At 59.7% G+C, this 114,048-nt stretch carries 101 protein-coding genes, 1 tRNA gene and 1 riboswitch (1 of these 103 only partly in view); of the genes, 54 read left to right on the top strand and 48 right to left on the bottom strand.

Translation table 11 applies throughout. The features are described 5' to 3' along the window. A partial coding sequence (locus ODQ19_RS19690) for a DUF6531 domain-containing protein (RefSeq protein WP_330211003.1) occupies nt 1-1,977 on the bottom strand: 1,977 nt, incomplete at its 3' end. Nucleotides 1,978-2,250: 273 nt separating this feature from the next. On the opposite strand from ODQ19_RS19690, the gene ODQ19_RS19695 reads away from it, so the two are divergent. Then, the gene (locus ODQ19_RS19695) at nt 2,251-3,336 is read left to right on the top strand and encodes a DUF1615 domain-containing protein (protein WP_116667357.1); all 1,086 of its coding nucleotides are present in this window, start codon (nt 2,251-2,253) and stop codon (nt 3,334-3,336) included. Here the strand turns inward: ODQ19_RS19695 and ODQ19_RS19700 are convergent, their stop codons facing one another. Next, nucleotides 3,337-4,131: a DUF4349 domain-containing protein gene (locus ODQ19_RS19700; protein WP_330211004.1), complete on the bottom strand. Its 795-nt coding sequence runs from the start codon at nt 4,129-4,131 to the stop codon at nt 3,337-3,339. Nucleotides 4,132-4,287: 156 nt separating this feature from the next. On the opposite strand from ODQ19_RS19700, the gene ODQ19_RS19705 reads away from it, so the two are divergent. After that, nucleotides 4,288-4,710 (top strand): PaaI family thioesterase, encoded by a 423-nt coding sequence (locus ODQ19_RS19705; protein WP_282392212.1) that lies wholly within the window; start codon nt 4,288-4,290, stop codon nt 4,708-4,710. Between the two features lie 150 nt (nt 4,711-4,860). Here the strand turns inward: ODQ19_RS19705 and ODQ19_RS19710 are convergent, their stop codons facing one another. The 3 genes from ODQ19_RS19710 to ODQ19_RS19720 are packed head-to-tail and all read right to left on the bottom strand — an operon-like array spanning nt 4,861 to nt 7,443. Further along, nucleotides 4,861-6,042 (bottom strand): acetyl-CoA C-acetyltransferase, encoded by a 1,182-nt coding sequence (locus tag ODQ19_RS19710; RefSeq protein ID WP_003190325.1) that lies wholly within the window; start codon nt 6,040-6,042, stop codon nt 4,861-4,863. A gap of 11 nt (nt 6,043-6,053) precedes the next feature. Further along, a complete protein-coding gene (locus ODQ19_RS19715) occupies nt 6,054-6,713 on the bottom strand; it encodes a CoA transferase subunit B (RefSeq protein WP_005786928.1) in 660 nt (219 codons plus the stop codon). 31 nt (nt 6,714-6,744) lie between these two features. Then, nucleotides 6,745-7,443: a CoA transferase subunit A gene (locus ODQ19_RS19720; RefSeq protein WP_003190329.1), complete on the bottom strand. Its 699-nt coding sequence runs from the start codon at nt 7,441-7,443 to the stop codon at nt 6,745-6,747. A 133-nt stretch (nt 7,444-7,576) separates the two neighbouring features. Here ODQ19_RS19720 and ODQ19_RS19725 point away from each other — a divergent pair, with 133 nt between their 5' ends. Continuing rightward, nucleotides 7,577-8,479 carry a LysR family transcriptional regulator gene (locus tag ODQ19_RS19725; protein ID WP_116667361.1) on the top strand — a complete coding sequence of 301 codons (903 nt, stop codon included), beginning with the start codon at nt 7,577-7,579 and terminating at the stop codon, nt 8,477-8,479. A 58-nt stretch (nt 8,480-8,537) separates the two neighbouring features. On the opposite strand, the gene ODQ19_RS19730 is transcribed toward ODQ19_RS19725, so the two are convergent. From ODQ19_RS19730 to ODQ19_RS19755, 6 genes are all read right to left on the bottom strand, one after another. Continuing rightward, entirely contained in the window at nt 8,538-8,867 is a 330-nt protein-coding gene (locus ODQ19_RS19730) for a hypothetical protein (protein WP_003190335.1), read from the bottom strand. A 604-nt stretch (nt 8,868-9,471) separates the two neighbouring features. Further along, nucleotides 9,472-10,317 (bottom strand): NAD-dependent protein deacetylase, encoded by an 846-nt coding sequence (locus ODQ19_RS19735; protein ID WP_330211005.1) that lies wholly within the window; start codon nt 10,315-10,317, stop codon nt 9,472-9,474. 8 nt (nt 10,318-10,325) lie between these two features. Continuing rightward, nucleotides 10,326-10,766 (bottom strand): CBS domain-containing protein, encoded by a 441-nt coding sequence (locus ODQ19_RS19740; protein ID WP_003190337.1) that lies wholly within the window; start codon nt 10,764-10,766, stop codon nt 10,326-10,328. Between the two features lie 129 nt (nt 10,767-10,895). Beyond that, on the bottom strand, nt 10,896-12,845 hold the full coding sequence (locus ODQ19_RS19745) for a DNA topoisomerase III (protein WP_330211006.1): 1,950 nt from the start codon (nt 12,843-12,845) through the stop codon (nt 10,896-10,898). A 221-nt stretch (nt 12,846-13,066) separates the two neighbouring features. Then, nucleotides 13,067-14,689, bottom strand: coding sequence for an MFS transporter (locus ODQ19_RS19750; protein WP_116667364.1), 1,623 nt, complete (start codon nt 14,687-14,689; stop codon nt 13,067-13,069). 91 nt (nt 14,690-14,780) lie between these two features. Next, nucleotides 14,781-16,448, bottom strand: coding sequence for a GMC family oxidoreductase (locus ODQ19_RS19755; protein WP_330211007.1), 1,668 nt, complete (start codon nt 16,446-16,448; stop codon nt 14,781-14,783). Nucleotides 16,449-16,576: 128 nt separating this feature from the next. On the opposite strand from ODQ19_RS19755, the gene ODQ19_RS19760 reads away from it, so the two are divergent. Continuing rightward, nucleotides 16,577-17,470: a LysR family transcriptional regulator gene (locus ODQ19_RS19760; protein WP_330211008.1), complete on the top strand. Its 894-nt coding sequence runs from the start codon at nt 16,577-16,579 to the stop codon at nt 17,468-17,470. 132 nt (nt 17,471-17,602) lie between these two features. On the opposite strand, the gene ODQ19_RS19765 is transcribed toward ODQ19_RS19760, so the two are convergent. The 3 genes from ODQ19_RS19765 to ODQ19_RS19775 form a co-directional block, all read right to left on the bottom strand. Continuing rightward, nucleotides 17,603-19,462 (bottom strand): DUF3857 domain-containing transglutaminase family protein, encoded by a 1,860-nt coding sequence (locus ODQ19_RS19765; protein WP_330211009.1) that lies wholly within the window; start codon nt 19,460-19,462, stop codon nt 17,603-17,605. A gap of 179 nt (nt 19,463-19,641) precedes the next feature. Then, nucleotides 19,642-20,988 carry a glutamine synthetase family protein gene (locus ODQ19_RS19770; RefSeq protein ID WP_330211010.1) on the bottom strand — a complete coding sequence of 449 codons (1,347 nt, stop codon included), beginning with the start codon at nt 20,986-20,988 and terminating at the stop codon, nt 19,642-19,644. 11 nt (nt 20,989-20,999) lie between these two features. Then, nucleotides 21,000-21,557 (bottom strand): helix-turn-helix domain-containing protein, encoded by a 558-nt coding sequence (locus ODQ19_RS19775; protein WP_330211011.1) that lies wholly within the window; start codon nt 21,555-21,557, stop codon nt 21,000-21,002. Nucleotides 21,558-21,826: 269 nt separating this feature from the next. Here ODQ19_RS19775 and ODQ19_RS19780 point away from each other — a divergent pair, with 269 nt between their 5' ends. The 3 genes from ODQ19_RS19780 to ODQ19_RS19790 all read left to right on the top strand — a co-directional run bounded on the left by ODQ19_RS19780 (nt 21,827) and on the right by ODQ19_RS19790 (nt 24,125). Then, on the top strand, nt 21,827-22,318 hold the full coding sequence (locus ODQ19_RS19780; protein ID WP_330211012.1) for an REP-associated tyrosine transposase: 492 nt from the start codon (nt 21,827-21,829) through the stop codon (nt 22,316-22,318). Between the two features lie 216 nt (nt 22,319-22,534). Next, nucleotides 22,535-22,843 carry an RcnB family protein gene (locus tag ODQ19_RS19785; RefSeq protein WP_056787665.1) on the top strand — a complete coding sequence of 103 codons (309 nt, stop codon included), beginning with the start codon at nt 22,535-22,537 and terminating at the stop codon, nt 22,841-22,843. 88 nt (nt 22,844-22,931) lie between these two features. After that, nucleotides 22,932-24,125 carry an MFS transporter gene (locus ODQ19_RS19790; RefSeq protein WP_330211013.1) on the top strand — a complete coding sequence of 398 codons (1,194 nt, stop codon included), beginning with the start codon at nt 22,932-22,934 and terminating at the stop codon, nt 24,123-24,125. Here the strand turns inward: ODQ19_RS19790 and ODQ19_RS19795 are convergent. Continuing rightward, on the bottom strand, nt 24,088-24,360 hold the full coding sequence (locus ODQ19_RS19795; RefSeq protein WP_330211014.1) for a DUF1652 domain-containing protein: 273 nt from the start codon (nt 24,358-24,360) through the stop codon (nt 24,088-24,090). The genes ODQ19_RS19790 and ODQ19_RS19795 overlap by 38 nt on opposite strands. A gap of 102 nt (nt 24,361-24,462) precedes the next feature. Next, the gene (locus ODQ19_RS19800) at nt 24,463-25,959 is read right to left on the bottom strand and encodes a PAS domain S-box protein (RefSeq protein WP_014717983.1); all 1,497 of its coding nucleotides are present in this window, start codon (nt 25,957-25,959) and stop codon (nt 24,463-24,465) included. A 203-nt stretch (nt 25,960-26,162) separates the two neighbouring features. On the opposite strand from ODQ19_RS19800, the gene ODQ19_RS19805 reads away from it, so the two are divergent. From ODQ19_RS19805 to ODQ19_RS19845, 9 genes are all read left to right on the top strand, one after another. Continuing rightward, nucleotides 26,163-27,131 (top strand): hypothetical protein, encoded by a 969-nt coding sequence (locus ODQ19_RS19805; protein WP_330211015.1) that lies wholly within the window; start codon nt 26,163-26,165, stop codon nt 27,129-27,131. Between the two features lie 78 nt (nt 27,132-27,209). After that, nucleotides 27,210-27,830 carry a transglycosylase SLT domain-containing protein gene (locus ODQ19_RS19810; RefSeq protein WP_116667375.1) on the top strand — a complete coding sequence of 207 codons (621 nt, stop codon included), beginning with the start codon at nt 27,210-27,212 and terminating at the stop codon, nt 27,828-27,830. Between the two features lie 212 nt (nt 27,831-28,042). After that, nucleotides 28,043-28,387: an FKBP-type peptidyl-prolyl cis-trans isomerase gene (locus tag ODQ19_RS19815; RefSeq protein ID WP_003190363.1), complete on the top strand. Its 345-nt coding sequence runs from the start codon at nt 28,043-28,045 to the stop codon at nt 28,385-28,387. Between the two features lie 11 nt (nt 28,388-28,398). Continuing rightward, nucleotides 28,399-28,998 carry a GNAT family N-acetyltransferase gene (locus ODQ19_RS19820; RefSeq protein ID WP_330211016.1) on the top strand — a complete coding sequence of 200 codons (600 nt, stop codon included), beginning with the start codon at nt 28,399-28,401 and terminating at the stop codon, nt 28,996-28,998. Between the two features lie 578 nt (nt 28,999-29,576). Then, nucleotides 29,577-32,282 (top strand): magnesium-translocating P-type ATPase, encoded by a 2,706-nt coding sequence (gene mgtA, locus ODQ19_RS19825; RefSeq protein ID WP_330211017.1) that lies wholly within the window; start codon nt 29,577-29,579, stop codon nt 32,280-32,282. A gap of 207 nt (nt 32,283-32,489) precedes the next feature. Further along, a complete protein-coding gene (locus ODQ19_RS19830) occupies nt 32,490-33,206 on the top strand; it encodes an MgtC/SapB family protein (protein ID WP_003190369.1) in 717 nt (238 codons plus the stop codon). 287 nt (nt 33,207-33,493) lie between these two features. Further along, entirely contained in the window at nt 33,494-34,120 is a 627-nt protein-coding gene (locus tag ODQ19_RS19835) for a response regulator transcription factor (RefSeq protein ID WP_034127079.1), read from the top strand. A gap of 48 nt (nt 34,121-34,168) precedes the next feature. Then, nucleotides 34,169-37,741 (top strand): transporter substrate-binding domain-containing protein, encoded by a 3,573-nt coding sequence (locus tag ODQ19_RS19840; RefSeq protein ID WP_442962770.1) that lies wholly within the window; start codon nt 34,169-34,171, stop codon nt 37,739-37,741. Between the two features lie 134 nt (nt 37,742-37,875). Further along, on the top strand, nt 37,876-38,298 hold the full coding sequence (locus tag ODQ19_RS19845) for a chemotaxis protein CheY (protein ID WP_330211019.1): 423 nt from the start codon (nt 37,876-37,878) through the stop codon (nt 38,296-38,298). Between the two features lie 133 nt (nt 38,299-38,431). Here ODQ19_RS19845 and ODQ19_RS19850 read toward each other — a convergent pair whose 3' ends face one another. The 4 genes from ODQ19_RS19850 to ODQ19_RS19865 form a co-directional block, all read right to left on the bottom strand. Next, nucleotides 38,432-39,349, bottom strand: coding sequence for an ABC transporter substrate-binding protein (locus ODQ19_RS19850; RefSeq protein WP_330211020.1), 918 nt, complete (start codon nt 39,347-39,349; stop codon nt 38,432-38,434). Beyond that, nucleotides 39,346-39,705, bottom strand: a complete 360-nt coding sequence (locus ODQ19_RS19855) for a (2Fe-2S) ferredoxin domain-containing protein (RefSeq protein ID WP_330211021.1) — start codon at nt 39,703-39,705, stop codon at nt 39,346-39,348. The genes ODQ19_RS19850 and ODQ19_RS19855 overlap by 4 nt, the downstream gene beginning before the upstream one ends. Beyond that, entirely contained in the window at nt 39,705-41,627 is a 1,923-nt protein-coding gene (locus ODQ19_RS19860) for a TonB-dependent receptor plug domain-containing protein (protein WP_330211022.1), read from the bottom strand. The genes ODQ19_RS19855 and ODQ19_RS19860 overlap by 1 nt, the downstream gene beginning before the upstream one ends. A gap of 91 nt (nt 41,628-41,718) precedes the next feature. Further along, nucleotides 41,719-41,924: riboswitch (cobalamin riboswitch) on the bottom strand. A 61-nt stretch (nt 41,925-41,985) separates the two neighbouring features. After that, nucleotides 41,986-43,065 (bottom strand): 3-deoxy-7-phosphoheptulonate synthase, encoded by a 1,080-nt coding sequence (locus ODQ19_RS19865; protein WP_330211023.1) that lies wholly within the window; start codon nt 43,063-43,065, stop codon nt 41,986-41,988. A 965-nt stretch (nt 43,066-44,030) separates the two neighbouring features. Between ODQ19_RS19865 and ODQ19_RS19870 the strand changes: the two genes are divergently transcribed. Further along, the gene (locus ODQ19_RS19870; protein WP_330211024.1) at nt 44,031-44,780 is read left to right on the top strand and encodes a carbon-nitrogen hydrolase family protein; all 750 of its coding nucleotides are present in this window, start codon (nt 44,031-44,033) and stop codon (nt 44,778-44,780) included. Continuing rightward, nucleotides 44,781-45,227, top strand: a complete 447-nt coding sequence (locus tag ODQ19_RS19875; protein ID WP_330211025.1) for a GNAT family N-acetyltransferase — start codon at nt 44,781-44,783, stop codon at nt 45,225-45,227. It begins immediately after the preceding gene. A 35-nt stretch (nt 45,228-45,262) separates the two neighbouring features. Here ODQ19_RS19875 and ODQ19_RS19880 read toward each other — a convergent pair whose 3' ends face one another. Continuing rightward, a complete protein-coding gene (locus tag ODQ19_RS19880) occupies nt 45,263-45,502 on the bottom strand; it encodes a DNA-binding protein (RefSeq protein WP_044273192.1) in 240 nt (79 codons plus the stop codon). 82 nt (nt 45,503-45,584) lie between these two features. Here ODQ19_RS19880 and ODQ19_RS19885 point away from each other — a divergent pair, with 82 nt between their 5' ends. From ODQ19_RS19885 to ODQ19_RS19905, 5 genes are all read left to right on the top strand, one after another. Further along, a complete protein-coding gene (locus tag ODQ19_RS19885) occupies nt 45,585-45,950 on the top strand; it encodes a helix-turn-helix domain-containing protein (protein ID WP_116665593.1) in 366 nt (121 codons plus the stop codon). 151 nt (nt 45,951-46,101) lie between these two features. Further along, nucleotides 46,102-46,743 (top strand): response regulator transcription factor GacA, encoded by a 642-nt coding sequence (gene gacA, locus ODQ19_RS19890; protein WP_003190387.1) that lies wholly within the window; start codon nt 46,102-46,104, stop codon nt 46,741-46,743. Nucleotide 46,744: 1 nt separating this feature from the next. Next, entirely contained in the window at nt 46,745-48,568 is a 1,824-nt protein-coding gene (gene uvrC, locus ODQ19_RS19895; RefSeq protein ID WP_330211026.1) for an excinuclease ABC subunit UvrC, read from the top strand. A gap of 32 nt (nt 48,569-48,600) precedes the next feature. Beyond that, the gene (pgsA, locus tag ODQ19_RS19900; protein ID WP_003190391.1) at nt 48,601-49,161 is read left to right on the top strand and encodes a CDP-diacylglycerol--glycerol-3-phosphate 3-phosphatidyltransferase; all 561 of its coding nucleotides are present in this window, start codon (nt 48,601-48,603) and stop codon (nt 49,159-49,161) included. A gap of 60 nt (nt 49,162-49,221) precedes the next feature. Continuing rightward, nucleotides 49,222-49,297: transfer RNA gene (locus ODQ19_RS19905), tRNA-Gly, on the top strand. A 388-nt stretch (nt 49,298-49,685) separates the two neighbouring features. On the opposite strand, the gene ODQ19_RS19910 is transcribed toward ODQ19_RS19905, so the two are convergent. Then, nucleotides 49,686-50,114: a hypothetical protein gene (locus ODQ19_RS19910; RefSeq protein ID WP_330211027.1), complete on the bottom strand. Its 429-nt coding sequence runs from the start codon at nt 50,112-50,114 to the stop codon at nt 49,686-49,688. Between the two features lie 64 nt (nt 50,115-50,178). Here ODQ19_RS19910 and ODQ19_RS19915 point away from each other — a divergent pair, with 64 nt between their 5' ends. Beyond that, the gene (locus ODQ19_RS19915; protein WP_330211028.1) at nt 50,179-50,589 is read left to right on the top strand and encodes a helix-turn-helix transcriptional regulator; all 411 of its coding nucleotides are present in this window, start codon (nt 50,179-50,181) and stop codon (nt 50,587-50,589) included. Between the two features lie 883 nt (nt 50,590-51,472). Here ODQ19_RS19915 and ODQ19_RS19920 read toward each other — a convergent pair. Continuing rightward, the gene (locus ODQ19_RS19920) at nt 51,473-52,441 is read right to left on the bottom strand and encodes an AraC family transcriptional regulator (RefSeq protein WP_330211029.1); all 969 of its coding nucleotides are present in this window, start codon (nt 52,439-52,441) and stop codon (nt 51,473-51,475) included. Between the two features lie 102 nt (nt 52,442-52,543). On the opposite strand from ODQ19_RS19920, the gene ODQ19_RS19925 reads away from it, so the two are divergent. The 5 genes from ODQ19_RS19925 (at nt 52,544) to ODQ19_RS19945 (ending at nt 63,310) form a co-directional block, all read left to right on the top strand. Beyond that, nucleotides 52,544-53,794: an MFS transporter gene (locus ODQ19_RS19925; protein WP_330211030.1), complete on the top strand. Its 1,251-nt coding sequence runs from the start codon at nt 52,544-52,546 to the stop codon at nt 53,792-53,794. Nucleotides 53,795-53,973: 179 nt separating this feature from the next. Then, entirely contained in the window at nt 53,974-55,998 is a 2,025-nt protein-coding gene (locus ODQ19_RS19930; RefSeq protein ID WP_330211031.1) for a M3 family metallopeptidase, read from the top strand. Between the two features lie 85 nt (nt 55,999-56,083). Beyond that, complete coding sequence (locus ODQ19_RS19935; RefSeq protein ID WP_330211032.1) at nt 56,084-61,273, top strand: dermonecrotic toxin domain-containing protein; 5,190 nt, start codon at nt 56,084-56,086, stop codon at nt 61,271-61,273. A 6-nt stretch (nt 61,274-61,279) separates the two neighbouring features. After that, nucleotides 61,280-61,438 carry a hypothetical protein gene (locus ODQ19_RS19940; RefSeq protein ID WP_330211033.1) on the top strand — a complete coding sequence of 53 codons (159 nt, stop codon included), beginning with the start codon at nt 61,280-61,282 and terminating at the stop codon, nt 61,436-61,438. 162 nt (nt 61,439-61,600) lie between these two features. Further along, nucleotides 61,601-63,310, top strand: coding sequence for a polyurethane esterase (locus tag ODQ19_RS19945; protein WP_330211034.1), 1,710 nt, complete (start codon nt 61,601-61,603; stop codon nt 63,308-63,310). A gap of 208 nt (nt 63,311-63,518) precedes the next feature. Here ODQ19_RS19945 and ODQ19_RS19950 read toward each other — a convergent pair whose 3' ends face one another. Next, nucleotides 63,519-64,793 carry a glycoside hydrolase family 68 protein gene (locus ODQ19_RS19950; RefSeq protein ID WP_330211035.1) on the bottom strand — a complete coding sequence of 425 codons (1,275 nt, stop codon included), beginning with the start codon at nt 64,791-64,793 and terminating at the stop codon, nt 63,519-63,521. Between the two features lie 289 nt (nt 64,794-65,082). On the opposite strand from ODQ19_RS19950, the gene ODQ19_RS19955 reads away from it, so the two are divergent. The 3 genes from ODQ19_RS19955 (at nt 65,083) to ODQ19_RS19965 (ending at nt 66,935) form a co-directional block, all read left to right on the top strand. After that, the gene (locus ODQ19_RS19955) at nt 65,083-65,304 is read left to right on the top strand and encodes a PLDc N-terminal domain-containing protein (protein ID WP_003190416.1); all 222 of its coding nucleotides are present in this window, start codon (nt 65,083-65,085) and stop codon (nt 65,302-65,304) included. A gap of 14 nt (nt 65,305-65,318) precedes the next feature. Next, the gene (locus ODQ19_RS19960) at nt 65,319-65,834 is read left to right on the top strand and encodes a hypothetical protein (RefSeq protein ID WP_330211036.1); all 516 of its coding nucleotides are present in this window, start codon (nt 65,319-65,321) and stop codon (nt 65,832-65,834) included. Nucleotides 65,835-66,077: 243 nt separating this feature from the next. Next, nucleotides 66,078-66,935, top strand: coding sequence for an SDR family oxidoreductase (locus ODQ19_RS19965; protein WP_161907384.1), 858 nt, complete (start codon nt 66,078-66,080; stop codon nt 66,933-66,935). A gap of 390 nt (nt 66,936-67,325) precedes the next feature. On the opposite strand, the gene ODQ19_RS19970 is transcribed toward ODQ19_RS19965, so the two are convergent. The 5 genes from ODQ19_RS19970 to ODQ19_RS19990 form a co-directional block, all read right to left on the bottom strand. After that, nucleotides 67,326-67,565: a hypothetical protein gene (locus ODQ19_RS19970; RefSeq protein WP_330211037.1), complete on the bottom strand. Its 240-nt coding sequence runs from the start codon at nt 67,563-67,565 to the stop codon at nt 67,326-67,328. Continuing rightward, on the bottom strand, nt 67,562-67,819 hold the full coding sequence (locus tag ODQ19_RS19975) for a DUF6555 family protein (RefSeq protein WP_116668236.1): 258 nt from the start codon (nt 67,817-67,819) through the stop codon (nt 67,562-67,564). The genes ODQ19_RS19970 and ODQ19_RS19975 overlap by 4 nt, the downstream gene beginning before the upstream one ends. 101 nt (nt 67,820-67,920) lie before the next feature. Continuing rightward, entirely contained in the window at nt 67,921-68,202 is a 282-nt protein-coding gene (locus tag ODQ19_RS19980; RefSeq protein WP_330211038.1) for a hypothetical protein, read from the bottom strand. Between the two features lie 146 nt (nt 68,203-68,348). After that, on the bottom strand, nt 68,349-69,113 hold the full coding sequence (locus ODQ19_RS19985) for an OBAP family protein (RefSeq protein WP_116668237.1): 765 nt from the start codon (nt 69,111-69,113) through the stop codon (nt 68,349-68,351). Nucleotides 69,114-69,849: 736 nt separating this feature from the next. Continuing rightward, nucleotides 69,850-70,257, bottom strand: coding sequence for a low affinity iron permease family protein (locus ODQ19_RS19990; protein ID WP_116668238.1), 408 nt, complete (start codon nt 70,255-70,257; stop codon nt 69,850-69,852). Nucleotides 70,258-70,380: 123 nt separating this feature from the next. On the opposite strand from ODQ19_RS19990, the gene ODQ19_RS19995 reads away from it, so the two are divergent. Then, a complete protein-coding gene (locus ODQ19_RS19995) occupies nt 70,381-70,881 on the top strand; it encodes a CinA family protein (protein ID WP_116668239.1) in 501 nt (166 codons plus the stop codon). 19 nt (nt 70,882-70,900) lie between these two features. Here the strand turns inward: ODQ19_RS19995 and ODQ19_RS20000 are convergent, their stop codons facing one another. Both ODQ19_RS20000 and ODQ19_RS20005 read right to left on the bottom strand, forming a co-directional pair. Continuing rightward, the gene (locus tag ODQ19_RS20000; RefSeq protein ID WP_116668240.1) at nt 70,901-71,179 is read right to left on the bottom strand and encodes a hypothetical protein; all 279 of its coding nucleotides are present in this window, start codon (nt 71,177-71,179) and stop codon (nt 70,901-70,903) included. Nucleotides 71,180-71,184: 5 nt separating this feature from the next. Then, entirely contained in the window at nt 71,185-71,439 is a 255-nt protein-coding gene (locus ODQ19_RS20005; protein WP_116668241.1) for a hypothetical protein, read from the bottom strand. Nucleotides 71,440-71,976: 537 nt separating this feature from the next. Between ODQ19_RS20005 and ODQ19_RS20010 the strand changes: the two genes are divergently transcribed. Together ODQ19_RS20010 and ODQ19_RS20015 are read left to right on the top strand one after the other, a co-directional pair. Next, nucleotides 71,977-73,554 (top strand): histidine kinase famiy protein, encoded by a 1,578-nt coding sequence (locus ODQ19_RS20010; RefSeq protein WP_330211039.1) that lies wholly within the window; start codon nt 71,977-71,979, stop codon nt 73,552-73,554. A gap of 559 nt (nt 73,555-74,113) precedes the next feature. After that, nucleotides 74,114-75,637 carry a sensor domain-containing diguanylate cyclase gene (locus tag ODQ19_RS20015; protein ID WP_330211040.1) on the top strand — a complete coding sequence of 508 codons (1,524 nt, stop codon included), beginning with the start codon at nt 74,114-74,116 and terminating at the stop codon, nt 75,635-75,637. A 26-nt stretch (nt 75,638-75,663) separates the two neighbouring features. On the opposite strand, the gene ODQ19_RS20020 is transcribed toward ODQ19_RS20015, so the two are convergent. From ODQ19_RS20020 to ODQ19_RS20030, 3 genes are all read right to left on the bottom strand, one after another. Then, nucleotides 75,664-75,813 (bottom strand): hypothetical protein, encoded by a 150-nt coding sequence (locus ODQ19_RS20020; protein ID WP_019821496.1) that lies wholly within the window; start codon nt 75,811-75,813, stop codon nt 75,664-75,666. A gap of 111 nt (nt 75,814-75,924) precedes the next feature. Beyond that, a complete protein-coding gene (locus ODQ19_RS20025) occupies nt 75,925-76,374 on the bottom strand; it encodes an N-acetyltransferase (RefSeq protein WP_330211041.1) in 450 nt (149 codons plus the stop codon). After that, nucleotides 76,371-76,823 carry a helix-turn-helix domain-containing protein gene (locus tag ODQ19_RS20030; RefSeq protein WP_330211042.1) on the bottom strand — a complete coding sequence of 151 codons (453 nt, stop codon included), beginning with the start codon at nt 76,821-76,823 and terminating at the stop codon, nt 76,371-76,373. Before ODQ19_RS20030 ends, ODQ19_RS20025 begins: the two co-directional genes overlap by 4 nt. An 81-nt stretch (nt 76,824-76,904) precedes the next feature. Here ODQ19_RS20030 and ODQ19_RS20035 point away from each other — a divergent pair, with 81 nt between their 5' ends. Further along, a complete protein-coding gene (locus ODQ19_RS20035) occupies nt 76,905-77,393 on the top strand; it encodes a DUF2938 domain-containing protein (protein ID WP_330211043.1) in 489 nt (162 codons plus the stop codon). A gap of 6 nt (nt 77,394-77,399) precedes the next feature. Here ODQ19_RS20035 and ODQ19_RS20040 read toward each other — a convergent pair whose 3' ends face one another. Beyond that, the gene (locus tag ODQ19_RS20040; RefSeq protein ID WP_116668247.1) at nt 77,400-77,849 is read right to left on the bottom strand and encodes a GNAT family N-acetyltransferase; all 450 of its coding nucleotides are present in this window, start codon (nt 77,847-77,849) and stop codon (nt 77,400-77,402) included. Nucleotides 77,850-78,145: 296 nt separating this feature from the next. Here ODQ19_RS20040 and ODQ19_RS20045 point away from each other — a divergent pair, with 296 nt between their 5' ends. From ODQ19_RS20045 to ODQ19_RS20095, 11 genes are all read left to right on the top strand, one after another. Then, nucleotides 78,146-79,495: an EAL domain-containing protein gene (locus ODQ19_RS20045; RefSeq protein ID WP_116668248.1), complete on the top strand. Its 1,350-nt coding sequence runs from the start codon at nt 78,146-78,148 to the stop codon at nt 79,493-79,495. Nucleotides 79,496-79,716: 221 nt separating this feature from the next. After that, nucleotides 79,717-80,382 carry a response regulator transcription factor gene (locus tag ODQ19_RS20050; protein WP_330211044.1) on the top strand — a complete coding sequence of 222 codons (666 nt, stop codon included), beginning with the start codon at nt 79,717-79,719 and terminating at the stop codon, nt 80,380-80,382. 139 nt (nt 80,383-80,521) lie between these two features. Then, on the top strand, nt 80,522-81,187 hold the full coding sequence (locus ODQ19_RS20055; RefSeq protein ID WP_116668250.1) for a response regulator transcription factor: 666 nt from the start codon (nt 80,522-80,524) through the stop codon (nt 81,185-81,187). 44 nt (nt 81,188-81,231) lie between these two features. Further along, nucleotides 81,232-83,574 carry an ATP-binding protein gene (locus ODQ19_RS20060; protein ID WP_330211072.1) on the top strand — a complete coding sequence of 781 codons (2,343 nt, stop codon included), beginning with the start codon at nt 81,232-81,234 and terminating at the stop codon, nt 83,572-83,574. Beyond that, nucleotides 83,574-85,907 carry an ATP-binding protein gene (locus tag ODQ19_RS20065; protein ID WP_330211046.1) on the top strand — a complete coding sequence of 778 codons (2,334 nt, stop codon included), beginning with the start codon at nt 83,574-83,576 and terminating at the stop codon, nt 85,905-85,907. Before ODQ19_RS20060 ends, ODQ19_RS20065 begins: the two co-directional genes overlap by 1 nt. Before the next feature lie 277 nt (nt 85,908-86,184). Beyond that, nucleotides 86,185-86,733, top strand: coding sequence for a fimbrial protein (locus tag ODQ19_RS20070; protein ID WP_116668253.1), 549 nt, complete (start codon nt 86,185-86,187; stop codon nt 86,731-86,733). Nucleotides 86,734-86,806: 73 nt separating this feature from the next. Continuing rightward, nucleotides 86,807-87,553 carry a fimbrial biogenesis chaperone gene (locus ODQ19_RS20075; protein WP_442962771.1) on the top strand — a complete coding sequence of 249 codons (747 nt, stop codon included), beginning with the start codon at nt 86,807-86,809 and terminating at the stop codon, nt 87,551-87,553. A 33-nt stretch (nt 87,554-87,586) separates the two neighbouring features. Then, on the top strand, nt 87,587-90,184 hold the full coding sequence (locus ODQ19_RS20080) for a fimbria/pilus outer membrane usher protein (RefSeq protein WP_330211048.1): 2,598 nt from the start codon (nt 87,587-87,589) through the stop codon (nt 90,182-90,184). Continuing rightward, a complete protein-coding gene (locus tag ODQ19_RS20085; protein ID WP_116668256.1) occupies nt 90,181-91,305 on the top strand; it encodes a fimbrial protein in 1,125 nt (374 codons plus the stop codon). The genes ODQ19_RS20080 and ODQ19_RS20085 overlap by 4 nt, the downstream gene beginning before the upstream one ends. An 11-nt stretch (nt 91,306-91,316) precedes the next feature. Next, nucleotides 91,317-91,742, top strand: a complete 426-nt coding sequence (locus ODQ19_RS20090) for a response regulator (RefSeq protein WP_330211049.1) — start codon at nt 91,317-91,319, stop codon at nt 91,740-91,742. 209 nt (nt 91,743-91,951) lie between these two features. Beyond that, nucleotides 91,952-92,791: a DNA/RNA non-specific endonuclease gene (locus tag ODQ19_RS20095; RefSeq protein ID WP_330211050.1), complete on the top strand. Its 840-nt coding sequence runs from the start codon at nt 91,952-91,954 to the stop codon at nt 92,789-92,791. Nucleotides 92,792-92,793: 2 nt separating this feature from the next. Here the strand turns inward: ODQ19_RS20095 and ODQ19_RS20100 are convergent, their stop codons facing one another. After that, nucleotides 92,794-92,997, bottom strand: coding sequence for a hypothetical protein (locus tag ODQ19_RS20100; protein ID WP_178088127.1), 204 nt, complete (start codon nt 92,995-92,997; stop codon nt 92,794-92,796). 197 nt (nt 92,998-93,194) lie between these two features. On the opposite strand from ODQ19_RS20100, the gene ODQ19_RS20105 reads away from it, so the two are divergent. Then, on the top strand, nt 93,195-93,344 hold the full coding sequence (locus ODQ19_RS20105) for a hypothetical protein (protein WP_164919367.1): 150 nt from the start codon (nt 93,195-93,197) through the stop codon (nt 93,342-93,344). 122 nt (nt 93,345-93,466) lie between these two features. Here the strand turns inward: ODQ19_RS20105 and ODQ19_RS20110 are convergent, their stop codons facing one another. From ODQ19_RS20110 to ODQ19_RS20125, 4 genes are all read right to left on the bottom strand, one after another. Then, a complete protein-coding gene (locus ODQ19_RS20110; RefSeq protein WP_330211051.1) occupies nt 93,467-94,807 on the bottom strand; it encodes a c-type cytochrome in 1,341 nt (446 codons plus the stop codon). A 16-nt stretch (nt 94,808-94,823) separates the two neighbouring features. After that, nucleotides 94,824-97,061, bottom strand: coding sequence for a xanthine dehydrogenase family protein molybdopterin-binding subunit (locus tag ODQ19_RS20115; protein ID WP_330211052.1), 2,238 nt, complete (start codon nt 97,059-97,061; stop codon nt 94,824-94,826). Beyond that, the gene (locus ODQ19_RS20120) at nt 97,061-97,519 is read right to left on the bottom strand and encodes a (2Fe-2S)-binding protein (protein ID WP_014718046.1); all 459 of its coding nucleotides are present in this window, start codon (nt 97,517-97,519) and stop codon (nt 97,061-97,063) included. Before ODQ19_RS20120 ends, ODQ19_RS20115 begins: the two co-directional genes overlap by 1 nt. Before the next feature lie 172 nt (nt 97,520-97,691). Beyond that, on the bottom strand, nt 97,692-98,621 hold the full coding sequence (locus ODQ19_RS20125; protein ID WP_330211053.1) for a LysR family transcriptional regulator: 930 nt from the start codon (nt 98,619-98,621) through the stop codon (nt 97,692-97,694). A gap of 108 nt (nt 98,622-98,729) precedes the next feature. Between ODQ19_RS20125 and ODQ19_RS20130 the strand changes: the two genes are divergently transcribed. Next, nucleotides 98,730-100,229, top strand: a complete 1,500-nt coding sequence (locus ODQ19_RS20130) for a CoA-acylating methylmalonate-semialdehyde dehydrogenase (RefSeq protein ID WP_330211054.1) — start codon at nt 98,730-98,732, stop codon at nt 100,227-100,229. Nucleotides 100,230-100,403: 174 nt separating this feature from the next. Continuing rightward, the gene (locus tag ODQ19_RS20135) at nt 100,404-101,180 is read left to right on the top strand and encodes an ABC transporter substrate-binding protein (protein ID WP_014718054.1); all 777 of its coding nucleotides are present in this window, start codon (nt 100,404-100,406) and stop codon (nt 101,178-101,180) included. Nucleotides 101,181-101,338: 158 nt separating this feature from the next. Here the strand turns inward: ODQ19_RS20135 and ODQ19_RS20140 are convergent, their stop codons facing one another. The 8 genes from ODQ19_RS20140 to xylA form a co-directional block, all read right to left on the bottom strand. Further along, on the bottom strand, nt 101,339-101,965 hold the full coding sequence (locus tag ODQ19_RS20140) for a helix-turn-helix transcriptional regulator (RefSeq protein WP_003190517.1): 627 nt from the start codon (nt 101,963-101,965) through the stop codon (nt 101,339-101,341). Then, the gene (locus ODQ19_RS20145) at nt 101,965-103,098 is read right to left on the bottom strand and encodes an NAD(P)/FAD-dependent oxidoreductase (RefSeq protein ID WP_330211055.1); all 1,134 of its coding nucleotides are present in this window, start codon (nt 103,096-103,098) and stop codon (nt 101,965-101,967) included. The genes ODQ19_RS20140 and ODQ19_RS20145 overlap by 1 nt, the downstream gene beginning before the upstream one ends. A gap of 117 nt (nt 103,099-103,215) precedes the next feature. Continuing rightward, nucleotides 103,216-104,157, bottom strand: a complete 942-nt coding sequence (locus ODQ19_RS20150; RefSeq protein WP_330211056.1) for an ornithine cyclodeaminase family protein — start codon at nt 104,155-104,157, stop codon at nt 103,216-103,218. A 204-nt stretch (nt 104,158-104,361) separates the two neighbouring features. Next, nucleotides 104,362-104,670, bottom strand: a complete 309-nt coding sequence (locus ODQ19_RS20155; protein WP_116668270.1) for a DUF6124 family protein — start codon at nt 104,668-104,670, stop codon at nt 104,362-104,364. A gap of 843 nt (nt 104,671-105,513) precedes the next feature. Then, the gene (locus ODQ19_RS20160; RefSeq protein WP_330211057.1) at nt 105,514-106,650 is read right to left on the bottom strand and encodes a sugar ABC transporter permease; all 1,137 of its coding nucleotides are present in this window, start codon (nt 106,648-106,650) and stop codon (nt 105,514-105,516) included. Continuing rightward, nucleotides 106,651-108,195: a D-xylose ABC transporter ATP-binding protein gene (gene xylG, locus ODQ19_RS20165; RefSeq protein ID WP_330211058.1), complete on the bottom strand. Its 1,545-nt coding sequence runs from the start codon at nt 108,193-108,195 to the stop codon at nt 106,651-106,653. Nucleotides 108,196-108,358: 163 nt separating this feature from the next. After that, complete coding sequence (xylF, locus tag ODQ19_RS20170) at nt 108,359-109,360, bottom strand: D-xylose ABC transporter substrate-binding protein (protein WP_330211059.1); 1,002 nt, start codon at nt 109,358-109,360, stop codon at nt 108,359-108,361. A 101-nt stretch (nt 109,361-109,461) separates the two neighbouring features. Then, a complete protein-coding gene (xylA, locus tag ODQ19_RS20175) occupies nt 109,462-110,778 on the bottom strand; it encodes a xylose isomerase (RefSeq protein WP_330211060.1) in 1,317 nt (438 codons plus the stop codon). 249 nt (nt 110,779-111,027) lie between these two features. Between xylA and ODQ19_RS20180 the strand changes: the two genes are divergently transcribed. The 4 genes from ODQ19_RS20180 to ODQ19_RS20195 all read left to right on the top strand — a co-directional run. Next, nucleotides 111,028-111,513 carry a hypothetical protein gene (locus ODQ19_RS20180; RefSeq protein ID WP_116668302.1) on the top strand — a complete coding sequence of 162 codons (486 nt, stop codon included), beginning with the start codon at nt 111,028-111,030 and terminating at the stop codon, nt 111,511-111,513. 83 nt (nt 111,514-111,596) lie between these two features. Further along, a complete protein-coding gene (locus tag ODQ19_RS20185; RefSeq protein ID WP_330211061.1) occupies nt 111,597-113,009 on the top strand; it encodes a PAAR domain-containing protein in 1,413 nt (470 codons plus the stop codon). A 518-nt stretch (nt 113,010-113,527) separates the two neighbouring features. Beyond that, a complete protein-coding gene (locus tag ODQ19_RS20190) occupies nt 113,528-113,917 on the top strand; it encodes a hypothetical protein (protein WP_116668299.1) in 390 nt (129 codons plus the stop codon). An 88-nt stretch (nt 113,918-114,005) separates the two neighbouring features. Further along, nucleotides 114,006-114,048, top strand: the 5' portion of a protein-coding gene (locus tag ODQ19_RS20195) for a XylR family transcriptional regulator (RefSeq protein WP_330211062.1). Its footprint extends 1,133 nt past the window's final position; 43 of the gene's 1,176 nt are visible here — the first part of the coding sequence; the start codon lies at nt 114,006-114,008; its stop codon lies beyond the right edge, outside the window.

Below are 114,048 nucleotides of genomic sequence, written 5' to 3' on the forward strand. Positions count from 1 at the left end.
GAAACTCGCCCAATGCCGGACGCAACGCGCCGCCTTGCCAGACCGTTCCCACGCCCAGAAGAAACTCGCCCCACCGGCCAACTGCCGCTCAAGAATGACGTGCTGATCGTCGTACCGATAACGCTCGCTTTCACCGACGGCATTGGTCGCGCAAACCAGTCGTCCGTCTTCGTCATAGGCGTAGGAAACAAGGTTCTGCTCGGTCTCCCACACGTAGGGCGCATGCCCTGTGGCGCGATGCACCTGGTAGTCCACCGCCACGATTCGATCCAGCTCATAACGCAGCAGCAGCGAGCGGCCAGCACCGTTATCCAGCCGCTCGATCCGCCCGGAACGATCTCGGCAAAGGCGCAGGCGGTTGTCATACGCATCGCTGATCGAGACCAGCACGCCATCGCGAAAGTGATAGAACCGTGACGCCTGGGCCAGCACTAACTCATCAGGAGCCGAGCCCAAGTAGATCGCCGCTTCCGCCAGGCTATTGGTGATTGCGGGTCGAGAGTCGCTGGGCAATGGAAACTGCGTACGGCGGTTCTCATGATCGGTCCACACCACCGAATCGCCCGACACACAAAGCCTGTGCGCCAGCGCATGACTCCAGCCAAACCCCAACCCGCAATCCACTTCCACCGCACTGGTGCGATACAGCCGTGTCCACTCAAACGGCAAAATCCCGTCCAGCGCGCCGTCGGTGAGGGTGAGCAATTCCTCCCCGGTGACCATCGACACCGGGCAGCCGTGGGTAACGGTTTTATCCGTAGAAGCCGCCGCATCCCCCTTCGGATTCGACGCCACGGCAGGCGCATCATCCACCGATTCCTGGCGGACCAACGTGGTGCGCTGGGTCTTGCCGCGCACCATCGGCACCGGGTTCGAAACCAGCGTGTCGCCTGCCTTCAACGGCACCGCCGGCACTGCCTTGACCGGTGTCGCGGCACTGCTCAGTAACACCGGCTTGGCGACCTCGACATGCGGCCCCAACCCCGGCCCCACTACTTGCTTGGCCAGCAATTCCAACAACGCTCGTGCGCGCCCGGATTTGACGTGACTGAGCACACCAGCCCCCAATCGCACCACTACGCCCATCGCACCCAAGACGCGAATCAGCAGCAGATTGATCAGGACCTCACCGGTAATTTCGCCCCACAGTTCAGCCATATCCGGCGGCGGGAGCATGCGCATCCAGCTGACCAGCGCCGATAGATAGATAAACAACAGCGGCTCATCACTGAGCACCAGCAAACCTTGGGCTATCGCATCACTGCCCAGGGTCAGCAGTTCGTCGAGCTCAGTCTGCGAAAGGTATTGCAGCAGTTTTTCGCTGTTGGGCTTGAGGTCTGCCAGCAGCGCCGACAGCTCACCAATGTTGTCCCACAGGCTGTAAAGCGCCTTGCCCAACCCACTGGCAAAAGCCGCTTCCAGCAAGCGGCGCCGCTCAAACGGGCGGGCGTCTGTGTAATTTTTCCACTGGTCTTGGAAGGTGTCGGTCCATTCTTTGCGCAGCCGGGCTTCCAGTGCGGCGATCACCGACTGGTAGGACGCATACAGTGCTTTGAGGTGATCCTGGGAAACGTTGGGGTAGAAACTCACCCGGTATTGCTGGTTGCGATCACACTCGGTGACTTCGAGGATGCCACTCGGGCCGATGGTCTTATGGAGGGGCTCGCCCAGCGGACCGCCGTTTGGATCAACGCGTTGCACCACCACCGGCGTGTTGCCGATGGGCACGAACCTCGTGCTCTGGAACATATGCACCAGGGTCAAGGTACCCGTGGCCTGGCAGGTGGCGACGGTGCTACTGGGAAACAGGGAGCGATTGATCGGGGCAACGAGCGCTACCTCGTCGCCGACCTTGAACACCTGCTCAAGCTCCAGCGCCGAGAAGCTCCAGAAGCTATCGGCCCAATCGTCAAAGGTGTTCAGGCAATCGCGAAAGTCACGGAAGACGCCTTCGACGTCGACCGCTTTCACGTTCATTGGGGTTAGGGCCAGCCTGCCAATGACCGGGTTCAAGCGCCAACCCCATCAACCGGGGGCGTAACGAAAACAACCATCTGCAATCCCTCGCACTGTTTGATCAGGCGAGGGACTTTGCAGCGGTTGAAAGAGGAGGGGAGTAGAGCTTATCCGGCAGTTATGTGGGATGTTTCAGCTAAGGCCAGGCATCCGCTTCGGCTCACCGACGAACCCCGGTTAGACTTACCTGTCGATATCTGCACTGCCCGGTCTGTCGTTAACCAAGGAAGCCTCATGTATCCAAGTCGTCTGCTCTTTTGCCTCATGCCTTTGCTGGTGCTGGCCGGTTGCTCCACCTCCCGTGGCCCGCAGCAGCCCGAACGCAGTGAGGCCGAGGTGAAGGCGCAGATCGTGCGCCTGCTGCCGGCCAAGGTGTCGGACCGCAACGGTTGGGCCCAGGACATCTACACCGCCTTCGACACCCAGAAAATCTACCCCAGCACCGAAAACATCTGCGCCGTGCTGGCGGTGACCGAGCAGGAGTCCACCTATCAGGTCGACCCGCCTGTGCCGGGCATGGGCAAGATCGCCCAGGACGAAATCCTGCGCCGCGCCGGCAAGGTGCATGTGCCCGCGTTCGTGGTGCGCAGCGCCCTGCAATTGCGTTCGCCCACCGGCAAAACCTACGCCGACCGCTTGAATGCCGCACGCACGGAGAAGGACTTGAGCGCGATCTTCGATGACTTCATCAGCATGGTGCCCCTGGGCAATACCCTGTTTGGCGGGTTCAACCCGGTACACACCGCAGGCCCCATGCAGGTCAGTATCGACTTTGCGCAGAAACAGGCGCGGGGTTATCCCTACACGGTGGACGGTACGATTCGCCGCGAAGTGTTCACCCGTCGCGGCGGCATGTACTTCGGCATCGCCCACTTGCTCGGCTACCCGGTGAGCTACGACCAGCCGCTGTACCGCTTTGCCGATTTCAACGCCGGTTGGTACGCCAGCCGCAATGCTGCGTTCCAGGCCGCAGTCAGCCGTGCTTCAGGCAAAGAGCTGGCGCTGGATGGGGATTTGATCCGCTATGGCTCATTGTTGCCCGGCACCACCGAGCTGGCGGTGCGTTCACTGGGGGCGAAGCTGGACATGCGCAACCCGAGCATCCGCAGCCAGCTGGAGCAGGGCGAGCAGTTGGATTTCGAGGACACCACTTTGTACAAGCGCGTCTTCGCCTTGGCTGACCAAGCGGCCGGCAAGCCGTTGCCACGGGCGATCCTGCCGGGCATTGTGCTCAAGAGCCCGAAGATCACCCGCAACCTGACCACGGCCTGGTTTGCCAAGCGCGTGGACGAGCGCTACCAGCGCTGCATGAAGCGCTGATCAACTGCGGCGCTTGACGAACCGGCGCCACAAGCCCACCCACAACCACACCACCGGGAACGCCAGGATCACGAAGGGCAGCACATAGCTGGCACGTTCCAGGGCGTCTGCGGTGCCGTTCACCAGGTTGTCTCCCAGGTTGCTGAACATCCGGGTGAACCTTGACACCTGGTTGGCGCCGTCGGAGGAGCGGAAGTTCAAGGTCACGCGGTTGGTGTCAAGGCGACGTTGCTGGCCGGCGGCAACCTGAGCGAGTTCCTGCAGCTCGTTTTCAATGCCGGCTTGCTCTTTGCTCAGGACGATCAGGTCGCTGACGGTGATGTCCTTGCGCTTGGCCAGTTCATCGAGGCGTTGCTGCTGGGCTTGCAGGCGGTCCTGGCGACGGCGCACATCCGCCACGGCATCGGCCAGGTCTTCGGCAGTGGTGATGCGCTGGCCGAGCATACCGCCTTCGGCCGCCAGGGCGACCATCGGCTCCACACCCGTGGGCGCGATCCGCAGGATGATCTGGCCACCTTGGCCGTCTTCGGTAATGCCCAAGATATTGCAGGCACCAAAGCGCGCCGTTTCACACGCCTCACGAGTGGCCTGCATACGCGGCGCGAGCAGAGCGCCGGGCAGGGCCAGGGTCAAGTCATGCTCATAGGCCAGTTGCGCCCCGGCCTTGCCCTGTTCGCCATTGATGACGGTGGCGCGAGAGTGGTCCTTGGGGGAACAACCGGCCAAGGCCAGGCCGGCCAGCAAGATCAACAGCGGCGCGCGAAGCGGGTGGGAGTTGCCGTCCAGGTGGCGCATGGCGTTTCCTTGAAATGTGCAGGAGAAATTGGCCGAGATTAAAGCGGGTCTGGCCCATTAACGCAAAGCATTGCCCGGGATTTGTCCGGCTGATGGTGGTGGCTGCCGGGTCGGGGCTGGCGTACACCTCAAGCCTCACACCAGGGAAGCTCCGCCATGAACGCTCAGACTGTTCCCCAAGGCTTTGTCCCATTGCCGCGCAGCAGCCCGTTGCTGGAACTGCTCGGCCCGGCGTATTGCCGTGGCGAAGGTTTGCAATTGGAAGTTGGCCTGCGCGCCGATCATCGTCACGCCAATGGGCGCGGCACGGTGCACGGCGGGGTCTTGGCTACGCTGGCGGATATCGGCATGGGGTACGCCATGGCGTTTTCCAGTGAGCCGCCGTTGCCGTTGATTACCGCCAGCATGACCTTGGATTACTTGGGCGCCGTGCAGGTAGGGGAGTGGATGGTGGTGCGTTTGGAAAGCCACAAGCGCGGACGGCAGATGGCGTTCGCCACGTTGAGTTTGCAGGTGGAGGAGCGCGTGGTGCTGCGGGCGAGCGCGGTGTTCGCGGTGCCGCAAGCTGACAGGCAATGAGATCAAATGTGGGAGTTCATTCAGGGGTATCGATAAAAGAAAAGGCCTGGCTTTTCGTGGAGCCGGGCCTTTTCTGTGTTGCTCTTATTGGCATGGGGCTGCTACGCAGCCCAACGGGAGCAAGCTCCCTCGCCACAATAGCGATCCGATTCAGTTGCGTTCGAGCGCCAGGGCGACACCTTGGCCGCCGCCGATGCACAGCGTTGCCAAGCCTTTCTTGGCATCGCGCTTGATCATTTCGTGCAGCAGGGTCACCAGTACGCGGCAGCCTGAAGCACCGATCGGGTGGCCGATGGCGATGGCGCCGCCGTTGACGTTGACCTTCTGCGCGTCCCACTCCAGCTCTTTGCCCACTGCCAGGGATTGTGCGGCGAAGGCTTCGTTGGCTTCGATCAGGTCCAGGTCAGCCAACTGCCAACCGGCCTTGTCCAGGCAGCGGCGGGTGGCCGAGACCGGGCCGATGCCCATGATGGCCGGGTCGACGCCCGCGTTGGCGTAGCTGGCGATACGCGCCAGTACGGGCAGGCCGAGAGCCTTGGCTTTGTCGGCGCTCATCAGCAGCACTGCGGCGGCGCCGTCGTTGAGGCTCGAGGCGTTGCCGGCGGTGACGCTGCCGTCTTTCTTGAACGCAGGCTTGAGCTTGGCCAGGGATTCGGCGGTGGTGCCGGCGCGGGGTTGTTCGTCCACCGCAAAGGCCACTGGGTCGCCTTTGCGCTGGGGAATCAGGATCGGTGTGATCTCATCGGCAAAGCGCCCGGCTTCGATAGCGGCGGCAGCTTTCTGCTGGGAGGCGGCGGCGAAGGCGTCCTGGGCTTCGCGGCTGATGCCGTACTTGTCCACCAGGTTCTCGGCGGTGATGCCCATGTGGTAATCGTTGAACGCATCCCACAGGCCGTCGGTGATCATGCTGTCGATCATCTTCGCGTGCCCCATGCGCAACCCGGTGCGTGCGGCAGGCAATACGTACGGGGCCAGGCTCATGTTCTCCATGCCACCGGCAATGATCACCTCGGCGTCGCCGCAACGAATGGCCTGGGCGCCCAGATGCAAAGCCTTGAGGCCCGAACCGCAGACCTTGTTCAGGGTCAGGCTCGGCACGGCGTGGGGCAGGCCGGCAAGGATCGAAGCCTGGCGCGCCGGGTTCTGGCCGCTGCCTGCGGTGAGTACCTGGCCGAGGATCACTTCATCCACTTGCGCCGGGTCCAGGCCGGTCTGCTCCAGCAGGCGACGGATGACGGCGGCGCCCAGTTCCGGGGCCGGAATGTTCGCCAGCGAACCTTGGAAGCTGCCCACGGCGGTGCGGGTGGCAGCAACAATCACGACGTCTTGCATGGAATCTGTCCTCACTGGAAGTGCATTTCTGGAACGTGGTCCGGGACGATCAGTTTACCGGCGGTCTTGCTCACAATCTCTTCAACGCTGACGCCAGGTGCGCGTTCCTTGAGGACAAAAGCGCCATTTTCGATTTCCAGGTACGCCAGGTCCGTGAGCACACGCTTGATGCAGTTGGCACCGGTCAGCGGCAGGCTGCATTGGCTGAGCAACTTGGACTCACCGTCCTTGGATGCGTGCGTCATGATCACAATGATGTTTTCCGCGCCGGCCACCAGGTCCATGGCACCGCCCATGCCCTTGACTAGCTTGCCGGGAATCATCCACGAAGCGATGTTGCCCTGTACGTCCACTTCGAATGCGCCCAGTACGGTGAGGTCGACATGCCCACCGCGAATCATCGCGAACGACTCGGCGGAGGAGAAGATCGAGGCACCGATGCGCGCGGTGACGGTTTGCTTGCCGGCGTTGATCATGTCGGCGTCGATGGTTTCTTCGGTCGGGAACGGGCCCATGCCAAGCAGGCCGTTTTCCGATTGCAGCATCACTTCCATGCCGTCGGGGATGTAGTTGGCCACCAGGGTCGGAATGCCGATACCGAGGTTCACGTAGTAACCGTCCTGCATCTCGCGGGCAACGCGTTGAGCCATTTGTTCGCGGGTAAGCGCCATGATTGTTTCCTCTTATTGTTCTGGACGGGGATTATTTGCGGACGGTGCGCTGTTCAATGCGCTTTTCGAAGGTGCCGCAGATGATCCGGTCGACGTAGATGCCAGGGGTGTGGATCTGCGCCGGGTCCAGCTCGCCCGGTTCGACGATTTCCTCGACTTCGACCACGGTGATCTTGCCGGCGGTGGCGGCCAGCGGGTTGAAGTTCTGGGCGGTGTGACGGTAGATGACGTTACCGAAGTGGTCGGCTTTCCAGCCTTTGACGATGGCAAAGTCGCCGGTGATGGATTCTTCCATCAGATACGGGCGGCCCTTGAATTCGCGGGTTTCCTTGCCTTCGGCAACGGGGGTGCCGACGCCGGTGGCGGTGAAGAAGGCCGGGATGCCGGCGCCGCCTGCGCGCATTTTTTCTGCCAGGGTGCCTTGAGGGGTAAGCACCACCTCAATCTCGCCGCTGAGCAGTTGCTTCTCAAACAGCGCGTTTTCACCCACGTAGGAAGCGATCACTTTGCTGATCTGCTTCTGTTCCAGCAGCACGCCCAGGCCGAAGCCATCGACACCACAATTGTTGGAAACCACCGTCAGGTCGCGGGTGCCTTTGCGCTTGATTTCGGCAATGAGGTTTTCCGGAATGCCACACAGGCCAAAACCACCGGAGAGCACGGTCATGCCGTCTTCCAGGCCTGCCAGCGCTTCTTCATAGGACGCCACGCGTTTATCGAAACCTGCCATATGCACCTCTTTTATTGTTTGTGGTTCAGCCAGTGAGTTGAGTGTTGCGCCAGCGGATTGATTTGTTAAGTTGTTTTTTAAGGTTGATTGATTTAGAAAACAGCATAGTTCAATCGTCGTCCGGAGCTGCGTCATGACCGTTAAACAGATGCGTGCCTTTCTCGCTGTTGCGCAGAGTCTGAGTTTTGCCGCTGCCTGCGAGCGTTTGCACCTCTCCCAGTCGGCGTTGAGCTTGACCATCAAGGGCCTGGAAGAAGGCTTGGGCGGGCGCCTGTTCAGCCGTAATACCCGTAACGTCGCGCTGACCCCTGAAGGAGAGTCCCTGTTGCCCCTGGCCCGCCGGTTGATTGCCGACTGGGACAACGCCGAGGACGAACTGCGCCAGCGTTTTACCTTGCAACGGGGGCGTGTCACGGTGGCAGCGATGCCATCGTTTGCTGGCAACCTGCTGCCGCCCATCCTGAAGATATTCCGCGCACGTTACCCCCAGGTGAACGTGACAGTACATGACCTGATCAATGAGCAAGTGCTGGAGATGGTGCGCGACCGTCAGGTGGAGCTGGGGGTGGCGTTCGAGCCGTCTGAGGGCTCGTCATTGGCATTTACCCCGTTGTACCTGGACCGTTTTATCGCCGTGGTACCGGGAGACTCACCTTTGGCACAGCGCGCTGAAATCGACTGGAAAGCCTTGCTTGAACAGCCGTTCATTACCTTGCAGCGGCCTTCCACCGTGCGAGTGATGCTGGAAGAACACCTTGGTGCCTTGCAGATGAAATTGCCCGTTGCCTTGGAAAGCCATCAATTGGCGACGGTGGGCAAGATGGTTGCCAGCGGTTTGGGGGTTAGCGCGGTGCCAGCGTTATGCGCCAGGCAGATGGAGGAGGCGGGAGCCCATTGCATTACCTTGACCGGCCCGGTGATCGAGCGGCCGATTGGGGTGCTGACTAAACCGGGGCATGAGCTGTCAGCGGCGGCGCAGGTGTTGTTTGATATCTTTCGAGATGAAGCGGGGAAGGGCAGGTTTCCAACTTTCTAAACCGGTAAATACAAATGTGGGAGCTGGCAAGCCAACGCCCACATTGATTGAGTACTACTTAGTAGTAACGGTCGATCACTTTAACTTGCGAGCTGTCTTTGAAAGACGCCCAGGCATTGTTAAGTGTGTCGAACACTTGCTCGATAAAGTTGCGATCAGCGGCGGCCTTCTTGCCGACATAACCCTGGCCACGGCGGTACATCTTCAGGCGTGCCGCCAGCTCACGGTTGTTACGGTCAAACTCGGCTTCTTCGGTATGGGGCGCCAGGCAGTCAATTTGCACTTCGCCGGATTTGCCAATCCACAGGATATGGTCGTCGAGTGTGTCTTTCTGCGCTGCGAACATCTCAGCCAATTCATCGATAGTGGGTTGGTTGTTCAGATTCATGTGTAAGCCCCTTGACCAGTTGGCGATCTATCAATTGATTCGTTAATACCAGTAAGTTGTCTCCGGTCACTAAAACCGGGCGTCAGCGACGGGCTGCCGAATACGGGCAGGGTCTTGAAGCTGATGCATGTAGTCTTGCTGATGGGCTGCTACGCAATGCTCTGATCACGAAGACAAACCGCGTTTGAGCGCCTTGTACCTGTCCCCTTCTGGACTGGTCAGCTTCATCAATCTGCCTTGTGGGCAGTGCACATCCGGAAAAACAGCTCGGCGGTCAGACGAGCCTGTTCAAAACGCTTGTTACCAACGCTCTCGATCCGAGAGACGTCTAGATCATGCAAGGACAAAAAGGTTACGTCAACGATTATGTAGTGATTATTTTTGCGCACTACATAAATTGCCGCGGGGACGGGGGAATGCGGGAAAACGTGACTTGGGCGTCATTTTCTGTGCGGTGGGTCGCACAGCTACGGTGGTCAATTCGCTGCAGGATCCATGTGGGAGCGGGCTTGCTCGCGAAAGCGGTGGGGCAGACAACTATGTATTGGCTGATACTGCGCATTCGCGAGCAAGCCCGCTCCCACAGTTGATCTGTATCGCTGTTCTATCCGAGTTGAGCAGCCAACAACGGCAACAACTGCTCGCAGGACGCCTGGATCTTCACCTGCAACAGCTCATCACCCCGAGTCTTGCCCAGGTTGATGGCAATCACCGGCTTACCCTGATCGACCATCGCCTTGCACAGGCGAAACGCCGAATAGGCCATCAGTGACGACCCCACCACTAACAGTCCTTCGGCATGTTCTACCGCCGTCATCGCCTTGAGCGCCGTCGCCGGTGCGACGTTCTCGCCAAAGAACACCACATCCGGTTTCAGCCTTTCGCCGTTGCAATGTGGACAGTGGGGTACCTGGAAGCGCTGTTCAAACACCGGATCGAGCAAGGTATCGCCATCTGGCGCTTGCACCGCATGAACCTGTGCCATGTGCGGGTTATCGACCTCCATCTGCCGCTGGATCACGTCGCGCTCGCTACGCAATTGGCAATCCAGGCACAGCACCCGATGCAAGCTGCCATGCAGCTCGATCACGTCCCGGCTGCCGGCCTGGTCATGCAGGGTGTCGACGTTCTGCGTAATCAACCCACTGATGCGCCCTCGTTGTTGCAGTGTCGCGAGCGCCAGGTGGGCCTTGTTCGGCTGGGCAATGCGCACCCGTGGCCAACCCAGCATCGCCCGCGCCCAGTAACGGCGCCGCGCCTCGGGGGTGGCGAGGAATTCCTGGTACATCATCGGTGGCTTGCCCCGGCGTACACCTTCACCGTCCCGGTAATCCGGGATACCCGAAGATGTACTGATCCCTGCGCCGGTCAGCACCAGGAAACGCCGGCCGGTCATGGCCCGGTGCAGGGTGTCGAGGTGGTCTTCCTGATGGTCCAGCGTGTCGAGCATGGGTTCCCCTATTCGCCGCGGATGTACTGTTCCAGCTGCTGGATCAAGGCCGCTTGTTCGGCAATCGCTTCCTTGACTAGGTCACCGATGGACAGCAGGCCCAGCAGTTTGCCGTCTTCGACCACGGGCAGGTGGCGCAGGTGACTGTCGGTCATGATGTTCATGCATTCCTCGACACTCTTGTGAGTATCCACCGTGATCACCGGCGAACTCATCACCTCATGGACCTTGGTGGTGACCGACGAGAGGCCCTTGAGCATGATCTTGCGTGCGTAATCCCGTTCACTGATGATGCCGACCACAACGTCATCCTTGACCACTGGCAAGGCACCGACGTTTTTCTCGGACATCCGCACCAGTGCTTCAAACACGGTGTGGTCCCATTTGATCGTGTGGACGTCCTGGTTTTTCTGGTCCTTGGCTTTCAGCAGTTGTGCAACGGTCTTCATGGCGGCCACTCCGGTGTTGTTGTTGGTAGTCCAGATCCCCTACAGAATCCTAGACCGAACTCGCCGGAGCAAGGGCCAATGCGGCGTTAAACCTGTCGAAAAACGTCATGTGCCGGTTTTTTTCGGTATTTATCCCGCATTTGCCGGCTTTTTCCCTCGTTTGGGGCTGGCGCCGGCGTTGCGCGGGGCGGCCTTGCGTTTCTTTTTCCACGGCGTTGCACCTCGGCCAGCGGGGCTGGCGGGGCCAGTGATGGTCATGCGCATGCCGTTACAGCGTGCCACCTGCTTGCTCATCCACGCCGCTTGCTTGGCGACGAATTCTTCCAGGCTCATTTCGCCGCTTTGCACCATGTCTAGTGCCTGTTCCCAGATGGCGGTGGTGCCGGGGTCGGCGATGGCGCGGGGCACCGCGTCAATCAGGCTGAACGCGGCCGGGGTTGCCGACAGGGCCTTGCCGTTTTTTACCAGGTAGCCGCGGTCCAGCAAGCCCTGGATGATCCCGGCGCGGGTGGCCTCGGTGCCGATGCCAGTGGTGTCCTTGAGTTTTTGCTTGAGCAACGGGTCCTCCACCAGCTTGGCGACGTTTTTCATTGCCTTGATCAGGTCGCCCTCGGTAAAGGGCTTGGGCGGCTGGGTCCACAGGTCCTTGAGGTTGACCTTGGCCACGGCGTAGTCGTGGCCCTGCACCAGCGTCGGCAACGCTTGGGGCGCTGGGGCTTCGCGACCTTTGGCGGGGGCCAGCGCTTCGGGCAAGGCGCGTTTCCAGCCCGGTTCGATGACCACTTTGCCCACTGCGCGCAACGCCTGGCCGGCACAGTCGAAATCGGCCTGGGTGCGGTCGTACTCATGGTTGGGCAGGAACTGCGCCAGGTAGCGCGCACGAATCAGCGTATAGACCGCACGGTGCTTGCCGGTCAGTTGGCTGATCTCCTTGCCGGCTCCGGTGGGGATGATGCCGTGGTGGGCGCTGACCTTGGCGTCGTTCCAGGCCCGCGAACGGCGCTGGGGGTCGATGTGCGACATCAGCTCGTTCACCGCCGTGTCTGCACGGCCCAGCGCCGCAAGAATCTTCGGCGCTTCACTGTGCTGGCTCAACGGCAGGTAGCCGCAATCGCTGCGCGGGTAGGTGATGGCCTTATGGGTTTCGTAGAGGGATTGGGCGATGTCCAGGGTTTCCTGGGCGCCCAGGCCGAGCTTCTTCGAACAGATCTCCTGCAAGGTGCCGAGGTCGAAGGGCAGGGGCGCCACCTCGCGCATGCGTTCGGTACGCAGCTTCACCAGCCGCGCCGTGGCGGCGTTGAGCATGGCGTCGGCGGCGTCCCTCGCCAGTTGCGGGTTGAGGCAGCGGCCCTGGTCGTCACAGACATCCTCAGGGGCGCGCCATTGGGCGGTGAAGGTCATGTGCTCGTGGCGCAGGTCGACATCAATGGCCCAATAGGCCATCGGCACGAAGTCGGCGATGCTGCGATCACGGTCCACCACCAGGCGCAGGGTCGGGGTTTGTACTCGGCCTACCGGTAGTACGCCTTGGTAACCGGATTGGCGCCCCAGCAGGGTAAACAGGCGGCTCATGTTCATGCCGATCAGCCAGTCGGCACGCGAGCGCCCCAGGGCCGAGTGATACAGGCTGAAGGTTTCTGCACCGGGTTTGAGCGCCGCCAGGGCCTTGCGAATGGAGGCGTCGTCGAGCGCCGACAACCACAGCCGCTGGATCGGCCCGCGGTAGCGGCAGTGTTCCACCAGTTCACGGGCGATCATCTCGCCTTCACGGTCGGCGTCGGTGGCAATCACCAGTTCCTGGGCTTCGCCCAGCAAGCGCTTGACGGTCTTGTATTGGCTGGCGGTCTTGGGCTTGACCAGCATCTTCCACTTTTCCGGGACGATCGGCAGGTCGGCCAGTACCCAGCGTTTATATTTAGCGTCGTAGGCATCGGGCGGGGCGGTTTCCAGCAGGTGGCCGATGCACCAGGTGACCGTGATGCCATTACCCAGCCAGCACCCATCGCCGCGGCGGCTGGCACCGAGCACGGCCGCGATATCCTTGGCCTGGGAGGGTTTTTCACAGAGGTACAGCCGCATGGTCATCACATCAGATCGGGTTGATGCCTTGCAGGATGCTTACTTGAAGGGGTTTGAGCAACCATTATCTGTATGGATGTACAGCAATTTGTGTGGGGGCCATACGCCGTTGTAGGAGCGAGCTTGCTCGCGAAGGTCGTTAACGATGACGCGGGGCGCCTGGTGCCCCGCGTTGCTCTCAGGTTCTTCGCGAGCGAGCTCGCTCCTACAGGGGAGAGGTATCAGTTGTTTTCGATATCCACATGCCGGGTTTCCTTAAGGCAGAACAGGCCGACGATCAGGCTCACGCCCGTCACCACCACCGGGTACCACAAGCCATAGAAGATATCGCCGGTATACACCACCAAGGCAAACGATACGGTCGGCAGGAACCCGCCAAACCAGCCGTTACCGATGTGGTAGGGCAGGGACATCGAGGTGTAGCGGATGCGCGTCGGAAACAGCTCCACCATCAGCGCCGCCAACGGCCCGTAGCACATGGCGGCGATGAAGATCAGCACCACGATCAGCACCACCACCATCAGCTTGTTGACCTGGGCCGCATCCGCCGATGACGGATAACCGGCCAGGGCCACGGCGCCACGCAGGGCCGCTTCATCAAAACCGTCGATGCGCACATCGCCGACGCTCACTTGCACCGGGCTGCCCGCAGGGGCGGCGACGCTGCTGTAGGGCAGTCCCTGTTTGACCAGGAAGGTCTTGACCTTGTCGCAGGGGCTGTCAAAACGGGCCTTGCCCACTGGGTCGAACTGGAAGGTGCAGGTGGCCGGGTCGGCCAGTACGGTGATCGGCGCCTGTTGGCTGGCCTGGTCCATTGCGGGGTTGGTGTAGTGCGCCAGGCCCTTGAAGATCGGGAAGTACAGCGCGGTCGCCAGCAGCAGGCCGAGCATCAGCACCGGCTTGCGCCCGACCTTGTCCGATAGCCAGCCAAACAGGATAAAGAACGGCGCGCCAATCACCACGCTGATAATCAACAGCATATTGGCCAGGGCCGGGTCCATGCGCAGGAACTGGGTGAGGAAGAACAGCACATAAAACTGCGCCGCGTAGAAGGTCACCGCTTGCCCGCCGTTGATGCTGAACAGGGCGATCAGCACCACCTTGAGGTTTTCCCATTTGCCGAAGGACTCGCGAATCGGCGCCTTGCAGGCCTTGCCTTCCTCTTTCATCTTTAAGAAGGCGGGCGATTCGTGCAGGCTCATGCGGATCCAGGTCGAGATGCCCAGCAGCACGATGGAAAACAGGAACGGAATGCGCCAGCCCCACACTTCGAACTGATCGCCGGTGAAGTAACGGCAAGCCAGCACCACCAGCAGCGACAGCAGCAGGCCGAGGGTGGCGGTGGATTGAATCCAGCTGGTGTGCAGCCCGCGCTTGCCCGGTGGCGCATGCTCGGCCACATAGGTGGCAGCGCCACCGTATTCGCCGCCCAGCGCCAGGCCCTGCAGCATGCGCAGCACGATCAGGATAATCGGTGCGGCAATGCCGATGCTGGCGTAGGTCGGCAGCAACCCGACGCAGAAGGTTGCCACGCCCATCAGGATGATGGTCACGAGGAAGGTGTACTTGCGCCCGATCATATCGCCCAGGCGGCCGAACACCAGGGCACCGAATGGCCGCACTACAAACCCTGCGGCGAAGGCCATCAAGGCAAAGATAAACGCCGTGGTGTCGTTGACCCCGGCAAAGAACTGCTTGCTGATCACCGCCGCCAGGGCGCCGTAGAGGAAAAAGTCATACCACTCGAACACCGTCCCCAAGGAGGAGGCGAAGATGACCTTTCTTGATTCGTTGGCGGTACTTGCACTGGCCGCCGAGCCCAGGGGTTGAGCATGTTCTGACATCGGGTGTCCCTCACAGTGATTATTTATTGTTTTTCCACTGTCGGCGCTGACCTCGGCGCCGGTGTTTTTCAACTTCATATAGCGTTAATGATTACGCGGGGTGCCCTGTGGTGCGCGGTGCTGGTGGGTTTTTCGCGAGCAAGCTCGCGCCTACAGTGTTCGGTGACAGGATTAGCTGCGCGGCCTTCTCCGCGATCATCAGCGTGGGTGAGCAGGTATTGCCGGAGGTGATGCGCGGCATGATCGAGGCATCGGCAATGCGCAGGCCGGGAATGCCGTGTACGCGCAGCTGGCTGTCGACCACGGCGTCTTTGTCATCGCCCATGCGGCAGGTGCCCACCGGATGGAAAATCGTGGTGCCGATCTGTGCGGCGGCCTCGTGCAGTTGTTCTTCAGTTTGCAGGGCTTCGCCGGGCAGGTATTCCACCGGTTTGAATTGGCTCAGGGCCGGAGCGGCGACGATGCGCCGGGTCAGGCGAATGGCGTCGGCGGCTATGCGCAAGTCTTCGGGGTGGCTGAGGTAATTGGGTTGTATCAAGGGGGCGTCCGCCGGGTTGGCCGAACGAATATCCACCCGGCCGCGACTTTGCGGGCGCAGGTCGCAGACCGACGCGGTAAATGCCGGGAAGCCGTGCAATGGTTCGCCAAAGCGCTCCAGGGACAATGGCTGCACATGGTATTGCAGGTTGGCCGAGGCTTGCTCCGGGCCGGAGCGGGCAAATGCGCCGAGCTGGCTGGGCGCCATCGACAGCGGGCCGCTGCGGTCGTACAGGTAGCGCAGGCCCATGCCCATCTTGCCCCACAAGGTGCCGGCGATCTGGTTCAGGGTACGGGCATTTTCCAGCTTGTAGATCAGGCGCAGTTGCAGGTGATCTTGCAGGTTGCCACCAACGCCTGGCAGCTCGTGCACCACGTCGATACCCAGCGGCTTGAGCACATGGGAAGGGCCGATCCCTGAGCGTTGCAGAATGCCCGGCGACCCCACGGAGCCCGCGCACAGCACAATCTCCTTGCGCGCCTTCCAACTCATCGGCTGGCCGTGTTGACGCCCCAGTACTTGGCAAGCACGACCGTTCTCCAGTAGCACACGCTCAACCTCTACCTCAGTCAGCACGGTGAGGTTGGGGCGCTGGCGGATCGGCTTGAGAAACGCCTTGGCCGCATTCCAGCGCACACCGGCTTTCTGGTTGACCTGGAAGTAACCGCAGCCCTCGTTATCACCCTGGTTGAAGTCATTGATATTAGCGATGCCACTTTGAGCCGCCGCCTCACGAAACGCATCGAGGATCGGCCACGACAGGCGCTGTTGCTCGACGCGCCACTCACCGCCCTCGCTGTGGAATTCAGAGCCGCCGGCAAAATGGTTTTCGCTCTGTTTGAACAGCGGCAGTACGTCTTTCCAGGCCCAGCCCGCGTTGCCCGCCGCCGCCCAGCCATCGTAGTCCTGGGCCTGGCCGCGCATGTAGATCATGCCGTTGATGGACGAGCAGCCGCCCAGCACTTTGCCCCGTGGGTAACTCAAGGTGCGCCCCTGCAGGCCGGCTTGGGATTGAGTCTTGAAGCACCAGTCGGTGCGTGGATTGCCGATGCAGAACAGGTAGCCGACGGGGATATGGATCCAGGGGTAGTTGTCGCGGCCACCGGCTTCCAGCAGCAGGACACGGTGAGCCGGGTTGGCGGACAGACGATTGGCCAGCAGGCATCCGGCAGGGCCGGCGCCGACGACGATGTAATCGTATTCAGCAGTTGCATTGGGCATCTGGGGTCTCGCTTGTTTTTCTTATTGGGCCCATCCTAGTTGTTAGTTTTCGTCTTAAAAATGTTAGTTTTTACCCACCCGCTGTGCGTTTTTAAACAACGCCGGCTGGCCCAGGCTCTGGAGGCGATATGTTCGACTGGAATGACCTGCGGTTTTTTCTCGAGTTGCAGCGCAGTGGCCGCCTGCTCACCGCCGCCCAACGCCTGAAAACCACGCATGCCACCGTGGCGCGGCATATCGACGCCATCGAGAAAAGCCTCGGCACGGCGCTGTTCGTGCAGCACGCCCAGGGCTATGAACTGACGCCTGCCGGCGAAGCATTGCTCAAGCATGCCGAGGCTATGGAAAATGTGGCACTGCTGGCCGAAGATGAACTCACCCATTCTGCTGCGCCCCTGGGCAAGATCCGCCTCGGCGTGGCCGAAGGCCTGGGCGTGATGTTTCTGGCCGCACGCATGGGCGGGCTGTTTGAACGCTACCCAGGGTTGGAGGTGGAGCTGGTCGCGGTGCCGCGCTTTGTCAGCATCCTCAACCGCGAGGCGGAGATCAGCATTCACTTGGAACGCCCCAGCGCCGACCAACTGGTGACGCGCAAACTCACCGACTACCGCCTGGCGCTGTATGCCAGCCGCGCCTATCTGGCGCGCAACCCACCCATCGAAAAACGTGAAGACCTCGCTGCCCATGCCTGGATCGATTATGTCGATGACCTGCTGTTCAGCCAGGAACTGAAGTTCCTCAACAGCTTCTGCCGTAACCCCCGAGTGGTGTTCCACAGCACCAGTGTGATCGCCCAGCACCAGGCTGCGCGTTCGGGGTTGGGCGTTGCGGTGTTGCCGTGTTTCATGGCAGCTGGCGATGGGGAGTTGGTGCCGTTGTTGCCGGCGGAGGGCATTCAGCGCAGCTATTGGATCAGCTCGCGCCGGGAGCTGCACAAGTCGGTGCGGTTGCGGGTGTTGTGGGATTATGTGGTGGAGTTATGCGCGCGGGAGCAGGGCTTGTTGCTCGGTGAGTCCCGCTGACGCATGCGGATTAAAAGGTGGGAGCTGGCTTGCCTGCGATGGCGGTGTGTCACTCACTGATGTGCAAGCTGACCGGCCGTCATCGCAGGCAAGCCAGCTCCCACATTTGGATCGTGGTGTGTCAGGGACAGTCTAGAGCTTTACTACCTGATGTACCTGCTCGGCACAGGCCCGAGCCTCGTCAATCATGTTGCCGAACGCATCGCTGGTGACTTCGGCATGGGTCAACCAACGCTTCTTCTGGCTCAGGCGATAGTGATAGCGCAGCGAGCCGTTCTCCAGTTTGCCGTCCAGGTCGAGGTCGTACCAGGGCGAGCGCACCTTGCAGCCGGGGATGGCTTTTTCCATCTTCCCGCCAGCCAGGGTGTAGGTGTAGTCATAGGTTTCAGGATTGCCCAGGTAAAGGTCGGCCTGTTGCCCCTGGCGACGATAGTTGATGTAGCCCTCCCAGCGGTCTTTCAAGGATGGGTCGGTGTAGACATAGTCATTGGCCAGCTTTTCCAGGGCACGCTGATCGTTCATGTGGGCAGTGACGCTGTAGCCGTCATGCACCACAAAACGGGTGGGTTCGCGGGTGATCTGGCAGTCGCTGATGTCGTTGCCGAAGTTGGCGCAGATGTTCTGGTCGGTGGCGGTGGTGCCTTGCTGGCGGTCGGCGACGCTCAGTTGCATCAGCGGCAGGCGGCTGAAGGTAATAGTCGCCTTCACCGCGCCATCTCCCTCTTTGCCGTATTGCACCTGTTTGTCCAGGCGTATCGAGACTTCGGGGCGCTCCAGTGGGATGTGTTCTTCGCGCACCTGGCCCTGGGCGTCGTTGACCAACACCCAGCGGTCCTGAATATCGGGCATGGTCTGGCCAGGGGCGAAGACCGGGTTGGTCGGGTCAAGCCACCACACCTGGCCATTTACTTCGGCACGTACGATGGCGTGGTTCGGCGCCTGGGTGCCGGGGATCAGCAAGGCATCGACCACGTCGCCACGGCTGACCCACGCGGTCTCAGCCTTGATGCCACTGGCTTTGAGCATGGCCGTCAGCAGCGTCGCCAGGTCCTTGCAGTCGCCGTAGCCGTGCTGCTCGATTTCCGCGAGGCTGAACGGCACATAGCCGCGCTCGGTCGCCCGCCAGTCACCCAGGTAGCGATAGTGATCATTGATGTGCTGCATCATTGCCGCGACTTGCTCAGCTGGCGCCAGGCTGCGTGCGGCGGCCACGGCGGCGGCGGCTTGCGCCGGCAGGGTGGCGCCGAGGATCTGGTTGTAACGCTGGGCGAAATCACCGAAGTACGCCTGGCGGTCCACGGCGCTCCCCACTTCCAGGCGTGGGACGCGCAGCAGTGCGGCGGCGGAGGATTCATTGATGTAGTTGAGGTAGGTCGGGGCTTTTTGCACCACGTCCAGGGTCTTGCCGTTGCTCGAAGGGGTTACCTTGAAACCGTCGAACAGTTCACTGCGCCATTGCATCGGCCGTTCGGCGGTAAAGCGCGCCTTGAAGCGATCGCGGCGGGCTGAGCTGGGCCCGAACTTGAGCACATAGTGGAACTGGGTCATCAGCGGTTTGGCCGGGTAATGCTGGCGTACCGTGTAGCGGATCTGCGTGCCCACGCGCAGGTTGGGGAAGGCCAGGGAGGTTTGCTTGTCGCGGCTGAAGCCTTGGTCCGGGTTGGGTGCGCTGCGGGTATCGATTTGCGTGGCGGCCAGGGCGACCGGCTTGGCGCCAGGCTGGGTGGACTGGGCACTGACCACTTCAAAGGTGTCGGCTTCGGAGTAGTCGAAGTCGATGCGCGAAAGCATTTCGCGGCCGTTGGCCTTGAGGATTGTGTAGCGGTAGGTGGTGGTGCAATCGGTGCTGGCGTCGCGGTTGAAGTGGCAGTGCAGCTCGGTGTCACTGGCCAGCGGGGCTTCGGCTATGGGTTGCAGGGCCGCGCTGACGGAATGGGAAACCAGCCCCAGGCTGATGGCAATCAAAGGGCGGTGAAACGGAAAACGGTACATGGGCGCCTCGGGTGACACATTGAAACAGCTACCCGGCGGGTAGCGAGAAGGCGCCGGATGATAATGGATCTCAACGACAAAGGCCAGGATTGTTCGACAATTTATCTGGCTGAAAGGCCCGTGCTAGAGCCTTTCGTTGATTTATGTCATGGTTTTTATGCCACCAGCGCGACACGCGATTAGAGGAACCAGCGATATTCCCGCGCCTGGATCTCCTGCTGGAAAGCCAGGTGGTCCTGGCGTTTGTTCTCGCAATACACCTCGACAAATTCCGCGCCCAGCTTGTCGCGCAGTACCGGTTGCTGCTGCATGGCACGCACGGCGTCGAGCATTTCGAGGGGGAAGTCGGCGCCGCTGTTGCGGTCTTCGTTCAGTGGGGCGATGGGTTCGCGCTTGGCCTCAAGCCCATGCTCCAAACCAGCGAGGATCGCCGCCAGCACCAGATAAGGGTTGGCATCGGCGCTGGCCAGGCGGTGCTCGATCCGCAGGTTGCGTGGGTCGGAGTCGGGGATGCGCACGCAGGCGTCGCGGTCTTCAAAGCCCCAGCTCGCCCGCGTCGCAGCGTTGACCGTGCCGCCTAGGCGGCGGAAGGCGTTGTGGTTGGGTGAGAAGATCGGCATGCAGTGCGGCAGCAACTCCAGGCACCCGGCCACGGCGTGGCGCAGCGGCTGCTGCTGATGGGCCGCGAGCAGGTTATTGCCCGCCGCGTCGTAGAGGCTGACATGCACATGCATGCCACTGCCGGGAAATTGCAGGTAGGGCTTGGCCATGAAGCTGGCGCGGTAACCATGTTTGAGCGCGACGCCGCGGGTGCTGCGGCAGAACAGGGCGGCCCAGTCGGCGGCGCGCAGGCCGTCATCGCAGTGGCCGAAGTTGATCTCGAACTGGCCGGGGCCGATTTCGGCGGTGATCACCGTGATGTCGAGGCCTTGGTCCTTGGCGGTTTGCGCCATATCGTCGAGCACGTCGTTGAAACGCGACAGCCGTTCGATATGCAGGTTGGGCTGGTCATCGGCATCTCCACTGAGCGGGTCGCGGGCAAATTGCGGCAAGCCGTTGTCCAGTTGTTTATCGAACAGGTAGAACTCCAGCTCAAACGCCACCACGGGGTGAATGCCTTGGTGCTGCAAGCGTTCCAGCACCTTGGCCAGGACTTCGCGGGGTTCGAATTCGATTGGCGCTTGGGTGCCGTCCGAGGTGATGAGCATTTGCCCCAATGGCTGCGACTCCCAGGTGACTGGTTTGAGCGTGCCGGGCACCAATCGGCGATTGGCGTCTGGGTCGCCATCGTTGAAGCAATAGTCGCCAATCTTGAACAGCCCACCCTGGGCCCCCAGCAGCACCGCATTCTGCGGCAGCTTCAGCGGGCTGCCGGCGGCGACTTTCTCAAGCATCTCCACCGGGTAGCGCTTGCCGTAGAAATGCCCGGGAATGTCCAGGGCGATCAGGTCGACATAGCGTACGTCGGGGTGGTTCTGGCGAAAGCTCCGTACTTCGGCCAGCAACGTGGAGGAATGGCTTTTCACGGGTGCAGCTCCTAGTTGTAAACCCACAGGACGCGGGCGGGCAGGTCGGTCAGGTTGGCGTAGCGGCAGTGGGCGAAACTGGCCAGGTGGAAACTGTCGCCGGGGCTGAGGGTGACTGGCTCGGCTTCGCCATCCACCCACAGGGTCAACTCGCCTTCGAGCACAAATCCGGCCTGTTCGGCGCGGTCGCTCATGCTCTGTTCGCCGCTGTTGGCACCGGGGGCCAACAGACTGTCGAGCATCGAGAACGCGCCGTTCATGCTCGGCGACACCAGGATGTCGGTGATGCCATTGGCGTAATACACCGTGCGCCGCTCGTTGGGACGGGTGACCCAGGCCACCGCCTTGGGTTTGGGCAGGCTGTAGAAATAGGTGGTGGGCACGTCGAGGGCGTGGCTGATGGCGGTCAGGTCGGCTACGGTGGGTTGCGACAACCCACGTTCCACTTGAGACAGAAAACCCACCGAGCGCTCAATCTTTTGCGCCAATTGCGACAGGGTGAGTTTCTTGTGCTTGCGCAGGTCGTGGATCAGGGTCGCGAGTGTGGCGAGTTCATCTTGCGCAGTCATGAAAATTATATCGAATAATTTCATGAAAAATTACACGATAAATTTCACGAAAGCAATCGACATGCACCAAAATCTGTGGCGAGGGAGCTTGCTCCCGCTGGGCCGCGAAGCGGCCCTAACCCATTCACCGCATTTGTTCAGTTAGTACGCGGTCGGGCTTTTTGGGGCTGCTGCGCAGCCCAGCGGGAGCAAGCTCCCTCGCCACAGGGCATTGGGCAATATGGGGAAACTGTATTGAGCAGGGGCATCGGAGGTGCCTGCTAGGTTGAATGGATCATTCAACCATTCAGGGGTGCAAAGGATTGCTGCACAAGCCCAATTCTCATTTGTTGCGACGTGGCCGTTATTCGGAACCTGGTCGAGCTTATTTGGTAACTACCGTGGTTTATCAGCGTCGTCCGGTATTTGCCGATATTTACCTGGGGCGGCTATTGGTTGCCGAGCTCAAACGAGCCCATGACCTTGAGCTGGTCAACTCTTTGGCCTGGGTCATTATGCCGGATCACCTTCACTGGTTATTTGAATTGCGAAGCGCGACGCTGTCTGAAGTGATGAAGCGAGTGAAGTCGCGAAGCACACTGACCATCAACCGAGCCCGTCGCACACAGGGTGCTTTCTGGCAGAACGGCTATCACGATCGTGCGGTGCGAGCCGAGGGAGACCTTATCAAGGCTGCTCGCTACATCATCGCCAACCCACTGCGAGCCGGACTGGCCGGGCATGTTGGCGACTACTCACTCTGGGACGCCGCCTGGCTATAACGGTGTACCCCTTGTGGCGAGGGAGCTTGCTCCCGCTGGGCCGCGAAGCGGCCCCAACCCAATCACCGCATGTTTTCGGTGGGGGCGCGGTCGGCTTTTTGGGGCTGCTGCGCAGCCCAGCGGGAGCAAGCTGCCTCGCCACAGGAAACAAGGCTGAATGATTGCGCGCCGCCGCGGTCGGAACCTGGGTACGCATCATTAATTGAAGGAGCACCCATGAAGTCGAAAACCTTAGCCGCTTGCCTGCTGGTCGCTGCCAGCTTTTCCACCGTCAGTGCTGTAGTGCAGGCCGGCGATACCCCTCAGGAAACCGTGCAACCTTCAAACATCAACGCGCGCGACTTGAAAGAGGGCGACCGTGCGCCGGATATCCTGATGCGCAAGGAGTCGGCCATCAGCGATTGGAAAAAGCGCGGCCTCAAGCAGCCCGAAGAAGAAAGCCAATGGGCGCGCGTAGGCGACAAGTACGTGCTGCTCAAGACCACCAACGGCACCATCCTCGAGATTACGCCAGTCAAGAAATAATCCCGCCGGGGCACCTCCTCGTTTCATTTCTCTTGCGTTAAGGTAACCGACCCCAATGGTCGCGTTACCTTTGAAGAACGAGAGCAGGATGCTTGCCACCATAAGAAACTACCCGCGTACCGTGAACCTCTTGCTGTGCGCCACGTTGCTGCTGACGCTGGCCAAGGCCATCACCTTTCCCTACCTCGTGATCTACCTCACCAGCCATTTCGCCCTGGACATTACCCAGGTCGGCCTGGTGATCGGCAGTTCGTTGATCGTCGGCTCGCTGCTGAGCGTATACGGCGGTTTTCTGGTCGACCGCATCAATAGTTATCGCCTGCTGCTCGGGTTGAGCCTGGTGTTTGTGCTGGGGTTTATCGGCACGGTGCTGGCGCAGAATATCTGGGCGTTCTATGGCTGCCTGATCCTGATCAACCTGGCCTACGCCGTCATCGATATTGCGGTGAAAGCCGGCTTCGCCAGCCTGCTGCCTGAAGACGCGCGCAGCGAAGTGTTTTCCATCAAGTACACGCTTACCAATATCGGCTATGCCGTAGGGCCGTTCTTTGGCGCGATGGTGGCCAAGCTGGATATCAGCCTGCCGTTTATTCTGTCGGCGCTGTTGGGGCTGGGTTTTTTTCTGCTGTATGGGTGCTGGGGTGACCGTAACTTGGCCACTGTGGACACCACGCAAAAACCGGTGCCGTTCCTTGCCGTCGCCCGCGTTTTGCTGCAGGACCGTCGCCTGGTGTGCTTCACCCTCGGCGGTTTACTCAGCGCGGTGGTGTTCGGCCAGTTCACGGCCTACCTGTCGCAGTACCTGGTGACCACCACGACCGCCGAATACACCTACACCGTGATCAGCGCGGTGCTGACCACCAACGCCGTGCTAGTGATCGCCTTGCAGTACTTGATTGGCCGGCGCATCTCACACCGTTACCTGAGCCAGTGGCTGATCGCTGGCTTGAGCATGTTCATGCTGGGGTTGATCGGCTTCGGGCTGTCCACCAGCGTGATGGGCTGGGTGCTGGCGATGGCGGTGTTCACCGTCGGGGAGATCATCGTATTCCCGGCCGAGTACATGTTTATCGACCGAATTGCCCCGGACCACCTGCGGGGCATGTATTACGGGGCGCAAAACCTGTCCAACCTCGGTGCCGCGCTGGGGCCGGTGCTGTGTGGGCTGGTGTTGGCCAGCCTGCCGGCCCATTACATGTTCTACATGCTGGGGGCATTTATCGTTGCCGGCGGGGTGTTTTATTTCATGGGAGCGGCGATAAAGGCAAATCATCCAGCGTGAGCTTGCCGACGTTGTTGCTTTGCAGCTCGTAGCGCAACTCATCCACCATTTTTGCCACTTCATGCGGGGTCTGCAGGCGGTTGGTGCTGATGCCGGTAACCACCAGGTCGACACGGCCGGTCTCTGCGTCGTAGACCTTGAGGGTCAAGGACGCATCCCGGCACAGGGTGAATTCGCACGTCAGCGGTGACAGGCCTTCTTCGATGCAGTTGCGCAGTTGAGAGAGGGTAAACATGCGGGTTCCTTCAAGGCATAAATACGATCCCTTGAAGGTTATTGCTTGCACCGCCTCTCAATAAGGCGAATTCGCACTAGGCGCACTAGTGCATTTGCAGGGTCAGGGCTTGTTTTTCAGGCGCAAATCACCGGCAAACAGCCCGCGTTCACGGGCCCAGACGATCGCTGCACTACGGCTGTGCACCCCCAGCTTGGAATACACGGTGGCCACATGGTTACGCACGGTGTTGGGCGCCAGTTTCAGGCGCGAGGCAATCTCTTTGTCCGCCAGGCCCTCGCAGATCAGGCCCAATACATCGCGCTCGCGGGCGGTGAGGTCGGTGAAGGAAACATTCGGCAGGTTGGGGCTGTTGACGCTCTTGGCGTTGGCCAGCTTCTCGATCAGGGTCTGGCTGAACCAGGACGCGTCTTGCATGACTTCCTCGATGGCGGCCACCAGTTCCAGCTCCGAGCGTTTGCGTTCGGTAATGTTCATCAGCACCATCAGGTAGCAGGGCACGTCCTGGATAATCACGGTGTCGGCGGACACCACGCAGTCGATCACCTCATTGCCTTTCTTGCGCACCTTGAGGTCCTGGCCTTCAAGGTTGCCGGCTTTTTCCAGGGTGGCGAACAACTGCGCGCCGGCCTGGGGGCTGTCGATGAAGTTGATGTCTTCGATGGATTTGCCGATCAACTCCTCGCTGATGTAGCCGGTGATGCTCATGAAGGCTTCGTTGATGTCCACCACCTGGCGGTTGTCGGCGCTGCACACCAGGGTCGGCACGGGCGTCAGGCGAAAGGATTTGGCGAACCGCTCTTCGCTCTGGCGCAGGGCGATCTCGGCTTTGCGCCGTGGCTCAAGGTCTGTGAAGGAAAACAGCATGCAGTCTTCCTCGTTCATGTCCAACGGTTGGCCGGCGACGATCACCAGTTTGCTGCCACCTTCGGGCAGCCTCAGTTCGGCCTGCATCTGCGGGATGGTCGCGCCTTCGCCCAGGCGCTGGATCGCCAGGTCCTTGCGCTCGGCCTGTTCCAGCACATCCAGCTCATAGACCGATTTGCCGATGACCTGGTCGCGGTTGTAGCCGGTCATCTCCAAAAAACCCTGGTTGACCTTGATGTAGCGCAGGTCGCTGAGGCGACAGATCACGGCGGGCGCCGGGTTGGCGTTGAAGGTTTTCTCGAAGCGTTGCTCGGCGCTGGCCCATTCGGTGGCGTCGCTGAGGATCAGCACCAGCAACTCCGGCTCACCCTGGGCATCAGTCAGCACCAGGCTGCGCAGGCGATGTACCCAACTGCGGTGTTCGTCGTCGGCGGGCGTGACTTCCACCACCACATCGCTGAACTCTTCACCGGCAGCCACGCGGCTGAGGGGGTAGCTGTCCAGTGGCAAGGGATGGTTGTTGCGATAGCGCAGGGCAAAGCGCTTGGCGTACGCCTCGGTATTGGCGCCCAGTTCCTTGACCTCGCTGACCCCATGCATGGTCAACGCCGCTTCATTGGCCCACAGAATGGTCTGGTCGACCTCAGCCAGGATCACACCGTCGGACAGTCCCGAAATGATGGTTTGCAGTTGGCGGCGGTTGGTTTCTTTGGCGAGAACATCCTGGGTCATAACGTCTCCGATTAGGGCAGGGCAAGGCACATTGGGTTACGACATCCTGGCTTGAGGATAGTGCAGAGTAATTGCCCACGGGGCAGTGCGAATGCACCAGAGCGCCTGGTGCATATGGGCCAGGACTGAACGTATGTCGTTTCGCCACACTCACACCCATCAAGGCGCATTGCCTTGCTCCTCAATTTGAAAAGGACCTTTGTATGACCACTGTCTATGAAACCAATCGATCGCTGTTTCGAGTGTCGTGGAGCTCGGTATTGGCCGGTAGTGCAATCGCACTGGTCACCTACCTGGTCTTGAGTGTGTTGGGCACCGCCATTGGCGCCAGTGCCATTGACCCGATGGAAGCGGGCAACCCGTTGAGCGGTTTTGGCACGGGTGCGGGTATCTGGTTGTTTGTATCGACTCTGGTTTCCATTGCATTGGGCGCATTCGTGGCCGGTCGTACGGCGCCGGATCGCGGCGGCTTGCATGGGGTGCTGACCTGGACCCTGACCACTTTGCTCACCACTTGGCTGCTGGCAGGCCTGGCCGCAAGCGTCGTCGGCACTGCCGGCAACGTCGTGGGCAAAGGTTTGTCCGCAGCCGGCAGTGGCATTGCTGCCGCAGCGCCGGGGATTGGCAATAGCATCAAGCAACAGTTGAACGAGCAGGGCATCGAGCTGGACTGGAACAGCCTGCAAGGCCAACTGGATACTTTGCTCAAGCAGAGCGGCAAAGCTGAGCTAGACCCTGCCAATGTTGAGCAAAAAGCTGATCAGGCAGCTGCCGATGGCAAGCAGTCGGCTACCGATGCAGCGACCAACCCTGCCCAGGCCAGTGATGAGCTCAAGCAGTGGTTCGAACGTGTGAAAGCGTCGGGCGAGCCAGCACTGAATGCAGCGGATAAAGAGGCGCTGGTCAACATCGTCGCGGCCCGTACTGGCAAGAGCAAAGAAGAAGCCACCCAGATTGTCGACAACTATGCCCAGGCTTATCAGCAAGCCATGCAAAAGGTCGATGAGCTGAAAAAACAGGCTGAACAGAAAGCCCGTGAAGCCGGTGAAGTCGCTGCCAAGCAACTGTCCCGCGCGGCCTGGAGCACCTTGGCCATGCTGCTGTTGGGCGCGGCCTTGAGCTTCTTTATCGGTCGTATCGCGCTGACTACCCGTCGCGTGCCCTTGGCTTAAAAATGTCTGCGGCAAGGACGCCGCCTGTGTGAAGGGGTAAAATGCTGGCATTTTACCCTTATCTCACAAAGGTGCCCCTTGAGCGCAGGCAAAGCCGTCGGACTGTTAGTACTCACTTCCCTGTTGGCGGCGTGCGGCACCTCGCCGCCACGCACGCCCAACGACCTCTGCGGTATCTTGCGCGAAAAAGATGACTGGTACGACGCCGCCAAGGTCACGCAAAAGCGCTGGGGCGTACCGATCCAGGTGCCGTTCGCGATCATGTATCAGGAGTCGGGCTTTCGCCACGACGCCAAGACCCCGCGTAAATACCTGCTGTGGATCATCCCTTGGGGCCGCGTCTCCACCGCTTCCGGCTATGCCCAGGCCAAGGATGAAGTGTGGAACGACTACCGCAAAGCCACCGGCCGCAGTGGCGCTGATCGCGAAGACTTCGACGACGCCATCGACTTTATCGGCTGGTACATGGACAAGACCTACACCATCAACGGCGTCTACAAATACGATGCCTATGGCCAGTACCTTAACTACCACGAAGGCTGGGGCGGCTATCGCCAGCGCACCTACGCCAGCAAAGCCTGGCTGCCGCCGGTAGCGAGCAAGGTACAGGCGCGTTCGCAGATGTATGCGCGCCAATATGCCGGGTGCAAGGATGAGTTGGGGCGTGGGTTCTGGAGCCGGTTCTGGCATTGGTTGTAAAAAGCTTTTGAATGCGCGCAGATCCAATTGTGGGAGCTGGCTTGCCTGCGATAGCGGTAGTGCAGACACAGATGCAGTGACTGACACACCGCCTTCGCGGGCAAGCCCGCTCCCACATTGGATTGCGTTCACGCTGGCCATTCCCCTGCACTTGCCAAACCCATCCGATTCTGGGAAAACCCCAGCCTTTTCACGCCTTCAATGAGGACCCCATGAGCAACGATGAACTGCAGGTCACCGACATCCGCCTGGGCGACGGCAAAGCCGTGGTCAAGGGCGCGCTGATCACCACCCAATACACCGGCACCCTGGAAGATGGCACGGTGTTCGACTCCTCCTGGGAGCGGGGCAAACCGTTCCAGTGCGTGATCGGCACTGGCCGCGTGATCAAGGGTTGGGACCAGGGCTTGATGGGCATGCAGGTTGGCGGCGTGCGCACCTTGTATGTACCGGCGCACCTGGCCTATGGCGAGCGCTCGATGGGCGCGCATATCAAGCCCAACAGTAACCTGCGTTTCGAGATTGAATTGCTGGAAGTGCTGACGCGGGATGATTGAAGAGGTTGAACATGGACGTTGATCCACAGGTGTTGCCTGGCTGCTCCTTCGAAGGCATTCGGGTGGTTGAGCTGCTTGACTGCGATGAGGCTGAGCTACAGCAGTTTTTTGAACAGGCGCCGGCTTACTTCATCGCGGTGAATGGCGAACCGGCTACCTCGACCGAAGCACGGGAAGAATTACGCGGCCAATTACCCGCAGGCTGGCATTGCAGCCGCCTGTACTGGCTGGGTTACCGCGATGCGCAGGGCCACCTGGTCGCCGTGGTGAATATCGCCGCGGATTTGCTCGCCGCCGGGGTGTGGCACATCGGGTTGCTGCTAGTGCATACGCGCTGGCACGGCAGCGGGCTGGCGCAGCGCTTGCACACCGACCTTGAGGCCTGGGCGGTAACGAAGGGCGCCCAGTGGCTGCGGTTGACGGTGGTGGTGGGCAATACCAGGGCCGAGCGTTTTTGGCCCAGGCTTGGCTATGTACAGGTGCGCACCCGTGAGGGAATCACGATAGGCCGGCAGGTGAATAGGGTGTCGATACAGGTCAAGCCCGTCGGTCAGGGAACTATCGACGGCTACCTGGCGTTGGTTGTGCGGGATCGACCCGGCGCACCGTAATATGAATGGGTTTTGGCTTCATGCGCAGGCTAGAGCACACCGCCATCTGTAGGAGCGAGCTTGCTCGCGAAAAACTCGCAGGCGCCGCTTTTATTCAGCAAGCACACGTTATCGTTGGCGTTTTTCGCGAGCAAGCTCGCTCCTACCGTTGTTACCTGAACCCATCCTGAAGAATTTTCTTATTCACCATTCAGGCACTTTCCTACGGTTTACTCCGCCAACATCGGGGCGTAAGCTTCGCGCGTTTTCATCAATAGCGGAGACCCTCAGTGGGTACTTGTTCGAGTGACAGTCGTCGGCCGGTTTCGGTAACCGGCCTCTTGGCAAGGTAACGCGCATTTTCCAGATGCCGTTGTCTCGCCTTACAAAGCGAGAAGCGGCATCCCGGCGGTGGCCAGCCCTGGCACCTGCCTGATCCTCTCTCATCGACGCTGACCAGCACCTGGGTAACGCCTGGATGCTACGGACGCGCCTGCCTGTTACGGCGGGCGGGCCAGGTTCGGCTGTGCCTGTGTGACGGGCGCGGTGTGGACGGGCAGTACCTGCACGACGGTTTTTCCTCGCGCAGGAGTTACACCATGAATCTCACTTTGCTCAAAGAGTTCTTCGCCGGTTTCCTGCGGACCCGGCATATCGCCCGGCATTTTCGCCGCCTGGCGATGCTGGAGACCGTGACCGATGCCAGCGTCAGCCGCGAAGTACCGCTCAGCCTGGCGCAGACACTGGTGGCGTGTGCCAACCGCAGCACTGTGCAATTGCTGGGCGTACTGGGCAGCCACGCCGAAGGCCTGAGCACTCAGGAAGCCGACGCCCTGCGCGTGCAATACGGCCTCAATGAAGTCGAGCATGAGCAGCCGCTGCCGTGGTGGGTGCACCTGTGGCATTGCTACAAGAACCCATTCAACCTGCTGTTGACCCTGCTGGCGGTGATCTCCTGGCTGACCGAAGACATGAAGGCCGCCACGGTGATTTTTTCCATGGTGGTGCTCTCCACCCTGTTGCGCTTCTGGCAGGAGGCCAAGTCGAACAAGGCCGCCGACGCCTTGAAGGCCATGGTAAGCAATACCGCGACGGTGCTGCGCCGCGATGCTGCCAAGCGCATTGAACTGCCGATCAAGCAACTGGTGCCAGGCGATCTGATTGTGTTGTCGGCCGGCGACATGATCCCCGCTGACTGCCGCGTGCTCAGCGCCAAGGACTTGTTCGTCAGCCAGGCGGCGATGACCGGTGAATCCATGCCGGTGGAGAAGTTCGCCCACCAGCAGGACGCCCACACGCGCAACCCGCTGGAGCTGGAGAATATTCTGTTCATGGGCACTAACGTGGTATCTGGCGCCGCCACGGCGGTGATCCTGGCCACCGGCAACAGCACGTATTTTGGTGCCTTGGCGCAACGCGTCACGGCGACGGACCGGGCGACTACCTCGTTCCAGCAGGGGGTCAACAAGGTCAGTTGGTTGCTGATTCGCTTTATGTTCGTGATGGCGCCGCTGGTGCTGTTCATCAACGGTTTCACCAAGGGTGACTGGACCGAAGCGTTGCTGTTCGCGCTGTCGATTGCGGTGGGCCTGACCCCGGAAATGCTGCCCATGATCGTCACCTCGACCCTGGCCAAGGGTGCGGTGTTTCTGTCGCGCAAGAAGGTGATCGTCAAGCGCCTGGACGCGATCCAGAACTTCGGCGCCATGGACGTACTGTGCACCGACAAGACCGGCACGCTCACCCAGGACAAGATTTTCCTGGCGCGTCATGTGGACGTGTGGGGCCAGGAGTCGGACGACGTGCTGGAAATGGCCTACCTCAACAGCTACTACCAGACCGGCTTGAAAAACTTGTTGGATGTGGCCGTGCTCGAGCATGTGGACATCCATCGCGAGCTGAAAGTCGGCACCGCGTTCCACAAGGTTGACGAGATTCCCTTCGACTTCAACCGCCGCCGCATGTCGGTGGTGGTGGCCGAGCAGCACCAACCGCACCTGTTGATCTGCAAAGGGGCGGTGGAAGAAATTTTGTCGGTGTGCAACCGCGTGCGCCATGGCGACGTCGATGAAGCGCTGACCGACGAACTGCTGGCGCGCATTCGCCAGGTGACGGCGGCCTTTAACGAAGAAGGGCTGCGGGTGGTGGCGGTAGCGGCGCAGCCGATGCCGGCGGGGCGCGACACCTACACCCTGGCCGATGAAAACAACCTGACGCTGATCGGCTATGTGGCATTTCTCGACCCGCCCAAGGAAAGCACCGCGCCCGCCCTCAAGGCCCTGAAGGCCCATGGCGTGGCGGTGAAAGTGTTGACCGGCGACAACGAACTGGTCACGGCGAAGATCTGCCGTGAAGTGGGTCTTGCGCAACAAGGCTTGCTGATGGGTAACGACATCGAGGCGATGAGCGACGCCGAACTGGCCCTGGCCGTGGAAACCACCAATGTGTTTGCCAAGCTCACCCCCAGCCACAAGGAACGCATCGTGCGTCTGCTCAAGGCCAACGGACATGTGGTGGGCTTTATGGGCGATGGCATCAACGACGCTCCGGCGTTGCGCACGGCGGATATCGGGATTTCGGTGGACAGTGCGGTGGACATCGCCAAGGAAGCGGCTGACATCATCCTGCTGGAGAAGAGCCTGATGATCCTGGAGGAGGGCGTGCTGGAAGGCCGGCGTACCTTCGCCAACATGCTCAAGTACATCAAAATGACCGCCAGTTCCAACTTCGGCAACGTGTTTTCGGTGTTGGTAGCCAGTGCCTTCATTCCGTTTCTGCCGATGCTGCCGATGCACCTGCTGGTGCAAAACCTGCTGTATGACATCTCGCAAATTGCGATTCCGTTCGACAACGTCGATGACGAAATGCTCGCCACGCCGCAACGCTGGCAGCCGGGGGAAGTGGGACGCTTCATGTTGTTCTTCGGGCCGATCAGTTCGATCTTCGACATCACCACGTTCGCACTCATGTGGTATGTGTTCGATGCCAATACTCCAGACCACCAGACGCTGTTCCAGTCCGGCTGGTTCGTGGTGGGGCTGCTGACCCAGACCCTGATCGTGCACATGATCCGCACGCCGAAAATCCCGTTCCTGCAAAGCCGTGCAGCGCTGCCGTTGATGCTGATGACCGGCGTGATCATGGCCGTGGGGATATTCCTGCCGATGGGGCCTTTGGCGCACTACTTCAAATTGCAGGCGCTTCCGTCGCTGTACTTCGTGTTCCTGCCGGTGATTTTGCTGGCGTACATGGCGCTGACTCAGGCGGTGAAGGGCTACTACATCCGCAGGTTTGGCTGGCAGTAATACAACATCGCCAAACCCTGTAGGAGACGGGCTTACTGTAATGCCCGTCGGATAAGGTTCTGTAGGAGCGAGCTTGCTCGCGAAAAACTCGCAGGCGCCGCGTTCCTTCAGCAAGCATGCGTCATCGTTGACGTTTTTCGCGAGCAAGCTCGCTCCTACAGGGACCGGCATTGTTTCAACGTGCATCTGCATTCATGGAGATTTTTTATGCAGGCAATCAACAACATCAACCTCAACTCCCTGGTCGACACCGTGGTCAGCCTTAGCGCTGCGTTTATTCTCGGTGGCCTGATCGGGTTCGAGCGCCAGTACCGCCAGCGCACCGCCGGCTTACGTACCAATGTGCTAGTGGCGGTAGGCGCGGCGATCTTTGTCGACATGGCCAACCGCCTGGGCGGTGCGGAAGGCGCGGTGCGCGTGGTCGCTTACGTGGTGTCGGGCATCGGCTTTTTGGGGGCGGGTGTGATCATGCGGGAGGAGGGCAATGTACGCGGTCTTAACACTGCCGCCACCCTCTGGGCTTCGGCGGCGGTAGGCGCCTGCGCCGGGGCCGACCTGATCCTCGAGGCCTTGCTGGGTACGCTGTTTGTGCTGGCGGCCAACACCTTGCTGCGGCCGATCGTCAATAACATCAACCGCCAACCCTTGGACGTGGTGTCGGCAGAGGTCACCAATATTCTCTATGTCATTGCGCGCCGCAGCCAGCAACAGGCCGTGATGGTGTTACTGGAAGCCGAGCTGGCACGCTGCAACTACCCGGCCAGCGATGTCGACGTGCGGCCGTTCGGCAGCGACGAAGTGGAAATCGAGGCCATCCTGGCCGCTACGTCGGTGGATGGCGACGAGTTGGATGCACTGGTGGCGCGTCTCTCAACATCAACCCTGGTGGTACAGGCTTTCTGGAGCCCGAGTACCACCGATTGACCCTATGGGCTGGCCAGGATTGGCTAAGCTTGCTTGTGGAAAAATCCTACACCTAGTCCGGATTATCCCTTCAGTTGAAACATCATTGCGTTGCTAAGGTTGGGCACTTGCGGCTGTTGGGCCATTGAGGTTCGGCGTCCGTGGTTATGCTGAGTTAATTGAAGGGGCCAGACACCGCCTCGTTACCGTCCTGAAAGGGCAGTGCCGCTTGTCGGAACTGTCAGTTCTCACAGGTACCCCGGTGCGGTGTGATGTGTAAGGGTATTTTGTCCGCATAGGGAAGTTTTATGAGCAAAGCATTAATTGTGGATGACCATCCGTTTATCCGGGCGACGGTCAAACATCTCCTGCAATTGGAGGGGTTTGATGAGATTTTTCAGGCAGGGGATGGCGCGGATGCCATGCAGTTGGCGAGGGAGCAACGTCCCGAGCTGATTATCCTTGACCTGGCGATGCCTAAATTAGGCGGGTTGGAGGTCATCAGCCGCATCAAGGCGTTGGGCTTGCCATGCAAGATTCTGGTGCTGACCTCCTACCTGGCGGTGTTTTTTTCTACCCGCTGCATGCGTTCCGGCGCCATGGGCTTCGTCGCCAAGACCGGTGAACTGGATGAGCTGCAAAAGGCTATCAAAGCCATCATGTCGGGCTACAGTTGCTTCCCCAGTTTGCCGACCAGTTCGGTGCGTCGCGACGATCTGCAAGAAACGGAACGGCAGATGATCGAGTGCTTGTCTGACCGTGAACTCACCGTGTTGCAAATGTTGGCCCTGGGGCTGGGCAACAAGGAAATCGCCGAGCAGATGCTGTTGAGCCACAAGACCATCAGTACCTACAAGACTCGGCTCAAGGAGAAGTTGCGTATGTCCTCGGTAGTGCACTTATCCAAGTTTGCCCAGCGCAACCATCTGATCTGAACTGAAATGATCACCACCGCGTTAATGAGGTTCGCCACGATCCTTTGGATGAGCCTGTTACCCCTGATCGCGGTGGCCCTTGAAAAGCCTCACGTTTTACGGCTGTTGGGGCACTCTCATATCGAAATCCCGCACGTGGCGCTGGACGAGGCCGATTGGCGTTGGCTGCGTGAGCGGCGCTCATTGCTGATGGGTGTTTCGGCGCCCGATTACGCACCTTTTGACTTGACCAATAACAATGACGAACTCGAAGGTATCACGGCCGATTTTGCCGCATTGGCCGGCCAGGCCCTGCATATCTCCATCGAGGTTCGGCGTTACGACACCCGCGACGAAGTGATCGAGGCCCTGAAACAGGGGGCGGTGGATTTCCTCGGTTCCGCCAATGGCTATGAAGCGGCCGACCCGCAACTGCTGTTGTCTCGCTCTTATGCCAACGATCAACCGACCCTGGTAACCCGCAGCGGTGACAGCCTGGGGTTAAATGACGAGCTGGCCGGCAAGCGCGTGGCGATGCTGTATCACTATATGCAGCCGGACGCCGTACGGGCGTTTTACCCCCAGGCTCAGTTGGAACTGTTTGCCTCGACCTTCGAAGCCATTGGTGCCGTGGCGTTTGGTCGTGCCGACGTTTACCTGGGGGATGCCATCAGTAGCAACTACCTGATCAATCGCAACCACCTCAACAATGTGCGCATGGCGGATTTTTCCGGCCTGGAAGTCAATCCGTTTGCGTTTGCCGTCACCCGGGAAAATACGCGTTTACTGCCCATTCTCAATGCTGCGCTGGGGGCGATTCCCGCCAGCGAGCAGATGGAAATCCTACGCCGCTGGAGTGGGGGTAACCTGGGCATAATCGGCGTTGACCGGCTGCATTTGAGCGCCAGTGAACAACGCTGGGTGCAGAAAAATCCACGGGTCAGGGTCGCGGTGCTCAATGATTTCCTTCCCTTATCGTTTATCGGCGATCAAGGCCAATTTGAGGGGCTGAGTGCCGAGGTGCTGTCGCGCATCAGTTTGCGCACCGGCTTGAAGTTCGATGTGGTGCCAGGCAGTTCGTTGCCGCGCCAGATCAACATTGTCAGCGCGGGCACGGCGGACATGCTGGCGGTCGTCACGCCTAGCGTGGAGCGGGCTGAAAAAGTGCGCTTTACCCGGCCCTACTTGACCAACCCCTTTGTGCTGGTTACCCGCGACAGTCCGCACAGCCTGCTCACGCTGGAGGACATGGTCGGCAAACGCCTGGCCATGGTGGTTGGCAATGGGCTGCACGATGAGATAGCGCAGAATTTTCCAGGCGTGATGTTTGTCGACGTGGAGACCCCCCAGCAAGCCATGGCGCTGGTGGCCAAGGGTGACGCCGATGGCGCGGTCAACTCATTGATCAGCGCACGTTATCTGATCAACCGGTATTACCGCGACCGCTTGCGTGTCACCAGTACGGTCGGCACTGAGCCTGCACGCGTGACCTTTGGGGTCAACCGCAGTCAATTGGAGTTGTATTCGATCCTCGACAAGGCACTGCTGAGTATCACCCCGCAGGAAATGGACGAGTTGATTGGCCAATGGCGCAGCGAGGTCATCATCGAGGACAGTTACTGGTTGCGCTATCGCAACGTGATTCTTCAGGGCTTTGGGTTGGCGGCGCTGTTGTTGGCCGTCACGCTGGGCTGGGCCATTTACCTGCGCAGCCTGATTCGTAAGCGCCTGCAAGCCGAGCGGGCGCTGAGCGATCAGATGCGGTTCATGAGCGTATTGATTGACGGCACGCCGCACCCGATTTACGTGCGTGATCGCCAAGGGCGGCTGATGGCCTGCAATAACGCCTACCTTGACGTGTTTGGCTACAAGCTTGAAGACGTGATCGGCAGGACGGTGGTGGAAACCGACGTCGAAAACCCGCCACAGGCCCAGTCATTTCATGAGGATTACCTGCGCTTGATGGCTGGGGGCGAACCGCAGATTCATGATCGAATACTCAAGGTGCCCAATGGCGATGTGCTGACCATTTACCAGTGGATGCTGCCGTACCGTGACGGCGACGACAAGGTGGTGGGCATGATTGCCGGTTGGGTCGACGTGAGCGAGCGGCACCGGTTGCTCGGCCAGCTACAGGAAGCCAAGGACGATGCCGACGCCGCCAATCGCGCCAAGACGACCTTCCTGGCGACCATGAGCCACGAGATTCGCACGCCCATGAACGCCGTGATCGGCATGATTGAGCTGGCGTTGAAAAATGCCGAACAGGGGCGGGTCGACCGCGACGCCCTGGAGGTGGCCTCGGTGGCTTCGCGGGGGATGCTGGAGTTGATCGGCGATATTCTCGATATCGCACGGATCGAGTCCGGGCACTTGTCGCTGACCCTGGAGCCCGCCAACCTGCATGAGTTGTTGGCGTCGGTCGCGCGCGTGTTCGAGGGGCTGGCCCGAGCCAAGGGGCTGGCGCTGCAGGTTGAGCTGGACCCGTTGATTGACCAGGCGGTGCTGGTCGACCCGCTGCGATTCAAGCAAGTGGTGTCGAACCTGCTGAGCAATGCCATCAAGTTCACTCCCCATGGGCAGGTCAGCCTGGTCGCGCAGGCGGTGGTCGAGGACGATCGCTTGGCCGTGCAGTTATGGGTGCAAGACACTGGCATTGGAATCAGCGTCGCCGACCAGCAGCGGTTGTTCAGCGTGTTTATCCAGGGCAGCAACAATCAGCAGTCGGCACGCAGCGGGTCTGGGCTGGGGTTGGTGATCAGCCGCAGCCTGTGCGAAATGATGGGCGGCCAATTGCACTTGAGTAGCGTGCTGGGGCACGGCACTCGGGTGGACGTGACGTTGGCCCTGGCCATCAGCGCCACGCTGCCGGCCCCGATTGAGCCTGTGCAAGAGGCGGCGCCTGAGGGCCGTGCGCTGAACATTCTGGTGGTGGACGACTACCCGGCCAACCGCTTGCTGCTGGCTCGACAGTTGAGCTTTCTGGGCCACCGTATCGTCACTGCCGAAGACGGTGTCCAAGGGCTGGAGCAGTGGCGAGCGGGGCAGTTCGATGGCGTCATTACCGATTGCAACATGCCCTTCAAGAATGGCTATCAGCTGGCACAGGACATTCGCGCGCAAGAGCGTGAACAGGGTCTTGAGCCCTGCCTGTTGCTGGGGTTCACCGCCAACGCCCAGCCGGAGGAAGCTGAGCGCTGCCGGCAGGCGGGCATGGATGGGTGCCTGTTCAAGCCAACCGGGCTTGACGACTTGCGGTCGGCGCTGGCCTCGCGTTTGGCCGACGCGGGCCCGCAGCCGGTGACGACGTTCGACTTGAGCACACTGGTCGCGCTGACCGGCGATGATCACGCTGCGCTTGTCGAATTGTTGGCGCCGTTGCTTGAAAGCCTGGAGGCGGACCGTGCCCTGCTGCCACGTCTGGCAAGCCAGGCCGACTTTGCCAAGCTGCACGACCTTGCGCACCGTGCCAAGGGCGGCGCGCGGATGGTCAAGGCAGACCCATTGATCCGGGGGTGTGAAGCGTTGGAGGCAGCGTGTGAACAGCGCGACCGTCAAGCATTGGCGGCAGCGGCCGAGGGCGTGGGTGAAGCGATCGATGTTTTGCATCGTGGCTTGAGCGCTTATTGCAATCAGCCCTGACTGTGGTTGATCGCCATTCGGGAAATTTGGGAAAACTCTTACGCGAACCGGGAACATGCCTGATTTTGTCGTCGGCATATGTCTGGAGAATGGACGACGCTCACTGCCGAGCACTGCCTGCCCAGGGGTTTGCCATGCCGAACAAAGCACTGACCATCCTGATTGCCGATGAACAGCATCTGCAACGCTTGTACATCGAGAAAATGCTCAACCAGTTGGGTTATTACCGGATCGTGCCGGTGCAAACATTCGAAGAGGTGCGGATTCTCACCGCCATTCCTGCCGAACCCTTCGACGTGCTCATAATCAATGCGGGGCTGATGGACCATGCCCATGAGCCTCAGCCCCAAGTGCGTCATGTGCTGGCCTACGAGCATCTGGACCTGGGCGCCCCTTGCGGCGTAACGCCGGCCGTGCGAGTGCGATTGCCGGGCGTGCCGGACCACGTCAACCTCGAACACTTCATGGACATCGTCGACCCCTGCGAGACTGCTCACGGCCTGCGGGTGTTGCCGTGGCTGCGGGAGCTGTCCCGCATGCCGGTGGCCCGGGCCTAGTCCACAGCCATTGCTTGTAGGAGCGAGCTTGCTCGCGAAAAACTCGCAGGCGCCGCGTTTATTCAGGAAGCGCGCGTTATCGTTGACGTTTTTCGCGAGCAAGCTCGCTCCTACAAGAGGGCGCCTCAAGGGGTTACTGTATGCCATTAAGTTTGCGGGCCAGTTCAATCGCCACCTTGCCGCTGCCGACGCCAGGGACTAAATGGGTAAACGGAATATCGATCATCCGGTTCTCACGCACCGCTCGCAACGTGGATAGCACCGGGTCGGTGGTCAGCAATTGGCGCTTGCGGCTGCTGGGGGACCACAGGGCGTCGGCCAATAAAATGATGTCAGGGTCCATCATCAGCAAGGTTTCACTGTTCACGGTCACTCGTGAAAGGGGGATGTCAGCCAGCACATTGCGGGCACCCGATGCGGCCAGCAGCGCTGTGACAAAACCCCGTTGGCCTTCACTGGCGAGGCCGTTGACCTCACTGTCCAGGTAAAACACGGACACAGGGCGGGCGTTGTCAGCCAATGCCTGGGCACGTTGCAGGTCGGCGTCCAGTGCGTCGCTCAGGGCCTGGGCGTGTTGCGATTTGTGCAGCAGGGCGCCAAGGGTGAGCAGGTCCTGGCGGATGTGCTCGAAGTAATCCAGGTTGTGCCCGGCGCACGCGGACTCCAGCAGGTAGGACGCCACGCCGTTATCGGCCAGGCCAGTGCGTGAGCTCACGCCCTTGCCGAACGCGCTGGCGAACCCGCCCACCACCAAGTCGGGACGCTGTGCATACAGCACTTCGCTGGAGGGGTATTGGGCGGCAATCACCGGCACTTCGAAATACCGGCCCTGTCGATGCGCGTTGTCGCTGTCGTCCAGATAGGCCACGCCCACCATTGAAGGCTTGGCATCCAGCGCCAGCAAGAGGTCGGCCGCGTGTTGATTGAGGGCGACGATGCGCGAGGGTGGCGCGTGTGGCAGTGTCCAGGCCTGGGCGCAATTGGTGTAATTGTCTGCCCGCACCGGAGTTGCGTAGAGCAGGGCAATCAAGCATAAGCCCCACGTTTTCATGCGCGCTCCTTGAGCAGTAGATCGTCAACCACTTCACCGCCTACCAGGTGTACATCCACCAGGCGTATCGCATCCGCCTTGCTGTGCACGCCGTACCAGCAGCGCTGCGGGTAAACCGTGAGCACCGGCCCGAGGTTGCAGGGGAACTGACAATGGGTGCGGGTCAGCAGCACGCCGTCGGGCACTTCGATGCGTTGCAGCTCCAGCAGCCGGCGGCGCAGGGTTTTCCACAGTTGCAAGGCGCCGCGCTGGGTGCAGCGCGGGCCGGTGCACAGGAACACATGGTGGCTGTGGTCAGGAATTCGCGACCAGTCGGGGTGGGTGTCGACCCCGTCGATTGGCGTGATGTCAGCCATCAGAAGCGATACCTGTAACGCACCTCTGCGGTGAGCGGTCGGCCCAAGTTGTCGACGTTGTTGGCGCGACTGGTGACGTAGTCGCGGTCGAAGAGGTTTTCCACCAGCAGGCTCAAACGATGCCGGTGGGCACTGTCCAGATAGCGATAGGCGTCGGCGTCCACCACCGAATAATGACCGTACTCGACCTGCTTGGCGCTGACGACGTCGCGGATATAACGCAGGGCCGCGCCTGCCCCCCATAGTCGGTTTTGCGATTCAAAACCGATGCGTGAGCGGGCGAAAAAACTGGGGATATCGTTAAGGGTGACCCCGGCGCGGGATTCGGTCAGGTTGCGGGTCATGTCGGCCTGCACGCTCCATTGGTCGTTGAGCGCCAACCTGGCGTCGGCCTCGAAACCGCGCATTTGGATCTGGCCCTGACCATTGACCCACTGCACATCGTCCAGAGTGATCAGGTCGGTGATCTTGCGTTTAAACAAGGTGACGCTGGCGCTGAAATTGCGTTCTGCAAGTTGCCCTGTGTAATCAAGGCCCAGCTCGGCGTTGCGGCTTTTCTCCGGCTTGAGGTGGCGGTTGCCCTGTTCGTCCGCTTCGTTGACGAACAGCTGTTCGGCATTGGGCAGCTTGTAGGCGGTGCCGTATTGGCCGCGCAAGGCCCAGTGATCGTTGAGGTTATAGAGGGAGGTGAGCATACCGACGGTGGCACTGTCACCGCCGCTCATGGCCTCGTGGCGTACGCCGAGGCTGGGGTGCCAGTCGGGCAGGGCGTCGATCTGCGGGCGCAGTTGGCTATACAGCGCGTGGGCCTGGGCTTTGTTGTCGTCGATCACCAGCACATCGTCCTGGCCCTTGAACCATTGGTTGTCGCTGCCGACGATCACTACATGGCCGCCCGGCAACTCGGCTTTGCCTTCGGCTTGCACGCCCCAGTCGGTGAAGCCCCAGTAGTCGTTATGATTGATGACCTGGGTACCACCACCGTCTAGGTTGTTGATGCGGGTATAGCGGGTATCCCAATCGTTGATGTGGCCCTTGACGAAATAACTCAGGCGTTCGTCGAGGCTCTGCTCGAACGTGGCTGTGGCGATTTGCTGTACACGGTCGTTGGTAGTTTTGTGGGAGGCTACCGGACGGGCGAAATCCAGGTTGGCGTCGGCGTATTGGTAGAACAGTTCCAGGCGCGAATCATCGCCAAAAGATTGAACGGCCTTGGTACCGAAGGTAGTGACTTCGTAAGAGCGTTTCTTGTCCGTGACATTTTTCATATCGCGATTGCGAAACGGCTGGTAGCCCTCGGACGCATTGCGGCTGACGTAGGCCAACACGCCCAGGTCGCCCCAGCCGTTGCTGAAAATCTTCTCGACCCGTGCGTCACCCGTGGTGCCGCCGAAGGTGTCGAGGCCCATATTCACTTCGCCGGCAGCCGCCCGCGTCTGTGGGCTGCGGGTCACGATGTTGATCACGCCCGATACCGCCTGGGTACCGAACAGCAGGCTCTGGCCGCCCTTGAGCACTTCGATGCGTTCAATGGCATTGGCCGGCAGGGTGTCGAGGTACAGGCCACCGTACAGGCGGTTGTTCAAGCGCACGCCATCGAGCAGGATCAGGGTGTCATCGTTGCGCCCGCCGAGCAGGGAATAGGTGCCATAGTCGAACGGACCGTTCTTCGGCGCCACATACAGCCCGGGAATGAACATTTGCATCACCCGCGACACGTCGGCTGAAGGGCCGGCCCGCTCAATCTGTTCGCGGCTGACCACGTTGACGTTGCTGCCGTACTGGGCCATGGCCGCAACAGTGCCGGACTCCACTGAGGGCGCCGAGACGACTTGCGGGTCGAGCACCAGGGGAGTGTTGTCGGCCAGCAGCAACGGGCTGAACAGGCAACTGATCAAGGGAGTGAATGAATGTCGGATCATAGTCTTCTCGAAAGTATCTTCGCAGAAGCACGCAAGAGAAGGCATCGAGCACACGCCAATACCGGCCCATGCCCGCCCACCGCAGGAGTTTGCCAAACAGAAATTCCAGGCCGGTCTCCGGGCTCATGCGTATGGATACCTTCACCTTCCCATGGCGCGAGGGCCACAGTGGTGTGTCGAAGGGATCACGCATATACCGTTGCGGGGGCAGCACCGGACTTGCTCAACATGAGCGTACCGGTTTCCCGTTTCACCCCAAGCACGGCGGCAGGGGGCACCTGAAACAGGCTGGCATCTGAACACTCGCACGAGTGCTCGTCAACTTTCCCGCCTCTCCCAGATGTATGTTTTTCACCGATCAGTCGGCTTTTCCGTGTTCCCGCAACTGCTCAGCGGCACTGCGTAACAACTGCTCGGTCCCGTCCCAACCCAGGCAACCATCGGTCACCGAAACGCCGTATTTCATCGACGCGCTCAGTGGCTGGCAGCCTTCGAACAGGTGACTCTCAAGCATCATGCCGACCAGCGAGGTATCACCTTGCAAGCGCTGCTCCAGCACGTCATTGAATACCGCCGGTTGGCGCAGCGGGTTCTTGCCGCTGTTGGCATGGCTGCAATCGACCATGATCCGTGCCGCCACCTTGGACTTGGCCAGGTCATGCTTTACGTCGGCCACGCTTTGCGCATCGTAGTTGGGCCCACGGTGGCCGCCACGCAGCACCAGGTGGGTGTCGGGGTTGCCGGGCGTCTGGATGATCGCCGGGTGGCCCTGGCTGTCGACGCCGAAATGGCGATGCGGGTGAGAGGCTGAGCGCATCGCATCGCAGGCAATGGCGACGCCACCGTCGGTGCCGTTCTTGAAGCCCACGGGCATGCCCAGACCGCTGGCCATTTCGCGGTGAATCTGCGATTCGGTAGTGCGTGCGCCGATGGCGACCCAAGTGAGCAGGTCATCGAAGTAGCCGGCGGCCATGGGTTGCAGCAACTCGGTGGCGACCGGCAGGCCCAGGCGCAGCATTTCACGCATCAGTTCGCGGGACAGGGTCAGGCCGGCGGCCATGTCATCGCTGCCGTCCAGGTGCGGATCGTAGGCCAGGCCTTTCCAACCCACAGTGGTGCGCGGTTTCTCGACGTAGGCACGGATCACCAGCAGCATCTGGTCACTGACTTCAAGCGCGAGTTTCTTCAGGTTGCGCGCATATTCCATGGCCGATTCCGGGTCGTGGATCGAGCACGGGCCGACAATTACCAGCAAGCGTGAATCTTCGCCATTGAGGATGGCGCGCACGGCTTGCCGATGGGCGTGGACTTGTTCGTTGAGGAACGGGCTGAGCGGGAGTTGGTGCTTGAGTTCCAGAGCGCTGGGCAAACGCTGGGTCAGGGCTTCATTGGCGCTGTTGAGGGCAGAGATGGGCAAAGCGGCGACGGAGGAGTTCATATTCAAGGCTTCCTGGGCAAGCGGCGGGCGATTCCCGCACGCTTGGCCTACTGGGGTGTTCGACAATTGGCCGTATCGGCTACGTGTGTTGGCTTGCCACCACGGGGTGACCGGTCGGAGGCGGCAGGCTGTCCCGAACGGAGCTGGCTAAATCGCCATGCAGTGCAAGTGTCGTAGCGGTAATAGGTGGCGTAGTTCATGGTGTGATTCCTTTAAGTAAGCGTGAAAAACAAGTTGTCAGGCGCTGAAAAAACAAAACCCCCGGTCGGGGAGCCGACCGGGGGTTTAGATTTCTCTGGTAGGCGACCCCTTGAGTAGTGGGCGCCGATTTCAGGTATCAGGCGCGCCAGTGGCTAAACCAATACCCAAAATAAAAGCCGGCCAGTGCGCTCGAACCGTTCACACGGGTAGCCGACACCGAGCGCAAGGCGCTGGCAGCAGGGCAAACCTGAGTGTGGGTGAGTGGCAACATGGGGCTCTCCAAATGATGGGGGGAGCTTACTAGAGGCGTGCGGGTGGATTCAATCAGTAATTTCTATCGTGTGGCAGTCCTTACCGCTATGGGCATAGGTATCTACACAACTTTGCTGCGACGCTGGACCTGTGGCGAGGGAGCTTGCTCCCGTGACGGACTGACAGGCGACGCATCTCTACCTGACACCCAGGATCCAAATGTGGGAGCTGGCTTGCCTGCGATGACGGCCTTCCAGCCGACACAGCTATACCGAGTACATATCCATTCCTGCGGTAACGGCTACTTAGGGTTCCGCTCTGACAGCGGCTCACTGTCGAATTCCGGCCAGCGTGGTTTAACGGGGCGCCTAAGATCAAAAGCAGATCAACAGCGACTCGCTTCGTATCGTGGTTACCGTCCACCGTTACAGCGTTGTGTAGATACCTATGCCGCTATGGGCCAAGTGTGGATATGCTGACGGCTCTCAAACAATGATTGCCAGGACGCGACCATGACTGCCTTGACCCTTGCTGCGGCGCAAACCGTTTCCATCCCGGGCGATGTCGCTGCCAATATCCAGCGGCACCTGGCGTTGATGCGGGCCGCGGCTGAACAGGGCGTGCAATGCCTGGTGTTTCCAGAACTGTCACTGACGGGCTACGAGCCGTTCCTGGCGGCCGACCTGGCCATCGACCCGCAAGATGCCGTGTTGACGCCGTTGCGTGAGGTGGCGCGGGAGCTGCAGTTGACGGCCGTGGTCGGCATGCCGGTGCGCTTGGCGTCACAAGCAGGTGTGCTGATCGGCGCGCTGGTGCTTGGGGCGGACGGTTCAGCAGGCGTCTACACCAAGCAGCATCTGCACCCCGGCGAAGAGCTGGCATTTGCCGCGGGGCAGGGCGGTGAGCCCCTGGAATTGGCAGAGGACCGCATCGCGTTGGCGGTGTGCGCGGACTTTTCCCAGGCCAGCCATCCACGTCAAGCGGCGGCAGCGGGCGCCACGGTGTATGCCGCCGGCGTACTGATCAGCGACGCAGGTTACGCGGCGGACAGTGCTTTGCTTGAAGGCTATGCGGCCGAACATGGCCTGTTGGTACTGATGGCTAACCATGGTGGCCCGTCCGGAGGCTGGGCTTGTGCCGGTCGCAGTGCGATCTGGACCGCCGATGGCAACTTGCTTGTTGCCGCCCCCGGTGTCGGCGACGCGCTGGTGATCGCCCGTCGCGATGGCGGGCAGTGGGCTGGCCAAGTGGTAGCCCTCTGAATGAGGTTTCATTTGCGTCGGGCCACTGAGCAAGACCTGCCGTTTGCCCGCACCCTTACCCATGAGGCCATGAGCCCTTACTACCGTCAGAACGGCTTGTTGTGGTCCAACGACGGCTTCGACGTGGCCTGGGCTGGCCGCGAGAACTGGCTGATCTGCAACGATGATGGCGTCATGGGCTTTATCAGCCTGAGCCGCGACGGCAAGGCCCTGTATATCCGCGAGTTGCACCTGCTGGCGTGCTGCCGCAAGCAGGGCGCGGGCAGTTGGGTGCTGGAGCAAATGGCGCTCAAGGCACACGCCGAGGGCCTGGGCTTTCTGCGTTTGACGGTGTTCAAGACCAACCCCGCAAGAAGGCTGTATCAGCGCCTGGGGTTGAGCATTGTCGGTGAAGAGGATGGCTTCTGGCGGATGGAGCGTGAGTGTCGCGCACTCACATCGGACTAAAACAGGCGCGTCCTATAAATAAGCGCATACTGCTGTCAGCTAGTGCTTTGTTCATCGTGGGATTGAGCTTCAGGCTCATCCACGATAACGCCCTCTTTCATGCCCAGAAGTACCGCCACTTTATGGGCTTCTCCACGTCGTCCTTTTTTTCGCCCGGCGAGCACTTGATAGGTGGTTGCCGGGTCTACGCCATGCTCACGGGCGAACGCTTGAACTGACTTTCCTTGATGTTCCAGCCAGGCCTTGGCTTGTGCGGCAGTACGGATTCCGGGCATAGTTCAAAACCGTTCAAGTTTGTTTAACGAAGTGATGGTGTGACACCTCTTAGGGTGTGCCAATTTAGGATCATACATCCAAATGAGTGGAATCGGTTCGCGCTTAAGGCAGGAAAGAGAGCGACTTGGCCTGTCGCAGAAAGTTTTTGGAGAAATTGGAGGCGTTGAGGCGAACGCCCAAGGCAAATATGAAAGCGGTGGTCGTGCACCCAAGGCCGACTATTTGTCTCGCGTCGCCGAAAAAGGTGTGGATATCCTGTATGTGTTGACCGGCAGCCCAACGCCGATCCAGCTGGATAACCTGAGCAAGATCGAAGAAAAAGTGCTGGGCAATTACCGAGCGATGTTCAAGGAAGACCAGGAAGCGATCCGTCGCTTGACCAGTACCTTGGCTGAGCATTCATCCGTGGTGAACGGAAAAGCCAAGCCGCACGCCCAGGATTCCTGACCTTTAGCCCAGGAAACAGTGCTGTTCGCCAGCCGGCGAACAGCCGCAGCACGTTTAATCTCTATATATATGACACTTGCAACTAGGTCTGCGCCTTGGTTTTTTGCTAAGGTGTTCAGCAACCTATAAGACCATATCGCGAGGTGTCTGCTTGATTAGGGTGCTAGTAGTCGATGACCATGATCTCGTTCGTACAGGCATTACACGAATGCTGGCTGACATCGACGGCCTGCAAGTAGTCGGCCAGGCGGAGTCGGGGGAGGAATCCCTGATCAAGGCCCGAGAGTTGAAGCCCGATGTGGTGTTGATGGACGTCAAGATGCCTGGGATTGGCGGTCTTGGTGCCACGACCAAATTGTTGCGCAGCCATCCCGACATCAAGGTCGTGGTGGTCACGGTGTGTGAGGAAGACCCGTTCCCCACCCGTTTGCTGCAAGCCGGTGCCGCCGGCTACCTCACCAAGGGCGCGGGCCTGGCCGAGATGGTGCAAGCCATTCGCCTGGTCTTTGCCGGCCAACGTTACATCAGCCCGCAGATTGCCCAGCAATTGGCGATCAAGTCGTTCCAGCCCACCAGCGATTCGCCGTTTGATGCGCTGTCGGAGCGGGAAATCCAGATCGCCCTGATGATCGTCGGTTGCCAGAAGGTGCAGACCATCTCCGACAAGCTGTGCCTGTCGCCCAAGACCGTCAATACCTACCGTTATCGTATCTTCGAGAAGCTTGCCATCAGCAGTGATGTTGAATTGACCCTGCTCGCAGTGCGCCACGGCATGGTGGACGCCAGCGCCTGACATGACCACACCGTTTGATCCGAGTGCCTTTCTCTCCACCTGCAGTGGCCGCCCCGGCGTGTACCGCATGTTCGACAGCGAGGCGCGCCTGCTTTACGTGGGCAAAGCCAAGAACCTGAAGAACCGCCTGGCGAGCTATTTTCGCAAGACCGGCCTTGCGCCGAAAACCGCCGCCCTGGTGGCGCGTATCGCCCAGGTCGAAACCACCATCACCGCCAATGAAACCGAGGCGCTGCTGCTTGAGCAGACGCTGATCAAGGAATGGCGGCCGCCTTACAACATCCTGCTGCGTGACGATAAATCCTACCCTTACGTGTTTTTATCGGACGGCAACTTTCCGCGCCTGAGCATTCACCGCGGGGCAAAAAAGCAAAAGGGCAAGTACTTCGGGCCTTACCCCAGCGCCGGGGCAATTCGTGAAAGCCTGAGCCTGCTGCAAAAAACCTTTTTTGTGCGTCAGTGCGAAGACAGCTTCTACAAGAACCGCACCCGGCCGTGCCTGCAATACCAGATCAAGCGCTGCAAGGCGCCCTGCGTGGGCCTGGTGGAACCTTCGGAGTACGCCGAGGATGTGCGCCATTCGGTGATGTTCCTCGAGGGGCGCAGCAACGCGCTCACCGATGAGCTGTCCGGGGCCATGGAGCAGGCGGCCAGCACCCTGGATTTTGAAAAGGCTGCCGAGCTACGCGACCAGATCTCCCTGCTGCGCCGCGTCCAGGACCAGCAAAGCATGGAAGGCGGCACCGGTGACGTCGACGTGATCGCCGCGTTCGTCAACCCGGGCGGCGCCTGTGTGCACCTGATCAGCGTCCGTGGCGGGCGGGTGTTGGGGAGCAAGAACTTCTTTCCGCAGACCGGTATCGACGAAGACGTTGCAGAGGTGATGGCCGCGTTCCTTGGCCAATACTATGTCAGCAGCCCTGAGCGCGACCTGCCGACGGAGCTGATCGTCAACGTGGTGCATGAAGACTTCCCGACTTTGATCGAGGCCATCCACGAGCTGCGCGGCCGCGAGCTGGACATCAGCCACCGCGTACGCGGCACCCGTGCCCGCTGGCAGCAACTGGCCGTGACCAACGCCGAACAGGCCCTGGGTGCACGCCTGGCCAATCGACAGCACGTTGCCGCACGCTTCGACGCCCTGGCCGAAGTCCTCAACCTGGACGAGCCGCCCCAGCGCCTGGAGTGCTACGACATCAGCCATTCCAGCGGTGAGGCCACGGTGGCCTCCTGCGTGGTATTCGGGCCGGAAGGGCCGATCAAGGCCGACTATCGGCGCTACAACATCGAAGGTGTTACCGCAGGCGATGACTACGCCGCCATGCATCAGGCGCTCACGCGGCGTTTCAGCAAGCTGAAGGACGGGGAGGGCAAGTTGCCCGATATCCTGCTGGTAGACGGCGGCAAGGGCCAGTTGTCCATGGCCCGTGACGTGCTCAACGAACTGGCGGTGCCCGACCTGATCCTGCTCGGCGTCGCCAAGGGCACCACGCGCAAGGCCGGTTTCGAGACGTTGTACTTGAATGATGCCGCCCATGAGTTCACTTTGAAGGGCGACTCACCCGCACTGCACCTGATTCAACAAATCCGTGACGAAGCCCACCGTTTCGCCATTACCGGCCACCGCGCCCGCCGTGGCAAAACCCGGCGAACTTCAACCCTGGAAGGGGTGGCAGGGGTTGGCCCGACGCGGCGTCGCGACTTGCTTAAACATTTTGGTGGCTTGCAGGAGCTCTCCCGTGCCAGCATTGACGAGATAGCCAAAGCACCCGGTATCAGTAAAAAGCTCGCTGAATTGATTTATGCAAACCTGCACAGCGAATAGAATGCCTTCTCACCTCGTAGCCAGTTGTGCCGATGAATATCCCTAATCTGATCACCGTACTACGCGTCCTGCTTATCCCGATTTTCATTTTGTTGTTCTATTTGCCGTATGAATGGAGCTACGTCGCGTCCAGTTCGGTATTTGCCTTCGCAGCCGCCACCGACTGGCTTGATGGCTACCTGGCACGCCGCCTGGAACAGAGCACGCCCTTTGGCGCGTTCCTCGACCCCGTGGCCGACAAACTCATGGTTGCCGTCGCCCTGGTGCTGCTGGTGCAGGAACACGGCAACCTGTGGCTGACCCTGCCGGCCGCCGTCATCATTGGCCGCGAGATCGTCGTCTCGGCCCTGCGCGAATGGATGGCCGAAATCGGCGCCCGCGCCCACGTTGCCGTATCGAACATGGGCAAATGGAAAACCGCCGCGCAGATGCTCGCGCTGGTCATCCTGCTGGCCAACCCGTCGGACTTCTCGTTCTGGGTGCTTACCGGCTACGCCTTGCTGCTCGTTGCCGCTGGCCTGACCCTGTGGTCCATGCTGCAATATCTGCGTGCCGCCTGGCCCCATCTGCGAACCACCGTTGAAAAGAAATAAAACTTTTTTGAATCAAGGGGTTGACGGGTGCTGAGGATTCTATAGAATGCGCATCACCAAGCGGGAATAGCTCAGTTGGTAGAGCACGACCTTGCCAAGGTCGGGGTCGCGAGTTCGAGTCTCGTTTCCCGCTCCAAGCATTAAAGAAAAAGCCACTCTAACGAGTGGCTTTTTTTTGCCTGTGATTTACGGAATAGACGCTTAGGCGTCTTTTTTTGTGCGCAAAACCGTAGGGGACGCACTCAAGTTCGTATTGTTACTCGATCCGCTCAGTTCGCCTGGGTCGCCAGTCCAAACTACTGTCCTTTCAACTTCCCGACGCGCCTCGACGCCTTGGGAGGGCGTCACTTCTGGCACCGATAATCCTGAATTACGGTGGTTTCCAGGCGGTGGAATTGCCCCATCGTGCGGCACACGGATTTTTGTGCGCCTGCGCGTTCAGCGCGCGCATAGTCCCAAAATTGGCAGCGCCCCGTGGCAATTGTCAGGTGTTGTTTTGTTAGCCAGCCTCAGCGTAGGTCGCCTTAAGGCGGCCCAAATTTGACCGACTGGCAGCCGCTGGAGAGCAGCAGTTCGCCTTCATCGGCCTCAAACCCGACGACCTTCCTGTCCTGGTCGACGGTGATGGAAAGGGTGCCGCGATTCGGGTTACTGACGGTTGCCCAGTAGTTGGTGGGCACCATCACATTGCCCTGCCTTTCCGCGCTTTGTGCCACCACCTCATCGCTGTTGTAGAAAGTGTCGCGGTACCACTGCAACACCACATGCTGGTCGTCCGCGGTGCGATCCATTTTTTGGGGGGGGCCAAAGAAATTGATGGCGTCCTGCGCCGGGCGGCCTTTCCATTGGCTGCGCGCGTACATTTCCGGGACGGTGTCAAAACTGACGCAGCCGGTCTGCAGCAGCGCGAGGGCCAAGGCCAATGCGCCTGTGTATTTCAGTCGATCACTCATTATTCAAGCCGGCTATAACCACCCAAGCGGTTATCCGGCTCTGCCACGCCGTATGACGCGCCCAATGCTCACCCGAATGAGCTATGCGACATGGGAACTGGAACCGGTGAACGCGGCGTTTTTATACTCAGTGAACCCGCAGTGTGAAAGGGGCAAAAAACACATGGAGCTACACAAGGAGCAAGGAATGGGCTACGGGCAAGGGAAAGAAGCGCGCACAGGGCGACGATCAACGACGCTTCGCGCTGCCAGCGCGGAATGTTCCGGTGTGCGTCTGCGGGTAGTGCTGTCGAAGTGCAAGATCGCGCCAATGGATTTCGCGCTATTTCTGAAGATCAGCCCCCAGCAGCTGACCAATTGGTTTTCTCATGGTATCCCGCACTCGCAGCTCGATAAGTTAGCCAGGCTGTTGAGCGTTAATGCACAGTGGCTGGAAACAGGGGCTGGCGAGAAATTCCCGGCGACAAGCGAGTAGCGAAGCCCTGCGCGAGCACATGGCAGAGATCCCTCGACAGGCGGGGGCTCAAGGTCTGGTGGTTGATTGAGTTACGACGCGACGGTTCCCAATATCAGGTGGGTCGCCGTAGCGGCGATGCTCTGCGCGCGCATCGCCTCAATCGCCGCAGATGTGCCGGCGCACGTAGGGCAACGGATCGAGCAGATCCTGTCGGATCAGAGCGTCCACACAGCGGGAGAGCGTCAGGCCACCGAGGGCACTTGGCAAGGTGTCCAACCCCGCAGGTACTTCATCGTTCGCTGACCCATGAGGGTGTCACTTTTTATGGGTGAGGGTGTTCGCCTCACTGGTTTCCCTGACCGCAAACATTAGGCAGCGCACCGCTTCACGATCCTGTTCCGACAAGCAACGGTAGTAGTGGACCAGGCGCTCTTCCTCTCGGTTGAGTTGTCGGGGCCGCAGGGCTGTAACGATGGCGGTACGTAGTGAGGGAAAAAATGAGGTATTTAGCATGATCCAAGTTCTTCATGAGGTGAATGGAGACGTGGGCTTCTTGCCCAGAACAACTGAATACATAACGTTTATTTGTAGAAAAGGGCTCGTCATTTTTCGTGACTGTTGGGTATTTCAGATTGGGCCGTCGGAGGTGTTTGGAGAAGGTGTAGGAGCGATCTTTCAATGGAGGTGGAAAACACGCGATGGGGGGGACGCTACCGCGGATCGGGTCCTATGCAGTGCCTGAGAGGTCCCAGTGCTGGCTTTCGATCAGGTAGTCGCGAGCGGTTTTCATTGCTCAGGTGCAGCAAGCGGTCATAGGCGTCGCGCTGCCGTGACCCATTCCTCGACGTAACGGGCGTTAAATGATTCAGAGGCACAGATCGTCGACTACGTGCGCTCAGCGTCAAGTAACAATGGGTTGCCTCACCTTGCGACTTAACCCCGGTGTCTTGCCCGTAATGCGCTTGAATGCGCGACTGAAAGCGGCCTGGGATGTATAGCCCAAGCGCTGTGCTACCTCTTCGATCGGCAGCCTTTCGAGGGTCAGCCACTGGCTTGCAAGCCGCATTCGCAGTTCGGTGACATAGCGCAGCGGCGTCATGCCAATCGTCACCTGGAAGCGATCCGCGAAGGCTGAGCGTGAGGTATTGCATTGCTCTGCCAACTGCGCAACGGTCCAGTCGCGGCCCGGTTGTTGATGGAGCGCTAGCAGTGCACCGGCCAAGCGTGGATCGCGCAAGGCGGCGACCAGGCCAGAGGCATTACCGCAGGCGCACTCCACCCAGCCGCGAACGACCATGGCGGCCACCACGTCGGCCAACCGTGCGAGGATACCGGCGAAGCCCACACGTGCGGCGCTGACCTCGCGTTCCATGGTGGTCAGGATAGGCACCAGTCCGGGGTAGCGCTGGCCGCCGGCATCAATCAACATCAGGCCCGGCATCAGCTTGCCAAGGCCATGGATACTGCCCAGTTCAAACTCCATGCAACCACTGAACAAAATTGTGCCCGGCGTTGGGCTGGCATCGGTTGCGGTGTGCACCGCGCTCACGGCGTCACCGAGGGGGACGCTGTCTAGACGTTCGATGTCCTGAACAGGTGCGTCCGCATGGGAATACAGTTGATGGGCCGCGCCATGGGAGATGAACACGGCGTTGCCGGCAGACAGCGCGTAGGTGGTGCCGTCCGCCATTCGCAGTACCGCATTGCCGACGGCCATGAAGTGGAACCAGGCATGCCCAGGTTTTTCAGCGAAGCCCAAACCGAAAGTCGGACTCGTTTGTATACGCCGGTATTCGACGCCACGCAGGCGCATGCCGCGCAACAGTTCGTTGATGAGATCCGAGGAAAGAGCAAACTGTTCTGCAGACATTGTTCAGGTGTTTTAGTCAAAAAGTAGAGGTTTTTGATCATAGATCATCCAGCTTCCGGCGCCTAGACTGCGGCTCGCAATGAAAATTGGGAGATCCCTGCAATGACTGACTGTGTATGTAATGCCGTATCCAACCGTCATCCCGGCGCCTTCTCGGATGCAGAGCCTGCGGCCCCCGCGTGGATGGCCGTCTTCTCGTTGGCAATGGGAGTGTTCGGATTACTGACCGCGGAGTACCTTCCGGCCAGTTTGTTAACACTGATGGCGACTGATCTGGGCGTGTCCGAAGCACTGGCTGGCCAGGCGGTAACGGTGACAGCAGTGGTAGCGTTGTTCGCCGGTTTGTTGGTGCCAGGCCTGACCCGCGGCATCGATCGACGTTGGGTGTTGTTGGGGTTTTCCACGTTGATGGTGGCCTCCAATCTTTTGGTCGCCGTTTCCTCCAGCTTCGCGGTGCTGCTGTTGATGCGCATCTTGCTGGGGATTGCCCTTGGCGGGTTCTGGAGCATGGCTGCGGCCGTGGCGATGCGCTTGGTGCCGAGTGCACTGTTGCCTCGGGCGCTTTCGATCATTTTCAGCGGCATTGCTATCGGGACGGTCGTTGCCGTGCCGCTGGGCAGCTATCTGGGCGGGCTATACGGCTGGCGCAGCGCGTTCTTTGCAGCGGCGGCGGTAGGCATGGTGACCCTGGCGTTTCAGTCATTGACTTTGCCGCGCCTCGCGCCGCGCCAGCCGGCACGTTTGCGCACCGTTTTCGAAGTGTTGCAGCGCCCGGGCATCGCCATGGGGATGTTCGGTTGTGTGCTGGTGCATAGCGGTCACTTTGCGATGTTCACCTATGTTCGGCCATTCCTGGAAGGCACTACCGGCATCGGCCCGCAAGGGCTGTCGCTGATGTTGCTGGGGTTCGGTGTGGCGAACTTCGTCGGCACGCTGTTGGCCGGCAGGCTGTTGGAGCGTCACCCGCTGGCCACTCTGGTGTTAATGCCTGCGCTGGTCGGGGTTGCAGCACTGGCGTTGGTGCTGTTGCCACCCTCGTTGCCGGGGCAGGCGGTACTGCTGGCAATCTGGGGCTTGGCCTTTGGCGGTGTGCCGGTGGCGTGGTCGAACTGGGTCGCCAGCGCGGTACCTGATCAGGCGGAAAGCGCCGGGGGGATGGTGGTGGCATCTGTGCAGTCCGCCATCGCCACGGGCGCCGCCGCTGGCGGTGCAGTGTTCAGCCTCGGTGGCAGCGCAGGCGTATTCATAGCGGCAGCGGTGCTGATGCTGCTGGCTGCGTTGCTGATTGCGCTGCGTGTCCGGGTCCCTTCTGTCCATGGCGTTCGGGAGTCCAAGCCCGCGTTGCACCTTTGATTCGGATTTTCAAACCGCCTCGACCTTCTCTTGAGCCCCCGCAAAGGCGAGGGCTCAAGGTCTGATGTTGATTGAGTTAGCCTGCCGACCAGACTATTACCCATACCTATCTATCCCATCCAACGATGATTCACTCCCTAGGCTGGATGCTTCGACAGCTACCTTTGAAGAGTGACTTCATGCCTGAAAGCAATCCACTGCTACTGCCCTACGACCTGCCACCGTTCTCTGCCATCCGAGCAGAACACTTGGTGCCCGCCATTGAGCAGATCATCACTGAAAGTCGCAACACCACCGCCACGATCATTGCCAGCCAGACGCCATTCCCCACCTGGGACGATCTGGTGCAAGCAGTGGAAGAGTTGGAGACTCGCCTGGATGGCGTTCTCAACATTATTGTGCTGCTTGACTCCCACCCCCAAGGGCCGACATGGACGCTGGCATCACACCGCAGTTATCAGCTGGTAATGCAGTACAAAGCCGAGTTAGCCACGAACAACGACCTGTATCAGCTCCACCGACAACTTGCCAACAGCCCGATCGCGGCCCTTTTCAATGAACAACGCCAAAGCGCGCTGCGTAAAATATTGCGCAAGTACCATTTGGCTGGCCTTGATCTTTCTCCTGAGAAGCAGCTACGGCTGAAAGCGTTGAACCTGCAAATCGATCAACTCAGTCAGGAGTTCCTGCGCCGAGTGAGAGACTCCAGCGACGCATGGCGTAAGCCCATTCAAGACAAGGCGCTGCTCAGCGGATTGCCTGACGCAGCTCTGGCACGCATGGAGGTCGCGGCTCGGGACGCAGGCCTGGATGGCTGGTTATTAACCCTTTCCGAGCAATCCTTTGACGATGTGATGAGCTACGCCGACCATCGGGCCCTGCGCCAGGAAATGATGGTGGCGTACTACACTCGTGCCGTGGAGTCCGGCCCTGACGCCATTGCCACCGACAATGAGCTGGTTCTGACAGTGTTGCTCGACAGTCGTCACCAGAAAGCACAACTGCTGGGCTATGCCAACTTCGCCGAACTGGCGCTTGTGGAGCAAATGGCGGAGACGAGCGATGAGGTCACTGCATTTCTGCATCAACAGATTGATCAGGCACGCACGACATTTGCCCATGAGACGCAACAACTGCAACGCTATGCCGCGCAACGGGGGGTCAATGCTCTGGAAGCCTGGGATCACCGCTATTTCGCGGAAAAAATTCGCCAGGACATGGCTGGCGTTTCCCAGGACGCGCTGCGCAACTACTTCCCCTTGGAAACAGTGTTGCAACGCTTGTGCACGTTCACCCAAACCCTGTTCGGCGTTGAGTTGATCGAACAAACCACAGTCGATACCTGGCACCCCGATGTGCGGGTATTTGAACTCAGGGAGTACGCGGAGCCGATCGGACATTTGTTTATTGACCCTTATCGCCGCCTGGCGGGCGGCGCGATCGGCGTCGCCATGGGCTTGCGCAATCACCGGATGACCGCCGAGGGGCGTCCACAACGGCCCATCGCAGTGCTACGCAGCAAGTTGCCACGACCTACAGCGCCCCAGCCTTGCTTGCTGGACCATCTGCAATTGAGGGTCTTATTGCATGAGTTCGGTCACTGCCTGCAGCACCTGTTGACCGCCGCCCCCTACCGGGCGATTTCCGGTATGGACCAAATGAGCCATGACGCGGCGGAATTCTTTGGCCAAGTGCTGGAGCAGTTCTGCTTTACTCCGTCGTTCCTGACCTGGCTATCCGGCCATTTCCAGACGGGAGACTCCTTGCCTGACGATATGGCCAATCAAATGAGCCGATTTGTTCGCATCCAGACCAGCCAGGAGACCGCCAGTGTTTTGCTCACGGGCCTCGTCGACTTCGAATTGCACCGTACCTACGGCGACGGGCGTACACCTCATGAGGTTTTCACCCATGCCAACGTTGAAGTCGGGCATTTGCAGTGGCCGGATGGTGCCCGCCCGATCAACCGCTTCGAACAACCGATGGGCAGCTATGGGGCCAGAATGTATTCCTACAAGTGGTCCGGTGTCCTGGCCCGCCAGGCGTTTGAGCGGTTTGAGCGTGATGGCGTGTTCAACCCCGAGACCGGCAAAGCCTTCCGTGACGCGTTTATCACTGAGGGGGATACCCGTACGCTGTTGAGCTCACTTGCGCTTTTCCGGGGGGACGGCGCGGGATGTGTCGGGCATTCCACCGGGGCATGAAGCGCGGGTGCATATGTAGCCCCTGAGCTGAAACGTGGAGCGCCAGAGTGATCTTCAGTAGCCAGTCCGGCATGGAGAGCATTCAATGAGCACCGACACCCCACCGTATTTTTTCAGCGAAACCCAAACTGATCGTACGCAACTGAGCGAGCGCCAACGCACCCGCAACTTTACCCTCAAGGACCTTGACTGGTTCGATTCCGTTTACCTGGCCACCGATGCTTTGCGCCAGGCACAAAAAGCACCGATGCACGTCCAGACCCTGCAACTGAACGTGCTCGGTCAAGCGGCTATTGAGCTTGCAGGTGCATTCGTCATGAGCCCCGCCCCGGAAGGTGGGGTTATTCTCTATACGCCTGCTCGTGGTCTGGAAAAGCTGGCAAGCCATGAAGCACTCAAGACGCAACTGGTGTCGTGGCTCAAAGATGCGTCGCAGCGCCAAGCGTTGCTTGATTACCTTTCCATTGCCCAGCAAGTAACCCTAACGCCCACTGCGACCCTGACGATTACCACACATACTGTGGCCGGCGCTGTCTTCGAAGCACAACATACGACCCTCTCCAACAACCTGCTCGACAATGCCCGTTTGATGCGCGAGGAGCTGCTCAAACTGCCCAGTTTCACTTCGCTGCTGGATGAATACATATGCACTGAATTGGCGCAGTCTTTTACGGGTGTCGATCAGCACCACATCCAAGTGCAGAGTTATGTCATCGATGCATCCCGCAAATCAGGCAACTCTGATACGCCAACGCCCCGGCATACGACCACCCGCTCCTTGAGCGAAACCGTGCTCAGGTATTTCGTCGCCAATGGCTGGCCTGCCGGGGAGACCCGGCGCTATTACAACCCCCAGCAGCCTAATCAGGAAGCTGATGATCAGTTGCGTTGGGACGTATCAGTCCAAGGATTGGCCCGGGGCTTGAAAGCCTATATGAAGCAACAGCCCAAGATATTTTGGGCGCTGCCGGCCGCCGCAGGGTGCTCACGGCTACAACTTTTTACCCATGCCATGGCCAATGCCTTTTTCACGCTGGCGCTGGAGCAACAACAGCAAACTACGATGACGGTTGAGCAGCGTCTGCAACTACAGGCCTTGCCGCTCAAGGCTGCGCTGCCCGCGACAACGCTTGCGCCTGCGATCGATGTTGAAAAGGCACTGCTGAGTGGGCCTGAACAGGCCCCGGCCGAGCTGGCAGGCACACTCATCATCAGCAGTAACAAAAGCGACGATGGCTCGCCCTGGCTGCTCTATACCCCCCATCAGGGCCTGCAATCGTTTACCGAGCTGGGAACACTCAAAACCCACCTTCTTGAGGGGCTCAACCCCCGGCAGCATGCGGATGCCTGGAGAGCGCATCTATCCAGGCCGGAACGCTATGACGAAGTAGACCTGCTGGCTTGCGACGTCACCAAAGGCCCCATCACCGGGGTTATTTTCCAAAGCATCATGGAGGGCATCATTGAAAAACAAGGTCGCAACCTTGAATACGCCCTTGATCAGTATCGCCTTAGCCAGGGCACGATGGACCTCGGTGCCCTGGTTGATCATGTGCTGGATGTGCGTGGCATGATTGACCCGACATTACTGACCTTCGAACCCATGGGGCGTTGGAGTACCCAGTTGGCAGAGACCTGGACGGCGACGGTGTCTGAACCCAGGGTTCCACCAACACTGGCTGCAATGCGCACAACTGTGCATTTACTCGAAACCGTCAGCGCCGAAATCGAACAACACCTATCGTTTCGCCCCTCGCTGGAGCGTTCCGTTATCACCTATCTCAATACCAAACTGTACGCTATCAAGCAGCACCACTTGCAGGCTGCGTGCGTCTCGGTACGCCAATACAGCAGCCCTTCGAGTAACACTGGCAAGCCTGAACTGCTGTCATCGAGCAGTATGGTCGACTATTTTCTGGCGCGTTTATGTGGCGAAGCGGGCCCACTCATCGACCCGCTTAACACGCACGTCTACTCAACCGCTCCTGGCAAACCCGCCACCAAGGTCTCAGGTATGGACGCCGCTACCTTCAATACGCTGATCAACAGTGCAGTCGGTGGGTTTGAACAGTACCTGCGTAGAACCCACAGCGTGTCCCCCAACATGCAGCCCTTGCTGAGAAAGGCAATGGAGATGGGCTTGACAGGGGAAGTGCAAGTCAGGCTCTGGAACAACGCTTTATTGCCCCTCGACTACGAAGTGTTTTTGACCGTGTTAGGTATTTACGCCAGAGACTTGCGCACTGGCGTCAATGGGTTTCGCCCTGATGCGTTTTCTTTGCAGGTCGTACCGACTGGGCAGAGTACCCCGCTGGTACTCAATAATTGTTTCGTGCTGACCGAGCGCGGTGGGCTTGACCCTCAATATTGCGGTCGCACGCTGCTATGGACGCCCGTGTTGGGCCTGGAAAGTTTCCACTCATTGAGTCATTTCAAAGCAGAGCTGGACCGACGCCTGGCAATCCCGGACGAACGACAGGCTTTCCTGGCGAACCTGGCGCAACCGGATTGGGATTCACATCCGCGCTATGCACTCAGTTCCCTTGAACTGATCGAGGACAACCTCGTCGAGCACTTGCAACGAACCTATGCTCAACAAAAAGACCGTGAGCTGACGCACCTCCTGTCCATGAAACTGTCGGTCGAACAGTTGCGTAAGCTGTGGCAGGTTCAAGCCACACAAAACCTGGCGCCCACCAACCTGCAGCGTGCCATGGACATGGTTCAGGCCATGATCCTGCAACAGGGTTTGCAATGGTTGGGCAAAGCCAGTGCTGTCGATCAACAGCTCTATGTCGAATTGTTGGAGCAGTATCGAAACAATGTCACCGACAATCAGGATTACCTGCACGGGATCGACTCCCTGGCTCAGTTCACGCGCAAGAAACTCAGCACTTTACTGAAGGCGCTTGACGTTCAGGGCAGCGTCACACCTGATGACGTCGAAGTCGGGCTACCGGGGCAGGGCAGTACACCTGCCCGCAATCAGTCGCTGCTGGACTATGCCTTGAGTCATCAATCGTATTGGAACGATGAGGTGCCTCTCTTCGCCAGCACCGGTACAACGCCGTTGCCTGACACTCTGGATGCGCCGACGCTGAAAACGCGGATACAGGCGCTGAACATCAACGCGGCTTATCAAACTTACATCCAATCCGTATTGGGTTCTGCCAGTTCGGACTTTGCGCAACGCTCTACGCGATTCGCCAAGCAACTGCCGTGGCAACTGATGCAATACGCGCATGGCATGAGGTTGCAAGGCCAGCTTTCGTCGGTGGCCTTTGGGCTCATTCAACAGATCATGGACATGCCCGATGCGATCGCCCGTGCGACAGTGGTGGATGCCAACGCGATGATCCGCCCTTTGCAACTGCTGGTTGATGCAGGGAAGAAAACCATCAAGATCCCTGGGGTTTACCTGATCGGTCCCACCTCAGGTGAAGAGGGGCCTCTAGTCCTTTATGCCCCCTATAGCCCAGGCTACACCCTCAAGGAATACACGGTGGAGGCCGCACTGCGTGCTGAGTTGACAGCCTCTGGTGCCTTACAGCGTTGGGTTCGGCTGGTGGTCCCGGCCGTTGACCACGCGGCACTGACCAGCGCACTGGAGCAACCCCAAGCCAACACCACCCTCCAACTGGCATCCAATCCCATCACCGCGCCTTTGTTCAAACAGTTGTATACCGACAATGTCGAGCTGCTGACGACGCTGCTGGGCTGCCAAAAAACGGCCAGTGCAGGCACCGCCTGGGAGACGGCCAAGGCCGTGTTCTCTGAGGGTGTAAAGCAGGCCATCGTGTTTTTTGCTGGAAAACTGGCTTACCCCTTGGTGGTCTGGCAGAGCTTCAAGCTGTTCAAGGCTTCTGCCGAAGAGCTGCAAAGCCACCAATGGCATGAGGCGCTGGGGCATTTCATTGGCGGGGTCGCCTTGCTGGTCGGTTTGCGCGATTCCATGCCTCCCGTATCAGAGGGCGGCATGCCCCCGGCACCCGAGCCGATCCCGCCGCCTTCCACACCTGCGACCTCTGTGGTGTCCTGGCCCGCGCTGGACATTACCGCTGCTTCCCGCACCCGGCTCCAGCGTTTCGAAGTCCTTGAGCCGAGCTTGGCCAACCTGGTTAAAGACACTTCACTCAACCTTTACCTATCGGCCTCCAACCATTATTACGCGGCGGTGGCAGGGAAAGTGTTCGAAGTCATCAAGCATGGCCAGGGTTGGCGCGTCATCGGTGATGGCGAAGTCGGTCCTGAGGTACAGCGCAACCCTCGTCAACAGTGGATGCTCAGTAGCGCTGGCCCAGTGCTGACGGGGCGACGGGCACTTGCACGCTTACTTAATCGCTTCTACTCCGAGCCCTTTGCGCGCTCCAGTATGAATGTATTGGCCAGCGGGATGCGCGAGATACGAGCGCTTTACGCTCGGGAATCCTGGGTTATCACCGATGCACTTGCCTTGGCGACGTTTTATGCAAAGAACGCCCAGGAAAATTTGCGCCTGATCGCACAAACACCCCTTGCTGCACCTGAGCTCGTCAAACAGATCAAAGCGTTTTTCGGCTTGCCGACGCTCGAGGTCGAACACCTTGAAAAAATTCAGGCGATCATCGATACGATCTGCACTGCGTTGATGGAGCCCTCACTGACCTCCTCGGACTCAACGCGATTTGTCATTGGCCGTTCGCGGTTGCCGGCTCTTCAGGGCGGGCACACGTTGATGGCCTTTACGATTGTCCCTGACCCCCTTCAACTGGTGTACTTGACCGAGGTGTTTTTCAATCCAGGTCTGAAATACGGTCATTTGTTGATAAAACCGTTCTATGTCAGCGTCCATGCCCGTGCCACTACCCTCATTCACGAAATCACTCATCATGTATGTGAGACGTTGGACTTGGCTTACGTGCATTCCACCCATCCCTTTGATGACCTGATTGATCCACAAACCCCTGAGGGCCGTGACACTAAAATAACCCTGGAAAACCGCCATCTTTCAAGGCTGTCGCTCAGTACCCCGACCCATGAGTTGTTCCAGGTTGTCGATATTGCAACCGGCCTCAGAACAGACCCTACACAGGGCACGGCAACACAGCATGTGCTCGACAGGCTGCTCACCGTTACGGGCACCCAAACCCTCGCCGATGCCCGGCGAGTTTTCCGTACCGATCCGCTTAAACGCATCCTGACGGTACTTAACAACGCCGACTCCGTCGCCTACCTGGTTGCACAGCTGGGACGTCGAAAAGAGAGACCTGTTGGCCTGACCGGCTATCCGCCCTGATTCACAATGCGCATGGTTATAGCCTCGCAGTGCAGCCTGTTGCAAAAGGACCCGGTGCGAGATGCTGGCGCCAACGACGGCGCAGTGTTGAAGGCGATCTATGCCGATGTGACGCCGCGGCTGGATCACAAGCTGTTTCTGGGGCTACCGGCGAATGTGCGGTAGTCCTGCAACGTCGGTTCAGGGGGCAGCCGCTGGGTGTTCGGCTTGATGAGCGCTATTCAATTTTTAGGTAACCCTTGACGGTCCCCCGCGTCCCGCCCTCAATCGACCCCGGCTGTGCGAGTTGATGGCCATCTGACAGTCATCTGAAAAGGGACAAAGGACATGGGCGTTTTCGATTACAAGGGCATGAAGGGCGAGCACGCCAAGGCGCTGCTGAACAATGCCTTGGCTTTATCCGAGTACGCGTATGACTCCACTGGCCAACCCCTGGCAACCGGTGGCTGGGCGCCTATCGGTGCGCAGGCCTTGGGCGTGACGCAGCATGTGGACAAGCAAGGCACCTTCTGGGGCGAGACAGCCTTGGCCCCTTCGGCCAACGTCGAGATTCTGGGGCAGTACGATGGGCTTGGCAGGCTGATCGCCATGGGGATTGCCTTTCGTGGCACGTCCTTTGGCTTGACCTGGGATGGCGCGGGTGACGTGGCCAGCGACCTGGCAGCCGCTGCACTGCCCGGATACGCCGCCAATTACGCCAAGTTCGCCTTCAGCGCCTTGCTCGAAAACGTCGCTCGTTACGCCGCGAGCCAGGGCTTGAGCGGCAAGGATATCCTGGTCACCGGCCATAGCCTCGGCGCACTGGGGGCCAACAGCCTGGCCACCTTGAGCCACGATCATTGGGGCGGCTTCTATCAAGAAGCCAACTACGTGACCTTTGCCTCACCCACTCAACGCTCGGGTGATACCCAGGTGTTGAATATTGGCTATGAAAATGACCCGGTGTTCAAAGCCATTGATGGCAAAGGCATCAATACCTCGGCACTCTTCTGGGGTAACGACAGGGGCTGGGATTCGGCGGCCAACAACCTCGTCAGTTTTACCGATAATTACGCGTCGTTCTCGGCACATTTACCCAATAGTCTGAATTGGGGCGTTGCCAAAGCGCACTCCCTGGACGGTTACATCCAAGGGCTGGGGCGCATCGCGTCCTCCGAGTTCTACGACCTGACCAGCAAGGATTCGACCATCGTGGTCTCCAGCCTCACAGAGGCTGCGCGTGAAACCACCTGGGTAGAAGACCTGAACCGCTACGCTGAAAAACACACCGGCAACACCTTTATCCTCGGCACCGAGGGCAACGACCTGCTCAAGGGCGGAGCCGGCAATGACTTCCTGGAAGGCGGCGCCGGCAATGATCGTTTTCGCGATGACGGCGGCTACAACATCCTGCTGGGCGGGCAGGGCGATAACGTCTTCGAACTGCACAAGCCACTGGCCAGCTTCGGCTTTGCCAACGATGGCGATGGCACGCTTTACATCAACGACGCCTATGGCGGCATCAGTATGACCCGTGACATCGGTGCATTGGTGAGCCAAGAGCAGTCCTACATCATGTGGAATTCAATCCCCTGGGGCACCCACGACGTCACCTATAACGTAACCGGCCAAGGCCTGCTGGCCGGCACAGCCTTGACGCCCTACACGGCCTCTGCCAACGGCGATGCGCAGGACAATGTCCTCACCGCTCATGCTGCGGGGGAATGGTTGTTCGGTCTGGGCGGTGACGATCATTTGATCGGTGGGCAGGGCAATAATGTGTTCGTCGGCGGGGCGGGCAATGATCTGATGGTGTCGGGCGGTGGCAGCAACACTTTCCTGTTCAACGGCCTCTTTGGCAATGATCGGGTCGAGGGCTATCAGGCCAGCGATAAGCTGGTGTTCATGGGGATTCCTGACCTGGGCCAGCAATACGATTACCGCTCCCATGTCTCGATGTTCGAGGACAATGCGCTGTTGTCGTTTGGCGACAACTCGGTGACGTTGGTTGGCGTAAATATGACTCAGTTGAATGGGGCGGGGATCTACATCTCCTGAATATCCACACAACGGCTTGTTGAACCTGTGGCAAGCCGTCAGCCGACACATACCCACCTGACGCCCCGCGGTCCAAAAGGTGGGAGCTGGCTTGCCTGCGATGGCGGCCGTCAGGCCGCTACGGGAGCAAGCTCCCTCGCCACAGGTGCAGCGGATATCCACCGCGGGTTTGTCATCGAGCTCAAACCCGCTACCTCATAGCCTCCGGTTACTTGAGCGTTACGTCGAGCATCGGCGGGATGTAGCCGTAGTCATACTCGGCGACCACGAACGTTTGCTGCCCTTTGATCTTGATGCCCACCGTCGGTGCCTCGGTGCCGCCGATACGGATCTGCGTGCCGGTGTCGTCGGTCGGTACGCTGTCGATGAAGGAGGTCACCAGGCCGTTGGGCATGACGCAGTGCGAGTAGGTCTGGAACGGTTGAGAGGACGGGTTGCCCAGTACCAGACCAGAGCCGTTCAACGGCGCATACGGGCCGAACAGCGAATCGGCGACGAAGCCGTACACGCCGTCCGGGCCGGTTACACCGTCGGCGTAGGTGAAGGTGTGGCTGATGGTGAACAGGTAGTACTTGCCGTCCTGGAACACGAAGTGCGGGCGTTCGGTCTGGTCGTTGACGCCGACCGCGGTCAGCAGCGGTGGCAGCATTTCCCAGTCGTCGCCGTCTTCGTCGCGGGCCACGGCGATACCGACGCAGGCGGTCTGGAAGCGCGAGTTGCCGACGTCTTCATAGCCTGGCGGCACGTCGCCGATTTCGGCTTTACCGACCTTGTGCGAGCCGCGCTCGCCGGCCACGTTGCCCTCGAACAGCATGTACAGCTTGCCGTCTTTCGGGTCGCGGAATGGCCATGGATCGCGAAAGCCCCAGAAGGCATTTTGCGCTTCGGTCTGGTACATCTTGCCGTCCGCCTCGAACAGCGGCTTGACCTTCTCGAAGCCCACCAGGCTGACGCCATGCTCGGTGGTCACCACGCGGCCACGCACCTTGACGATGGTCGCGCCGGGCGTGACGGCGGTGTAGTACAGGTCCACTTCGCCTTGTTCGTTCAGCAGGATCGGTGTGCCGGCCCATTCGCGCACGGTGGGCGAAACCCCTTCAGCCATCACTCGGCCGCCGAGCTTCCAGTCTTTGCCAGTGCGGGAAAACCAGTAGTACATCTTTGCCCGGCCATGGCGATCGTTCCAGTCGCGGATGACGTCGTAGTTGCCATTCTGATCGAGGTATTGCGGGTCGTTCGGGTGGCGATCCGCAGTGAGGGTGAAGATCACCGACCACCCATCGACGGAGGTGATGTTGCCGTCGATATCACGCAGCGGCATGGTGTCCCAGATAAACACCTCGTCACTCAATACCGGGAAGTTCGCACTGACCAGCGGCTGGGTGGTGGTGGGGTCATCCGCATGCACTTTGAGCGCATCGGCGCGGGTCCACAGGCTGGGTTGATGGGGTGTTTTGCCAAATTTCGAAGGGGTGCTTTTCATAGTAAGTCTCGTCCATGAAGGGAATCAAAATACTGTATTCATATACAGTGATTTGACTTTAGAAGACTCGACCCCCGAGGTCAAGGCAAAAAATGCATTTGTGCATGATTTGGCTTTTTATAGGAGCTGAGACGTTTCAGCTTGTCTTGTTTGAAGAGGTTCGATCATTAAGTAGATCGGCGAAGTTGCCCGCATGATGGCGGCAAACCAAGCGCCAGGCAGAGAACCTAAAAATAATGAACCCTGCCCACACCTGCGCACCAAAAGTTACATAACCTGGAGGTGCATCATGCAAACCACTTACTTCTGGATAGGCCTGGCAGTGATCCTCGTACTGCTTGATGCGTGGATCATCAACAGCATCTGGCGCAGCGATAACGCCTCGGCGAGCAAGGCAGGCTGGAGTGCGGTAGTCGTGGTCCTGCCGTTCCTGGGCGCCGCAATATGGGCGATTGCCGGCCCACGGGGTGTCACCAAGGGGCCGTCTTCTCCCGAGCACAGCAAGGGTTGAGTCCGGGCCCCGCTATGAACAACCCAGACCCTGGCGACTTACACAGCCGCAATTATCCGGTGCAGGAAAACATGGCCTTGCAGCGTAAGGTCTGGCGCTTTGAGCGGGCGGGTTGGTATGCGCTGCTGGTGTTGATCGGGCTGAGCCTGGCGGGCCTGTTTTCCAGCGGGCCTCTGAGCACCCGCGAAGTGCGCAGTGCCGATGGTCAGTTGCGCGTGGAGTACCAACGCTTTTTGCGCAATGGCGCCTCCGATGGGCTGGTGATTCATGTACAAGGCAAGGCGCAAGAACCCCTGGAGGTCGAGTTGAGCGGTGAGCTGCTGCGCGGCTTCAATATCGAAATGCTGCAGCCTCAGCCGCTCAAGGCCAGGGCGGCCGGGGAGGGTGTAAGCGTCTGGATGCTGAGTGACAGCGCCGGCCAGGCAGTGTTGTACCTGACCTTGCGCAGCGACACGGTGGGCAGTGTGGATACCCAGGTGTCGCGACCAGCGGGGGCGTCGGTGCGCTTTTCTCAGTTCATCTACCCTTGAACGTCACCTCCATCCCTAGGGGCGTGAGTCGCGTCCGCCACGCGTTGATGGACGGTTGTTAGAGACAGGATCACCACGCAGGCCATGTCGCAGCCATTGAGCATTCGCGCAGCCTCAGGAAGGTTTAATCAAACTGGCGAGTGGCCATCGCGGTTGCACGGTTATCCGATTTTCTGAAAATTCATCTGAACTTCGCTTCCTGACGAACCCTCGCAAAGAGAAACCCACCCAGGAGAAGTTATGATGAACAGCTATCCAAAACCACCCTTCAACGCCCAGCAACAGCCCGTACCCGGTGAGCAGCGCAAGATGGACCCGATGCCCGATTGCGGTGAGCAGTCGTACCAAGGCTCGGGCCGGCTCGCCAATAAAATAGCCTTGGTCACCGGTGCCGACAGCGGCATCGGACGGGCCGTGGCCATTGCCTTCGCACGTGAAGGCGCGGACGTGGCGGTGTCGTACCTGGATGAACATGAAGACGCCAAGGAGACCGCACGCTGGGTCGAGGCGGCGGGTCGTCAATGCCTGTTACTGCCCGGCGACCTGGGCAATGCGGCGCAGTGCACGGCCATCGTCAACGACACCGTGGAGAAGTTCGGCCGCATCGATGTGCTGGTCAACAACGCAGCGTTCCAGATGACCTATCAATCCCTGGAAGACATCCCCGACGAGGACTGGGTGAAAACCTTCAACGTCAACATCACCGCGATGTTTCGCATCTGCAAGGCCGCGCTGCCGCATATGGCCGAGGGCAGTTCGATCATCAACACCAGCTCGGTCAACTCCGATATGCCCAACCCCAGTCTGTTGCCCTATGCAGCCACCAAAGGCGCGATTGCCAACTTCACCGCCGGCCTGGCGCAGATGCTCGGCGAGCGCGGTATTCGCGTCAACAGCGTGGCACCCGGGCCCATCTGGACACCGTTGATCGTCTCGACGATGACGCCGGACATGGTGAAAAACTTTGGCGGCAACACCCCATTGGGACGCCCAGGCCAGCCAGTGGAAGTGGCGCCGATCTATGTGCTGCTGGCGTCGGATGAAGGCAGCTACATCTCCGGCGAACGCTACGGCGTGACGGGTGGCAAGCCGATACTTTGATCAGTGATTGGGGAGGGCGGTATGAGCGAAGCCTCGAAGCACCACGAACCGAATCATTCCGAGCGCAAGGTGCGTCCGCCGGCAGCGAAGCGAAACGATAAATCGCATGCTCCGGCAGGCGGACAACGCGGGAATGAGCAAGGCGGTGTTGCCCCTGGAGGGCCTTCGAAAGACCCTGAGTCAGGGGCGTGAACGCGAGGGGTATGTACTTGGCCTGACATCCTGATTGGCTGTCAGGTCGCTATCGCAGGCAAGCCAGCTCCCACATTTGGATGGCGCGGTTGTAGGAGCGAGCTTGCTCGCGAAAAAGCTCATCGGCACCGCGTTTATTCAGGAAACACGCGTTATCGTTGACGTTTTCGCGAGCAAGCTCGCTCCTACAGGCTGACGTTATTTTCGCTTGGGACGATGAATTCGCATCCACTCCCGATAGGCCACTGTACGCTGCGCATCCGCACGTTTCTTCGCCTCGGTAAAGCGCGACCACGTCTGCGCATCGCCGCTGTAGGACTCAATGATCTCGTACGCCAGCGCGTCCAATCGATCCGCTTCGAAGAACATCTCGGCATTTCGCGTGACCTCGTCGTCCCGCCTGTTTGTAGTTGTGTAACCAAGAGTCTGGCTGTTCATCCTCTGAGGCCCTCCGCCCATTGAATCTGTGCCGCGCTACTCCAGCGTACCTGGGTAATGCCGTATTTTTCCGCCATCGGTTTGGACACACGCTTGAACGTGTGTTGCCCAAATTTTGGGATGACCGCCACACCAGCGTCACAACTGGCCCAATGCCAAGCCTCGGCATTGTCCATGCGCGGCGCGCGCACGATGAAGGACTTGGGCTCGCCATGCAGCTGATACTCGATAGTGAATAGGTCGTTGTGTTTCATGAGGCCTCCTTGATACTCATGAATTACAGATATTTGACGTCAAAAAAAATTCAAATAAGTTGTCCGACAATTCGATGACTGGGCGCAGGGGTGGATGAGGCCTAATCATCTACCGTAAAGGTGACCCATCCCGGCCCATTCGCTGGCCGTTCCAGCTCGGCGATGACACCGCTGACGGAGGATCCGTCGGGCAAATTGACGGTGATAAAGTTGGGATTGCCAGGCCAATCCATTGGCGTGTCAAAGTCCAAGCGCACGATGGTCGGTTTACCGCTGCTGGTCATTTGGATGCTTTTTGATTCGTTAAGACGTTCATCTGAGGGTGTTCCAAGATGGCGCGAGGCAGTGATGACACTGGCAATACCTTGGTAGTCGTAAAACATGCTGGGTTACCTCATGTAAAGGGGGCTGTTGCCCCCGTGTTCATTGGTTGAGTAGGCGACGGCACAGGGCTGGGCCATCTGTGGCTGGTCTTGGGTAGAGAAAGGCACGCACATGAGCGTTCAATCCAAATGATTGAATGGCGGTGTCAGTGTTGATGAACCTTCAGTGTTGGGTCGGCGATCTGGATAACCTTGCCCTGGCGCCACGCGTCCGCACCGGGGGCGATGGGCGGCGCGGGGATATCGGCGCGCGTCTTTTTCTTGTCGGCACTGTCGATGCCCAGTCGTTTATCTCGTTCGGCGACCATACGCGGGTCAGCCTGGCCGTCTGCTGTAAACCCCATCATCAGCTGAGGCACGCCTAAAGGCAGGCGTTTATCCAGATCGGTATGCCAGGTGTGCCAGGTCTTGCCGTAGGTGTGCACCAGCTTCTCCATCAGCGCATGTTCCGCCACCTCAGGAATTCCCGGAGCGACCAGTTGCCCTGACTTCACTTCATGCACATGGCTGTGCCACAGCGCCTTTTCAGACGCGGGCAGCGTGTTGAACTGCGCCTCGCTGATGATGTACTCCACGCCCATCAACTTGGCATCCTTGCGGTTACCGTCGTAGATCACACACTGGATGACCTCCTCGTTGAGGATTGCGCAGTAGTGATGCGCTTCCATTTGCACATCGGGATGGCCGTTGTAGAAGTGAAAGCCGTCCAGGTAGGCGTTCAGTGCGTCAATCGGTGGGCGTGATTGCAGCAGGGCGGCGCCGGCCTCCAGCGTTCGGGTCGAAGGCGTTGTCGGTTTCCCAGGTGCCTCGACATTCGAAGGTGAGTTGTTGCCAGCGCAGGCGCTGAGCAGGGCCAGTGTCACTGCTGCGGCTAGGGATTGGGTCACTCGGTGGGGTGGGGTGTCAGTCATGGTCGGCTGCCTCCTGTTGCCGGTAATCTGCGCCAGGTTTGATCCTGTTCTCGTTGGAGAGACGAGCGTACGGGGCGTTCAAAATGCTTTGAGTTGAACACTCATTCATGTGGGAGCTGGCTTGCCTGCGATGACGGCCTCACAGCCGGCCCCTATCTACCTGCTGCCCCACGATCAAACTGGGGGAGCGGGCTTGCTCGCGAAGGCGGCCTGACAGCCGACACCTACCTGACGCCCCGCGATCAAATTGTGGGAGCTGGCTTGCCTGCGATGACTGCCTGACAGTCGACACCTATCTACCTGACGCCCTGCGATCAAACTGTGGGAGCGGGCTTGCTCGCGAAGGCGGCCTGATAGCCGACCGGGATGTGGGACCCGATTGAGTACATATCCGTTATTTAGGTAACGGCCACTTAGGGGGCCGCCCTTACGGCGGCTCACTTTTGAAAAGCGCAAAAGTAAGCAAAACGCTCTTGCCCCACCACTCGGCACCTCGCCTAGGCTCGGTGTGCCCGAACACAGTCTTGAATCCGTGGGCCGCCGCCACGCGCCATCCATGGCGCGGGGCGGCTAACCCGGCGTCCTGCCGGGTTACCCACGAATTCAAGCCTGCGTTCGGCCAGCGTGGTTTAACGGGGCGCCTGAGATCAAAAGCAGATCAAGAGCGGCTCGCTTCGCATCGTGGTTACCATCGATCACTACGGCGTTGTGCAAGGCACACTGACCGGCGTAGGCCTCAAACCGGACCGTTAGAAGAACTGGAAGAATCCGCTTCCCGCCCGATGTCATCGACCGCGTTAGGCTGCCCCAACTTGCTGTATTGCTCACGCAATTTTTGCAGGTCGTGCGCCCCGAGTTTATCCAGGCTCAACGCCGCATTGTGAGCTTCTTTGGTGGCACGAATCAGCTCGTCCAGTTTCAGATGAAGAATATCGTTGTCGCGGTTCTGGGTATTCTGGATCAGGAACACCATCAGGAAGGTGATGATGGTGGTGGAGGTATTGATGATTAACTGCCAAGTGTCGTTGTAATGAAAGTAAGGCCCGGTGAGCGCCCAGACAGCAATCAGGGAGACGGCCGTCAGAAAGGTTGTTGAGCTGCCCGCCTGGTTGGAGAGTTTTTGGCAGAATTTCGCGAACTTCATGATGCTGTCTCCTGGGGGATGTTCCTCTGTAGACCTCGGCAGAATTTCGAAATTCTTTTTTACAAATCGATTTTTTTTGACAAAGTTCGATCAGCAAAACCCCTCTGCGCAGGAGCACTCAGCATGTCGGTCGCTGCTTCTATCGTTGAATACCTCAAGCACCATCAGTTGGTCATCACGACGGCCGAGTCGTGTACCGCAGGCAAGATCATCACCTTGCTTTCGCAGGTCGACGGCAGTGGTTCGTGGATCGAAAGCGGGTACGTGGTGTATTCGCCAGAAGCGAAACAGCGGCTATTGAACGTGCGCCCTTACACCATCGAAACGTTCAATCTCACCAGCTGTGAGGTCGCCCAGGAAATGGCTCACGGCGCGCTGCGCGACAGCCCTGCGGATGTAGCGGTAGCGACCACGGGCCTGCTGGGGCCGGATGGAATTGATGGCATTCCCCCAGGCACCGTTTGTTTCGCCTGGGCCTATCGAAACGGGGGCGCACTGAGTGTGTTCAGTCGCAAGGAACGCTTCATGGGCTCCCGTGAGCAAGTACAGTTGGCCGCGTCTCTTCATGCGTTGAAATGGCTGCCGCATTTTCACCGGCGGGCGATAGCGGGTGAACGCGCCTAATGCTGCCAAGTGCGCGCTTTTACGGCTGCGGTTCGATGTCCAGCAGCAAGTCGCCGTTGGTCAAGGATTCAGCCTGCTGGACCACGCCACGATAGGCCTGACCGTCCCATACAAAGGTAATCCTGTGAGCCTTCAGCAATTGCCCAGGCCATGGCGGCGCGAGCCGCAACTGCACGCCGGGCGCAGTGCGCACAAGCCGCCCCAGGCACTTGCTGGCGAGCGTGTTTACACCGAACAGCGTGTCCTGCAAGTATCCAATGTTGACCGGTTGCAGCGTTGCGTCAGTAGAGTCCGACATGTCATTTACCCCACCGACGACCGCCAGAAAGACTGCCTGGCCATGACCATTTCCTCACGTATTTCGCGCACAAGCCGGTTGATCCCCGAGACACCGTGATAGTGGGCGCGGTTGATGTTGGCGACGGTGAATTGATCCATACCGTGCGCCGTTACGGTGACTGAAAGGCTGCCGTCCGCGTTGAGCGAGCACTTGACCGCGCACTTGGGGAGGCGAGCGGAAAGGGCCGTTTCGATTTCGGCTTTCGTTAACGTATCCATGAGTTCACCGCATAAAGGACTCAGCGCGATAAGGCTAGCTCACAATGACTCGGCGTAAATACTGGCAAAGTAATGGTTTTGTAAGGAGGGTCGTCCAGAACTTAGCGTCGAAAGCCTTTACGTGAAACCTATGCTGAAGGTTAGCTCGTTGTTGAATGCTTCCGAGGCGTTTTCACAGTCGTTGGCGAAGTTGCCGCGCGATGCTTGGCCGTCTTTTTCCGTAAGCCGGAGGAGATTTGTTCATGTTTCTACATAACAAGCGACTTCAATCGCGTTCCGTTACTTCACCCAAGCCTTGGCCGAAGACGATCCGGGGCGCAAAGCATGATGAAAATCCGCACGCTCTCGGACCCCACCAACGACCCCACGACCGGCGCTGACCTGGGCAGGGGGCTGCAGCCAAAACCTGAGCCATGATCCAAGGCTGTACTGTCGCGCGGCGCCCACCGTAAGGCGCCGCGCCCTTTAGGTGGTAGATGGCACCGCGCAGCGTTTTCACGGTCCATGGAACACGTACCACGTATCTGGAGGTGAACCTTGGCGACAAAGAAGAAGCCTGTAGTCGACGGTATGGAATTGGCAATGCTGTCTGCCTGCCGCAAAGACCTGTTCTTTGCGGCCATGCAAGCCAGCCACAGTGCAATGATCGTGACCGACCCCGCCGGGCCTGATAACCCGATCATCTTTGCCAACCAGGCGTTCCTGACCCTGACAGGCTTTGAACTGGACGAAGTGATCGGACGTAATTGCAGGTTCTTGCAGGGGCCTCAAACCGACAAAAACGCGCTGCACCAGGTGCAGCGCGCGGTTGAGCAGCATCATGAGGCCTGTGTGGAGGTGCTCAATTACCGCAAGGACGGCTCGACCTTCTGGAACGAGCTGTTCATTTCGCCGTTGTTCAACGAACGTGGGCAACTGGTGTATTTTTTCGCCTCGCAGCTGGACGTGAGCCGGCGTCATGACGCTGAACAGCGCGTGCGTCGTGCACAAGACCTGGAAGCGCTGGGGCAACTGACCGGTGGCATCGCCCATGACTTCAATAACCTGCTGCAAGTGATGATGGGTTATCTCGACTTGATCCAGCAGAGCGCCAAGCGCCCCGGCAGCGATCTGCAGCGCATCGTCAACAGCGCCAACCGTGCCAGGGCGGCGGGGGAAAAAGCGCAAACCCTGACTCAGCAGTTGCTGGCGTTTTCGCGCAAGCAACGGCTCGACAGTCGGGTGATCAACTTGAATAGCTTGCTCAGCCGCCCCGAATTCATGGCGCATGCGCTGCAGGGCGTCGAGTTGCATGTAGAACTTGCCGAAGATCTGTGGAACTGCCGCATCGACCCGGTCCAGGCGGAGCTGGCGGTGCAGCATCTGTTGTCGAACGCCCAGGATGCTTTGCACGGGCGTGCTGACCCGGCGGTGACCGTCAAGACCTGCAATGTCCAGGTGCCGGGCGATGCAGATGCCGAGCGTGATGGCTTGGTCGAGGGCCGTTACGTGAGCATTTCGGTCTCGGATAACGGCAACGGCATCGACGCAGGTATTCAGGACAAAGTCATGCAGCCGTTCTTCACCACCAAGGAAGAAGGCCAGGGCTCGGGCCTGGGGTTGTCGATGGTGTACGGCTTCGTCAAGCAATCGGGCGGCACAGCGCGGATTCATTCAGACCCGGGCATCGGTACGACGATACGCTTGTACTTTCCGGCCGATGACAGCCAGCTGTGGGTCGAGCAGGTACCTGAGGCGACCTCACCCCAAGGTAACGAGCGAATCCTGATTGTGGAGGACCGGCCCGAGGTGGCTGAGTTGGCGCAGGTCATTCTGTCTGACTACGGTTACCACGCGGACATCGCCCTCAATGCCGCCGAGGCATTGGGCATGCTCAGGCAGGCGACGTATGACTTGGTGTTCAGTGACTTGATCATGCCCGGCGCAATGAATGGCGCGGCGTTGGCGCGGGAGGTGTCGCGCTTGTATCCGCACATCAGGGTACTGCTGACCACCGGCTATGCGAAAGATTCGCTGGCCCGCGCGGACATAGAGGTGCATGAGTTTGAGCTGATTTCCAAGCCGTATCAGCCTGCTGAGTTGCCCCGAAAAATTCGGGCTGTGCTCGATGCCTGATCGAGCAGGCCAATGCGCTCAAAATGTGGGAGCGGGCTTGCCCGCGAAGGCGGTGTGTCAGTCTCCGCATTTGTTACTGCACGACCGCTTTCGCAGCAAGTCAGCTTCCACATTGGATCTTCTTTGCTTTGAGCATTGCGTTCGCTTGGCACAGTGGCATTAGGGCTTGCCGCCGACATAACCGTAAATCCCGCGCTCCCACTTAGCTACCTCAGCACCGCCAGCACCCGTTTAAGCGCCAACATCAGTACAATCGAAAATCCGAATACCCTGCACGCCCAGCCGGTCGGTTCGGTCAGGCGTGTATTGCTGGCCGCGAGGACGATTGAAAGTTTTCAAAAACGGGGATGAACGGTAATGGGCCAACTAGACAACTTCGCTGTTCGTATGGCGTTGCGCCCCGCCTGATGCTGCTCCGCCGGCAGGGGTTAACCGCACACTCTGTTGCTGCAGCCCGCACAGACTGCTTGTATGCTGGCACTCTGGAACCGGTTGCCCCTGTGAGTACCGACGTTCGAATGATGGCTGGATGGAAACCGGACTTCCTTAAGGTGCTGACGTGAAGCGTGATACCCGTCTTGTGATGCTGTTGCTGTTGGTGATCGGCTGTTCCCTGACTTCGCTGACGATTTGGAAAGTCTTGTCTTCCCGCGACCGTGCGCTGGCGGAAGTGGATGTGCATGGCTTGAACCTGACCCAGGCCCTTAACACCTATACCGAAGGCATCGTGCGGCAAAGCTCGTTGCTGTTGCTGGGGCTGGTTGAGCGTTTGGAAACCGAAGGCAGTGGCCCGGTGCAAATCCAGCGAATCAGTACGCTGATCAACCGCCAGCAGCCGCTGATGCCGCAGCTCAGCGGCATCACCATTTATGATCATCAGGGCCGGTGGCTGCTATCTTCCAATCGTGCGATTCCGGAGGGCGCCAATAGCAGTGATCGGGCCTATTTCATCCACCATCGCGGCGATCCGAGCGCTGAACCTTTTATTGGTCCGCCGATTCAAAGCCGCGCCAACCATGAATGGGTGGTGACCATCAGCCGCCGTTTCAACGACGCGGCCGGCAACTTCGCTGGCGTGGTCGCTGTGACCCTGGGGGTGGAAAACTTTCTGCGGGTATTCGGCAAACTCGATGTGGGCCAGGAGGGCGCCATCGGCCTGTCCTACGCAGACGGCACGTTGCTGGTGCGTTACCCCTTCCGCGAGCAGGACATGGGCCGCAACTTCTCCACCTCGCCTATTTATTCCAAGTACCTGGTCGACCAGCCTGTGGGCACTGCGGCCTATACCTCCAGCCTGGACGGGGTCGAGCGGCTCTATGCCTTTCGCAAGAGCGAAACCCTGCCGCTGATCACCACGGTCGCGTTGGGCAAGCACGAAGCCCTTGCGGCGTGGCGCATCGAGGCGGCACTGTCAGCGGTCGTGGTGGTGGGGCTGTTGGGGCTGACGGGGCTGATCGGCTGGTTTCTGATCCTGGATATCCGCAGGCGTACGGCGGCGGAAGAGGCGTTGCGTGTCGCCCAGCAACAGTTGCTCGACTCCAATCGGCAATTGGCGCTATTAGCGAAAAAGGATGCGCTGACCGGCCTCGCCAACCGCCGCTGTTTTGACGAAACGCTGGCCGTTGAAGCGCGCCGGGCGCAGCGCGAGGGTACGTCACTGGCATTGCTGATGCTCGATATCGACCATTTCAAACGCTTCAACGATGCCTTTGGTCACGTCGCGGGAGATGCTTGCTTGCAGGCGGTCAGCACGTTATTGGAAACGTGCGTGCGCCGGCCGTCGGACCTGGTGGCGCGCTATGGCGGAGAAGAAATGGCGATCATCATGCCCGCGACTGACAGCGCAGGGGCTGCGGTGGTCGCGCAACGCATTCTTTCGCGTCTACAGCAGGAGAACATCACACACCCAGGCAGCCCCTTCGGGCGCGTGAGTGTGAGTATCGGTGTTGCGACGGGTATGGGCTCACGGCTGGAGCCAGTGTTGGGTTTGGTCGAGGCGGCCGATGCAGCGCTTTACGGTGCGAAGGCGGCGGGGCGCAATGGGTTCAACGTGCATCCTGCGGACGTGACTTCGAGCGGCTGAAACGGTTTTACCTGGGTATGCCCGGCTCACATCCCAAGCGTCGGGATCATGAGTTCACCGCACTCCATCAGTTGGCCAGCGGTGACTTGCAGCTGCGGGGTGGGTTTTGCCGCATAGCCTGCGATGAAGCCGGCACTTAGCAGTGCCAGGCAGAGGACGGCTTTTTTCACAAGCATGCGCAGGGTCTCGATCGGTTCAAAAGGGTGAACCACAGATTGCGCATTCGAGAAAAGGTTCCCGCGTAGCGCTCCCCCGGCCAGTCCGCTGATCTTGCCGGATCATCGGGTTCAGGGCCGTGGGTTGGGTGAGCGATCAGATACCCAGCGCATCACCTTTTCAAGGTGACCCGTGTGTTCGTCCCGCTGTTCGCTGAGGACGATAAATCCGTGCTTCTGGTAGAAATGAAGGCTGGCAACATTCTGCGAATACACGCTCAGTTGAAGAGCGGCTCTAGACCCCATGGCATCCTCCAGCAACTGCGTGCCTACGCCGCGGCCCTGATGAGCAGGTGAGACAAATAGCGCTGCCAAGGTGTTTTCATATACGCAACTGAACCCCCGGACTTGTCCATCAACCTCAAACACGCGTGTCACGGCGCTTGGTAGGTAGATCTCGCGCATGGCGCCCAATTGTTCATGCCAGAACTCAGGGGCAATGAAGTGGTGGGCCAGGATTGACGCTTGCAACCAAATGTCCAGCACAGGTTCTACATCAGCGTTTCGAAAGTCGCGAATCATACGGCCTCAACGTTTGAGTGTGCAGGGCGAACACCGTCGGGGCGGTGGGCGCTGTCGCGTTTAAAGACCCCCGCGGCAGCGATTTTGAGCAGCCGACGAAAGTTCGGGCATTGCGCGTGATCAGGCGCAGGGCAGGCTGCCGCGTGCCGCAAGCCACGGCTCATGGCGCGCAGTTGCCTGACCGTCGTATCAATCTCGTCGGCCTTGGCCAGCAGCACCGCTCTGTCCACATCAGCCTGGCCGTTTGGCGATAGCATGGCCTGTATTTCATCCAGCGAAAGTCCACCCGCCTGCCCAAGTGCAATCAGCGCTAACTGCTCAATCACCGCCGCTGGAAACTGGCGGCGAATACCGGCCGGGCTGATCGAGGTGATCAAGCCTTTCTTCTCATAAAAACGCAAGGTATGGGCAGGGACTCCCGTGCGCTTGACGACCTCTGCGATATCCATTGGTAACCCATTGACTTGAAGTTGACTTCAACTTCTATGATGCCTGCGCACGTTCGATGGGTCCATGAATAAGAGGTAGATATGGCAACGCTGGAAGTGGTCGCACAGGTTGTATTGTTAGGGGCGGGAGCTACCGCCGTGATGGATATGTGGATGCTGTTGATGAAGGCTCTTGGGGTTCAAACGCTGAATTTCGCGTTTGTGGGGCGTTGGGTCGGTCACGCGTGCCAAGGGCGGTTTGTTCACGCCAGCATAGGGCAGGCGTCATCCGTTCGAGGTGAAGTGGCCCTGGGCTGGGTCGCGCATTACGTCACCGGTGTTGTTTTTGCGATCACGCTGGTGTGGGTTGAAGGGATTGCCTGGCTGCAGGCCCCCACCATTTTGCCGGCACTGATACTGGGTGTGGTGACAGTGGCCGTCCCGCTGTTGCTGATACAGCCTGCGATGGGGGCCGGGTTTGCATCCTCCAAAACAGCCGCGCCAGGCAAGAATTGCCTGCGCAGTGTGATCAGCCATGGGGTGTTTGGGGTGGGTCTTTACTTGGCCGCGCGGCTGATTGCCTGGGCCTGAGCGGGATCAATGGACGAATTTGACGTAAATGTGTTCAGGGTCATCTTCATCCAGATTCTCGATCTGTCCGCTGGGAATAAAGCCAGCTTTCATCAGCAGGGCCTGTGACGCTCTGTTGGAGGCATTGGTCGACGCGAACAGCTTGGGCGTCTTGCAGGCTGCTTCGGCCGCTGCCAGCAGACGAAGGGCGACGCCCTGGCGCTGGTACAGCGGTGAAACCACCACCAGCGCAATAAACCCATGGTTGAAAAAATCGTGGGTGAGCACCAGGTAGCCGGCGCACAGGTTGGCGTCGGCGGCTACCAGGCATTGCTGGCGAACCATGGCGTCATAGATAAACACGCGACGACTGGCGTGCTCGGTTGCGTAGGCATCCAGTGCGACCAAGGCATGCACATCGTCGGGGGTGGCTTGGCGGATCAGCCAGTGTGGGGCAGCGGGGGGCAATTCAGTCATGGTCGTTGAGCATCCTCTGTTTAAACACTTCATTACCCTCCCGCGCTTGATCACATCATCACGACAGCGAACGCGCCGCCTTATCGATAGTATATCGTCGGCGACGGCACGCTGCGTCAGCGCATGGTGAAGACGTTTTCCTGGTTCAGGAAAAACTTCAAGCAAGCCTTGAGTCTGGAAGCTCTGGCGGCACACGCGCATATGCCGCGCTGGATTTTAGTCCCAGTCCTATTTGTTTCTTTTTTGGCGCTGATAAGCTTTTTCCCTGAAGAAATGGTCTCGGGAAATTCCTTGTCATGATCCTAAATGTCGCCGTGCCCAACGAGTTCAGCGCGTTACGTGTAATTACGCTGGCATCCGATGCGGCGTGCGCACATCGGCTTGCATCCGCCTTGAGCGGCATGGGCGTTCTGCCCCTGGCCAACGTCGAATCCCTGGACGCGCTGCAGGCGTGGCTGGAGGATTATCCGGTCGATGTCATCGTGTGTGAAATTCGCCCTGAATGCGGCGATGGCTTGATGTTGCCGAGCTTGCTCAAGGCCCGTCACGAGTCAGGCAAACTGGCCCAGTTTCCAGGCATTTTCTGGATGGGCGAAACCACGCTGGGCGCGCCGGGTGGGGCCGCTGACGGTGCACGTACGTCTGCACGTGAAAGGTCGGCCAAGCCGCTGTGGGTCAAGTACATGGGTGGAGTCGCCGTCAGCGCCCTGGAGTCCCATGCCCGTTTGGCGAGGGCGGCGGGCATTTTCGTCGAGATCGTGCGCGAAGGCGGCACCCTGGACCTGGGCGATGCATTGCGCGCCACGGTACTGACCCGCGTGCAACCCGACCCCTCGCTACGCAAAAACACCTTCGACGCCCTGGCCGAAGATGAGGTGATCCATGCGCTGACGACCGGCGACGGGCTGCGCTTTGTGTTTCAACCGCAGTTCGAATTGCTCAGCCGACGCATTGTGGGGGCCGAAGCGTTGGTGCGCTGGAAGCACCCACGCTTTGGTGAAGTACCGCCTTCGGTACTGATGCCTTTGGTCAACCGCCTGGGCCTGGATTTGCTGTTGTTCAGCCTGGTGGAGATGTGGACGATCAAGGTCATGCTGTCGCTCAAACGCGCGAACATCCAGATTCCCATCGCCGTGAATGCTTCAGCCAAGACGATTTGTACGCCCAACTTCGCCGATCGCCTGGCGGCCAGAATGCGCCAGGCAGAGCTGCCCAATCACCTGCTCAAGATTGAGCTGACCGAAGACGTCCCCGAACCCAATGAGCTGCACCTGTCGGCTTCGTTAACTGCGATTCGGGCCAAGGGTTTCCAGGTGTCGATGGACGATTTCGGTACCGGGGCGGCAACCTTCGCCTTACTGGCAAACCTGTCGTTTGACGAGATGAAAATCGATGGTTCGTTTGTCCGGGGTGTCGAACAGCATTCCTCGTCGCGCAATGTCATCGCCGGCATCGTCAACTGGGCGCGGCTGCTCAACCTGAGCCTGGTGGCGGAGGGGATCGAGGATGAATCAACGATCCCGTTGCTGCACCGTTTGGGCTGCCGGATCGGACAAGGCTATGCCTTGGCGCGGCCAATGGAAATCGATGCTTTCCTCAACTTTGTGATTCAACAGAGCAGTCCCGGTACATCGCTGGCTGAGTGAGCCCTACGCTTTTAAGAGCAGTCTGATATTCATTTGAATGCAATTGCATTAAGTTTCGCATCGTCTGATTTTTCAATTGTTCAGTACTTTTGAATGTCCTGCTGCTGAGGCGTGGCCAGCTCGGCTGGCGAACTTGCGCTTGAGAAGTCGAGAACCAATTAACAGTCAATAAAGTTGCTGTTCTCGTCTTTTTGCTCGTTATAAAGAGTGTTCCTTGATCTATGAAACGTTTACACATTGCTTTGCTGGATGATCATGCAATTGTACGACATGGTTTAGTCAATCGACTGGTACAGGAACCGGATTTTGAAGTGGTCGGCGTGTACAGCCGTAGCCGTGACCTGATAACCGGGCTGGCGACAGCACCGGCCGAGATATTGCTGCTGGATTTTGTGCTGGGCCCCTGCGAACTGGATGGTATATCGTTGATTCGCGCGCTGCGCGTGAAGTTTCCAGCCTGCCGGATTCTGATCTTTTCCACGCACCATGACGCAGCGACCGCAATCCTGGCGTTACGGGTCGGCGCACGCGGGTTTCTGGGCAAGGGCGAAGACATGGAGCAGTTGATCTGCGCGGTCCGGCTGGTGGCCTCAGGCGCCGTGTACTTGAGCCCGGACATGGCCTATCGCGTGGCAGAAGCCACCGCCGTGAGCTATGACGGCGAGACCAAGGGCAGGGATGAAGCCCTGCGCTTTGTCAGCCTTTCTGCGCGCGAGCAGGAGGTGATTCGATGTTACCTGGCCGGCATGACCATCACCGAGATCGCCGAGAAATTCAACCGCAGTATCAAAACCATCAGTTCGCAAAAAGCCGCCGCATTTCGCAAGTTGGGGGTGATGTCGAACAATGAGCTATTCAGGATCAGGCATATTATCGAAGGAGTTTGAACGGTGCGAATTCATCTGCTGTGCGCGTGTCATTTTGCGGTTGTTGCATATACTCATGTGCGTGTTAGACGTTGTATCGATGAGTTATCCCTGTGTTTCGACGGTGCGGCGCGCGCCGGGCCGAGAGGGTACGATCACGATGAAACCCATACGCATTGCGTTATTGGATGACCACGCAGTCGTTCGACATGGCCTTGCCAGTACGTTGGCAGCCGAGGTGAACTTTGAAGTGGTTGGCATTTATGAAAAAAGCCGCGACTTGATTGCCGGTCTTGTTACAGCACCGGCAGATTTACTACTGCTGGATTTCTCTCTTAATCCCAATGAGTTGGACGGTGTATCACTGATCCGTGCGTTACGCGTCAAATTTCCCAATTGCCACATCCTGATCTTGTCCAGTCATCATGATCCGGCGACAGTGGGCCTGGCCATGCGCGTGGGGGCCCGTGGTTTTGTGGGTAAGGGCGAAGACATGAGCCAGTTGGTGAAAGCGATTCGCAAAGTCGCAGCGGGCGCCGTGTATTTGAACACCGACATGACCTATCGCTTGGCGGAAACGGTCACGGGTGAGACGCGTGAAAGCACCAACGAGGAGCGCGATGCACTGGCGCTGGCAGAACTGACGAGCCGCGAGCAGGAAGTCATTCGCTGTTATCTGGCAGGCATGACCGTGAGTGAAATTGCCGAGAAATTCAATCGCAGCATCAAAACCATCAGCACGCAAAAAACCTCGGCATTCCGCAAGCTTGGGGTGACGTCGAACAATGAGCTGTTCAAGCTCAACAAGATTATCGGTACACCATGAAAACGGGGCTGTGTGCCGTGGCGTTATGTAGCTTGCTGATAATGATGGTGCCTGCTGCAAGGGCCGGTCCGGTCGAGCTGAGTGCAGAGCAAAAGGATTGGGTCCAGACGCATCCAGTATTACGGGTCGGCGTGGTCGAAGACCTGATGCCTTTCGAATACATCAGCAACGCAGTCATGCGCGGGCGGTCGATAGAGTATTTGCAATTCGTCACGGCCGCGACCGGCCTTCAGTTCACGTTCGTACCCGGAAAAACGCTGGCCGAGCGCGAGAAAATGTTGCTTGAAGGCCAGGTTGACCTGCTGTCGTCTTATTTACGCTTCAGGTCTGAACCCACTACCAAGGGGCTTCGAACGCTTGCCTACGAATCGACCTCACCTGTCATTGTGACGCGGGTTGAGAGCCCCGACGCTTTCGATCTTGATCAACTGCAAGGTAAAACCGTCGCGATACCCAACAATGTGGCGTATTACGAGCAAATTTTCCGGCGTAAAGGAGTTCAGGCCACTTTCAAAAAAAGCGCTTCAGCCCTGGAGATACTGACCAGCGTTGAAGACGGCAGTGCCGATGCGGCAATCGCGTCAGCCATCTTTCTAATGCCTTATCTGTATCAACGGTTCCAGGGCATTCTGGAAGTATCCGGTGTGCTCGGCAGCCAAGTGCTGGATGTGAGCATGGTGACCCGTACAGACCAGGTCATGCTGTATTCAATACTGGAGAAGGTGTTCGCCTCCATCACCGTCGAGCAACGCAACGGTCTGTATGGGCGCTGGTACCAGGATCTGGACCTGAATGTTCCATCGCTGCCCAGTATCGCCGCCCATTATTTGCATGTGTTGATCCTTGGCGCGCTCGTGCTGGTCAGCCTGTGCGCACTGCTGTATCGAGGCCAGCGTCAACGGCGCCTGGCGGTGCGTAACGAGCAGGAAAAAACCATGTTTCTGGCGGTGATGGGGCATGAAATCCGTTCACCGATGAACGCGGTGCTGGCGGCGATGGAGTTGCTCGGGCATACCCGGCTCAACCAGCAACAGCGCCATTTGGCCCATTTGGCCAACAGTGGGGCCAACGCGCTGGGGCGCCTGCTGGACGATGTCCTGGACAGGCCTGGCTCGCATGCCAAACCGCCACGGCTGGCCGTCGAGGCAATCGACATGGAGGCATTGGTCCAAGGCGTAGTCGGCCTGCATCGACTGCGTGCGCGGGAAAAACGCCTGAGCTTGAACTGCCATATTCAGGCGCAGCTCCCCTTGTTGTTGCTCGACAGCTCCCGGCTCACGCAAATTTTTCATAACCTGCTTTCCAATGCCATCAAGTTTACCGACACAGGCGGTGTCGACATCACTGTGGCGTTAGCGGTTGCAGTGCACGGCACTGCGCAATTGCAGATTGAGGTGCGCGACAGTGGCGTCGGCATTTCAGACGCGGTGCAGGCCGCCCTGTTTCGCCCCTATGCCCAGGCCCGCGAATCCTCCCGGCGCACGGGGGGCACCGGGTTGGGCCTGATGATTTGTCGGCAGTTGGTGGGTTTGATGCAGGGCACGTTGACGCTGACCAGCGAGCCGGGCTCAGGCACGACAGTGGCTATCCGCTTACCGGTGAGCATCGGCGAGGAGCCAGCGGTCTTGATGCCGCAAGCGGCCCCCTCAACCCAGCCAACCGTGAGCGGCCTGCAGATTTTGGTGGTGGAAGATACCTACGCCAACCAGGAGGTATTACGCGCGCAAATCAGTGCATTTGGCTGTCAGCCAGTGATCGCTGCCGACGCCGCGCAAGCCTGGCCGCTGTTCAGGGAAACCGTATACGACCTGGTGCTGATGGACTGCGATTTGCCCGATGAAAACGGTTATGGCCTGGTGCGCAGGTTGCGCGCCCTGGAAATGCAACTGGGGCGCACACGCAGCCCGATTATCGCGATCTCTGCCCTGACCGGCGACCGTCATCTTCAACGCTGTATCGAGGCGGGCATGGACGCGACCTTGAGCAAGCCCATACGCCTTGGGCAGTTGTGCGAAGTCATTGAACGCTGGTGCGGGGTCAAGCTGGCCGCCCCCAGTACCAGCTTGATGGCGCCTTTGCTGGATCAAGCCGCAATCAACCGTGAAATGGCCGGTGACCTGGCAAACCTGGTCAAAGCCGTCGCCCTGTGCGACCGCGCATCGGCGCAGCACGTAGCGCATCGATTGCATGGGGCTGCATTGATCATGGAGTGGTCGGCACTGGCGCAGGCCGCCGAGTACATGGAGCGTCTGCTGTACAGCGAAGCAGAGTGGGGGCCAGTGCACGCCCAAGCCTTGCAGCCGTTGTTGCAACAGTGGGCCGCGTTGAGCGGCGATACAGCGCTCGACGTACTGCCGGCGACGCGTGCGCAGCGGACGGCACGCTGATGCGGCGCCTGCTGCTGGTACTGACGTTGATGTGCCTTCCGGCGTCGGTGGGCGTGTACGCCAGTTCACCACCCATGGGATTGACGCAGCCGGAGGTGGACTGGATAGCTGCTCATCCGGTGCTGCGTGTGGGTGTGTTCGAGGACCTGCTGCCTTTCGAATACATGAGTGGCGGCCAATTGCGCGGTCTGTCGGCTAAATACCTGAGGCTGATCAGCCTGCGTACCGGTCTGCATTTCGAGCCGGTGCTGACCACCACGCGCAGTGCGCGCAAGGATATGCTGATCAGCGGCGAGGTGGACATATTGTCCACACGGCGGCGTTCCGACGACCCGGCCCAGGATCGTGGGATGCTTTACACCCTGCCTTACAACACCAGCTCGACGATTCTTGTCAGTCGTTTTGGCGATCAGCCGCTGGCAGGCCTGGAACAGCTTGCCCACAAACGCTTGGTCATGTTGGGACGCGAAGTCTATGGCGCATTCCTGCGCGAAGAGGCCCCAGGAGTTACGCTCATCGCCGCCCAGAACGCGGTCGACATGATGGCGATGGTCAAGGACGGCAAGGCAGACGCCGCTATCGCTTCGGAGTGGTTGTTGATCCCGTATCTTTCCCGTCAGTACCAGGGCGTCTTGCAGATATCCGGCGTGGTGCCGCAACTGCACACCGGCGTCAGCATGGCGGTGCGCGACAGCGATGCGATCCTGCTGTCGATCCTGGAGAAGGCATTGGCCTCCATCACCGGGGATGAGCGCAAGGCGATCTTCGATGCCTGGTTTGCCGACATGAACCTGGATATCCCGACCATCAGGTCCATCGCCGAACATTACGCGGGTGAGTTGTGGCTGTTGCTGGCCATTGTGCTGTTGCTCATTACGCTGGTGTGGCAAAGCCGGTTGCAGCGGCGGCGCGCGGTGCAGCGTGAGCGCGAGAAAGCGATGTTTCTCGCGGTCATGAGCCATGAAGTGCGCTCGCCCATGAATGCAGTGCTGGCGGCGGTCGAGCTGCTTGAGCACACCCCGCTGGACGAACAGCAGCGGCACTTCACGGACCTGGCCAATACCGGCGCCAATACCTTGCTGCGCCTGGTCGACGATGTGCTGGATATCTCCAAGATGGAGGCCGGGCAATTGCAGCTCAATCTTGAGCCGGTGGACTTGTGGTCACTGTTGCAACAGCAGGTGGATGATTACCGAGGCTATGCCGAGGAAAAGGGCCTGACGTTGACATTGACTGGCCAGCGCCCAGTCGCTTCAGCACTGCTCGATGACCAGCGGGTGGCCCAGGTGCTGCGTAACCTGATCTCCAACGCCATCAAGTTCACCGAGCACGGCCGAGTGGAGGTGCAACTGCTGTTGCCCGACGCACAGCCGGGGGTAACTTCGCAGGCGTTGATTCGCGTGGTCGACACCGGCATTGGGTTGTCCGACCAGGCGCAAGCTGCGCTGTTTCGGCCCTATGCTCGCGCCAGGCAGTCGTTCAAGCGTAGCGGCGGCACCGGTTTGGGGCTGGTGATCTGTCGCCGTTTGGTGAAGTTGATGCACGGCCAGCTGACCTTGAGCAGCGTCCCGGGGAGCGGCACTCAAGTCGACGTGAGGTTGCCCGTCGAGTGGGCTGGACCGCTTGAGCCGCCTGTGCGGGCAGCCGATCCTGATGCGGCTTCCAGGGAGGTTTCATTATGGGTACTCGTGTCGGGAGGTGAATATGCCGATCAGCAAGCAGTACAGGCATTGCTTCAAGGTTTTGGCCTGGGCGTACGGCTGGCGGCCAAGGGTGACGAGGCGCTGGCGCTCTTCAATCAGCACAGGGTCGATCTGGTACTGATCGATGAGCATCAGGCGTTCAACCTGAGCGGCCCTTTGCGCGACGTGGAGCGCCAACAACAGCGCGGGCATTGCCCAATCATTGCGATGTCGCAGGTAACAGGTAATGACTATCTTGAACGCTGTTTTGAGGCCGGCCTGGACGGCGTGCTGAGCAAGCCGGTGCGTCAGGACAAATTGCAGCAAATGATCGAGCTGTGGTGCGATCAGGTCCTGATACCAGCGGCGCAGGTGCATGCTGCCTCAGGGCAAGAGCGGGAAGGGCGGCAAGAAGCACTGCGCCAGGATCTGAACCGTCTGTTCAGCGCTGTTGCCCTGCGTGATCGCCCGGTTGCCCTGCAGGCTGCGCATCGGCTAAAGGGGGCTGCACAGACGGTAGGCTGGACTGCGATTGCGGCCGGCGCCGAAGGGATCGAGTCGTTGTTGCACGATGAAGTGAACTGGCCAACCGTAGCGGTTGCGGATCAACTCAATCTTATGGCGCAAGACTGGGCTGCGGCCGGTTATTGAATAATGCGTCTTGCCTCGACAGCCTGGTTTTTAGGACCATTCCTATAGACGAAGTAGTGACTCTAAAAACAAATAACATAAGTTGAAGTGCGTAAGTTTTTGCCGAGCGAAACAGACGTTCATTGTTGAAAATATTGAGTGGCTTAGTTGTTTTTAGGAGCACTCCTATATTGGGTGTTGCGCGGACTCCCTACACTTCACTGCGCAACAACACAGAAGTTATCCAGCACCGGGAACTTCTTCACTTACCTGGTATATCGCTCTCTCGGAGTTACTCATGAATTACAAAGCCCGCGTCCTCGCTGCACTGGTCGCCGCCACCGCCACCTCCGCTGCCATGGCTTCGGATGGCACCATCAATTTCAACGGTGAACTGAAGGCCGAGACCTGCCAGGTTGCAGTGAATGGGCAGCCCGGCTCGGCAGGCTCTACCGTCACGCTGCCGACCATTTCCACTGCCTCGTTGACCTCGGCTGGTCAGGTGGCCGGCCAGACCGGTTTCAGCATTCAGTTGAGCAAATGCTCGGCAGCGCTGAAAACCGCGGCTGCATTCTTTGAAGCCGGTGGCTCGGTTGACCCGGCCAGCGGCAACTTGAAGAACATGGGCGGCGGTGCCACCAAGGTTCAACTGCAATTGGTCGACGCATCCAATGGCAAGGCCATCAAGGCCGGTGATACCGCACAAGTGGCGTCCACCAGCCGTATCGACATCGATGCCACCACACTCAGCGCAGACCTGCCGTACTCTGTTCAGTACTACGCCCAGGCCGCGACCACGCCGGGCACTGTTATCAGCAACGTGACTTACTCCATCAATTATCAGTAAGACGCCAGTAATGAAGGCACGCCCTGTTGTGTATTTAAAGGGCGTGCTTTCGGGGCGGCATTGGGACTAAGTCATGCCTTGCATACTTCCATTTAAACAAATGCTTCTGGCAAGTCTTGTGGCACTTGGGTGTTCCCAGGCGCTGGCGGGTGTAGTGATCACCGGCACCCGCGTGATCTACCCGGCGGACCAGAAAGAAGTCACGGTAAAACTCAATAACAACGGTACTCAACCCGCGTTGATGCAAGCGTGGATTGACACCGGCAGTGTGGAGTCCACCCCCACCAGCTCCAAGGCGCCGTTCCTGCTTTCGCCTCCGGTGGCGCGTATCGACCCGACCAAGGGCCAAAGCCTGCGAGTGCTGTTCACGGGGACAGCGCTGCCCCAGGACAAGGAGTCGGTCTTCTGGCTCAACGTGCTGGAAATTCCGCCTAAACCCGAAGCCGGGGAAGACCTGAACACCCTGCAAATGGCCTTCCGTTCGCGGATCAAATTGTTCTATCGCCCGACCGGCCTTGCAGGTACTGCCAGCGAAGCGATTGAACAGGTGCAATGGCAACTGGTTACGGCCAGCGATGGTCAGGGCCTGGCCCTGCAAGCGTTCAACCCGTCGGCGTTTCATGTATCGCTGGTCGAGCTGGACCTGGTGGCCGGCGGTCAGCGTGCGCGCAGTGAGGACGGCATGGTGAGCCCGGGTCAAACCCGGCAATTCCCGCTGCCAACTCTTAAAACTCCACCCGCCGCAGGCGCACAGGTGGAGTTCAGCGCAATCAACGATTACGGCGCGCTGATCCCGACTCGGAAAGCACTCACGCCCTGATCAATTCCTGACGTCTTTACCCGCGAGTCATTTATGCAGACCTCTTCCCGCTCCAGGCCGCCTCTGGGGGCGCCGCCTCGCTTCGCCCTGAATCCGCTCACCCGCTTGATACTCAAGGTATTGGCCGTCACGTCAGGCGCCTGGGGTGTACACGCCGCGCTGGCGCAAGAGGTGCAGTTCAACGATGCATTCCTGCCGGAAGACTCACGCAATCTCGACCTCGGCAAATACCAGGCCGGTAACCCGGTGACCCCAGGGCAGTACCGTGCGGACGTTGTGCTCAACGGCCAGTTGAACAGCCGCCAGGACATTCGTATCGAAGCCCAGCCCGACGGCAGCAAGCCGGTGGTGTGCATGGACCATGGCTTGCTTGAGCGCCAGGGCGTGAACATCGCCAAATTGTCGCCCGAAGCCCGCCAGGCGCTTGACGGTCCAGGTTGCACGGCGTTGAGCAGTTTGATCCAGGGTGCCAGTGCGAACTTCTCCCCGGAGAACCAGGCACTCGACCTCAGTATCCCCCAGGCGGCCTTGAAGCGAAATTCGCGGGGTTATGTCAGCCCTGAGCTGTGGGACCGTGGCGTCACCGCAGGCCTGCTCAGTTACAACTTCAATGCCAATCGCAACCGCACCCGCAGTGGCAACAATGACTCGGCCTTCCTGGGGCTCAATGCCGGCCTCAACCTTGGTGATTGGCGCTTGCGTCACAATGCATCGGTAGGCTGGCAATCGCGCAACGGTAGCCAGTACCAGGCGTTGGACAGCTACGCCCAACGCGATATCACTGCGCTGAAAAGCCAGCTGACTGTGGGTGAGTCCAACACCAGCGGCGAGATCTTCGACACCTTGTCTTATCGCGGCGTGCAATTGGCCAGTGATGACCGCATGTTGCCCGATTCCATGCGCGGGTATGCGCCGGTTATTCGGGGCATCGCCCGCACCAATGCGCGCGTCACCATTCGCCAGGCCGGCAACGTGCTGCTGGAAACCACGGTCGCCCCCGGCGCCTTCGTCATTGACGACCTGTACTCCACCGGCTACGGGGGCGATCTCAACGTGAGCGTGGCCGAGGCGGACGGTACCGAACAAAACTTTATCGTGCCCTATGCCTCGGTCAGTCAGTTGCTGCGTCCTGGCACGTCACGTTTCAGCGTCACCGCCGGTGAAACCCGCAACAACTTCGTTGACGAGCAGACGCGCCTGCTGCAAGGCACGCTGCAATATGGCCTGAACAACACCTTCACCGGGTTCGGCGGTGTGCAATCGAGCGATCACTACGCGGCTGTCCTCACAGGCTTGGCGTTCGGCACGCCGATCGGCGCCATGGCGGTGGACGTGACACATGCCCAGACCGACCTGGCTGCCGGCCGAGCGAAGGGGCAGAGCATGCGCCTGTCCTACAGCAAGAACATTCTTAGCACCGGCAGTAACTTTTCGGTGGCGGCCTACCGTTTTTCCACCCGTGACTACCTGGATTTCAGCAATGCCGTGCAGTTGCTCGATGCCGAGAAAAACGGTTGGGACACCAGCCAGTTCGGTCGCCCGCGCAGCCGCTTGTCACTCACCGCCGACCAGAGCTTCGGGCCTTGGGGCCAGGTATCGATCAGCGGCTATGCCCAGAACTACTGGAACCAGCAGGGCAGCGACGTGCAGTACCAGTTCAGCTACAGCAAGCAGTTCAACAGGGTGAGTTTCAGCGTGAACGCCAACCGCAGCCGCATGGGCCTGGGCGATATGGAAAACAGTTTTCTGCTGACCATGAGCATGCCGCTCGAATTTGGCGGCTCGGGCTATGGGCCGCAAGTCACCGCACAACTGGGCCGTGACCCCCGCGGCAATTACAGCGAGCAGGCGGGTATCAGCGGCACTGCCGGCCAGGATCGCCAATACGGCTATGGCGCCACCTTTGGCCATGACGGCGCCAGCAACACCAAGAGTGCCGCGCTCAACGGCCAGTACACCGGCGCCCGCGCCATGCTCAGTGCCGCTCTGGGCCGAGGCGATGGCTATACCAGCGCGTCGGTGGGTGCGAGCGGCACAGTGGTGGCCCATGGCGATGGTGTGACCATGACGCCTTACCGCGGTGAAACCATAGCCGTGGTCAGCGCCCCAGGCGCCGAGGGGGCGAAGGTCTCCGGCTACCCGGGCCTGAGGCTCGACGGCAGCGGCAACGCCGTGGTGCCGTACCTGCGCCCATATGAGTTGAACGAGGTGGCGATCGACCCGATCGGCAGTTCCCTGGACGTTGAGTTGAGTGAAACCAGCCAACAGACCGCGCCGCGTGCCGGTGCAGTCGTGCACCTCAAATACACCACCAACCAGGGCCGCGCGGTGCTGCTCAATGTGCGCCTGGACGACGGCAGCAGCCTGCCGTTCGGCGCGGGCGTGACCGATGGCGAGGGTGCCACCGTGGGCGTGGTCGGGCAGGGCGGGCAACTGTATGCGCGGATCAAACCCGAGACGCGCCGCTTGCTGGTCAACTGGGGCAGCCAGGCGCAGCAGCAGTGTGCGCTGACGATCCCGCCAGGCCCTGGCGATGGGCAACAGCTGCAACAAGTGGACGCCGTGTGTGCGGCCGGCAAACAGGTCGCTGATAGCGTGCGGCCCAACACCCAGCAGAAGGTAGCGTTATGAACATCGGCTCTTTGATCAAACTGGGGTTGTTGGGTATGGCCTTGTGGGCCTCGGCCGGCACGGCCATGGCGGTCACTTGTTCCTACATGGACGGTATCCGGCCTGCCGTGGGCTCCATGCCGTTGCAGATATCGGCGATCACCGTCGGGCGTGATGTGCCGGTGGGCACTGAGGTCTATCGTCAAAAGTTCAGCATGGCCTCAGGTCAGGCAGTGAAGCTGGAATGCCTTTTCGCACCGTATCAACAGTGGACCGAACTCACGGTTGAATCCAGCTATGCCCTGGCCAATGTGACCAGTGGCACCTATGCCAATAAAGTCTACAGAACCAGCGTTCCCGGATTGGGCGTTGCTTTCAATAGCAACGGTGGCCTGCTGCCCAGGCAAAGCGCCAAGGCATGGACCACGTGTACACAGGGGTGGCGATGCCTCGTGCCGTTTGACGGGCCTTCGAACTTTGAGCTGATATTGATCAAGATTGGCGAGGTGACGCCGGGTGTGCTGGTGGGCAGTACATTGCCGATCGTGAGTCTGTTCGGCAATTTCGGCGACGCCAGAATGACCGGCTTCAGGATGGGCATTTCCGGCAGCATCCAGATTGTTTCGCGAACCTGCAGTACACCGGATGTCTCGGTGCCCATGGGCACCCACCTGGTCAATAAATTCACTGGCCTCAACAGCAGCACTGGCTGGACGGATTTTGCCATCGCCTTGAATGACTGCCCGGCGTTCAACGGCATGTTTTCCACTACCGGTACCGGCTGGATTTCACAAAGCGGTAACTCACCCACCGGCACCGGCACCAGCGGGGCCCGCGTCAACAACACACTGCAATACCGCATCGACCCGGCTCGGACGGCCATCAATGCAAGCAACGGCATCCTGAGCCTCGACCCGAGCACGGCCGGCAATGCGCCTGCCGCGACTGGCGTCGGCATTCAGGTCGCCACCAGCAACGGCGTTGCCCTGCCATTGGCGAGCAACCGAAACGCGGGCCTGTCCCTCAGGAGTACCGAAAGCAGTTATTCCATCCCGCTGCGCGCGCGCTACCTGCAAACCGGGGCCAAGGTCACGCCGGGGCCGGCGAATGCGTCGGCAACCTTCACGATCATTTATCAGTGAGTGGTGGATACATGACCAATAAAGCGCTACGTATTCTGATTGCCGATGGGCAGCACTTCTACCGCTTGAAAATCGAGCGGGCGTTGAACCAGTTGGGCTATTACCGTATCGCGCCGATACACCGGCTGGATGAAGTCCTCAGTGCTGTGGAGTTCGGCGATACGCCGCTGGATGTGCTGATCATCAATGCCGCCCTGGCGCACAGCGTGAAATTCGATTTGCTCTGGTTCATCAGGGACAACCCACAGATTCGTCATGTGTTGATCTATGGCCAGAGCGAACGCGCGTCGCCCGCGCTTGCGTGGTGCCATGTGCCCAACGTGCTGATCAGCGCGGCGCCGTTGCCTGATCTGCAAGCGCTGGAGGCGCTTATGAGAAAGGTTGATGGAAATGCTGTAGGAAGGGGATACGGCGCGTTCAATTGGACGCAACGCTGAACGCGCCATTGGGTACACCCATGTCTGATCACACCATCACGACAACGAACGCGCCGCCCTATCGATAAACGCAGTGACCTCTACGGGCCTGGTTGCTGTTGTTGTTTAGAAATGTTTATGTGATCCAATGGTTATCTCGGCATGCGCAGGAAGCGCATCAGCCGAGGCCATTTTGATCTTTCAAGATATTTATCCCAAGGAGTAACACCATGCAAGGAAGCACATCGTTCAAGTACCTGGCGTTTTCGTTGATCCCGTTGATGGCCGCCTGTACCACACCCACACGCCCGCCCGTCGTCCTCCCGGCGCCACCCTTGTCGTTCGATAACTGTGCGGTTGGCTGCCCCACCGGCGGCAGCCCAGTGACTTTGAACCGCCAGGCCTACACGTTGAACAACAACGGCTCGACCAAGTTTGCCAATTGGGTGTCCTACAAGATCACCAAGACCACTGCGGCCAGCGGACGCTCTCGCGACTGGCGGACCGACCCGGATATTCCGGCCGGGGAAACCCTGGACCCGGTGGATTACAACGGCGCCAACGTCGCGCTCAAAATCGACCGTGGGCATCAGGCCAACCTCGCGTCAATGGCCGGGGTGGCCGACTGGCAAACACTCAACTACCTGTCCAACATCACCCCGCAAAAGGCCGAACTCAACCAAGGGCCGTGGGCGCGCCTGGAAGATCAGGAACGCAACCTCAGCAAGGAGCCAGGCGTCGATCAGGTGTATGTGGCTACCGGGCCGCTGTATGAGCATTTTGTCGGCTCGTTGCCGGGCACGAACAAAGTGCACACCATCCCCAGCGGCTACTGGAAAATCATCGTGGTCGGCAGTTCGCCGGAAACGGGCCTGTACGCCTCATTCGTGATGAACCAGGAAACCCCCAAGGGCGCAGACTTCTGTGATTATCAGGTCACTGTGGATCACATCGAGGAGCGCTCGGGGCTGACGTTCTGGAACACCTTGCCGCAAGCGATGCAGGCCACGCTGAAGGCCAGGCAGGGCCAGTTGCCGAGCCGGATCGGTTGTAGCCGAACCAAAGCCTGACGTTAGTCGGCACACACCAATGAGGGCCTGCGGCTGCTGTTCTTACCCAGGCGCTCACGTGTGCTGATCTCTGTCGGCGGCGTGCCGGTGCTTGCCTGCTCACGCAGCGCCGCTTCCAACGCTTGCAAATGCTTGTTCAGGATTTTTACCGACCCGCTCGGGTTGGCGGGATCGAAGGGGATCCGGCCATTGGCAATCAGCACCATGGCCAGTCCGCTTCGCGATTCTTGAACGCAACGGCAAGATCTCGGTGATCCCATTTGAATAACACGCGGCCCCCATTCGTCGGCCAAGGGGCTATTTTTTGAACGCCAGCGCTTCTGTTCCAGCCAGATAGGTTATGGGCGGACGAGTCGTGCTTTCGTCGCGCCGATATCACTCACTCGCCAACAGGTGAACCATCATGAAGAAGCTTTATATGTGCCTGGGCCTGTGCAGCGCGTTCATGCTGCACGGCTGTTTTGACAACGCCGACAACGCCACTAAAGACAACAACAGTGGCACCCAGTCGTCGGTGCAGATGCAGGAAGGTAAGGCGGACGAAAATAAATAGCGCGGCCTTGCAGCCGACGCTGTGGGAGCTGGCTTGCCTGCGATGCAAACACCTCGGTTAATCAGTTAAACCGAGTCGATGCATTCGCAGGCAAGCCAGCTCCCACAGTTGATCGCGACCGATCAACGCATATGCAAGATGATCGGGCTACTGCTCGCCGGGTCGGTATGCCCGCGCAACTTGCCCACGGCCTTTGCATCGACCGCACCACCGTGGTTGCCCCAGGTACCGCGCACGTAGCTCAGGACGTCGGCGATTTCCGAGTCGGACAATTGCTCACGGAACGCTGGCATGCGGTAGGCGTCCGGCAGGCCAGCGGTGACGACGCGTTGCGAGCCGTTGAGGGTGATGTTGATCGCGGAGGCGTTTTCCTTGGCCAGGGCCGAGGTAGCGCCGGCTAGGGGCGGCATCCAGTCGGGTTGGCCTTTGCCGTCGAGGCCATGGCAGGAGGCGCAGCGGGTCGCGTAAGTATGGGCGCCGGGGGCATCCTGGCGTGCTGTTGCCGCCTGATACTGCCAGGGGCTGCCGTCACGCTGCGGATCGCCCGGCAGTGACTTGAGATAACGGGCGATCGCGGCCAGGTCATCGTCCTGCATGAACTGCGTGGAGTTGTTGAAGGCTTCGGTCATCGAGCCGTAGACCACGGCATGCTGGTTGCGACCGGTCTTGAGGAACTGCACGATCTGTTCCTCACTCCAGCGCCCCAGGCCGGTGTTGTGGTCCTGGCGCAGGCTGGGGGCGTACCAGCCGTCGAGCAGGGCACCGGCCAGGAAGGGCGCGCCGGATTCGTCCAGGGCCTTTTCGTTGAACGCCAGCCCTCGAGGCGTGTGGCAACTGCCGCAGTGGCCGGGGCCTTGGACGATATAGGCGCCCCGATTCCACAGTGCGTCCTGGCCGGGCTTGGCGGCATAGGTCGCAGTCGGTGCAAACACACCGTTCCACAGGGCGATGGGCCAACGCAGGTTGAGCGGCCAGGGAATGCCGCTGGGCAGGTTAGGTTCGTTGGCCGGTTGCACGCCTTTCATGAAAAACGCGTACAGCGCCTGTATGTCGTCATCGCTGAGTTTGACGTAAGACGGGTAGGGCATGGCCGGGTAGAGCCGTCGCCCACCTGGCGCCACGCCATGGCGTACGGCGCGGTCGAAGTCGGCCAGGCTATAGGCGCCGATGCCATGCTCGCGGTCGGGGGTGATGTTGGTGGCGTGGATCGCTCCCAGTGGTGTGGCCATTTCCAGGCCGCCCGCGAAGGGCGTCTTGCCTGGCAGGCTGTGGCAGGCCACGCAGTCACTCACGCGCGCGACGTATTCGCCGCGACTGACCAACGCGGGGTCGAAGCTCGTGGCCTGTTGCTGTTCAAAAGGCGAGGCAGGCTCGCGGGTGACATACCAGGCCAGCAGGCCGGCGGCGACCACGCAGGGCAGCACCAGCCACCCTGCGGTTCTTGCGAATCGGCGGTTATTCATGGGCGTTCCCTGTCGGTTAGCTGAAGGTGTGGCGGCTCAACGGTAAGCTGCGGATGCGCTGGCCAGTCAACTGTGCCACCGCGTTGACCACCGCCGGTGCCACGGCGGGCAATGGCGGTTCACCGATGCCACCCATCTTTTCGCCGCTCTCGACGATCTTCACGTGGACCTGCGCCATACGCGAGGGCGGCAGGATCGGATACAGGTCGTAGTTACGCGCCCGTGGCATACCGTCCACGTACACCGCTTCCTCCAGCAACGTTTGCGAGAGCCCCAAGGCTACCGCGCCGCTGACCTGCGCTTGAATGATCGCCGGGTTGACGATGCTGCCCGGGTCGATGGCCTCCCAGATATGGTGGACCTTGACCTGGCCGTTTTCGATCGACACTTCGGCGACTACCGCCGCGTGAGAGCCAAAGGGCGAAGCCATGGCCACCCCGCGAGCACGGCGTGTGCCGTCCTCTGCGGTATAAGGGCCGCGCTTCCAGCCCCCCGACAATTCGCCCACCGCTTGCAGCAAGGTGGTCAACCGCGGGTTGTCGCGCAGCAGGTGCAGACGCAGCTCGTAAGGGTCGTGGCCGCCTTTGTCCGCCAGTTCGTCCAGGAACGCTTCGTAGAAAAAGTCGTTGAGGGAGTTACCCACCGAGCGCCAGTAGCCAAGCATCGGCGCGCCCTTGACGTAGATCTGCGCGATGCGCTTGTTGGGGATCGCATAACTCTTGCCCGACAGGCCTTCCAGGGCGGTAGGGTCGATTTGATCGCCTTGTTTGCCACTGAGAGCTTCTGTGGGGCCTTCGGTGGCGCTGACCGCTTCGATGGCCACCGGCAGGCCCTTATCATCGAGTGCGGCGCGGAACTTGACCACGGCGACGGGGCGCAGCACATCGCGCAGGAACTCTTCCTCACGGCTCCAGATCAGCTTGATCGGGCGACCGACGGCCTTGGCCAACGCGATGGCCTGTGGGTACGGATTGGCGGAGTCATACAGGAAATGCCGGCCGAAAAAGCCGCCCAGCAGCGGTGAGTGCAGGGTGATTTGCTCAGTACTCAGGCCGGTGCGCTTGGCTATATCGGCACGGAACATATCCGGCGCCTGGTTAGGCAGCCACACCTCCAGCGTGCCGTCGGGGTTAAAGCGTGCCAGGGCTGAAGGCGGTTCCAGCTGGGCATGGTTGAGGTACTGGTTGTGGTAGGTGGCGTCGACGCGGGTCTTGGCGCTGGCCAGTGCGCCGGCCACATCGCCTTCGTTTTCGTCATCGCGGGCCGGGCCTTGCTGGGCGGCGAGGAAGTCGCGGTACTTGTCGCTGGAAAAGTCCGCCGGCATCGCCCGCACGGTGGAGTCGGCGGCGGCTTCAAGCCACTCCACCTGGATGGCTTCGACGGCGCGCTTGGCATGCCACCAACGCTCGGCCACCACGGCCACTGCGCCGGGCAGGGTGTGAACCGAATGCACGCCTTTCATGGCTTGCACCTGGGCCTGGTTGCGCAGGCTGCCCACGGTCATGCCCAGGCGTGGCGCATGCTGGACGGCGGCATGGAGCATGCCGTCGATTTTCAGGTCGATGGTGTACTGCGCCTTGCCTGTGGATTTGTCATAGGCATCCAGGCGCTTGACCGGCTTGCCGATCCAGCGGAACTGGCTCGGGTCGCGCAGGGTAATGCTGGCCGGGTCGGGCACCGGCATATCCAGGGCGGCACCTGCCAGTTCGCCGTAGCCCAGGGAACGGCCGGAAGTGGCGTGCACCACGCGACCGGGCTGGGTGGTCAGCTCGCTGAGCGGTACGCGCAGTTGCTCGGCGCCGGCTTGCATCAGCATCGCGCGGGCGAGGGCGCCGAGGCGGCGCATGGTCGGGTAGCTCATGCGCACCGACATACTGCCGCCGGTGATGCGCAGGCCATTTTCCATCACCACATAGGCTTCGCCGGGCGGGGCCGCTTCGACAATGAACGTGGCCGGGTCGGCATCCAATTCTTCACCGACGATCTGCGCCATGGCGGTGTGGGTGCCTTGGCCGCCTTCCATGAAGGGGCTGAGCAGGCGCACGCTGCCGTCGGGGCGAATTTCCAGGAAGGCGGGTACTTGAGTGCCGCGTTCAGCGGCGGCGCCGGTCGCGGCTTGCACGCGGGAGGTGCCCAGTGGCAAGCCGAAACCGATCACCAACGCGCCCACCGCGGTGCTGGCCAGGAAGCGGCGACGGGACAGGTTGATCGGTTCGCCCAGGGTCACGCCGGGAATGATCTCGTTGGTGTTCATCAGGCGGTCTCCTTCCCGGCGGCCAAGGCATCCATGGCGGCATGGATCGCGTTGTAGGTGCCGCAACGGCAGAGGTTGACCATCGCCGCGTCGATCTGCGCCTTGGTCGGCGCGGGGGTGTGCTTGAGCAGCGCCGTGGCCGCCATCACCTGCCCGGACTGGCAGTAACCGCATTGCGCTACTTGATGTTCGACCCAGGCCGCCACCACACGCTTGCCCACGTCATCGGCCTCCACGGCCTCGATGGTGGTGATCTCGCGACCGACCACGCCGGCCACGGGCGTCACGCAGGCGCGCACCACATTGCCGTCCACCAGCACCGAACAGGCGCCGCACTGGGCCAGGCCGCAGCCGTATTTGGTGCCGGTCATGCCCAGGTTATCGCGGATCACCCACAACAACGGGGTGTCGGCTTCGGCATCGACCTGATAGGCCTTTTGGTTGATACGTAATTCCATGCGGGCTCACCTGCTGATCATCGGTTGGTGGTGCTGAGTTCTTATAGGAGCGGTGCGACTGGAAGTCGCCCATCGTCGAACTCTAGACCAACGCGCAAGGGCTATCTATCCGATTGCCCTCAAGTTCAGAGGATCAGGCAAGTATTTGACAGGATTAGGCCTGCGCTCCCACTTATTGGAACCCGCCCGACAGTTGCGCCTTCAAGTAGGCTACCAACGCACTCACCGACTTGGGCACATGGGGTGAGTAGGGCCGAATCAGGTAAATTTCATCGGCAAATGCGCCTTTGAGTGTCCAGTCCTTCAATACACGCACCACTGTGCCAGCGGCCAGCGCCGCCTGGGCGCTGAAGTCCGGAAGCAGGGCGATGCCCAGGTGGTTGAGTGCGGCGTCGCGCAAGGCTTCGCTGTTATTGGTGGCGAAGCTGCCGGCGATGGGCACGGTGAGGCGCTCTAGGGGGCGGCTGCCGCGTTCGAAGGTCCAGGCGGGCTGGTCGGTGCCGCGTGGGTAAAACAGGCAGTTGTGGGCCGACAGCTCGCCCGGCTCGCGGGGTTTGCCGTGGCGTTGCAGGTAATCATGGGTGGCGACCAGTACCGAAGTGGTGTCGCACAGCTTCCAGGCCACGTGGGTCTCGGGCACCTGGAAGCCGTGACGCACCGCCAGGTCGTAACCCTCGGCGGCCAATGAGCTCAAGGCATCAGAGACGTCCAGTTGGATACGCACCTGAGGGTACTGCTGCAAAAAGCCGGACAGGTGCGGCACCAGTTGTTGCCGGGCGAACGCCACGGGGGCGGTCAGGCGCACCAGCCCGCGTATTTCCCCGACCGAGTCGCGCACCGAGGAAAAACTGCGAGCGATCTGCGCGTAGGCGCTGCGTACCTCGCGGGTCAACGACAGCCCCGCATCGGTCAGCCGCACGCTGCGGGTGGTGCGCGTCACCAGGCGCGTGCCGGTGGCCTTTTCCAGGTCGGAAATGCGCTGGCTCACCGCCGATTTACTCACCCCCAGGCGCACGGCGGCAGCGGTGTAGGTGCCTTGTTCCTCCAGCACTGACAGCCAGTGAATGTGGGTCCACAGCCCTTCGATCTCAGCCTTTTCCATGGGTGTATTGTTCGCATATAAGGACAATAAGTTCTGGATTCTGCTCTGGTTAGGAACAAAGCGAAAGCCTATCGTGTGGACCAACGCCACCCACCTGGATCGACTGCCATGACTGCAACCATCGAGCACTACATCAACGACCAGCGCGTCAGCCGCGATGACCGTTATCAGGACGTCTACAACCCGGCCACTGGTGAAGTCACCGCGCGCGTGGCCCTGGCTAGCCGTCAGACGGTGGCCGAAGCCGTCGCCGCCGCCCAGGCCGCGTTTGCCGGCTGGGCCGACACCCCGCCGATCCGTCGCGCCCGCGTGTTGTTCCAATACCTGCACCTGCTGCGCGAACGCAAGGACGACCTGGCGCGCATCATCGTCGCCGAGCACGGCAAGGTGTTCACCGATGCCCAGGGCGAAGTCGACCGTGGCATCGACATTCTCGAATTCGCCTGTGGCATTCCCAACCTGCTCAAGGGCGAACACTCCGACCAGGTCTCCCGTGGCATGGACAACTGGACGATGCGCCAGCCGCTGGGCGTGGTCGCCGGCGTGACGCCGTTCAACTTCCCGGTGATGGTACCGATGTGGATGTACCCCATCGCCATTGCGGCGGGTAACACCTTTATCCTCAAGCCCAGCCCGACTGACCCAAGCGCTTCGCTGTTCATGGCCGAGCTGCTGCATGAAGCCGGCCTGCCCAAGGGCGTGTTCAATGTGGTGCAGGGTGATAAAGAGTCGGTGGACGCGCTGATCGAACACCCGGACGTCAAAGCCGTGAGCTTCGTCGGCTCCACGCCGATTGCCCAATACATCTACGAGAGCGGCGCCCGCAACGGCAAGCGCGTGCAAGGCCTGGGCGGGGCGAAAAACCATATGGTGGTGATGCCCGACGCCGATATCGAACGTACCGTGGATGCGCTGATGGGTGCCGCCTACGGCAGTGCCGGCGAGCGCTGCATGGCGATCTCGGTGGCGGTGCTGGTAGGCGACGTGGGTGACAAAGTCATCGCCGCCTTGACCGAACGCGCCAAGCTGCTGCGCATCACCGATGGCCGCGATCTTAAAGCCGAGATGGGCCCGATCGTGTCGCGGGCCGCGCTGGAACGCATCAGTGGCTACATTGAACAGGGTGTACAAGCCGGCGCGCAGTTGCTGCTCGATGGCCGCGACTACGTGCCCACCGAACCCGGCCTGCAGAATGGCTTTTGGCTCGGCGCGACCTTGTTCGACCACGTGACCCAGGACATGAGCATCTACCGCGAAGAAATTTTCGGCCCGGTGCTGGCCTGTGTACGCGTCAACGATTTTGCCGAAGCGGTGAAGTTGGTCAACGACCACGAGTTTGGCAATGGCGTCAGTTGCTTCACCCGCGATGGCAACATTGCTCGTGAGTTTGCGCGGCGTATCGAGGTGGGCATGGTCGGTATCAACGTGCCGATCCCGGTGCCCATGGCCTGGCACGGGTTTGGTGGCTGGAAGAAGAGCCTGTTCGGTGACATGCATGCCTACGGCACCGAGGGCGTGCGCTTCTACACCAAGCAGAAGTCGATCATGCAGCGCTGGTCGGAGAGCATCGAGCAGGGTGCGGAGTTTGCGATGCCGGTGTCCAAGTAAGGTTTAAGCTGTGCTGCTGGATCTGATGTGGGAAGGCTCAAGCCCTCCCACATTTTTTTTGCCTGTTGACGGGTTAACACTTAAAAGTCCAGTATGGAATTATAAGTACAAAATAGACGCTGCCCGTTTTTCTTCACTCTTGCCAAACCAACAACAACTTGCGAGAACCCCTCCATGAAGAAACGCCATCTCCTTCCCGCCCTGGCCCTGAGCCTGTTTGCCTCCAGCCACCTGCTGGCCGCCGAGAAAACCCTGCGTATTGGCATTGAGGCCGCTTACCCACCGTTCGCCTCCAAGACCGGCGATGGCAAGATCGTGGGTTTCGACTACGACATCGGCAACGCCCTGTGCGCGCAAATGAAGGTCAAGTGCGTGTGGATTGAAGGTGAGTTCGACGGGCTGATTCCGTCCCTCAAGGTCAAGAAGATCGACATGGCGTTGTCGTCCATGACCATCAACGAAGACCGCAAGAAGTCGGTGGATTTCACCCACAAGTACTACTTCACCTCGTCGCGCCTGGTGATGAAGGACGGCGCCGTGGTGGATGACCAGTACGCCAGCCTCAAGGGCAAAAACGTTGGTGTACAACGCGCCACCACCACCGACCGCTATGCCACCGAGGTGTTCGAGCCCAAGGGCATCAACGTCAAGCGCTACAGCAATAACGAAGAAATCTACATGGACCTGGCAGCAGGGCGCCTGGATGCGATCTTTGCCGACACCATCCCCCTGAGCGACTTCCTGTCGATGCCGCGTGGGCAGGGTTATGCCTTTGTCGGCCCGGAGCTCAAGGACCCGAAATACGTGGGGGAGGGGGCTGGCATTGCGGTGCGCAAGGGCAATGGCGAGTTGGTCAGCGAATTGAACGCGGCCATCGACGGCATTCGCGCCAGCGGCGAATACCAGAAGATTTCACAGCAGTACTTCAAGGCCGATATCTACGGCGACTGATCCAAGGAAATACGCGTTCAATGTGGGAGCTGTCGAGCTTTAGCGAGGCTGCGAAAGCGGTGGGTCAGGCGATGCAAATTTTGACCTTGCCGGCCCCTTCGCAGCCTCGCCGGGGCTCGACAGCTCCCACAGGGATCGGCGTTGTCGTCAGAAAGGGGTCAGCCCTTGAGTTCTTTCAAATGCTTGTAGACCGTCGCCCGCCCCATGCCCAGTACATTGGCCACATAGTTGGAGGCGCTCTTGCCCTTGAATGCGCCTTCGGCATGCAGTGCCAGCACCAGTTCGCGTTTGTGGTCGCGGGTCAACAGGTTCAGGCTCAACTGACGCTCGCGCAGCCAGGCATGCAGGAAGGTGTTGATGCGTTCCTGCCAGTCATCGCGAAACAGCGCGTCCGGCTGTGCGATCAGCTTGCTCGGCGACAGGAACAAATCCAGCGCCGCCTTGGCCGTTTCGAACATTGAAATATTCAGGTTGATGCACAACACCGCCAGCCGGCGCCCTTTGTGGTCGTGCAGCACGGTGCTCAGGCTGCGGATTTTCTGGCCGTCCCAGTTGAGCTTTTCATAAGGGCCGATATTCACCTCGCTGACGTCACCGTCGAGCATGTCCTCCAGGGACGAGTCGTCACCCAGGCTGCGCTTGGACAGGTTATTGGCGATGTAATCCACGGTTTGCGTGCGCAGGTCATGCAACACCACTTCTGCATGGGGAAAGAACAGCGTGGCGATTGCATCGGCAATCGCGCGGAAGTTCTGCATGACCTTGTCTTGTTCAGCGGTGTTCATCAATTGGGCTCCAGGCGGACCGGGGAGAGCATACCAGCGTCCAGGCCGAACCGCGTCAGTGCCTCGGGCAGCGGTTCGCCGCGCACCAGGGCGGCGCTTGCCTGGCCCATGGCGGGTGATGTCTGGATGCCGTAGCCGCCTTGCGCCGCCACCCAGAACAGCCCCGGTACTTGCGGGTCAAAGCCCGACAGCAAATCACCGTCCTGCACAAAACTGCGCAGCCCGGCCCAGGTCCGCGTCGGGCGGCGGATGGTCAGGGTGGTGGCTTCCTCGATCTGGTAAATGCCCATGGCAATATCCAGTTCTTCAGGCTGCACATCCTGGGGTTCTACCGGGTCGGCGTTGGCCGGCGAGCCGAGGAACATGCCAGCATCCGGTTTCATGTAGAACGCTTCGTCGAGGGCCACCAGCATCGGCCAATCGTGGCTGTCCACGCCCTCGGGGCCAGCGAAGACAAAGGCCGAGCGGCGCTTGGGCTGCAAGCCGATGGACGCTGCGCCCGCCAGCCCGCCGATATGGTCGGCCCAGGCACCCGCGGCGTTGATGATGACCGGCGCGGTGAAGATCGCATCCTGGGTGCGCACCTGCCACAGGCCGTCGGCGTCGCGGCTTAAGCCCAGCACATGGCTGTCGGTGCGCACTTCGCCCTGGTTGCGGCGGATACCGCGCAGGTAGCCTTGATGCAGGGCGTCGGTGTCGATGTCACACGCGGTGGGGTCGTAGATTGCCCCGTGGACTTTTTCACGGCGCAGGATCGGCAAGCGTGCACAGGCTTCATCCACCGTCAGGCGCTGCACCTGCGCCACGGTGGCCTTGGCGCTCAGGTACTGGCTGTCGAGTTCAGCCGGGTCACCGTTGAAATCAACGGTCATTTCGCCCCGGGGCGTCAGCAGGGGATGTTCGCAGAAGCCTGCGGGTGGCTGGTCGAAGAAGGCCCGGCTGGCCAAGGTCAGCGCGCGTACTTGCGGGGTGCCGTACGCGGCGGTGTAGAGCGCCGCCGAACGCCCGGTGGAGTGATAGGCCGGGTGGTTTTCACGCTCCAGCACCAGCACCTTGCCGTGCTGCGACAACCAGAACCCGGTGGACGCGCCGGCAATGCCGCCGCCGATAATGATGAAGTCTGCCTGGCTCATGGAGATCTCCTGAAATAAGCCTTGTAGGAGCGAGCGTGCTCGCGAAAAACGTTGACGATAACGCGCCCATCCTGTGTGACCGCAGTGCCTGTGAGGTCTTCGCGAGCAAGCTCGCTCCTACAGTCGGTACAGAGCATTAGCCAGTGCGATGTCTTCCAGGCCCAGGCCGATGGAGCGGAAAAAGACGTGGCGATCGTAGTCGGGGCGCTGGGCCATGTCGCTGAACAACTCGGGCAGGTCGCCGACAATCGTGCGTTTGTCCCAGCCGTGCTGTTCGCTGGCGATCAGCATCTCACCGGCCGAATCCGGGGTGGTCTGGCGATAGTCGCAGAACACGTGCATCTGGTTAAGGCAGTGCGGCGGCACTTCATGGGCACGCGGTGCGTTGGTGCTGATGGAGGTGATCAGCGCGGGTTTGCTCAGGCGCGAGGGGTCGATGACCGGCCCGGCGGACGAGGTGCACAGCAGGATCACATCCGCGTCTTCCAGGGCCGCTTCACAACTTGCGACGAGGCTCAGGCGCGGGTCCAGGCTGGCCAACTGCTCGCGCGTTTCGGCGCTGGTGCTGCCCAGGCTTGGCGAGTACAGGCGGATTTGCTGCCAGTCGCGCAGGTTCTGCACATAACGCAGGTGCGCCTGGGCGACCTTGCCGCTGCCGATGATCGCCAGGCGTTGCGCCGCCGCCGGGGCCAGCGCATCCACCGCCAAGGCCGTGGTGGCGGCGGTGCGTGCGGTGGTCAATTCAGCGGCGTCGCACAGCAGCAACGGCTGGCCGCTGTGCATTGACATCAACAGGGTCCAGGCCGTCACCAGGGGGCCTTGTTCACGCACGATGTAGGGCGAAGTCTTGACCCCGTACACCCCGTCTTCGGCCAATACGCCCAGGTAGTTGATGAAGTCCCCGGCGCCATCGGGAAACGCCACCAGCTGTTGCGCCGGCTGCACCGCTTGCCCGGCAGCGAGGTCGCGGAACAGTTTGCGCAGGATCAAAGGCACGTCGACTTGAGCCAGCAAGGTACGGGCCTGGGCCTGGTCGATAACGAGGGGCGTCGTGGACATGGGGTTCTCCGGGTAAACTAATTTGTCCATTATGGACTTTTAGTTTTTATCCGCAATAACCCGAGGGAAAAATGAGGCTTATGGGCGCTGTCCCCCCACCCATCGTAGGAGCGAGCTTGCTCGCGAAAAACGTCAACGATAACGCGTGCTTCCTGAATAAACGCAGCGCCTGTGAGTTTTTCGCGAGCAAGCTCGCTCCTACAGTCAGGCAGTGGCTTCGGTATCGGTCAGGCACTCGATGGAGCGATCTACCGTGGTTTTTGCAATTTCCAGCAGATGCCACACCGCCAGGATCTTCGCCCGTTCAGGGCTTTGCAGCAGCTCACCGCAATCGAGTGCCGTGGCTGAAGCGCTGTCGAGCAGGCTGGCGGTGTAGAGCAGGGCGTCTTCGAAACTCAGGTCTTCGTTGACGCAATGGAAGCCTTGGGTAGGCAGGTAATGGTCGATGGCGCGGTTGAACGCGGCGCGGTCCTTTGCGGGATCGATGGGTGGATCAGGTAGTACTTTATTCATGGTATAGCTCCGGAATGAACATGGAGCCGACACGCTTCGCGACTAAACGTAGGGTGGCGGCTGTACGCAGGTTAGTCGACCGGTCCAGAGCATCCGGCGCACCCGAGGGCGCCCCGCGCACAGCCACCATAAAAACGTTATGGGACCAAACGCTTGCTCGAATCCGGGCGACTAAACCCGATCACTGATTTGGCAGTGACGGACCGCAGACTAGCCACCGATTCCAGCAGGCACAAGGCGGCAAGGATTGTCTAGGAAACGTCCTGCAATTTAAAGGGACACGCCTTGCTGGCCCTTTACAAACCATGACCAAATGCCACTAACCCTAGCGTGCAATGCGATCAATGTGGCTTGCCTGCGATCGGCGGTAACCACGATGCGAAGCGAGCCGCTCTTGCTCTTGATCTGCTTTTGATCTTGATCTCAGGCGCCCCGTTAAACCACGCTGGCCGGAATTCGACAGTGATTTGGGGGGTAAACCGGCAGGGATGCCGGTTTAGCCGCCCCGCGCCATGGATGGCGCGGGGCGGCGGCCCCCCAAATCACTGGCGGATTACGGGCACACCGAGCCTAGGCGAGGTGCCGAGTGGTGGGGCAAGAGCGTTTTGCTTACTTTTGCGCTTTTCAAAAGTGAGCCGCTGTCAGAGCGGAACCCTAGGTGGCCGTTACCGCAGGAATGGATATGTACACAATCCAACTGTGTTGACTGTCGGGCCGCCTTCGCGAGCAAGCCCGCTCCCACAGTTGGATCCTGGGGTGTCAGGTAGATAGATATCGACTGTCAGGCCGCCATCGCAGGCAAGCCAGCTCCCACAGGTGATCATTGGTGCTCTGGCGGATAACTTACCGCCTGCCCGAGCGCGTACTCACGTCCACCCACACCGCCAACACCAGAATGCTGCCCTTGACGATCATCTGCCAGTAGCTGTCCACATCCAGCATCGACATGCCGTTGTCCAAACTGGTAATCACCAATGCCCCCAGCAACGCGCCATACACAGTGCCCGAACCACCGCGCATCGAGGTGCCGCCAATAAAGCACGCGGCGATGGCATCGAGTTCGCCCATGTTGCCTGCCGACGGTGAGCCCGCCGCCAGCCTCGCGGTGTTGACCAGGCCGGCGAGGGCGCACATCACGCCCATGATGCCGAAGATCCACAGTTTCACCGCTTGCACATTGATACCCGACAGCCGCGTGGCCTCCATATTGCTGCCTACCGCATACACCCGGCGGCCGAACACGGTTTGGCGCGTGACATAGCTGAACACCCCCAGCAGCGCCAGCAACAGCAGCACCGGCACGGGGATGCCATCGTAGCGGTTGAGGGTGGTGACAAAGCCTGCGAGCACCGCGCCAATCAACACCACGCGCAGTGCATCGCGCAGCAATGAATGCGCGGCCAACCCATGCAGCGCACGGTTGCGCCGTTGTTTCCAGGTGAGGAACAGCGTCAAGGCAAACAGCAACACTCCAAGCCCGATACCGACGTTGTGGGGCAAATACCCCTGGCCCACATACACCAGCGACGGCGACACTGGCGCAATGGTGGTGCCGCCGGTAATCCCCAGCAGAATCCCGCGAAACGCCAACATCCCGCCAAGGCCCACGATGAACGAGGGGATGCGCAGGTAAGCGGTCATGTAGCCGTTGGCCAGGCCGATCACCAAGCCGCACAGCGCCACCAGGCTCAGGTTGGCCAATAGCGGCACGTGATAGACCACATCCAGAATCGCCGCCAGCCCGCCCAACAGCCCGAGCAGTGAGCCCACCGACAAGTCGATCTCGCCGCTGATAATCACCAGCACCATGCCGCACGCCAATATTCCGGTGATCGACATCTGCCGCAGCAGGTTGGAGAGGTTGCGCGGGGTGAGAAAACCGCCCTCGGTCTGCCAACTGAAAAACAGCCAGATGAACGCGACGGCGATCACCAGCGCGAGCATTTTGTAGCGGGTGAAAAGGTGTTTGACCTGGTTCATCTACGCGGTCTTCCGATCAGTATTGTTATGGCTGAGCGCGGCGGCGAGCACCTGTTCCTGGGTGAGCCCGTCATTGATGAAATCCCCTCGCAACTGGCCGTCGCCAATCACCAGCACGCGGTTGGACACGCCGAGCACTTCGGCCAATTCCGAAGAGACCATGATGATCGACACGCCTTCGGCCGCCAGTGCGCCCATCAGTTTGTAGATCTCGTACTTGGCGCCTACGTCCACCCCGCGTGTGGGTTCGTCGAGAATCAGCACCTTGGGTTGGGTCATCAGCATTTTCGCCAGCACGGCCTTTTGCTGGTTGCCGCCTGACAGGCTGGTGATCGGCAACAACGGGCTGGCGGTCTTGAGGTGCATGCGGGCGATCTGCTGGTCGATGCTGCCCAGTTCGGCTTCGGCGTTGATGCGGGTCATGTGCGCGTAGGTGTCGAGCACCGCCAGGGTGATGTTCTGGCCCACGCCCAGGTCGGGGATGATGCCTTGGCGCTTGCGGTCTTCTGGCACCATGCACAAACCGGCGCGGATCGACTTGAGCGGCGTACGCGTGTCGATCACCTGGCCGTCCAGCCACACCTCGGCGTTGTAGCGGCCGGGGTACGCGCCGAACAGCGCCGACACCAACTCCGTGCGCCCAGCCCCCACCAACCCGGCGATGCCAAGGATTTCACCGCGCCTGAGCACGAAGGAGATGTCGTCGACGCGCTTGCGCTTGGGGTTGTCGACGTCGTAGCAGGTGACGTTACGCGCCTCGAAGATCACCTCGCCCACGTCATGGGGCTCGGTGGGGTAGAGGTTGCTCATTTCGCGGCCGACCATCTGCGTGATGATCCGGGGGATGTCCATGTCTGCCATGGCGGTGGTCGCGATGTGCTTGCCGTCGCGAATCACCGCAATGGTGTCGCACACCGCCGCCACTTCATCAAGCTTGTGCGAAATGTACACGCAGGCCACGCCCTTGGCCTTAAGGCCCCGGATGATGTCCAGCAGCACCTCGATTTCGCCACGGGTCAGGGCCGAGGAAGGCTCGTCAAGAATTAACAGGCGCGCCTGTTTGTTCAGGGCCTTGGCGATCTCCACCAGTTGCTGGTAGCCGCCGCCATACTGCGACACCGGCAGCGCCACATTCATGTCCGGCACCTTGAGTTCACGCATCAACGCCTCGGCGCGGTGCAACATTGCCGGGTAGTTCATGCGCCCACCGGGCAGGGTCAGCTCGTGGCCCATGAAAATGTTCTCGGCCACCGACAGGTCGGGCACCAGGGTCAGTTCCTGGTGGATGATGACAATCCCGGCGGCCTCGGTTTCGCGGATGGACTGGGCCTTGAGCGGCTGCCCATCCCAGAGGATTTCCCCCTCCCAGGTGCCGTGCGGGTATACCGCCGACAGCACCTTCATCAAGGTGGATTTACCGGCACCGTTTTCGCCGCACAGCCCGACGCACTCGCCGGGCCGTACCTTGATGTCGATGCCGTTGAGGGCGTTGACACCACCGAAGCTTTTGACGATGCCGTTCATTTGCAGCAGGTAGTCGGACATGGGAAAGGCTCACACAAATAGGCTGGCCCCCACCCCTGTAGGAGCGAGCTTGCTCGCGAAAAACCCGAGAGCGCCGCGTTTATCCAGGAAGCGCGCATTATCGTTGACGTTTTTCGCGAGCAAGCTCGCTCCTACAGGGGGCGAGGTTTTATCGAGGCAGTTATCATTGCCCAGCGATCTGCTCTTTGGTGTAGAACCCGTCCTTCTCCAGCACGTCGATATTGGCCTTGGTCAGGGGCGTCGGGGTGAGCAGGATGGTGTCGACCTGTTTGCTGCCATTGTCATATTGCGAGCTGTAGCTAGGCTTTTCGCTGCGCGCCAGTTGTACCGAAAGCTTGGCCGCTTCGGTGGCGATCAGTTTGAGCGGTTTGTACACGGTCATGGTCTGGGTGCCATCGATCACACGCTTGATCGCCGCGAGGTCAGCGTCCTGGCCGGAGATCGGCACCTTGCCCGCCAGCTTCTGTGCAGCCAGGGCCTGGATCGCACCGCCGGCGGTGGCGTCGTTGGAGGCGACAATAGCGTCGATCTTGTTGTCGTTACGGGTCAGGGCGTTTTCGACAATGCTCAAGGCTTCGGTGGGGTTCCATTCCTTGACCCATTGCTGGCCGACGATCTTGATATCGCCTTTGTCGATGGCCGGTTGCAGCACCTTCATCTGACCTTCGCGCAGCACCTTGGCGTTGTTGTCCGTCGGCGCGCCGCCCAGCAGGAAGTAATTGCCCTTGGGCGCCGCTTGCAACACGCCGCTGGCCTGCATCTCGCCGACTTTTTCGTTATCGAAGGAAATGTAGGCGTCGATGTCGGCGTTGAGGATCAGGCGATCATAGGACACCACCTTGATCCCGGCCTTCTTGGCTTCAGCCACTGCGTTGGTCAGTACCGTGGCGTTGAACGGCACAATCACGATCACATCGACGCCCCGGGAGATGAGGTTTTCGATCTGGGCAATCTGCTTCTGTTCGTTGGCATCGGCAGACTGCACGAACACCTTGGCGTCGAGCTTTTCCGCGGCGGCGACAAAGTAATCACGGTCGCGGGACCAGCGCTCCAGGCGCAGGTCGTCGATGGAAAAACCGATTTTCGGGTGCGCAGGGTCGGCCATCACCGGCAGGGCGAGCAGCGCCAGGGCTGCGGCGAGCAGGGCAGGTTTGAATGATTTCATGGTGGTGCGTCCTTTTATTGTTGTTGGAAAGACACAGCGTGGTGCGGGTTGAACTGTAGAGCGTCACTCGACGCTCTGTGCAGAGATTTGTCGTGCAAATGTCACCGATAGATAAACCGATTCACAACGCCTTCAAGCATCTCCTGGCGCCCACTCACCGCCTGTGGGTTCAGCTCGTTGGCAAAGGCATGTTCAGCCAATGACTCCAGGCTGAACTCCCCAGCCAACACCGCCTGGCCCAATGGCTGCTGCCAGCCGGCATAGCGCTGGTCCTTGAACTGCTGCAAGCGGTCGTCCTGCACCATCGCCGCCGCACGCTCCAACGCCAGGGCCAGCACATCCATGGCGGCGACATGCCCGTGGAACAGGTCCACCTCGTCCAGGCTCTGGCGGCGCACCTTGGAATCGAAGTTATAGCCGCCGTTCTTGAACCCGCCGGCCTTGAGGATTTCATAGGTGGCCAGGGTCATCTCCTCGACGCTATTGGGGAACTGGTCGGTGTCCCAACCGTTCTGCGGGTCGCCACGGTTGGCGTCGATACTGCCGAAGATCCCCAACGACACGGCGGTGGCGATCTCATGATGAAAACTGTGCCCGGCCAGCGTTGCGTGGTTGGCCTCGATGTTCACTTTGATCTCGTGTTCCAGGCCGTACTCATGCAGGAAGCCGAACACGGTGGCGCTGTCGTAATCGTATTGGTGTTTGGTCGGCTCCTGGGGCTTGGGCTCGATCAACAGGTCACCCGTAAAGCCGATCTTGTGTTTGTGTTCCACCACCATGCGCATAAAACGCCCGAGCTGTTCGCGCTCGCGCTTGAGGTCGGTGTTGAGCAAGGTTTCATACCCTTCACGGCCACCCCACAGCACGTAGTTGGCGCCCTTGAGCCGCAGCGTGGCGTTCATCGCGCTGAACACCTGGGCGGCGGCGAAGGCGAACACCTCTGGGTCTGGGTTGCTCGCGGCCCCGGCGGCAAAACGCGGGTTGCTGAAGCAATTGGCGGTGCCCCACAGCAGCTTGATGCCGGACTGTTCCTGATGGCGCTCCAGGTGGTCGACCATCTGCGCAAAGTGGTTGCGGTACTCCTTGAGCGTGCTGCCTTCGGGCGCCACATCGGTGTCATGAAAGCTGTAGTAGTCGATACCCAGCTTGGAAAAAAACTCAAACGCCGCCTCGGCCTTGCCGATGGCCACCTCCATCGGATCGCCACTGCACTGCCAAGGGCGTTTGAACGTGCCCATCCCAAACATATCCGCCCCCGGCCACACAAAGGTATGCCAGTAACAGGCCGCCATGCGCAGGTGCTCCCGCATGGGCTTGCCGAGGATCAGTTTGTTGGCGTCGTAGTGACGAAAAGCGAGGGCAGAGGTGCTGGCAGGGCCTTCGAAGCGCACCTTCTCGACACCGGGGAAGTACGGCATGGGGTTTTCCTTATTGTTCTGGGCGGTGTCTGGATACTAGCAACGGCGCCTGGGCGGCTGATTATGAAAATCACCAAAGGGGAGTGCGATTTTGAGTGAAGAGCTGAGAACGGCTCAGGGAGTACAGGATTTAGGGAAACGTCTGACTTTACGGTGGGGATATGCCTCTTCAAAGTTTGGGGTGCCAGTCATTGCCTTGATGTGAATAGGCGAGGGCGGCGAACTAAGCAGAGAATAAGGAATATAAAGATGAGTGCATCACACGCCTTGCTATATACCAATGAAGTGTCGGCTGATTTTTTAAGTGAGTTAGACATGCCTGTGTTTTCCGAGCAGCAACGTTCGGGTTTCAGCGAACAAGCGCTGAAGATCATTAATGAACGAGATGCCCAAAATAAGGCTCATCCGGCTATTGCAATTTATCGAATAGCAACCGAAGGCAGCCAGACACGCAACGGTGGAGTCATTAAAACAACCACGTCGGGGATTGAGTTCAAACTGGCAGACGGTTCACGGGTGCGCGCTGCACATAAAGGCGACTGCGTCACGTACTCCGACGGAACTACGGCGTACATCGAAACCTCTGCGGGTGAACCCAACAGTTATCTTGCGCTTGTTGGTAGCACGCTCAGCAACGGTGACGAAATTATCAATACGCCTCAAGGCTTGGCAGTACTCATCGAGCGTAAAGGTGTGCAAAAGGCAGAAGACTTTTTGGTCGCAGTGCATAAGTAAGTATTAAAAAGGCTTTATAGAGGGGCGTTGTTTTTTTCATGCCGCGCTTTGAACGTGAATCACATTTCGAAAAGGGCAAGTGAATGAGTGAAGGACATTTTGTGGGTCTGGGTGATAAAACGACATGCGGTGGTAAAATTCTCGACGGTGATCCCAGGGTTAATATGCATGGTGTTCTCCACGCTCGCGAAGGCGACCGAGTGACGTGCGGGAAACATGCAGGGACTTACCAGATTCTAGGCGGAATTTCCCATATTCAAAGTCATGGAAAACGTGTCGCTGGCACGCTGGACAGCTTCAGCAGTTGCCCTTGTCGAGCTCGACTGATTCCCTCGGTTTACTCGGCCACCTACGTAAACCGGAGCGCCGCACCCCCCATGGGCCAGAGAGTTGCACCATCGAATACATCAGCTGTAAACGGCAGCCCTGCAGCACCGCGTCAATCTGGTTACGTGCCATCAGCTCATGCAGTGCCAACAACATTAAATGGTGCGCACGGCCAGGAGCCTGGCTTCTATATCGTGCCCCAGAGCATGACCCGCGAGGCGCTGGAAGCCACACTTTTTCCGAGGCTCGAGCCGGCAGTAATGCGCAAGTTTCAATCGCTGAATCCCAACACAGGCCACGTCAAAGCCGGCTCGATGATCGTGCTCAGCGATCCGAAAAACACCTCCTGCACCTATCAGGAAGCGCAACTGATGCAGGCTGCACAACACGTCAGCGCATCGCTGGATGAGCTGACACCCGACGAGGCCGACTTTCTGTATCGCCATGGAGCTGAAATCGCTGGGTTCGTCGGCCATACCTCAACCTGGCTAGGCGTCAGTGCGGTGGTGATGGAAAAGCACCTGAACAACTTGCGCGATACGCTGCAGGCCATGGAACGCCTGCATCAAGACAGCTATCGGCAGCACGGGCACCTTAGGTCACCGCAGTTCTTTGCTGATCGCCAGCGGTTGATGAACCAGTTGGATGCTCATCTGCTCAACTCCACCCGCCTGCGCGGGCAGACCACCTTGGGCGATCACCCCAAGTTGAAAACGGCCCTGGGTATATCCAGCCGCAGCTTGGTACATCACTGGGACAAGGCGGGTGGGCCGGGGCAGATTCCGGGGTATGCCGCTCATGTGGAGGCGGTCAGCCGTGCCACGAAGTATATGAAGGCAGGTGGTTACATCGGGATTGGTCTTGGCAGTGTGTCTTCATTGTTGGCAATTCAACAGGTGTGTAATAGGGATTCTGAGGCAGCGTGTAAAAAGGTTAAGTTTACTGAAGGGGGAAAATTTGGCCTTTCTACTGTTGGTGGTGCTTGGGGTGGCAGGATAGGTTTACAGGCCAGTGGTCCTGTTTGCCTGGCGCTAGGTATCTCTACAGGTATAGGAGGTGTTATTTGTGCTGCGGCACTGGTAGGAACTGGTGCATGGGTGGGCACGACTGCTGGTGGGATGGGAGGGGAACTAGGTGGAGAAATTCTGTACGAGAAAACTGCACCATGACTGAGGAGGAGTTCTGGAGGTCCTGGTACGCTTTTTGGATTGTTGGCGGTGGTCCTTTTTTGCTGGGTATTATAAGCATTGGATATACGTTGTATCTGAGCCGCTGTCACTTGGACGCCATGAAGGACGCGTTGAAGAATAGCCGTTACATTTACTTATGGGGGCCGAGTTTGGGGCGGCGAGGTGTGATTTGGTCCCTGTTGGAGATAGCGAAAATCGCAGGAATGGTGACGTGGTCGAAGACGTATATCCGAATTGGGGATGTAAACGCTGCTGATCTTGAAAGCTTTCCACCCTACCTAAAGCGTCTGCTGATTATTGATACGGCTGTGAAAGTCATTGGTTTTACTTGGCTTGTTATCGTAGCTGTACTACTGAAGTTTAAGTAGTTTGAAGGGGCGACACCCCTTACTTGAAAAGCCCTCGGCGTTTCCAATTCGTAGCCTGATGCATCACTAGGTTCCGGTGGGTACGCCGAGGCAAACCTGAAGAATGAAAAAATTTACGAGTCCAGAACTATGACCAGTATCGATACGTGGCCTCCCTGGATCGCAATCATCGTTACAGGGGGGCCGATTTTACTTGCCGCTGCTGGCATTACTTTTAGTCTTTGCCTTAGTCGTCGACACTTGGACTCTATAAAGGATGCGCTAAAAAACAGTCGTTTTATTTATATCTGGGGAACAAGCCTGGGAAAGAGGGGGGTAATCTGGTCGCTTCTGGAAATATCAAAAATTGCCGGAATGGTGACGTTGCCGAAGGCGTCTATTCGCATCGGAGAACTGGACCCAGGCGATCTTGAAAATTTCCCCCCTCATCTAAAACGTCTGTTGACCATCAATATGATGATGTTGATCGGTTCCGTCTTTTGGGCCGCAGTTGCAGCCATGTTGGTGGAATTTAGGTAAGTTGAGCGGGCCTCCTCCGAGGCCCGCTATCCTGATCAGTCAAACCTCTGCGTACTCATCTGCACCGACCGGCCCCAGGACAAAAACAATGAAAACCCTACCGCCCGTTCACCGCATCGCCTTGCTGTTCA

The sequence above is a fragment of the Pseudomonas sp. AM4(2022) genome, assembly GCF_036346515.1.
Classification (GTDB): domain Bacteria; phylum Pseudomonadota; class Gammaproteobacteria; order Pseudomonadales; family Pseudomonadaceae; genus Aquipseudomonas; species Aquipseudomonas paracarnis.

What these genes read in the sequence shown, in the direction of transcription:
- ODQ19_RS19695 (WP_116667357.1), top strand. Translation starts at nt 2,251, where the DNA reads ATGTATCCAAGTCGTCTGCTCTTTTGCCTCATGCCTTTGCTGGTGCTG.
- ODQ19_RS19700 (WP_330211004.1), bottom strand. Translation starts at nt 4,131, where the DNA reads ATGCGCCACCTGGACGGCAACTCCCACCCGCTTCGCGCGCCGCTGTTG.
- ODQ19_RS19705 (WP_282392212.1), top strand. Translation starts at nt 4,288, where the DNA reads ATGAACGCTCAGACTGTTCCCCAAGGCTTTGTCCCATTGCCGCGCAGC.
- ODQ19_RS19710 (WP_003190325.1), bottom strand. Translation starts at nt 6,042, where the DNA reads ATGCAAGACGTCGTGATTGTTGCTGCCACCCGCACCGCCGTGGGCAGC.
- ODQ19_RS19715 (WP_005786928.1), bottom strand. Translation starts at nt 6,713, where the DNA reads ATGGCGCTTACCCGCGAACAAATGGCTCAACGCGTTGCCCGCGAGATG.
- ODQ19_RS19720 (WP_003190329.1), bottom strand. Translation starts at nt 7,443, where the DNA reads ATGGCAGGTTTCGATAAACGCGTGGCGTCCTATGAAGAAGCGCTGGCA.
- ODQ19_RS19725 (WP_116667361.1), top strand. Translation starts at nt 7,577, where the DNA reads ATGACCGTTAAACAGATGCGTGCCTTTCTCGCTGTTGCGCAGAGTCTG.
- ODQ19_RS19730 (WP_003190335.1), bottom strand. Translation starts at nt 8,867, where the DNA reads ATGAATCTGAACAACCAACCCACTATCGATGAATTGGCTGAGATGTTC.
- ODQ19_RS19735 (WP_330211005.1), bottom strand. Translation starts at nt 10,317, where the DNA reads ATGCTCGACACGCTGGACCATCAGGAAGACCACCTCGACACCCTGCAC.
- ODQ19_RS19740 (WP_003190337.1), bottom strand. Translation starts at nt 10,766, where the DNA reads ATGAAGACCGTTGCACAACTGCTGAAAGCCAAGGACCAGAAAAACCAG.
- ODQ19_RS19745 (WP_330211006.1), bottom strand. Translation starts at nt 12,845, where the DNA reads ATGCGGCTGTACCTCTGTGAAAAACCCTCCCAGGCCAAGGATATCGCG.
- ODQ19_RS19750 (WP_116667364.1), bottom strand. Translation starts at nt 14,689, where the DNA reads ATGTCAGAACATGCTCAACCCCTGGGCTCGGCGGCCAGTGCAAGTACC.
- ODQ19_RS19755 (WP_330211007.1), bottom strand. Translation starts at nt 16,448, where the DNA reads ATGCCCAATGCAACTGCTGAATACGATTACATCGTCGTCGGCGCCGGC.
- ODQ19_RS19760 (WP_330211008.1), top strand. Translation starts at nt 16,577, where the DNA reads ATGTTCGACTGGAATGACCTGCGGTTTTTTCTCGAGTTGCAGCGCAGT.
- ODQ19_RS19765 (WP_330211009.1), bottom strand. Translation starts at nt 19,462, where the DNA reads ATGTACCGTTTTCCGTTTCACCGCCCTTTGATTGCCATCAGCCTGGGG.
- ODQ19_RS19775 (WP_330211011.1), bottom strand. Translation starts at nt 21,557, where the DNA reads ATGACTGCGCAAGATGAACTCGCCACACTCGCGACCCTGATCCACGAC.
- ODQ19_RS19780 (WP_330211012.1), top strand. Translation starts at nt 21,827, where the DNA reads ATGGATCATTCAACCATTCAGGGGTGCAAAGGATTGCTGCACAAGCCC.
- ODQ19_RS19785 (WP_056787665.1), top strand. Translation starts at nt 22,535, where the DNA reads ATGAAGTCGAAAACCTTAGCCGCTTGCCTGCTGGTCGCTGCCAGCTTT.
- ODQ19_RS19790 (WP_330211013.1), top strand. Translation starts at nt 22,932, where the DNA reads ATGCTTGCCACCATAAGAAACTACCCGCGTACCGTGAACCTCTTGCTG.
- ODQ19_RS19795 (WP_330211014.1), bottom strand. Translation starts at nt 24,360, where the DNA reads ATGTTTACCCTCTCTCAACTGCGCAACTGCATCGAAGAAGGCCTGTCA.
- ODQ19_RS19800 (WP_014717983.1), bottom strand. Translation starts at nt 25,959, where the DNA reads ATGACCCAGGATGTTCTCGCCAAAGAAACCAACCGCCGCCAACTGCAA.
- ODQ19_RS19805 (WP_330211015.1), top strand. Translation starts at nt 26,163, where the DNA reads ATGACCACTGTCTATGAAACCAATCGATCGCTGTTTCGAGTGTCGTGG.
- ODQ19_RS19815 (WP_003190363.1), top strand. Translation starts at nt 28,043, where the DNA reads ATGAGCAACGATGAACTGCAGGTCACCGACATCCGCCTGGGCGACGGC.
- ODQ19_RS19820 (WP_330211016.1), top strand. Translation starts at nt 28,399, where the DNA reads ATGGACGTTGATCCACAGGTGTTGCCTGGCTGCTCCTTCGAAGGCATT.
- mgtA (WP_330211017.1), top strand. Translation starts at nt 29,577, where the DNA reads ATGAATCTCACTTTGCTCAAAGAGTTCTTCGCCGGTTTCCTGCGGACC.
- ODQ19_RS19830 (WP_003190369.1), top strand. Translation starts at nt 32,490, where the DNA reads ATGCAGGCAATCAACAACATCAACCTCAACTCCCTGGTCGACACCGTG.
- ODQ19_RS19835 (WP_034127079.1), top strand. Translation starts at nt 33,494, where the DNA reads ATGAGCAAAGCATTAATTGTGGATGACCATCCGTTTATCCGGGCGACG.
- ODQ19_RS19840 (WP_442962770.1), top strand. Translation starts at nt 34,169, where the DNA reads ATGAGCCTGTTACCCCTGATCGCGGTGGCCCTTGAAAAGCCTCACGTT.
- ODQ19_RS19845 (WP_330211019.1), top strand. Translation starts at nt 37,876, where the DNA reads ATGCCGAACAAAGCACTGACCATCCTGATTGCCGATGAACAGCATCTG.
- ODQ19_RS19850 (WP_330211020.1), bottom strand. Translation starts at nt 39,349, where the DNA reads ATGAAAACGTGGGGCTTATGCTTGATTGCCCTGCTCTACGCAACTCCG.
- ODQ19_RS19855 (WP_330211021.1), bottom strand. Translation starts at nt 39,705, where the DNA reads ATGGCTGACATCACGCCAATCGACGGGGTCGACACCCACCCCGACTGG.
- ODQ19_RS19860 (WP_330211022.1), bottom strand. Translation starts at nt 41,627, where the DNA reads ATGATCCGACATTCATTCACTCCCTTGATCAGTTGCCTGTTCAGCCCG.
- ODQ19_RS19865 (WP_330211023.1), bottom strand. Translation starts at nt 43,065, where the DNA reads ATGAACTCCTCCGTCGCCGCTTTGCCCATCTCTGCCCTCAACAGCGCC.
- ODQ19_RS19870 (WP_330211024.1), top strand. Translation starts at nt 44,031, where the DNA reads ATGACTGCCTTGACCCTTGCTGCGGCGCAAACCGTTTCCATCCCGGGC.
- ODQ19_RS19875 (WP_330211025.1), top strand. Translation starts at nt 44,781, where the DNA reads ATGAGGTTTCATTTGCGTCGGGCCACTGAGCAAGACCTGCCGTTTGCC.
- ODQ19_RS19880 (WP_044273192.1), bottom strand. Translation starts at nt 45,502, where the DNA reads ATGCCCGGAATCCGTACTGCCGCACAAGCCAAGGCCTGGCTGGAACAT.
- ODQ19_RS19885 (WP_116665593.1), top strand. Translation starts at nt 45,585, where the DNA reads ATGAGTGGAATCGGTTCGCGCTTAAGGCAGGAAAGAGAGCGACTTGGC.
- uvrC (WP_330211026.1), top strand. Translation starts at nt 46,745, where the DNA reads ATGACCACACCGTTTGATCCGAGTGCCTTTCTCTCCACCTGCAGTGGC.
- pgsA (WP_003190391.1), top strand. Translation starts at nt 48,601, where the DNA reads ATGAATATCCCTAATCTGATCACCGTACTACGCGTCCTGCTTATCCCG.
- ODQ19_RS19910 (WP_330211027.1), bottom strand. Translation starts at nt 50,114, where the DNA reads ATGAGTGATCGACTGAAATACACAGGCGCATTGGCCTTGGCCCTCGCG.
- ODQ19_RS19915 (WP_330211028.1), top strand. Translation starts at nt 50,179, where the DNA reads ATGCTCACCCGAATGAGCTATGCGACATGGGAACTGGAACCGGTGAAC.
- ODQ19_RS19920 (WP_330211029.1), bottom strand. Translation starts at nt 52,441, where the DNA reads ATGTCTGCAGAACAGTTTGCTCTTTCCTCGGATCTCATCAACGAACTG.
- ODQ19_RS19925 (WP_330211030.1), top strand. Translation starts at nt 52,544, where the DNA reads ATGACTGACTGTGTATGTAATGCCGTATCCAACCGTCATCCCGGCGCC.
- ODQ19_RS19930 (WP_330211031.1), top strand. Translation starts at nt 53,974, where the DNA reads ATGCCTGAAAGCAATCCACTGCTACTGCCCTACGACCTGCCACCGTTC.
- ODQ19_RS19935 (WP_330211032.1), top strand. Translation starts at nt 56,084, where the DNA reads ATGAGCACCGACACCCCACCGTATTTTTTCAGCGAAACCCAAACTGAT.
- ODQ19_RS19940 (WP_330211033.1), top strand. Translation starts at nt 61,280, where the DNA reads ATGCGCATGGTTATAGCCTCGCAGTGCAGCCTGTTGCAAAAGGACCCG.
- ODQ19_RS19945 (WP_330211034.1), top strand. Translation starts at nt 61,601, where the DNA reads ATGGGCGTTTTCGATTACAAGGGCATGAAGGGCGAGCACGCCAAGGCG.
- ODQ19_RS19950 (WP_330211035.1), bottom strand. Translation starts at nt 64,793, where the DNA reads ATGAAAAGCACCCCTTCGAAATTTGGCAAAACACCCCATCAACCCAGC.
- ODQ19_RS19955 (WP_003190416.1), top strand. Translation starts at nt 65,083, where the DNA reads ATGCAAACCACTTACTTCTGGATAGGCCTGGCAGTGATCCTCGTACTG.
- ODQ19_RS19960 (WP_330211036.1), top strand. Translation starts at nt 65,319, where the DNA reads ATGAACAACCCAGACCCTGGCGACTTACACAGCCGCAATTATCCGGTG.
- ODQ19_RS19965 (WP_161907384.1), top strand. Translation starts at nt 66,078, where the DNA reads ATGAACAGCTATCCAAAACCACCCTTCAACGCCCAGCAACAGCCCGTA.
- ODQ19_RS19970 (WP_330211037.1), bottom strand. Translation starts at nt 67,565, where the DNA reads ATGAACAGCCAGACTCTTGGTTACACAACTACAAACAGGCGGGACGAC.
- ODQ19_RS19975 (WP_116668236.1), bottom strand. Translation starts at nt 67,819, where the DNA reads ATGAAACACAACGACCTATTCACTATCGAGTATCAGCTGCATGGCGAG.
- ODQ19_RS19980 (WP_330211038.1), bottom strand. Translation starts at nt 68,202, where the DNA reads ATGTTTTACGACTACCAAGGTATTGCCAGTGTCATCACTGCCTCGCGC.
- ODQ19_RS19985 (WP_116668237.1), bottom strand. Translation starts at nt 69,113, where the DNA reads ATGACTGACACCCCACCCCACCGAGTGACCCAATCCCTAGCCGCAGCA.
- ODQ19_RS19990 (WP_116668238.1), bottom strand. Translation starts at nt 70,257, where the DNA reads ATGAAGTTCGCGAAATTCTGCCAAAAACTCTCCAACCAGGCGGGCAGC.
- ODQ19_RS19995 (WP_116668239.1), top strand. Translation starts at nt 70,381, where the DNA reads ATGTCGGTCGCTGCTTCTATCGTTGAATACCTCAAGCACCATCAGTTG.
- ODQ19_RS20000 (WP_116668240.1), bottom strand. Translation starts at nt 71,179, where the DNA reads ATGTCGGACTCTACTGACGCAACGCTGCAACCGGTCAACATTGGATAC.
- ODQ19_RS20005 (WP_116668241.1), bottom strand. Translation starts at nt 71,439, where the DNA reads ATGGATACGTTAACGAAAGCCGAAATCGAAACGGCCCTTTCCGCTCGC.
- ODQ19_RS20020 (WP_019821496.1), bottom strand. Translation starts at nt 75,813, where the DNA reads ATGCTTGTGAAAAAAGCCGTCCTCTGCCTGGCACTGCTAAGTGCCGGC.
- ODQ19_RS20025 (WP_330211041.1), bottom strand. Translation starts at nt 76,374, where the DNA reads ATGATTCGCGACTTTCGAAACGCTGATGTAGAACCTGTGCTGGACATT.
- ODQ19_RS20030 (WP_330211042.1), bottom strand. Translation starts at nt 76,823, where the DNA reads ATGGATATCGCAGAGGTCGTCAAGCGCACGGGAGTCCCTGCCCATACC.
- ODQ19_RS20035 (WP_330211043.1), top strand. Translation starts at nt 76,905, where the DNA reads ATGGCAACGCTGGAAGTGGTCGCACAGGTTGTATTGTTAGGGGCGGGA.
- ODQ19_RS20040 (WP_116668247.1), bottom strand. Translation starts at nt 77,849, where the DNA reads ATGACTGAATTGCCCCCCGCTGCCCCACACTGGCTGATCCGCCAAGCC.
- ODQ19_RS20045 (WP_116668248.1), top strand. Translation starts at nt 78,146, where the DNA reads ATGATCCTAAATGTCGCCGTGCCCAACGAGTTCAGCGCGTTACGTGTA.
- ODQ19_RS20050 (WP_330211044.1), top strand. Translation starts at nt 79,717, where the DNA reads ATGAAACGTTTACACATTGCTTTGCTGGATGATCATGCAATTGTACGA.
- ODQ19_RS20055 (WP_116668250.1), top strand. Translation starts at nt 80,522, where the DNA reads ATGAAACCCATACGCATTGCGTTATTGGATGACCACGCAGTCGTTCGA.
- ODQ19_RS20060 (WP_330211072.1), top strand. Translation starts at nt 81,232, where the DNA reads ATGGTGCCTGCTGCAAGGGCCGGTCCGGTCGAGCTGAGTGCAGAGCAA.
- ODQ19_RS20065 (WP_330211046.1), top strand. Translation starts at nt 83,574, where the DNA reads ATGCGGCGCCTGCTGCTGGTACTGACGTTGATGTGCCTTCCGGCGTCG.
- ODQ19_RS20070 (WP_116668253.1), top strand. Translation starts at nt 86,185, where the DNA reads ATGAATTACAAAGCCCGCGTCCTCGCTGCACTGGTCGCCGCCACCGCC.
- ODQ19_RS20075 (WP_442962771.1), top strand. Translation starts at nt 86,807, where the DNA reads ATGCCTTGCATACTTCCATTTAAACAAATGCTTCTGGCAAGTCTTGTG.
- ODQ19_RS20080 (WP_330211048.1), top strand. Translation starts at nt 87,587, where the DNA reads ATGCAGACCTCTTCCCGCTCCAGGCCGCCTCTGGGGGCGCCGCCTCGC.
- ODQ19_RS20085 (WP_116668256.1), top strand. Translation starts at nt 90,181, where the DNA reads ATGAACATCGGCTCTTTGATCAAACTGGGGTTGTTGGGTATGGCCTTG.
- ODQ19_RS20090 (WP_330211049.1), top strand. Translation starts at nt 91,317, where the DNA reads ATGACCAATAAAGCGCTACGTATTCTGATTGCCGATGGGCAGCACTTC.
- ODQ19_RS20095 (WP_330211050.1), top strand. Translation starts at nt 91,952, where the DNA reads ATGCAAGGAAGCACATCGTTCAAGTACCTGGCGTTTTCGTTGATCCCG.
- ODQ19_RS20100 (WP_178088127.1), bottom strand. Translation starts at nt 92,997, where the DNA reads ATGGTGCTGATTGCCAATGGCCGGATCCCCTTCGATCCCGCCAACCCG.
- ODQ19_RS20105 (WP_164919367.1), top strand. Translation starts at nt 93,195, where the DNA reads ATGAAGAAGCTTTATATGTGCCTGGGCCTGTGCAGCGCGTTCATGCTG.
- ODQ19_RS20110 (WP_330211051.1), bottom strand. Translation starts at nt 94,807, where the DNA reads ATGAATAACCGCCGATTCGCAAGAACCGCAGGGTGGCTGGTGCTGCCC.
- ODQ19_RS20115 (WP_330211052.1), bottom strand. Translation starts at nt 97,061, where the DNA reads ATGAACACCAACGAGATCATTCCCGGCGTGACCCTGGGCGAACCGATC.
- ODQ19_RS20120 (WP_014718046.1), bottom strand. Translation starts at nt 97,519, where the DNA reads ATGGAATTACGTATCAACCAAAAGGCCTATCAGGTCGATGCCGAAGCC.
- ODQ19_RS20125 (WP_330211053.1), bottom strand. Translation starts at nt 98,621, where the DNA reads ATGGAAAAGGCTGAGATCGAAGGGCTGTGGACCCACATTCACTGGCTG.
- ODQ19_RS20130 (WP_330211054.1), top strand. Translation starts at nt 98,730, where the DNA reads ATGACTGCAACCATCGAGCACTACATCAACGACCAGCGCGTCAGCCGC.
- ODQ19_RS20135 (WP_014718054.1), top strand. Translation starts at nt 100,404, where the DNA reads ATGAAGAAACGCCATCTCCTTCCCGCCCTGGCCCTGAGCCTGTTTGCC.
- ODQ19_RS20140 (WP_003190517.1), bottom strand. Translation starts at nt 101,965, where the DNA reads ATGAACACCGCTGAACAAGACAAGGTCATGCAGAACTTCCGCGCGATT.
- ODQ19_RS20145 (WP_330211055.1), bottom strand. Translation starts at nt 103,098, where the DNA reads ATGAGCCAGGCAGACTTCATCATTATCGGCGGCGGCATTGCCGGCGCG.
- ODQ19_RS20150 (WP_330211056.1), bottom strand. Translation starts at nt 104,157, where the DNA reads ATGTCCACGACGCCCCTCGTTATCGACCAGGCCCAGGCCCGTACCTTG.
- ODQ19_RS20155 (WP_116668270.1), bottom strand. Translation starts at nt 104,670, where the DNA reads ATGAATAAAGTACTACCTGATCCACCCATCGATCCCGCAAAGGACCGC.
- ODQ19_RS20160 (WP_330211057.1), bottom strand. Translation starts at nt 106,650, where the DNA reads ATGAACCAGGTCAAACACCTTTTCACCCGCTACAAAATGCTCGCGCTG.
- xylG (WP_330211058.1), bottom strand. Translation starts at nt 108,195, where the DNA reads ATGTCCGACTACCTGCTGCAAATGAACGGCATCGTCAAAAGCTTCGGT.
- xylF (WP_330211059.1), bottom strand. Translation starts at nt 109,360, where the DNA reads ATGAAATCATTCAAACCTGCCCTGCTCGCCGCAGCCCTGGCGCTGCTC.
- xylA (WP_330211060.1), bottom strand. Translation starts at nt 110,778, where the DNA reads ATGCCGTACTTCCCCGGTGTCGAGAAGGTGCGCTTCGAAGGCCCTGCC.
- ODQ19_RS20180 (WP_116668302.1), top strand. Translation starts at nt 111,028, where the DNA reads ATGAGTGCATCACACGCCTTGCTATATACCAATGAAGTGTCGGCTGAT.
- ODQ19_RS20185 (WP_330211061.1), top strand. Translation starts at nt 111,597, where the DNA reads ATGAGTGAAGGACATTTTGTGGGTCTGGGTGATAAAACGACATGCGGT.
- ODQ19_RS20190 (WP_116668299.1), top strand. Translation starts at nt 113,528, where the DNA reads ATGACCAGTATCGATACGTGGCCTCCCTGGATCGCAATCATCGTTACA.